We start from the raw sequence: 115,343 nt of genomic DNA, 5'->3' as shown, positions 1-115,343 counted from the left end.
TGATCTTGCCATGCATCTGAGAAGCAAGTCCCATAAGGAGAAGCTCTGCTTCACAATCTGAAGCTATCGCATTATCAGCAACTCCGCCGTTTAAGCTGATAAGGCCAACCTCAAGAGCATCTGTTATTTCGAGGAGAAGTCTGCCCATAATCACGTTGGCATTTCCTCTTCCCTTAACAATCATCTCACCTGAATGGCCACCCTGAAGACCTTTTACATGTATCTTTACCTTGATTCCACTCTTATTTTCTCTGGTAAGAGGCAGGTATCCATGAAAACGGGCGCCACCTGCACAGCTGACAATCATTACGCCCTCTTCTTCATTATCAAGATTTATCAGTTTTTTACCTGTAATATCAAAGCAGTCAAGTGCAACTGCACCGTCCATTCCAACTTCTTCATTTGTTGTAATAATGATTTCAAGCGGCGGATGAGGTATATCCTTGCTGTCAAGAAGAGCCAATGCATATGCGACAGCTATTCCATCATCACCTCCAAGACTTGTACCATTAGCCCAGACGAACTCACCATCTGTGGTTACATCAAGTCCGTCCTTCTCCATGTTGATCTTAGCACCTTTTTCTTTAACCGCTACCATGTCCATGTGTCCCTGGAGAATTACAGGCTCATGATCTTCATAACCCGGTGTCCCCGGCTTTTTGATTACTACATTCAGTTCCTTATCCTGTCTTACATAGAGATTTCTATCTTTAGCAAATTTTACAAGAAAGTTGCTTATCTTTTTAAGATTCCCTGATCCATGAGGTATTTTACAAATCTCTTCGAACCATTTAAATACTTCTGTTGGTTGTAAATTTTCAAGTGCCATTATTACGTCCTCTCGTTATATAAAAATTATGTTTTATAGTAAACTTCATATACTTTTGACGCTTACTATAGCTTCCTCATAACATTACTTATTTTAGCACATTTATCACTAATATGTTCAACCTCTTAAACCTAGTGCTACTGTCATCAAATAAGTCGAGGTATTTAATGACAGCAGCACTAGCTTACTGTTTGCACTTTGCTGAGTTCAAAGCTACGTGATTTGCCCTTATTTTATTATCTCATACATTTATTTTTGCCCATAAACGCTTCATATCATCTAAATTACAGGTTGAGTAAAATTTCGATTTTTATCAATTTTTTATATTATTTTAAACTGTTTTCAGATTTTATTCTTCTCTATCATGTTAAAATCTTATTGATATATAATGATGGCTTAATTGTGCATTAAAAAAATGCAGAAAGGACAGCATATGAATCCTCAACAGTTCAGACTTGCGAATAAAGTCAGTTTTATAGTTTGCAGCATAATTATAGGATGCGGTGTCTTACTATCAATCGGAGACATTACAAACAGAGGTATTACCGCTGGAAATGCTTCAATCATCTTGAGTGCCATAGTCGGTATGCTGATGCTTCTAGCCGGTAATTTCAAATTCCCGGAAGTCAAGATGGGCTCCATTCTTATTATGGCAGGCTCCACAATATTTTACTTTGTACTGATGATCGCTCAGGATAATCTGGTGTATTTTGCATTTGGATTACCTATCCTTATAGCAAGCATCATTTATCTGAACGTAAGACTCTGCCGTGCCGGTATCGGTGCAATATGCATTTCCTTTGCTATCACCTGCATTAAAACAATCGTCAAAACAGGCTCCCTTAACATTTCTTTTATTCCGGCATTCATAACTCTCGGACTTGCATTTATAACAAGTTTAAGTGTCGTAAGCCTTCTCACAAAATTCAATGATGAGAATAATGCGAAAATAAGTAAAAACGCAGAAAAAGCCCTTGAGACCGGTAATAAGATGGCTGACATCGCAAATAATATCTCTGATCTCTTTAACAACTCTCAGGATAGCCTTACCTCCCTGCAGAATATAATAAATGCTCAGCAATCCGGAATGCATGATATAGCAACAAGTATGGAAAGCACTGCTCAAGCCATCACCATTCAGGCTGAAAAGGTTCAGCAGATTCAAGATGAAACACTAACTACTGACGAACACACAAAAGAAATGTCAAAAGCATCTCAAGACACTCAGGATGCAGTGCGTGAAGGTGTTCGCGTGATTGGAAACCTGAAATCAAAATCTCAGGATGTTTCAAATACAAGTCAGGTTACAGTAGAAGCTACTCAGGCAGTTATCAATAAGGTTGAGGAAGTTCAGAAAATCGTCGGTGCCATCATGTCGATATCCAAGCAGACCAATCTACTTGCCCTTAATGCCAGTATAGAAGCCGCAAGAGCCGGCGAAGCAGGAAAAGGTTTTGCGGTTGTTGCTAATGATGTACGAGATCTTGCAGGCGAGACCAACAACGCATCTACAGAAATCACCAGGATCATCAACGAACTTACAGAAGATGTGCAAAAGGCAATGTCCAGCATTGATGATACAGTTTCTTCCGTTGCAGAACAAAATGAGATGATAGAGACTGTCGGAAACAGTTTTGACAGTATAAATGAGAATGTAGCTGATATGCTAAGTCGCTTTAGTGATATTGAGCGTGGTATGGATTCCATTTCCTCTTCTACGACAGAGATAAATGACGGAATTTCAAATCTCTCAGCTACCAGTCAGGAAGTTGCAGCACTCTCAAACGATGGTGCCCGCTCCGCTGAAAGAGCTGTTGAAGAATTTGATCAGTTTAAATCCATACTCTCAGATATTTTCAAACAGGCAAATAAACTTAAAGATATGCAGACAGATGATTAACGTAAAAGAGGTCTTCCATCGTGTGGGAGACCTCTTTTTCTATTATTCCTTATCCTCGGAAACTGCATTCTCTATTTCCTTTGTTACAGATGCCCCTGATCCGGGAGCAACCATCTTAACAAAATCACATCTGACAGTCACGCGGCTTGCGCCACCAATAGTGCAGGTAAATACAGTAAAGTCCCATTCACCTTCGTCCATGGCATCCACGTCATATGTACCTATGTCCTCCATATATGTGACTTCATAATAATACTGACGACCATCCACATCTGTAATTATGATGTTATCGCCTGCTACAAGGTTCTTAAGATTACCAAAATGATTTTGATAATTATGTCCTGCAACTATAAGATTATTCTCATAAACTGAACCCTTATATCTGCAGGGAGATGTCTTGGCATTCTGAGATGCCCACTCTGTCTGAATGGGAAGTCTTATATCAATTGCCGGAATCGTGATAATCCCGATAAAAGATTGTCCATTAATATCAATGGATTTCATTTCACCTGTAGGATTTGGATCAATAGGAGCATTGGTAATCTGCTCTTCTACCCCTTCAAGGAGCCCTGCTGCACTGACTCCCGCTGCCAAATCCTCTTTCTCATTATTGACAACAATATTTGCTGCAATTCCAAAGCACAGGAATCCCAGAAGAATCATTATCCGTCCTTTTGTAATTATCTTCATGTAAAAGCCCACCTTAATTCCGAATTATAATAGAGATAGCATCAGTAAATATACCCATGCTATCCCCATAGATTAAGTTAAGTAAGCCCCAATTTCAAACTTTTCTCATTTATAAACAATCGTTTTTCTTCTACTACATCATCGTTACCCAATCATATTTCCGCTTTTGCCCACAAAAAGTCATGACTTTACCGGTTCCCTGTTAGTTAATCATTCTTTCTACGACGTTCATTTCTAAAACCAAGAACTATAAGAATAATTCCCATAATCGCAAGGACAGGAATCGGCCACCACAACTGACCTGTCTGAGGAAGTCTTCTGGCACCCAGAACCTCAGGAAGCTCACCAACAAACTTTCTGATAGCACCAAGAACACTTCCGCCATCATCTGGCGGTGTTGAGCCTCCCGGGCTATCTACTGTATCCGGAGTTACAGGTTCGTTCGGCTTGGAAGGTTTACCCGGCTTATTCGGTTTGTTTGGCTTCTCCGGCTCATTTGGCTGATCCGGGCGCTTAGGCTTCTTTGTATTAACTATTACGATAGTATTCTCATTTTGAGAAATAGTAGGAGTATAACCTGTATTATCGTTTTCCTCTTCCACCGTAAAGGTATGACCTTTTTCGTAATTCCATGAATACTTCCAGTTATTTTCATTTGAAAGCTCAACAGTCTCAGCATATGCCCCATCACAGAATATTTTAACTTTGATGGAATCAGGTCTATCCTCTCCTCCATCATCAACCCACTGCTTATGAATTGCAAACACTTCAGGATCCTCTTCCAATCTGTTCGCTGCTCTCTTTGGAATTGCTATAACATCGTATTGGGCATTCGTCCATGTTCCATCCCAAAGATTATTACCATTTTCATCGATACTACTTGGACCTGGAACTACAGAAAGAAAATCAAAATACTTATATTGTATTCCTTCCTTTACCAAAGGATCACTCACTCCGTAATAAAGTCCCTTATCAACTTTGCCCAATCTGGTAAATCCATCATTGCCGGATGTTCCCTGATAACTTGGCTGAATGTTATTCTGAGCAACACACTTACCTGCTTCTGTAATTATAGTATCCCACTTCTCCTGATTAGCCAGTGAACGCATATCACTCACTTCCAATCCCAAAGAGTCGTATGGTGGAAGTAAGGTAAATTCTCCATTCTCCGAGATAGATGCTATCTTATATACCTTGGTGTTCACACCATCCATCTCTCCATATCCCGGAATATCTCCGACAGTATCAAAATAATAATACACGGATAATGTCGTCTCTCTGTTCATATCTATAAGACCAGGTCCATTATTATCAGATCCTGCATTAACCGTAGCTCCGGGCAATGCCAACAATGCAGACATGCTTATTACAGTCGCACCAAGTATCAGTTTTTTCAGCTTGCTAAAAATCTTCATAAAGCACCTCAATTACGAAGTAAATCCTCTTTTTTTATCTTTTTCTTTCTAAAACGATCCGATGTACTAATTACAAACCATATAAATAAGACTAGTATTATTGGTCCGGCTATAAATGGAGCAACCACAAGATTATTAATCTTAGCAGCATCCGCCGGTACTATCAGTCTGGTTTCTTCATTATAATCAACACGCCTGCCCCTTACGAGCATTCTGTGGGTGTTAACACCATAAGGTGTACACGTCACAAGCGTGACATATTCTTTGTCAGGATAAAATGTCAGACTCTGTGTTTCCTCAGGAAGCACTATTGAAATATTATCAACCTGATAGGCAAAGGTCTGATCCATTATATGAAGAAGGAATGTATCTCCTTCTATCATTTGATCAAGCTCTGAAAAAAGCTTTGAGGATGGCAATCCTCTGTGTCCGGATAAAAGTGTATGTGTTCCAATCGTTCCGGTTGGAAGTGATGATCCGGGTATATGTCCAATTCCTACTTGTAAAACAGATTCAGTAACGTCATGATATATCGGCAAATCAACGCCGATTTTCTCTATTTCTATATGTCCCATTACCCCTGTACCGGTGGGATCAAGAATTGAATGATACTCTTCCAGTTCTTCGTCTGATAGCGTAAAATTCAGTCCTCTGGATAAAAGTTTTTCGTTATATTCTACTGCTTTATTCCAGTACTGCTCGTAATCTTCTTCTGTTAAATTAGATATTGCTTCAGTATAATCTGAAACCGCACTACTTTGATGCTTAGAATTAATATAATTACTTACTGAGGGATATAAAAAAATTCCTAATCCAACTATAAAAATTCCTGCAAATATGAGATTTGGCAATTGCTTTGCAAATTCTTTTCTTTTCGCCATGTCTATCAATCCATCTTCGCAAATAACTTACATTACTAATATTGAATCCTAGTCAGGCTAAGCTCGTGAAAAATTCGCTAAGTGCACTGTTTAAATTTCCGCAGTTCCGGAATGAGCAATAAACCCAATCCGAAACTGCAGTATGTTTCTATATTTTGTCTACAGAAACAAGATTCAATATTTTATTTAATCTATAAATCCCTCTATTATAAAATAGAATTACTCTTAATCGTTCTTTCTGCGTACTACAAAGAATACAACAGCTGCTACGATAAGAAGTCCACCAATAATATAGAAAATTGTTGTACCGATACCACCTGTTGAAGGAAGAACTGTACCTTGATTATTAACTACATTAAATGAAGGAACCTGACCAATTACACCATCTATTGATGTCGCTACATTGTTAACTGTATATGTCAATACGTAACTTTCTACTTTTGTACCCTTAAGAACCGGAGTGATAACTACTTTAATAGGTGCTGTAAGCTTGTTATATCCATTAGGAGCAGTAACCTCGTAGAGATAGTACTCAATTGCTGCGTCAGGATCAGCATCTAATCCATTAAACATAAATTCAGCATTATTATTCCCTGTCTGAATATAGCTATCTCCGCCAGGTGTGTAATTACCATCAGCATCAAAAGCAAGAAGATCTGCCTTCTTATCAGTTATGTTATTCTCTGTTATATCACCAAGCTCACTATTCTTTGAAAGGACAAATTTTGCACCAGCTAAGGGCTGATCATGTTCGTCAACCTTAACTACCTTGAATTTAAATGTTGACTCATACACAGTCACATGCTCAGATGTTACTTCATTATTCTCACTGTAGTTGATCCATGCATCGTTGTGTTCATTGATCACAGCCTGAGCATTTACTGTTGCCTTATATGTCAGAGTTACTACTGTTGCTTCAGAAATTGTATCAAGATAATCCTGGATAAATTTAATACTTATATCATCCTGACCATCTTCCTCAACGTTTGTCCACTTAGTCAACTCATAGTTACTAGCAGATAAATCATCAGTACCTATTTTTATTGACTCCGGAGCATTCGCAAGTGTTAATCCCTTTGTAAGTCTGTCATGAAATACAACATTTTTTGAGCCTGGCTGAAGAGTAATATTAACTGTATAAGTTACTACATCTCCAAAATCATTTGTAGGCTGATCTTCTACCTTAGTTACTGTTGGAACAGAGTTCTTATCTTTTACAAGTGCATTAGGAGCCACACTGGTAACTGTTGCAAGTGTTCCTGTAGTTGTTGAAATGAAGTAATATCCTTCAGTAAGCCCGGTAAAAACTATTTCCTGTCCATCATTATCAGCGGTTTCATGAACTACCTCTGTACCAAATGTTTTTGCCCATTCACGGAACTCATTTGTAGAAAGACTGCTTTCACTAATGCCATCCTTCAGTCTTACATAGCCATTTGTATCAGTAAACCATGCGTTTCCTTCAAGAGTTTTTCCACTTGGCAATGTATATGTTATACCTTCGGTAGTAACATCTGTCGTGGTACTGTCATCAGTCGCTACCTTTCGAGCACTGTTTGTTGTTGCATCAAACAACTTATAAACAGTATATGTCTGATTTTTATTTGTCTGCTGCAGTTTAATCTGGTAATCTCCTGCATTTGCAGAAACAGTTTTAGTTGATACTACATTTTCTGTTGCTGCAGGCTGAGTCTGAGTTGTTTCCTCAGCTGCCACATTTAAGCTTGCACCCATGATCATGGTTGCAGCAAGAATTCCGGTTAATAGTTTCTTAAATCCTTTCATTTACCTCTCTCCTTTTCCTGTTGAATCTTGTCTGTTTTAGATAAAATGTTTATTTGTTTGGTGATTACTCACCTGATTTATCAAGTGCAAATGAGCACTTTTGTTAAAATGTCGAAGACATCTTAAACCATTACATTATTTTTCTCGCTTTTTTCTACTGTAAAGCATTGCAATAACCGCTAAGGTAATCATTGCTGCACCGGTTGCCATATAAGGTATGGTTCCTTCTCCACCGGATTCCGGAAGCACATTGGTCACAATTTTCGTATTTAATATCTCAACTGTGCCATAGTTTCCTTTTGCATCTACGTTCAGTATGTATCCGGGATCTTTGTAGTTTACTCCGTCAACAGTTATTTTCCCTGAATCATTAGCAAAGAATTTCTCATTACCTTTCGAAGAAGTAACACTGTATGTGACAGCATATTCTGTCAGGAATTCATCCGGTTCCTTGATACAGTACTCATACCTATTACCATCAGCATCCTCAATAAGAAGATTATCAACTGTATAAGTCCACTTATTTTCATCAGATAATGTAACTGATGAAACCGCATTATATGAATGCCAATCTTTCTCACCAACTTTCCTCTGCCATATGTAAAGTGTCAGAGGTGAATGACCTGACATATCATCTTTGCCATCCATGTCAAACCATTTCTTAGAAACTACCAGTTTGCCGGCAAGTGAGTTATTAAATACTACAGATGAACCATCCGCCTTACCATATGTGTAGTTAACCTGGAACTCATTCATCAGAGGAGTATCTGTTTTTGGATCCTTACCCAGATACAATTCACACTGAGCAACAACATTATCGAATTTCTTGTCAGTTGCATATCTTATATCTGCTCCGAGGTAGAAGAAATCTTCCCTCACAGTTGTCTGACCAGTATTGCTGTAGTTTCCCTGATTAGCCATATTTTCGCCATTATAGGTTTTATTAAACTCAGTATGTTTTTTGGTGACCTTTATTTCTACATAATACTCTGAAGTATCATATATTACTCCACCAAGTCCGGTATCAACTTCTGTAATCTTGTAGTAATAGATGCCTTCAAACCTATAGGGTATTGATGTAAACATTCCTATTGCTGAATAAGAACCATCCTTATTCTTCTTTGCATCTTTTCCGGTTAATGCAATAGTATTTCCACCGATCGGCATTGGCTGTCCGGTAGGAATGCTAACTCCATTTCCTGCAGAATCCCAAGCAGTATATGAAACAGGATCTATCCTAAACTGGAATTCCATATTTTTATTCCACTTACCACCTGTAAAGTTTTTAGCAATCTTTATAGGGCCAACAGGAAGGCTGTAATAGTTGCATACCTGAACTGTCTGAGTGTGAGATTTACTAGAGCCTTCTTTATTATTTACTGTATTATCTCCAACCTTAACATCAGTAGGTCCATGATCATAATGGTTAGGAAGATCAATGGAATACACAACTCTGTAATTATCCCCACCTGTTCCAATTGAACTTGCACCTTCTCCATCAACAGTTACATCATACTTAGTAACACGTGAGAGATTTGAATCATACAGGTAGGTTATTGAATTGGATGATGGTTCATATGCGAAAGTAATATCATCACCAACCTCTTCAACTGTATATGTACCTGATGGAAGATTATCTATAGTCCACTGTGCACTACGGTTATACGAAACTGGGTAGTAGTTACCTGTGGGCTTGTGCGTTTTGCCATCATATTCTACAGCCCCATCCATTTTAGGTTTTTGGGGATCCCCAACAAAACTTCTAAAGACAATGTAGTTCTTGGTTGCATTGTTGGTTATCCTGAAAGTACAATGGTTTAGCATTGAAAACTCTTTACCATCTCTTACAAAATCTGCATCCCAGTCATTTATTACCATCTTATGGATACGAAGCCTTCCGGTTCCGGTATTGTAAAATGCTACCTCATCTTCGTTAGCAATCTTGTTAGCAGATCTTTTTGTCTTAGCCATGACATGACCTGCCAAAAAAGGAATATTATCTTTATTAAGCCCCTCCTTTCCTACTGACTCTTCGAGAGATTTAATACGATTTAAATCATCTGAATTATTGGCATCCAGTTTGTAATAATCAACACTTTGATTATCCTTACCGGGGTTGTTAACCCTTGCAATTATGTAACTACTGTCCTTCTTAATGTTTATACCTGATCCACCATCCGGAATATCATTCTCAGTGATAACCAAATAAATAGAATCATTATAAATAATCTTCGAATCAGAATCGAATTTAAAAGCATATGAGATTCTGGAGCCATCATTGTAAACATTATTATTCAGCACCTTAAAGTTTGTTCCATTACTTGTGAGAGCTCTTATAGTAAATCCAAACTTAAGATTACCAGGATCTGCACCATTGAGATACTTTCTCAATAAGATTCCAACCGATCCATTTATGGTCTTATTGTTAAATGTAGGAATGTTACCGTTTATCTTTGTATTTTTAGTCAGAGAAGAATCAGTATAATATTCAGGGGTGCTTACTCTATAATAGATACCTTTCCCACTAATCTCATTCATCTTCTGAAGAGTTACGGTAACCTTCGCATAATATATGTTTTCATCAGGATAATAAGCTTTACCATTCTCATCAGTACTACCATTTATCTCACCAATTGCAAATAGAAAGTCCTGACTTTCTCCTACATTTTTTGCAGAAACATATTGGTAATGAGGATCTGTCTTTTCACTGTCTCCACCGAATGTCACAGAATTAAAGAAAACATTATGTGGTGATGCGTGATCATTCTCTACAGTTTCAACAACGCTCCAATTATTACCATTCCATTTGTATAGATTGAACTTAAAACCTGATACTGAAGCATCCTTACCATCTATGGTCTTATATGCCTGGAACTGTGCCATTCCACTTATCTGCCTGATATGATCATAGGTGTTATGCCACTCACCGCTGGTAATCTCAACATCAGGGAACATTACCCAGCCTGCTGATGTTGCCGCATTCTCAAAATGAGCATTTGAATGACCTGAAAGAAGTACGCCTACAACAGATCCACAAGTTTTAACATTCGTGGCGTTGATAAAGTTCCAAATAATCGTTTTAGAGGCATTATTAGCCTGCTTTAGCATCTCAGCCTCACCGGTTGGAACATCATTTACTCTAAACTTATGTAAAGAAATATTATCTGCTGTTGTAACATTGAAAACTACTGTCTGATCATCTCTCTTGTAGACATTTAGCCAATCATCCTGAGCTATTTGCTTCATGTCTTCGCTATTAAATGTCACATAATATGTACCTGGTTTATTAGCACGAATATCTAAATAATATTTACCATCATTTCCTACAACAACCGTCGCATTATCTTTTCTTGAAGCAAGATCATTCGAAGCATCCCTGGTATACTTTCTCATATCATCTACTAATTTGGTAATTTCTTCACTAGTATAAGCAGTATCAAACTTTACGTGATCTCCACCAACTTCGTTGACATGCGTGATTCTACTTGCATACTCCTTAGGGACGATAAAGTAAGCATCCTCACCCTTTAGCTGGAATGAACCGTTTACTGATGCTGCCATAAAGGTCTGCTCAACAGGATTTGTAAGATCATTACCTGACTGATCACTGGCATCGGCTATGTTTACTGCAAAGTTTGTCTCAGATTCCTTGATCTTAATTCTATTTGCAACAATACCGAAATTAATGGCATCTCCAAGAATCGTTTCAAATGTATCTGTACCAGGTTCATGTTTCTGATAAGAAATAACAGCAAAAACTGAAAAGCTATCTTCTTTGAACTCTACAGTTTCATTAGCATTTTCACCATTGTCAACATCAGCAGTAGTTTCTATCAGTGTCTTAACTTCAACATCCTCTGCTTTAATCTGCGTTGCTTCTTCAGTACTATTGATATCAGAAGCTTCTTTTACCTCTTCTTTAATAGGAAGATGAACCACTGCAATATTCTCATCTTCTACAGCCTGAAGGTCATTTGAAAGCTGATTGTTCTTAAACTCTATGCTTACGTTTACAGAACCCTGAAGCGGCTGTATCTCTATACCTTCATACATGAAAGCAATGTCATATAATAATGTGTTAGCCTCATTGTACTGACAAGCCTCTTCAAGACCGGCATCTTTTGCAATGCTCTCTGCGTTTTCATTAAGAGCATTCATGTAAGCATCATAACTATAATTTTCGGTACTGGAATTAACCTCTGTTACTTTGAGTTCAATTCCCTCTGGAAAAGCACCTTCAGATGTTGTCTCGGCCTTAACTATTACTTTTTCATCAGAATACTCAAAGTTCTTCTCTGATGTTAACTTTATATAATTGAAAACAATGTCTGCATCTTCTGTTACTACTATCTGCTCATTTGCAGCATTAGTAATTATGAATTCCTTAATAACTACTTTATTATCAGTAGCTTCTACTGCTTCACTATTTTCTGTCTCTTCATTTTCAGCTTCCACATTTTCATCTGTTTCTGCTGTCTCAGTATTCTCCTGTTTTTCATCGAAAACAGGAGTGATCCTTACAACTTTCTGATCATTGTAAGTAGCGTCTACATAAAAGAATCCATCTATATTTGTTGTTTCATCCTGCTTTAATTCTGTTTCAGAAGTTATTGCCAGTTCAGAAGCTTCCTTTATTTCAACGCCATCTTTATCAAGATATCTTGCTGTTAGCTTTATTCCACCGTCAATAATTACTTCTTTAATATAAGTAAGAACTACTGTCTTGTTTTCTTTAATAACCACAGTAGCTTCTTCAGCATTCTCAGCATCTGCCAATGCAACTTCATAATATCTGAATCCATTAGCATCCTGCTTTGCTGTGATTTTGGTGATCTCTGTTCCATCAATTGCAGCTTTCATAAATTCATAGCCGTCCTGCTTTGGAGCCTCTGTAGTAAAATCAAGACTCTCAGAAAGGCTTATCTCTTTTTCATCTGCGATTGAATTATTTTCTTCATCAACATAAGAAACTGTAAGAACCACATCCTCAGTAAGTTCTACTTCGTCCCCTGAAGCAAGTGTACCTTCCTTAGCTTTGCTTCCTTCAGCTTCTTTGCCTTCTTGATCTTCTGTCTTCAGCTCATCTTCTTCTGAAGTCAAAGCCTTATCAGCTGCATTCTCACCCTCAGCTGGTGCCTGTCCTGCTAAAGAATTCTCTGTTGAAGAATTATCTGTTGTTGGATTTTCTGTAGAAGTCCCCTCTTTAGTTGAATCAATTTCTGATGAATCAGTGTTCTCACCTATTTGATTATCAGAAGATGCCTCAGAACTTGCATCTGAGCCTTCTTCTGTTGAAGATGAATTGTCATCAGTTGTTTCCGTGGATGCTGCGTTATCTTCTGTAACTGAATTGTCAGATGAATTTTCATCAGAAGTCGCATTGTCAGAATTATCAGTTGTATCTTCTCCGGAAGCGTCTGAATCCGCAGAAGCAGTTTCTGATGAATCTGATGTATTTGCTGATGCATCCTCACTTGAAGTTGCATTTTCTTCATCGCCACTTTCAGAAGTATCTGCTGCGCTTTCCGCTGATATTTCTTCCGTGGAATAAGCTACATCAGAATCCTCCCCGGAATTATTCTGATTAAGAACCATTCCCACATCCTCGGCTGTTTCCTCAGATACCGCTGATGCCACTTTATTAAGTGAATACATCGTAGCTGTCGTGACAAGGAATGCAACCACCAGCATTAATGCACCCCACCTTTTCAAGAAAGCATGTTTTCTTAAAAACCCTTCTACTCGACTGTTGTCTAATTTCCTCATTTCTTCTTCCCTTGATTTCCCCTGTATTACCTCAATTACTGCAATTCCGGCTCTTCCATGTTCTCAGTACCGGTACTCGCCTTACTCTCGATACCGCCAAAATCCTTAAATGGATAAAGTCTGAAGAACACTCCGCCTATCAGCTGTTCTGCAGAGACGCAACCAACTGTCATAGATCTGCTGTCTATTGATACCGATCTATGATCTCCCAGAACAAAGTACCTTTTATCAGGAACCTGATATGGGAATGTGATTTTATCTCCTTCACCAACTGATTCTGCATACTGGCTAAAATCTGATACATATGGCTCATCGAGTTCGACACCGTTAACCGAGACTCTTCCATTGTCATCAATGTTGATCCAGTCTCCCGGTGATCCTATAACCCTTTTTACAAGAACCTTGTTATTGTAATAAAACGCTATCAGCTCTCCGGTCTTCAGTTCTGCATAGTTATTGGCAATAACAATCTGCCCTGTCTCAAGAGTCGGCGTCATACTATCACCTGTTACTCTGAGTACAGTTATGAAAAAGCTGGATACAAGTACTGAAAAAGCTGCCACAACTATGATTACGATGATTGTGTTTCTAAGCGTTCTCTTGTAATCACTTTTTCTGTATTCCCGCTTTAGTTCTGCTCTCAGTTCATCTAACGATGGTCTGTCAGATTGTACAGTCTGATTTTTTTCTTTTGGTAAATTTTCTACTTCTTTGCTCATAATGCCTTTATTTTTCTTGCCTTATGCGCATAAGTATTTTATGCGCAAGATACTTCAACATTATAAATAATTGTTATCATTAAATGTATACTGAATATGCATAAGCTAATGCAAAATTCGCACTTGACAAATTGGAATTTTTATGAATTATGTCTGACTAAGTATTTACAAATTCCATTTATGTAAACAAATTAGATTAGATATTATTTTCAGATGTTTCTTCGACTACTTTTTTTCTTGTAGTTCTTTTTCTTTTGACTTTTGTCTCTGCAGAATCTGTGATCTCACTTCCGTTTAATTCTATATCTTCAGCTTCTGCTTCCTCTCCCCAAATAACTTCTGGTATCTCCCTGTTTTCATTACCGACAGAATCCTCAATGCCGGCCTTAACTCTGCTCTTGCGACCGATTCCGGCTAGTTTCTTGATTCTTGTTAGTTCAGGAGCTTCCTTCTTTTTGGATGACTTCTGTTCTGCACTACTCTCATCCTGTTGTAAAACTTCTGTACTGTTCAGCGTCTCCTGGAACTGTATTGCAGCCTTCTGTGCTGCCTCAAAAAATCCATTTATTGAAAGTACAGCTTCCGCAAGTGTTCCTGCGGATTCTATCTGCCTGAGCTTTTTATCGGTTTCCTCCCGGAGAGCTGCTTTTTCTCTCTCCAGTCTTGCCTGAAATCCTTTAAACTCTCTGTCGTGTCTTGCTCTAAGTCCAATCATATCTTTTTGGAAAAGTGCTTCCGACTTTGCTTTCTGCTCATTGAATTTTTTGCGCATCTCAGCCTTTTCCTGATTGAAGCCTTCCATTAGTGCTGCTCTCTCATTTGCAGCCTGCTGTATATATGCAGCCTTCTCTCTTGCAAACTGTTCGAGCAATTCATTTTTCTGCTCTGCGAACTTACTTCTCATTTCAGCTTTTTCATCATCAAACTTTGAAAGAAGTTCTGCTCTCTCATTTGCCATCTGATCCAAAAGCTGTTCTCTTTCTCTATCGAATTGCTCCTGCATCTCCTTTTCATGCTCTCTTATACTTTCAGCTTCCTCTGAAAACTCTACGAGCATCTGCAGCAGCTCTTTTCTGTTAAGCCTTCGTAATTCTTTTTGTGCCATATATCTCCTTGATTAACGCATATATATGTCCACATTTTTATGAACTATATCCTGGAAAAATCGATTCGTATCGTATTAATTTCAACTATCAAAGATAATTTTATACAAATATCAGAAATAATTTATATTTTTTTAATAATTAAGCATAAAATATTATAGCATTAGTTCGGCAAAATGGAATCATTAATTATTGCTCTAATTTTTTTTCGTAAAATTAAGTAAAAAGCCCTGTTTGAAGATTATTCAAACAAGGCATTAGTAACAATAATTCAACACCCCGGATAAGAAGCACTCTCACCTTATCAAGTGTCGGCAACTGGCTGTCTGCCATATCGGCAGACCCTGTAGCTTTGCGTCACTACCTTGCGGCAGCTTTGCCTTTGAATAAAAACTATTTTATTACAATAACTACTACAATATCCATTATGTAAATCATAATTAAAACTTATTTTACATCACAGCGCTGTTTTATGATAAATCATTTGATTATAAAAATCAAGTGTATTATCATGATTTAAAATTTTTATTCAAGTCATATAATTTCTGGTTTTCTCCTTAAAAACACGAGCTGGAAAGACATGCAATCATATCATTCCGACTCGTATTTTATCTCACCCGGAAACAAGCATTTTATCTGACTCAGACCAGGCTGTTTCCAATACCTTTACTCAATCATGTTTCATATACTTGAACGCACTATTAAATAAATAGATTGCATCATTTACAGCTATTCACTTCTTTTTTGTTTTTCCTACTATACATCATTTTAAGGAATACAGCCGCCACCATAAATATCAGTCCTCCAAAAATTAATCCGTCTGTTCCTATTCCTCCCGTATCAGGAAGTCTATATGCCGGAACGTCATTTCGGTCATTTGTTATCCAAAGTTCGCCGGAATTAATTGGTCCCATCCTGGATTCATCCTCAACTACAGAATAATAGACTGTATTAACCTCTGAAATATAATAAAGATACTCGTATTTTTTTCCGTCTTCACTTCTATATTTCTCAAGATCATTAAGTGTTGTTGTCCAACCGCTTTCAGCATAAAGCCTTACTTCTTTTGAAAAAGTCTCATCCTCAACATAGTCTGATTTCCCTCCTCTTTGTGGTTCCGGGGTCTCTATAATCGGATTCGTATAGTCTATCTCCTCATATCCAAGAGAATTAATGACAATATTCAGATTCTGAGTCACAGGTATCGAATACCTGACTTCCTGTCCTCCGCTTTTATCAAATAGTGCTGCCAGTTCTTTTTTATCCACTTCTTTACCATTGATTTTTACAGATGGCATAGTTGTGTTCCATTCATCCTTAAAACCTTTAATGGTAAATGTAAGTACTGAACCGGTCCTTACAAAAGGAAAACCTGTATATCCTATTATGTAATTGTTATGATCTCTGCTATCAACATTGACTGATTTGAATGAAGTTGCCGCCCCTTTGCTGTCATTTCCTTTTAGATACATTCTCTTCAAATTAAAGGTCACTGTACTCGGGATCGTTGCGTTGTCAGTATTTTTCCAATATTTTGAAATCTTAATCCGGGTATGTTCACTTACATTCGCAAAGTTCACTTTCTGTCCGGATGAATAAGCAACTCCAAACAGATCAGCAAAATTATCCGGCAAATTCATAGGATATTTGTTCTTATCCGCTGCTCCCACATAAAACACCAGAGGCTCATCGCTCTTTAAATATCCTTTAGGTGCTTCTGTTTCCTCAAGCTTATAAGCTGTGTTGAATACCAACGGACTAAGTGATATTTTGCCGTCATCACCTGTTACCAGATTAATTTTTGTGCCGTCAAGTTCAGATATTTCCTTCCATCCTGTTTGATTGTTTGTCCATATGTAGAGCTTAAACTTTGCTCCGGGCAGCTTTAAACCATTATTATCCTTATCAACCTTATAGACTTCTATTCCTTTCGTGTTAGCTGCTGCTCCTACTCTCTGAACAGCGAACTCGGTTTTATCCTCAGAGCTGCTTCCATCATTGCCTATTCCTATTAGCTTAGCGCTATTTGACAGTTCTATCTGGGTCCCCTGATCCCCATTAAACGTATATCTATAAACGATTTTAAGATATTTTCCATCCGGAATCGTAAATGATATAAGTCCGGAATTAATATATTTATTCCAGTCTGATGTTTCGCTAGAATAAGATGATACCTCGTAGGAATACTCATCCTTTCCCAGTTCACGAAGGACTTCTTCACCATTTTCCCTGCTTACTTCATATACTGCTATAGAATTTTGCAAAAGAGAAACTGTAACTTTTCCATCCGCCTTTGATATAAAGGTATCCTTCAAAGTCAGTCTGTCACCTCCGGACAAAAGATCAGCAGCATTAGGGTTAACATCAATGCTGTATTCAATGGTATTTGTAGCATCAGCAAGATTTTTATTGCTGGTTTTCTTAATAATGTTTTTAGTCTTTGTAATTATCTGTGTCTGAGAAGCTTCCAGCAGCTGTTGCTTATCTTTTGTTTCCAAAATAACCGTATTCCTAAAGGTTCCCTCTTTGATTTTTTCAAAATCTACAGAGTCATTTATTTTTGCCCGCACTCTCACATATATCTCTGCTGAAGGACTATCATACATATAAAGCTCATTAACAAGCTTATCCGAAAGCTCACCAGGGGTAACATCTATCGAAATTGTCTTATCTGTAATATTATAATGAAGTCCATAGGCTTCAGCCTGGCTATTCAATACAATTGTTTTGCCACTTGGAAAAGATTTATTTGTTGATATTTCAACACCATAAAGAATCTTTTCTCCATGTTGTTCCCCATCACAGCTTAAAAGTGTAATATCATCTGGCAATGTGTCGGTTAAAACAAGATTTTTGTAAGATGTATTCTTCGGGTATGTCAGATTAATTACCCATGTAAGAATACCCTCACCAAAGAGGTCCTCAGAATAATAGTCATATCTTGACTCCTTTGAATTCCCTCTTCCATCCGACTTGCCAAGTCTTATCATATCAAAAGGAATGTTATCGCCCACAGTTTTCCCATGAACAGTTGCATTGTTATAAAGTCTGACATCGGATTTACTCATGGTTGTATAGCCGGATGATATATAAGAAAATTCTACATTTTTATCCAGATCACCATAAAACTTTATCGTAAATGCTTTGTAGCCTTTTCTGCCTTCAACTTCCCTTTTATATTTATTCTCTTTGATAATCTCATATTTACCGGAGTAACCACTTTTTGAAAGAGCAGCTTTCAGATTATTTTCAAGAATCTGAAATTGTTCATCGGTTATAAGCTGTGTGCCATCAATTATCTCATCAAAGTATGTCCAATACTGGGATTTATCCCAGCCTTCATTGTTCTTTATAGGAGCAAGCAGGGTAATATTCCAGGTCATATCAACCCACCCGGGATTGTTCTGATCGTAGGATATGTCTCCATGCTTTTTTGAAACATATTCTATGTTTCCAACTTCAACAGAGGCTGTCACGTCTTTGCCTGTGGATGGGTCATTTGGATCAAGTCTTATTGATGCTTCATTAGTAAGCTTTCTGCCATTAATAAGATGTGACTCATCATAAGTATATGAATATGTCAAAGTATACGTATTATAATCATCATGCCAAAATGTATAGCCCTCCTTTAAAGAAATAGTGTTTTTTCCATCAATAGCAGGCTCCACCATTATTTCCACATCAGGAGTAACTTTCTTATTATTTTTCTTCTCATCTATCTTCCGTATAAAGTCAGTAAGAGTAAACCCCTTCAGATTTCTATTAGATGAATTTAAACTGATTTTCCATGTTACGGTCTTGGATGCTTTATCTACATTTCCCCATTTATTTATATCAGGGAATTCACCATTAAACTTTATCTCCGCAACATCACTGGCGCTGTTTCTATTATCTTTTGCCAGAGCTTCATTTTTTAAATTCAGCCCTGTTCCATTACTCACTATGAAATCCGGCATATCAAATGTATATGTTATTGTATAGCGTTCCCCTTTAGTCATCTCCGGCAGAGTCATGCTCATTTTTCTGCCATCGATTGATGGATTGATACCGATTTCCGCACCATCACTGTCTTTAACAACAAGATTTTTGAATAATTCGTTTTTGGCTAATTCATTCTCAAAATCCGGGTTCTCATTTGTATCATTATTTTTATTATTATAAACTCTGATAATATCCTCTAATAATACAGGTCCATCAGTACCATGGTTTGTACTTATAACAATATTGTAGGACGCTTCTTTTGTCTCTTTGTTGTAATTAACATCTTTTGTGAGGAAAAGATCATAATATCTGTCTTTTATATACCTTATTGTGAAAACAAGCTTGTCACCAAAGTCATAGGTTATATCCTTTTCTGTCTCATTCTCGCCAAGGTCTGCTTTCGCTGTAAAGTAAAAATTTCCATAAATGATCTGTGAAGAATTCTGCTTAGCAAATTCCTCATAAAAGTCAAAGGTGACAATTCCGGTACCTCTTGCTACAGAAAAAGTACCAACCTTTACATTATCAGAATTAAAAATATAGTCAGAAACATCATCTTTTACTTTAATTCCACGTTCCTCAAGGTTAAATGTAATGACTCTGTCATTTTCATTTATAGTTCCTATTCCAAGCAGATAATCGAGAGTAAACAGTATTGTGTCATTTACACTAACCTGTGCCCCGGACTCTATTTCTGTTCCTCCGCTATAAGCAAGGTTACCATTTTCCCAATGTGTTTCAGGATTTTTAGTTATGGTCACATTTCTGATTTTCATTCCATCAACACTTGAATAGACCACAAATTCCGACTCTTGTGTCTCATCTGATGCTGCATGGGCTGTCATAACAAATATTTTTCCTAAAAGATCATCAATGCCCTCAGTGTTTTTTACATCCTCATTGCTTTTTGAATCCTCATTAGTTTTCTGAGAATCTTCATTTACAGCATCGTTGCTTTCTGTAGTCTCTTCACTTGCAGCAGTAACTTCAGTCGGCAGCTCATTTTCTATTATTTCATCATCATTTTCAGTGGTAGCTTCAGTCGATGTCTCATTGTTTAGTTTTTCATCATTATTGTCAGTAGTAGCTTCAGTCGATGTCCCATTGTTTAATTTTTTATCATCATCATCAAAAATTACTTCGTTTAGTGTTTCTTTCTTATATTCATCACTGTAATGTATTTTTATCTGATTTCCATCAGTAACCTCTGCACTGGCATCAGCATTCTCTATAGGTGTTGTCTGGGGCTCGGCTACTCCATACTGCTCAGGCAGTTCATAATAAATGTTGTCACTAACAGTAGCTTCCTTGGGAAGAATGTACTTGATTGTTATTCTAAGTCTGTCACCGGGTCTTATATCTTCCTCACCAATTTCTTCCCAGCTTCCATCTACTAATTCTCGTTCAATTACAGTTTTTGTAATGTACTCTGCCACATCAACAGATTCCGGTATATCAGTTTCGCCACCATTTTCCGTTGAATCAGACTTGCTATTGATCCCCTTGGACTTGTCTGCACTATCAGAACTATCCTGAGCTTCCTGACTTTCTGCAGATGTATCTTCTACAGTGTCATTTCCAGCACCTTTCGATGATGTATTTACATCATTATATACAGTGCTTCCATTAGAGAAATCTTCTTTGTTATCCCCGGAACTTCCTGAAGTGGAATTCTCTCCATTATCCCCTGTAATTCCTGATGCAGAATCCTCTCCATTATCCCCTGTAATTTCTGATGCAGAATCCTCTCCATTATCCCCTGTAATTCCTGATGCAGAATCCTCTCCATTATCCCCTGTAATTCCTGATGCAGAATCCTCTCCATTACTGCCAGTGCCATCTACTGAAATACCTTCATCATTGTCTCCGGCGATTTCTGATGAATTCTCTTCATCATTGTCCTCACCACTATCTGTCGAGATATCATCACTATCTCCAGAATTGTTATTATCAGTATTATCATTTAATGCACTATCGGTTTCAGATCCGGTATTTCCTGCAGCATCACTATCTGATTGATAGTCGCTGTCTGAATCACTTTGAGCATTTTGATCAGTATCATCACCGGTATTGCCTGCTGTTCCTTCAGAATTATTCAGTACCATACCCACATCCCCTGCACCATCCTGCGTTACGGCGGAAGCTGACTTATTCATCGCATACAAAGTCGCTGTAGTTATGAGTATTGCAACGACTATCATTGTATATACCCACTTAGTAAGAGTTGTATGCCTTTCTGAATATTCCTGAAGTTTTTCAAATACCTTATTGTTTCCTGACATTTTAACACCTTCTCAAATAAGAATTTCGCTTGCGAAATTTATGATAAAAAAAAGCCTTGCTTGAAACAGATATTCAAACAAGGCAAAATAAACCATATTCTACGCTTCCTAGCGCAGGCAGCTGGCTATCTGCCCTTCATGACAGACCCTCTAGCTTTGCGTCACTATCTTGCGATAGCTTTGCCCCAAATAGCTAACTTATTTAATTACTAAAAATATCCTGATAAAAACAGTAAATTCTAATTTAATAAAAAAACGTTTTTCATAACAAACATGTTTGATATCATAAAACATTTGATAATAATAATCAATGCTTTTTGGAAAACTTCAAAAAATAATTTCATTTATAGTTTCCTGAATTCGCACTAAAAAAGCCTTTGGAAACGCTATCCAAGTATAATGTTTCCAAAGGCTCTCTATTTAACTTATTTTTCATGAATAGCTTGTCTTTTTTGAACGCACTAAGAGAAAATCAAAAAAAACAGCTATACAGGTTAATCCTGTATAACTGCTCCTAATTCTCTATATCTATTAAGCGATCTTCTGCTTAGCGATCTCTGTAAGTGTCTTGAATCCTTCAGGATCATTTACAGCCATCTCAGCAAGCATCTTGCGGTTGATCTCAACCTCTGCAAGCTTAAGACCGTGCATAAGGTTTGAATAAGACATACCATTAAGACGAGCTGCTGCATTGATACGTGTGATCCAAAGAGATCTCATATCTCTCTTCTTCTGCTTACGTCCAGCGAAAGCTGATGTAAGTGCTCTCATAACTGACTGCTTAGCAACTCTGTACTGTTTTGATCTAGCGCCTCTATAGCCCTTAGCGAGCTTTAAAACTCTTTTATGCTTTTTCTTGGCGTTCATGCCACCTTTAATTCTTGCCATTTCGGTTTCCTCCTAAATATTTTCGAATAACTGGTACTGCTCTTAAGATTAAACGTAAGGCAGAATCTTCTTCATTGTCTTAACATTAGTAGCATCAACTACTGCCTGCTGTCTAAGATTTCTCTTTCTCTTTGTAGACTTCTTTGTAAGAATGTGACGCTTATACGCCTTGTTACGGATCAGCTTACCTGTGCCTGTTACCTTGAAACGCTTGGCAGCAGATCTGTTTGTTTTCATCTTGTGCTGCATAACTAATATCCTCCTATGCTGTAAATACTAAATGCTCTGCTATTCTAGCAGTGTAATCATCCAATAAACATGGTGCTGAATAATTACTATATATGTAACTCTCCTATTGGGTTATTGAAGAGATACAAACAAATTACTTCTTCTCTGTAAGGAACATGGTCATACTACGTCCCTCAACCTTAGGCTGCTTATCAATTACAGCCACATCGCCAAGTGCCTCAGCGAAATCTGTAAGAATATGAACGCTGGCACCCATATGAGCCATCTCACGTCCTCTGAATCTAAGTGTTACCTTTACTCTGTTTCCTTTTTCAAGAAACTTCTTAGCAGAATTAACCTTAGTATTGAGATCGTTTGTATCAATATTGGGAGACAAACGGATTTCCTTAATTTCAACTGTCTTCTGCTTTTTACGAGCTTCCTTCTCTTTGCGAAGCTGTTCATATTTGAACTTACCATAGTCAACGATACGACATACCGGTGGTTTTGCATTGGGAGCAATCTTAACCAGATCAACTCCTGCCTCATCTGCAAGTCTTCTTGCTTCCTGGATTGACATTACTCCAAGTTGCTCATTGTCGGCCCCAATTACTCGAACCTCTTTGTCTCTGATCTGTTCATTGATGAATAAATCGTTGTTGCTAATTGTTTTGTACCTCCAATTCAATAAACGAAACAATAAAAAATGGATTCTCGCAAAAGAATCCACTTAACACTCAAAAAATACGACAAACTATATATGTCTTATTTAAAATGTATTAACCTCTGCCAGCTGTGCCGCAGGGTGAGAGTGGAATCCTCTGCTTTGTTTTCATACTGTAATAAAATAACACTATTGATAATTGATGTCAATATATTTTTCACATAATTATCGTAATTCTTTTTTACCACTGTTTTTCTAATTAATCCTGACATATATCAGTTCCAGCAAACTCCAAGTCTGTTGAGTTCAGAGTCAACCTGTTCATAGTTTTTAAATACAATACCATTAAACCCAAGTGCTTTTGCAGCTGCTATATTCTTCTCAGTATCATCAATGAATACACATTCCTCAGGATTAACATGATTGCGTTCAGTCAGCAGATTAAATATTGCCGGGTCAGGCTTGATCACTTTATCTCTGTAGCTAAGGATTCCGCCATCCACTTCATCAAGAAACTCATTCATAAAGGGATTGGCTTCAAGGGCCTGCTTTGAGAAATTTGAAAGTACAAGTACCTTATATCCATTCTCTTTTAGTGACTTTATCCAGGGAAGCGTGCGCTCTCTTTTTCTCAAAAGTCCGCTAAAATCTGAAAAAGCATCTCTTATCTCCTTTTCTATGGAAGGATCGTTTTTTACAAAACCATCAACAATACCTTTGGTATCAAGTACACCTCTGTCGAATTCATTCCATTCATCAGTGCGAACACTGGCATCTCCTATCCTCTGAACCATTTCTTCCGGGAAACCCTTATTCCTTAAGAAATCCTCCCAGCAGAAATCCACCAGTACATTTCCGATATCAAAAACTACAGTAGAAATCTTCTTTCCTTCTGATTTATCGCCAGAATCACTAACTGAATCGGATTCAAATCTTCCATATGGATCTGCTGAAGCTACTGTTCTCTTTCCTGTAAGTGCTGTGTAAACCCAGAGAATAAGCCAGACAAGTATCGGGATTGCAACAGTCGCGGCAGCACAGGCAGCAAAAGCGCTTCCAGGACCTGTTTTTCCAAAAACAGCCTGAATGAAGAACACTACATAAACTCCAAGAAGTAATACTATCCCAAGAATCGCAAGTACACGCTTAAACATAGGTGTCTTATTATTTTCCATCGCTTTATCTCCATAATAAAGGGCTGTCACAAGCGTGGCAGCCCGGTGAAATCTTTAAATGCCTAAAACATATAATTCAGACACAAAAACTTATTCAGAATAATTACTTATTTGTTCAAAGGGCTCTCACGATAGATGATATCCTCTCTTGCGGGACCATTAGATACCATTGTGATCGGATAGCCGATTTCCTTCTCAATAAACTCGATATACTTGCGGCAGTTCTCAGGAAGATCCTCATACTTCTTAATTCCGCGGATGTCAGTCTTCCATCCGGGAAGTGTCTCATATACAGGCTTAGCCTTCTCAAGAAGATGTGTTACAGGGAAGTCCTTAGTAACTTCGCCGTCAATCTCATAGCCTACGCATACCGGAATCTCATCAAGATATCCAAGTACATCCAGTACAGTGAACGCAACATCTGTTGCACCCTGAAGTCTGCAACCATACTTACTTGCTACGCAGTCATACCATCCCATACGACGAGGACGACCAGTAGTAGCACCGTACTCACCGCCATCTCCACCGCGTCTTCTGAGTTCATCTGCTTCATCACCAAAGATTTCAGAAGTAAATGCACCTGCACCAACTGCTGATGAATAAGCTTTATTTACTACAACAATCTGCTTGATCTCATAAGGAGCGATTCCTGCACCTATTGCACCGTATGCTGCAAGTGTTGAAGATGATGTAACCATAGGATAAATTCCGTGGTCAGGATCTTTCATTGTTCCAAGCTGACCCTCAAGAAGAACTGTCTTGTTCTCTTTGATTGCCTTCTCAAGGAAAAGTGCTGTATCAGCAACATAAGGCTTAACCATATCTCTCCACTCATGAAGAGTATCAAGAAGCTCTGCAGGGCTGATCTCAGGCTTATGATAAAGCTCTTTTAAAAGGATGTTCTTTGTTACAAGAACTCTCTCGACCTTTTCTTTAAGAAGCTCCTCGTCAAAAAGCTCATTAACCTGGAAACCGATCTTTGCATATTTATCTGAATAGAATGGTGCGATGCCTGATTTGGTTGAACCAAATGACTTTCCACCAAGTCTCTCCTCTTCATACTGATCAAAAAGGATGTGATAAGGCATAACTATCTGGCATCGATCTGATATAAGAAGGTTAGGCATCGGAACATTCTTATCTGTTACGCTCTTAAGTTCTCCGATAAGAACAGGAATGTTAAGTGCAACACCGTTTCCAATAATATTTGTTATATTCTGATGAAATACTCCTGAAGGAAGTGTGTGAAGTGCAAATTTGCCATATTGATTAACTATGGTATGTCCTGCATTTGCGCCTCCCTGAAAACGTACAACCACATCAGCCTGGTCGGCCATCATATCTGTGATCTTACCTTTTCCCTCATCACCCCAGTTTGCTCCAACTACTGCTTTTACCATGATATCTCTCCATTCTGCTTCACATGATTATGGATATGAGCATAATGAATGTTCATATCCATAACAAGAATTTACTAATTAACCAAGTGATAATATACTACAGAATGGTTCATAAGTAAAACACAATATTAAAGAAAAATAGCTTAAATTCAAATATTGTTATCTTCTTAATCAGTACCATTGACTATAATAGTACATTTCTCGCTCTTTTGCTTTTTGGAATCTGTATACTTACTGCTCTATTTCGTAATCATATGTTGCAAAGTCAGCCTTAAGTGCTACTCTGTGTCCATCTTTTTCCCATATGAATTTAAGAACAGAGCCATCCTGCTCAAGTGTAAGCTTTGATTCGAAGCCAAATGCAGGATTTGTGTTTCTAAGTCTCAAGAGTTCAAGCTGCTTCTGAACAACCGGCTTATTCATAAGCTCTCCAAGCTGTTCATTGGTCAGATTGGTACGGTTGATTTCCTTATGTCCGCCTGCACCTGCTCTCTTTACAGCCTCGTGATCATTTTCACCTGCAAAAAGGTCAAGATACCAAACCTGCGGCTTTCCGGGCATAAACATCTGCACTGCTCTTGCAAAAAGCATCTTCTTATCTTCTGCACCAAGAGCACTGTAATATGTAGAATTAACCTGATAGTACATGTTCTTCTGGCCGTGAAGATTCTTTACAAGGCCACCTCTTCCAACAACCACATCAATGAGCTTTTCAATCTCATCATCAGGAATAAAGCCCTTAAGATCAAGAACCGGTATACCATCATGGCATCCGAGCATATTAACGACGCGGATGTTTTTATCCATAAGTTCTTTAGCCCATCTGGCAAGAACTTCGCCGTTCTTCTTCTCCATAGCATAAATTAGAAGTCCGGGAAGGAAGAAGTCATAGGTCATGTAGCCCTTGCCGGCAACCTTCTCGTAAATTCCTGCACCGTAGCTGTCATGTATTTCCGGAAGAAGTCTGAGATTATTCTTATCAGCGATGCCCTTAACTCTCTCAAGAACATCCCATGTATCAGGCTCGTTAAGGAAATTCTTTTTGCCGGGTTCCTTAGGTGCATAAGCAAATGCATCAAGTCTTACTATTGCGGCACCATACTCAGAGAGGGTCCTTAAAGTATTCTCATAATGTTCCCAAACAAGATCAGACTTTATGTTCAGATCCATCTGACCAAGATATTTTCTTCCATTTGCAAGATACTCAAGAACTGCATCACGGTACTCTTCGTATTTGCCAAAATCTATTTCCTCAGGCTTTTTGCCTTCATCAAGACCTTCGCAGACAATCTTTGCGATTCTCTCTGCAGTCATATACTGTAATCTTCCGCCGCCCTGTCTATCCTCTTCAGGATTAGCAGAGCCGTTCTTTTCCTTGTACTCCTCTACCGCTTCAATAATATCCTGAGCGTCGGGTCTTCTGTACTGAACTTCCTGATAAAAAGTGTTCCAGTAAGGAATCTCTTTTCCATCGGGCATGCGAACCATAAGGATAGGAAGTCCCGGCTTTCTGAAAAACATATCCTTGATATATTTCTCATCAGGCTGAATGTAACCTTCAGGAGTCATCTCTCCGCAGCCATCCCAGAATTTATTCCAGTTTATGAAAAAGTCAGCATACTTAGATTTTTCACCATTTTTAAGTAAGTCCTGAAACTGAGGTGAAAGAACTGAAGCATGGTTCAAAATAAAATCGAGTTTAAGATCAATTCCAAGTGCACGAAGTCTGTCAAGATCACTCTTTGAACCAAGTTCTTTATTGATGCCATAGTCAATAACAGAAAATCCTCTGTCAAGATCTGTGTTATAAATGCTGGGAAGAATGTAAAAAGAACTGAATGTGTCCTTAAACTCCTCCTTCTCAAGCATGGTTACTATGTCACCAAGTGTACCGCCACAGCTGTCCGGATATGCATTAAGCATAGGACCGTTATCTACAAATTTACTCATTTATATTCCTTTCATACTTCACTTTTTACCGTTTTAATTAAGGCGTAGTATCGTTATATTTTCTCAAGATACAGTGCTTGAATAATCCAATGATTCCCTTTAATTATTTTCAGAAATCGCCAAATTTCTTACATTCAGAAATCTGACTTTAAATATTCATAAGCTTTTTGAATTCATCATAGCTTATGATCTCGCCCTGCTTGCTTACGATGATCTTAGCCTTATGTGCCTGTGCGACCAGCTTGTTCTGCTCAAGCTCAAGAACCATCATTGTGAAAGGACTGTCAACCTTACCATCGCGGGCACGGCTTCTTCTATGCTCTAATGTCTCCTGGGGAGTGGAGTTAAGTAATATCGGAATATCAACTTCTTTCATACAGTCTGTATTTCCGTGTGTCCACTCAATAATAAGAACCTGCTTCTTAGACATATCAACTTCATCGTACCAGAGAGTTGTCTCATCTCTTCCCATTCTCTTAAGCCAAAGCTTGTCTGCACCATTCTTAAATGCTGCAAGAATTGTGTCAACTTCAGCAAAATCTGTTTCATTAGGGGTTCCAAGATAAGCATCAAGTCCCTTCTTACCTGCATCAAGATATGAAGCAAACCAGGGATATTCCTTAACATGCTCTGCATTTGCATCGTCATTCTGTTCCTGAAAAGTTTTAACTATTTTGTAGTTCTCTTCATTCATGGCACCGCCATCGACCATGCCTCTTATACCACACTGTCTGAAAGTGTGAAGTCGCTCTGCGTCATTGTACATAGGAATTCTGTGAGGATAGTTATCTCCTGACATTGTGTAGCTTCCGATGCCAGACTGTTCAAGCATATATGAAAGCAGTGATGCTATTTCAGATTTACCTACTCCTGATCCTCCGCAAACTGTAATAACCGCTCTTCCAAAAGGGTTAGCAGCTGTAACCTTGGAAAGCTCCTTAAGCAGCAACGGGAAAATTGTCTTAGCCTTGGCAATATGACTCTCTCCAATCTCTATCTTATCTCCGGGCATATCGCCGTGGGGAATATCAGCAGGGATTTCTATTACTTTATCACTTAGTGATGTTACCATCTCCTGTGTAATCGCATTCATAGGGTTTATTTTGCCGTAAACTGTGTTCATTCTGGATTCCTTTCAAAGAAAAATTTGATTTGTTGCAACTTTAACGCAAAAGTTTCTTATATTATGTGCATTTTCGAATTTTGACAGCGCATTTTTGCTGTGATATTTTTACACTATAATCATTTTTAAACTTTTGTAAAGTTAAATTTTTTTGGTGATGGTTTTTTATGATAACAATTAAAGAGATTGCAAAGCAATTAAATATGAGTACCACCACAGTTTCCAACGTGATTCACGGGAAAACCAGAGAGGTCTCCCCTGCCACGATAAAAATTGTAGAGGACTATCTGAAAAAAGTTGATTACGTCCCCAACATCAATGCAAGAAATCTTGCACAGAACGAATCCAAGATAATCGGAGTTGCCCTTAAGGCAAGAGCTGATAAATATGAAAATCTGCTCATGGATCCTTTTGTATCTGAGCTTATTGGTGGTATTGAGGAATCAATCAGGAATGCAGGCTATTTCATGATGCTTTATATTTCCCGTGATACCGACGAGATCATGAGGCACGTTTCTACCTGGAACGTAGATGGACTTCTTCTATTCGGAATGATTGATGATGACGGAATTCGTGTCAGTGAGAAATATAAAAAGCCCATCGTCTGCATCGATACTTATAGTATTGAAGGATTGAAGCATTTTATAAATGTGGGACTTAATGACAGACAGGGCTGCTTTGATATGGTCAACTATATGATTAAGCAAGGTCATAAAAAAATAGCCTTCCTGTCTGATAATATGAATGGTGTCGATTATGAGCGATTCTCCGGTTATAAATATGCACTTGAAGGTAATGGCATTCATTTTGAGGAGGATTGGTTCCTGAAGATTCAGCCCAGAAGTGATGAAATAAATGAATCTCTGGAGTATATTTGCAAACGCGCAATGGAGTTTGATGCAATAATGTGTGTTTCAGATCTGTATGCTGTTCAGATTATGTGTGCACTTGAGGACAGAGGAATCCATGTCCCGGATGATATCTCAATCGCCGGTTTCGATGACACTCTTCTTGGTCAGCTGCACCGCCCTGCCCTTACCACTGTTCATCAGAATGTTAAGCAAAAAGGCATCATGGCTACAGATGTTCTCCTAAAGAGAATTAATGGTGAAAAAACTCCCAAGCAAATTCAGCTTCCAACTGAGCTTATAATTCGCGATACTGTTAAAACCATCAGCTGATACACAATATATTAAGTTGTTACATATCCATTGGTACAAATTAGTGTATCCGGCAGATTTACCTCACATAATAAGATTCATCCGAAGCGTTTTTTGTGTTTGTAAGAAATTGTAGACCTATACAACCTACACAATATTAAATCGTATATTTCTGAATCGTTTGAGCAATGTGTATATTAATGCACATTGCTTTTTTTATAAAACTTTTAGAATTATTAAAAATTGCCCAAAGCCAGTTATAATCAGCTTTCGCGCATAAGGTGTGATAAAATACGGAAAAAGTTTGCTTTTTTCACTTGTAATTTTCCAGTTTGCGTGGTATTTTTATTTCAGCATAAAACTTATGCGCAAAAGTAACCGCTAACCAATTTACTTGGTTAGCAAAGTGCACAATAAGGAGGGTAACATGAAAAAGAAAGTATTATCTATTCTTCTTGCTGGAACAATGGTTCTTAGCATGACAGCTTGTGGAGGCTCAAGCGCTGACACAGCATCTGACACTACAGCATCTACTGACGAGACTGCTGCAGAAGAAACAACTACTGAGGAATCCACAGAGGAATCCACAGAGGAAGCAGCTACTGAGGAGACAGCTACTGAGGAATCATCTGATTCTACAGCATCAGCCGGTGCTATTCGTCTTCTTAATGGTAAGCCTGAGATCAACGATCAGCTTTTAGAGCTCGCTGAGCTTTACAAGACTGAGACCGGTAATGAAGTTTCTATCGAGACAATCGGTGGTGACACAAATGCCAGTGATGAGCTCAAGAAAATGTACCAGGCTGACAACATGCCTGACATCTTCGTTATCGAAGCTAACCAGGCTGCTACATGGGACGGCATGCTTGCTGACCTTGCCGGTGAAGAATGGACAGATAAGACAGGTTTCGAACTTGTTGATGAGAACATGGGCACAATCGGCTTCCCTTACACAGTAGAAGCTACAGCTCTTGGCTACAACGCAGACGTTCTTAGCGCTGCAGGTGTTGATCCCGCTTCTCTTACAAGCCCTGATGCTTGGAAGAGCGCTTGTGAAACACTTGATTCCAAGAAGGATGAGCTTGGCATCACAGCAGTATTTGGCTGGTGTGCAGAGCCTGCAAACCTTGGATGGTCTTCAGGTACACATGTATTTGGTCAGTATCTTGATGCAGGTCTTAAGGCTGACGACACAACTTACATCGACATGCTTAATGACGGTGGTAAGATCGATACAGACAGAATGACAAAGTTTGCTGAGTTCATCGGCATGATGAATCAGTATTCAGATCCTAACCTTCTTGTAGACGGTACATATGATAATCAGGTTGCAGGCTTCAAGGAAGGCAAATATGCATTCATCACACAGGGTAACTGGTGTGTAACATCTCCTGAAGATGTAAGCTTCGAAGTTGGTTTTGCTCCTTATGCATTTGAGGATGGCATCAACACAATCATCGCTGGTCCTCCGTCATACTGGGTAGCTTACAAGGACGGTAACGTTGACGCAGCTAAGACATTCTTCAACTGGTGCGCAGGTGATTCAGCTCAGGATATCCTTGTAAATAAGGCTGGTCTTGTATCTCCTTTCGATGATTGCCAGTATGAAGCAACCAATCCTTTCTACAAGAGCATGAAGAGCTATATCGATGCAGGCAACTACAGCGGATGGCACACAATGCTTAAGAAGGACGGTCTCCAGAACGAGACATGTCAGGTATTCGCAGATTATGCTAAGGGAACAATTGCAGACGCTGCTGAGTTCACAGACAAGATTTCTAAGGTTATTACAGGCTATTACAATAACTAATAGAAAATAGACAACCGGGGCAGGGCTAAATGCTCTGCCCCCCTATTATTCAAAAATACAATTTTTGTTAGTATCTTTACAATTTGGGGCAAAAAGCAAAGAGCCTCCTTCAATAATTAAAGGAGATTAAGTTTATGAAAACACCATCTGCTAGTAAGCAAGTAATGTCAATCCTACTCATGATTGCCGGTGTTGCACTTGTAATATGGTCTCTGGCGATGGATATTAAGGGATCGGATGTATCGTATCGCGGAGCTACTTTAGTGCTTGGGGCTGTTGGAATCATTGCAGGTTTATACTTCTATCCTACTATCAAACATCATCGTACGATCATTAATATTATTTTCCTGTTCCCGCTTCTTTTTGCTTTTGCGGTAACAGTTATCATTCCTCTTGTTCTTGGTATTGGTTATTCCTTTACAGACTGGGATGGAATCAGAGTTAAGAACGTAATCGGTGTTTCAAACTACACCAGAATGTTCACACAGGCAAGCTTCCTGTGGTCAATATTCATCACATTTCTTTTCGTAGTATTTAATATGATCCTTGTAAATCTGGTAGCATTTTTACTTGCTCTTCTTTGCACATCCAGAATAAAAGGACTTGGCTTCTTCAGAGCCGCTTATTTCCTTCCGAACCTTATCGGAGGTATCGTACTAGGCTATATCTGGAACTTCATTTTCAGTAACGTTGTTACAGAATTATTAAAGACCCAGTACTCTATGCTTGCGGATACAAAAACAGCATTTATGGCTATTATTATCGTATATATCTGGCAGTATGCAGGTTATATAATGCTTATCTATATCACAGGTCTTAACACAATTCCCGGTGATGTACTTGAGGCATCTGCCATCGATGGAGCAAATCCTCTTCAGACTCTTTTTGAAATCAAGATTCCTATGATTGCTCCTACAATTACAATTTGTACATTCCTTACACTTACAAGTGCATTCAAGCAGTTCGATGTAAACCTTGCACTTACAAATGGTACAGGCTCAGTTGATATCTTTGATAACTATCTTACAAATGGTACTGAGATGCTTGCACTTAATATTTACAACACAGCAGTTATCAAGAATGAATATGCATTCGGTGAAGCTAAGGCCGTTCTGTTCTTTATCATTCTCGCATGTGTATCTATTCTTCAGGTTCGCATATCTAATAAGAAGGAGGTTGAATTATAATGCATACAAAAGAAAAAACTTCAAGCGTTGTAATCAGACTTATCATAGCAATTATTATCGCTGCATATGTTCTGTTTCCCTTCTTTCTTGTTTGTGTAAACTCTTTTAAACAGTCTGCAGACATTACCTCAAATCCTATCGGATTTAACGGTGTTTCATTCGGACAGTTTGCACAAAATATGAATGATGTTATAAACAACAAGAGCTTTACTTTCTGGCAGACCTTTGGATATTCAGCTATTATAACAATTCTGTCACTTGTACTTTTGGCAGTACTTGGATCAATGGCCGCATGGGTTATCTGCCGTAATAAAACAGCATGGTCAAATGTAATTTACTTTACATTCATCGCATCAATGATCATTCCTTTCCAGGTAGTAATGCTTCCTCTTATCTCCACTTTCAGAGATGTAGGTAAGTTTGTTGGCATTCCAATGCTGAAATCCGTACCCGGTATAGTATTTGCTTACCTTGGATTCGGTGGTGCAATGACAGTATTTATTCTTGTAGGATTTATAAAGGGAATTCCTTTTGATCTTGAAGAAGCAGCATCAATCGATGGATGCTCACCTGAGCAGGTATTCTTCAAAGTAATCTTCCCTCTCCTCTCTCCCGTTATTACTACAGTAACAATTCTTAACGGTATGTGGATCTGGAACGATTACCTTCTGCCTTCAATGATGCTTGGTCAGAACGGACCTGTTAAGACACTTCCTGTTGCAGTTCAGGCTTTTGTAGGTTCTTATGTAAAACAGTGGAACCTGATCCTGGCAGCTGCACTTCTCGCAATCCTGCCTATGGTTATTCTCTTCCTTATCGCTCAGAAGCAGATTATGGAAGGTATGATCGAAGGTGCTGTAAAGGGTTGATAATCTTAGCTTACTAACCCATTTCCATGTATAAGAATTTCGCAAGCGAAATTCTCGCGCCGTGCGCAGTTGCTTTGGCAACACTTAAAGTTAAAAAGAACCTGACAGTTTCGCCGCTGTCAGGTTCTTTTGTTATTTCTTTAATTACAATTCGTAGCCAGGAAGTATAGCTGAGATAAGCTCTGCACACTTTTCAAGATCAGCGCTCTCTTCATTTGCATCAGTAAATCTTCCCTGTGTATTACTATCTATATCAAGGACTCCAATCACTTTACCATTCTTATCGCGAAGAGGGATTACTATTTCTGATTTTGCTTCACTATCACAAACTATATATCCTTCAAACTTTGACACATCAGGTACAATCAATGTCTTATCTTCTGCTGCAGAAACACCGCATACTCCCTTTCCAAGACCTATATGTGTACATGCAACCTTTCCCTGGAAGGGTCCCAAAATCAGTTCTTTATCATCTCCCTGAGAGAATAATTTGCTGTCCTCTGTCTCACCTTTATTTGCCATGAAATAAAATCCAACCCAGCTTACATCCGGTAGTTGATCCCATAGACAAGCAGCCACGTTAGAAAGATTAGTAATATACCAATCCCTTTTATCAATTACTGCATCAACATAACTTGAAATTGCCATACTGTTTTTATTCCTCCGTAAATTTTCTTGCCTTCCCTCATAAAAAGTTACTCAGCTGATAAAGCAAGCGCACTTCAATGTTTCTTTTTTCCTTCAATGGAGCGTGCAATTTAATCAGCAAAAATATATTATCACATCTTTTAAACAACTGCTAATTATTTCATCCGCTCATTAAAAGCTCTGCTCAAGAAATCTCCACTAAGCTCGATAATGCCTCGCTAAGTTGGCTTGCATGGCTCGCATTAAACTCTACAATACCTCACTAAGTGCTCTGCTCAATGAATCAAAAAGTCGCATCTCATAAGTTTTCATATGAGATGCGACCTGTCCAGTTTTCTATTTGCTATGCTGCCTAGCAAACAACTCTGATAAGCTTTAATAAAATCTTATTCAGATATTTCAATATTTAATTTACATTGACCTTCATAGCTGCGTCTTTTCCAGCCTTCTGGCAGTGAATAATTGTTGTGCCATGTCCTACAGCTCTGATATTGCCATGATCATCAACTGTAGCGATGTCACTGTTCTCACTTGTCCATCTAAAGCTTCCTGCGCCGTTATCTCCGCTGGTATAAACCCTTGCAGTGTAGCCCTGACCAAGATCAAGTGTAATTTCAGACTTATCTAACCAGATTTTATCAACATGGGCGCCTTTGCCACTTCCGCCACCTGTTACCTCAACATAAACAGTTGCTGTAAAATCACTATTCTTATCCTTGATCTCTATTTCTGCATCTCCGCTCTTCTTTGCGACGATAAGTCCACTCTTTGAGCAGGAAATAATGGATTTGCCACTTACTTTATATGTTACAGTCTTCCTACCTAAAGTCTGTCCGTTCTTTTTAACCTTCAGCTGGATTTTCTTTCCTCTGGACATTTCAATGTCTTTTTCTCCGCCGCCCTGCTCAAGCTTAACTGATACACTCTTGGTAGCAGCCCTTACCTGATATGCAGGAACAGCCAGCATGCATAGCATTGCGACCATCATAAAAGCCAGCACAGTTGATAATACCCTCTTTACTCTCATTCCCATAAGAAACACCCCCTTAATTGCGGTATTTATTATTTTTACAGGCCAGGACCACCCTGACCAGTGCAGCCGCTATTTTCCTTCAAAATCCAAGATATCATGAACACAAACGATAAAAAGCAACCTGCATCCCAAATGAAACCTCTTCGTGTTGCCGGATATTGTCTATCGCATTAATGTATTACTGAGACACATATACCATAATACAAGCATCTTTGCCATCTTTATTAGCGTGTATTCCTACCTGTCCGGGATTCTGAGCCTTGATCACACCACCACTAACTGTTGCGATACTATCATCATCACTGCTCCATTTAACATTTTCTACAGTTGCACTTCCGTCAGGATCTGAGAAAACCTTGCAGTTAAAGGTCTGTCCGACTTTAAGATTTACAGAAGCCTGACTAAGCCATAGTTTTGTAGTTTTCTTTCCTGAGCCCTGCCCCTTCTTCTTTACTTCAACATAAATAGTTGCAGTAAAGTCAGAATTCTTATCCTTAATACTAATCTCGCAATCTCCGCCCTTCTTAGCTGTAATTACGCCACTCTTGGAAACGGAGGCAACGGATTTCTTGGATGACTTATAGGTTACAGACTTCTTGGAAAGCGTCTTTCCATCTTTCTTAACCTTGATCTGAAGCTTCTGTCCCGCATTCATCTCAACGTCCTCTTCTTCACCTTCCTGGGAAAGAGTAACCTTAACCTTCTTAGTTGCTGCCTGCGTATGATAAGACGGAATTGCCATAAAACAAATTATGGCAGCCATCATAACTGCAATTGTTGTTGAAAGTACCTTTTTGAAATTAATTCTGTTGTTCATTAGAACCACCCCTTTCAGTATTTGAAAATCGCACCAGACTCAAATGAATCTTGCAATGTGCTCTGTAAAAAATCAAATACTTATTATTTTTTGTATTACTATTATGCCTTATTATTAACACGCTTTTATCCATATGTAAACTTCATCGGAATCGACTTAAGCAACATTTAAGATTTCCTTTATAGTTCCTTAAAACAAGGCATTTTTACACATAATAATTTTATAAAAAATGCGCCGGACAGCAATTTATGTGGTAAAGAACATTATCACCACACAAACTGCCATCCGGCGCATAATTCTGTTTTTACAAATATTTATCTACTTAAAAAAGTAAACATAAATCTATAGATTCCTGTTTTTCCTCAGAAAAACGGGAATCGTATTGGACCAGGTCCTCGCAAAGCGAGGGGCGTGTCCTGCCGAAGGCAGGATTTTTGCGGGCGATTTCCGCTTTTGCCCACAAAAAGTCATGCCTTTATCTTTCGAAAGTGTACTCCATAATGGGGCGATTTTTATAACTCTGAGATACCTCTCTTAAACTCCTCTTCAAGGCTCTTCACCATCTTCAGCTTGGCTGATTTTATTTCAAGTCCACCCTGAGCAAAATAAAATTTAAGGTAAGAGTTACTCATAAACAAAGGATTAAGATCTATTGTAATGGTCTTATACTCCTTTTCCATTCCTGTCAAAGTCACAGTTTTTACAAGCATCTTATCCTGGAAAACTGACATAGGAAGCTGAGCAACATCTGGCTGATTTGCATCTGCTCTCATTTCAAGCTCAAGCTGAGCTATGCATTTTTGCTTTGAAGAAATAAGGAATGCTGTGGTTTCTCCCTTTTCTACCTTTATGCTTGCAGGATCAAGAATAAGCTCGTCACCTGCAAAGGTAACATCTATCATATCCTGGAGCTTAGCATCTTCATCTGAAATAGTTGCTGCCAGCTCTTTATCAAGTGCAGATTCCTCACCCAGCATATGTCTGTATACAGGAGTCTGCAATAAGAATCTGCAAATGTTCATTGCACTTCTTACAAGCTCTGCTCTCTTAAGCTTTCCGAGCTTTAATGCTACAGAAAGATCATCACCATTTGAATTTTCTTCTGCATTTCCATTGACCATGTTGAGGTCATTCTGAGCCCTACCCTGAGCTGATACATTCTGGTAGCTTCCGGGAGCTCCAGCTTCGTCATTACCCATAGCCCACCAGTCGGTCATTACTATTCCTTCAAAGCCCCACTCACCTCTAAGAATTGTAGTCAAAAGGTCATAACTGCTGGCTGTCCAGATTCCATTTACAGGACCATAAGTACTCATGATTGCGCGAGCCCCGCCTTCACGAACAGCTATTTCAAAGCCTTTAAGATATATCTCACGGAGTGCTCTCTCTGACACAACGTTATCTACATTGTGTCTGCGATACTCCTGAGTATTTCCTGCAAAATGCTTAATAACTCCGGTCACATCATATTTATGCATACCACGAAGCTGAGCTGATACCAGCTTACCAGTAAGAAGAGGATCCTCTGAGAAATACTCAAAGTTTCTTCCGTTAAGAGGGCTTCTGTGAATATTCATTCCGGGGCCAAGCAGAGCATCAATTCTGTTTCTTCTAAGATCAAGAGCTTCAAAGGTAAAAAGCTCCTCATTTATTTCTTCATTGAATGAACTTGCAAGGCAGGTTCCATTAGGAAGAGAGAATGCATGAGTTCCGCAATCCATACGAATACCACTTGGTCCGTCAGAGCAACCTGCAACCGGTATGCCAAAGCTCTTAAGCCTCTCTGTCACACCACCGAAGGCACCTGCGATACCTGCAGTAACCTTGGGAGAGCACATACCCTCACCACGCATCATAGCACACAGATCCTCATCAGAAAGCTGTGCAACAAAGCCTTCAAGGGATACCTTTTTATCCTCTACATCTTTTAGTTTATAACCCTTATCACCGGTATAAGGAAGCGCCTTGGGAAGTCTGTCATTACGCTTCTTGTTGGGATCAAGAGTTCTTACAGGAGCCTTTTCAAGCACCTTGGCACAAAGACCTATAGCCTCCTCAGGTTTGATACGGTCAAATTCCTTAACAGGAGCATATGCCTCTTCACACTTATAGATGACTTCAAGCTTTTTAAGTTCAAACTCTCCTGCAAGTTCAGCACTTCTAACATCACTTCCGGCATAAATTCCGTAAGTTCCCTTTTCCATAACATAGCAGGACTTATGCTTGGTAGCACCGCTGTCATCATATGAGGACAACCAGTATTTGGGAATATTGAATTCAAGGCTCTGCATCTGGCCTGGCTTAAGCAGATCTGTTTTAGCAAAACCACAAAGAATTCTCTTCGGCTTTCCCAGTACTCCCTGAGGCGCCTCAAGATAAATCTGTACTACTTCTTTACCGGATTTATCTCCTGTATTGGTAACCAGTACCTCAAGACCTACACCCTCCTCATCATCGTAAGAAAACTCACCGATGCCAAGATCAAAGGAAGTATAAGAAAGACCGTATCCAAAAGGATAAAGCACTGAATCCTTATCAAAGGTTTCAAAATAACGATATCCAACATAGATATCCTCTTTCTGGAAGTTTCTCTTATCTGAGCCAAAATTCGCTGTTGAAGGATAATCTTCTATGTTTTTAGCGATTGTATCCGGAAGTTTTCCTGAAGGATTAACATCACCGGAAAGCACATCAAGAACAGCGTTTCCACCTTCCTGTCCGCCCTGCCATACATATAAAACAGCTTCAGGGTCTACATCTTTAACCCACTTCATATCAATGATATTTCCAACATTAAGAAGTACTATGGTCTTGGAAAAAGCCTTGCTTATCTTCTTTAATGCCAGAACCTCTTCATCAGTCAGAAGATAGCTTCCCGGCTCATTCTTATTATCCTGGTCTTCTCCGGCTGTTCTACCGATTATAAAAACTGCTGCTTCAGATTCTTCAGCTGCTTTTTTTACAAAATCATCGCTAAGAGGCATCTCCTTCTGGAACCAGGGTTCTGCTGCCCAGCCGATTCCTGTATCAAAGGGATTGTCCTTTACAAAATCCTCATAAGCTTTTCTTACTTCTGTATTAAGCTTGAATTTCCCGGATTGCTCAAGAGCTTCATAAATACCGACAACATAGTCTACGTTAACCATGCCGCCTGATCCTGTGCCGCTCTTGTAATAATTCATCTGGCTTCTGCCAAATACTGCAAGCTTTGTATTCTTTTTAAGAGGAAGCACCTCATTATCATTTTTTAAGAGTACAATACCCTCTGCGGCAGCTGCTCTTGCTGTCTTTTTAAATTTCTCTATATCCCATGTTTTTGCCATTACCTTCACCTCTATACCTATTAGTTCATATCTGAATCATTCCGTTCAGATAAAAAAATTCCAATACGATTCCAGTTTTCAGAGAATAAAGGAATCTATATATTTTCCATATATACAGATGCCTTCCCCTGCTACAGGGAAGGCACATGCAGTTTCTACCCTAAATTAGATTGTTGAACATCCTTAGACATTGATTTCAGCAGTAAGACCGAGTTCTTCCTTATTAGCTTCAAGAATCGGATTTACTACTTCATTTAAAAATCTCTCTACCTGATGAGCGCTGCATCCGGTGTATTTCTTAGGATCCATGCACTCCTTGATCTTCTCCTCAGTCATGTGGAAAGCAGGATCCTTAACGATCATTGAAAGCAAATCGTTATCAAGTCCATCCTTCTTTACATGGTCACCTGCGATCATTGAAAGCTCTCTTATCTTCTCATGGAGTTCCTGCCTGTTTCCGCCAAGCTTAACTGCATCCATCATGATGTTCTCTGTTGCCATGAAAGGAAGCTCAGACATAAGTCTCTTTTCAATAACCTTGGGGTAAACCACAAGACCATCTGTTACGTTCATGCAAAGATCAAGAATACCATCTATTGCAAGGAATCCCTCAGGAATTGAAAGTCTCTTGTTAGCAGAATCATCAAGTGTTCTCTCAAACCACTGTGAAATCTCAGTGATTGCAGGATTCAAAGTATCTACGATCACATATCTTGAAAGTGAGCAGATTCTCTCACTTCTCATAGGATTTCTCTTGTATGCCATTGCAGATGAACCGATCTGCTTAGCTTCATGAGGCTCTTCAACCTCCTTAAGATGCTGAAGAAGTCTTATATCCTGCGCCATCTTGGTTGCAGAAGAAGCGATACCTGCAAGAACATTAACTACCTTCATGTCAATCTTACGGCTATAGGTCTGTCCTGATACTGCCATACATCCCTTAAATCCCATCTTATCTGCAAGCATGGGATCAAGCTTATCAACCTTTGTAAGATCTCCGTCAAAAAGCTCAAGGAAAGAAGCCTGTGTACCTGTGGTTCCCTTTGATCCAAGAAGCTTCATATTATCAAGAACATAATCAAGGTCCTCAAGATCGATAGTAAAATCCTGAAGCCAGAGTGATGCTCTCTTACCTACTGTAGTAGGCTGAGCAGGCTGAAAATGAGTAAATCCAAGAGTAGGAAGATCCTTGTATTCATCAGCAAACTTAGCAAGGCTTGCAATAACATTAAGAAGCTTTTTGCGAACCAGCTTAAGTGCCTCTGTCATAACAATAATATCTGTATTATCTCCCACATAGCAGCTTGTTGCACCAAGATGTATGATTCCTGCAGCCTTGGGGCACTGCTGACCATAAGCATATACATGGCTCATTACATCATGACGTACTTCCTTTTCACGTGCCTTTGCAACATCGTAGTTTATGTCGTCCTGATGTGACTTAAGCTCATCTATCTGCTCCTGAGTAATATTAAGGCCAAGTTCCTTCTCTATCTCAGCCAGGGCAATCCAAAGTTTTCTCCAGGTGCGGAACTTCATATCCTGTGAAAAAATGTACTGCATCTCCTTGCTGGCATAGCGCTCAGAAAGCGGGCTTGAATATCTGTCTGTACTCATTTTTAATCCTCCTAAATTTTATAACTTAATAGTTATTGCTCAAATTCTCCCCTAATATCTTCTTCGGGAGGAGCAACGGGATAATCACCTGTAAAGCATCCCTTACAAATATCAAATTTATGTCCTACAATCTCATCAAGTCTCTCTTCTCTTAAGTAACCGAGAGAATCAGCTCCTATGATCTTGCAGATCTCATCAACATTTCTATTATAAGCTATAAGCTGTTCTCTTGCAGGAACATCCGTGCCAAAATAGCATGGCCACAGGAATGGCGGGGAGCTGACACGCATATGAACCTCTGTAGCACCTGCCTCCCTGAGCATTCTTACAATCCTGTCAGAAGTGGTTCCCCTGACGATAGAGTCATCTATCATGATAACACGTTTGCCCTTAACTGCGTTACTAAGAGCATTCAGTTTTACCTGTACACTGCTCTCGCGACTCTTCTGACCGGGCTTAATAAATGTTCTGCCTATATACTGATTTTTCACAAACGCCTGTCCGTAAGGGATTCCTGATTCCATTGAATATCCAAGTGCTGCTACATTTCCTGATTCCGGAACTCCCACTACAACATCTGCCTCAACCGGAGAATCAATAGCAAGGAAACGTCCGGCCTTTATTCTGGATTCGTATACGCTGACGCCATCCAGAACAGAGTCAGGTCTTGCAAAATAGATATATTCAAAGATGCAGTGTCCATGCTTTACACTCTGGCACATCTGCCTGTTGGATTCTATTCCCTTCTGAGGGGAAATAGTGACAATCTCACCGGGCTCCACATCTCTTATGAATTCTGCGCCTATAGTATCGAGAGCGCAGGTCTCTGATGCAAGAACATAACAGTTATCTCTCTTACCTATAACAAGCGGTCTGAATCCGTTGGGATCTCTTGCTCCGATAAGTTTTCTGGGAGACATGATAACAAGGGAATACGCACCCTTTATCTTATTCATCGCATTAGCCACGGCAAGCTCAACGCTTGGAGTATTTAATCTCTCTCTTGCAATGTGGTATGCAATGACCTCTGAATCTATCGTAGTCTGAAAAATTGCACCGGTATATGCAAGTTCTTCTCTAAGCTCAGGAGCATTTACAAGATTACCGTTATGAGCCATTGCAAGTGTCCCTTTAACGTAATTAAGGACAAGGGGCTGAGCGTTTTCTCTGGTGCTGCTGCCTGCTGTAGAATAGCGAACATGCCCAACACCTATATCACCATGCATTCCCGAAAGAATCTCATGATTAAACGCTTCATTAACCAGTCCCATGTCCTTATGACTCGTTACTTTTCCTTTTGGTCCGTTAGTATCACTGACAGCAATACCGCAGCTCTCCTGGCCTCTGTGCTGTAGTGACAATAGTCCGTAATAAATAGACTGTGCAACATCGCCGCCATCGAAATCGTACATTCCGAAAACGCCGCACTCCTCACCTATCTTATCGTTTTCCTTATAAAATATTTCCGCCATAATTCTTCCTGTGAATCTCTTTTAATAATTGCCTTCTTTTACCGGTAATAATATGACACTCACTCTGATAAAAGAATGGTAAATATAATGTTGTTACACACTAATTTAACCAACAAAGTACATACTACAATAACTGATTTTCATTGGCAAGAAAAAAATTGCCGGCAATGCATATCTATGCACACTGCCGACAATTTCATCATGCTCCGGGATATCTCTGTTCAAACCGATCAACCATATCCAGAATTTCCTGCCTGTAAACCGGATATTGTTTTACCAGCTCCTCTATTTCATTCTTCGCATTTCCTGCAACCACATCTCTGTTATAATCCATCTGCTTTCTAAGCTGCTGACGCTGCTCGATAAGCTCGTGGCGTATTTCTACCTCTTCTCCGTGGTTCACAAGGGCTATTGCTTGATGTATCCAGACTTCAGGGTCCTTTATCCTATACTTTCTCAAAGTGAACACCAAAGCCCTCTGATTGATATCCAGCTGCTTTGTAGCTGCAGCATATCTTTCTCTTTCGGTCTTTTCCAGAAGATATTTCTCGTGAAGTGCTAATAGTTCCCTGGAATTGTTCACGTTATATTTCATGCACTCGTAATCTATCAGATTTTTACTGTTGATATAACGGATCTTTACCGTATTCTCAAGCTGAATAAGTCTGGCGGTTGTATTTAACACCACCTTTTTCTCTCTTCGCAGCTCATGAATTTTCTGATTAAGATAAAGAAAGGCAAGTGCCGCAACACATATTGCAACCATATATCCATAAATCACATTGAGCTTTAAGGCAAGCGATAAAATCGCAAGTCCCACGGTTATAACACCAAGTGAAACAGCCACTACCATCATAAGCTTTTGCATGTTATCGGATGTGGCTTCTATATCTGCCTTCCTGAAATCATAGGCCTGTCGCTCCTCGTCCAGGCGCTTTAAGTCATTCTTTACCTTTCTGTGATATTCCTCGGCTTCCTTAAGTGCCTCGGCTCCCTTTTTAATCTGTTTCTGCAGGCGGTCAGCTCTTTCAAATTCCTGATCCGTCATCCTGCTCTTTCTCTTATTAAATGTTTTTTGCTGAGCTTCACTGTCCAGAATTCTCTGAGCACACTGATTGACCTCTGCCCTGTTTTCAGGCGGCAGAGCATCTATTTCCTCCATGTCCCTTAAATGAGAAGTGACAACACGATACTCAAGCTGCAGGTTATCCATGTCCCTGCTCGCCTCAGCCATCTGCTGTAAACAGTTGGAAACATACTCATGTCTCTGAACCGGATCGTCCATGTCTATATTTTTTCTGGTATAGACAATGTCATTCCAGTTCTCCAGCTCATTCTGCTGATGACGTTCTTGATGATATGTACTTTTCTTCTTAAAAAGATCAAAGAACCCCATTATTCAACCAATCCCCGATACTCTTCCTTCATATCCGCTGTAATGCGTTCCACCTCATCGTAATACTCGCTCATCTTAGCCCCGGAGCGATATAATTCAAGACTACGCAGCTTTATGTTTGCACTGCTGGCATCATAAAGATCATTGGCCTCATCCATTCTCTGTTCAAGCTTTAGCGATAAATTGTGTGCTTCCTTGTGAGAGCCCACAAAAGAAACGTATTCCTTTTCATCCATAAGCATACGCTTTGCAGCAAGAAATCCCAGATATGACTCATCATCTCCGCCATCCTCGTATGCCTTCAGGAAAAACTCCGCCGCCCTTTCGTACATGAACAGATGAGCATACATAACTCCCTGATTATGTTCTATCTTGGCACGGGCTTTTTTATCCATCTCAGGCATATGCATCTGCAAATAGCCAAACTCTGCAAATGCCTGATGAAGATGCCCCTGTCTCATCAGATATTCTGCTCTGGACATTCTTTTTTCATAGATGTCCATGTCAGCGTTATTCTTTAATATCTCCTCAACAGAGCTTATCTCCTCCTTGGATGAATAGCCGACATATTCAAGTATAAGTCCTGCAAAAGCTGCAGCAGAACAATTATGGACAAGCATGCTTCTTAGCTCATCTGAAAGCTTTTGAAGCAAAAGCTCATCACCTATCCAGTCCACAAGATTCATATCAAAGAAATCTGTATCTATAAGAAATGCATTTTGCATTATGCAATAGCAAAGCTCTTCTATTGAATAAATCCTGCGGCCTATTTTTTCAAGATAATATGGTTTTAATGCGTACCTTCCGGTACAAAGTATAGGTCCACTCATACCGAAATCTCCTCGTCATAATACATATCTGAAGCTTCAAAAAGCTCCCCAAAGCCCATGTCTTCAATATGTACATTTACTTTATTTGCAGAGCTCATGGATATCTTCATCCTTATTCTGGTTGCTCTGGGCGGCCGCTGGGGAAGATCCGTAAGCTCAATGGTGTGAGTATATCTGTCTCCTGCAGTAAGCGGTGTTATAACTATATTCACACTGTTTTCATCATCAAGGATCATATCCAGCTGTGTCCCTACATCAAACCAGTTTTCGCCTGCATCAAGAAGGGCGTGATAAACTTCCTGCCCCTGTTTTTTTACCATGATTCCGAGATTGGACTTAAGCTTTCCGCCATCAAGAAGTACATATTTTTCAGACCTCTCGCTGGCTCCTACCTTTTCTCTGGCAGCAATACTTGCTCCCTTACTAAACAGATTGTTTCCCTGGAATACTCTTCTGGTTCTGCATAAAAACTCCAGTGACTTGGACATCCACTGATCCCTGAAGCCGTCACCAAGAAGGAATACAGAGCTGACTATCCTGCCATCCATAGTATTCTTGGCAAATTCAAGGAATCTGGTATCAAGTCTTGTAACCTGCTCTGCACGCTCACTTGTATTATCTGAAAGTCTCCCCTCAGAGAGAGCCATTCCGTCGTATACACTCTTATCTATGGTTACTACTATAGGTTTGGTTCTGTGATTTAGCTTCATATCATATACAGTCATCTCTCCGAAGCTGTAATCACAGGCAATCACTGCATGGGTGAGAAGTTCATCAGGCTGGTAGAGCATATAATGATAAAGACTGTCTTCATAACTCTGATAAAATATATTCTTTACATGAAGAGACAACGCTCCCGTAACCTCTGACAAAACCTCTATCATTCTTGAATCCATGGTCTTTGTTGTAAATGCGATGGCATCTACCATATCCATGGACATTTCCATCGATAACAGTGAAAGAGTTCTTTTTACAAACAGTGTTAAAAGTGAAACCGGATCATAGCCAGTCCCGTCGACATCAACACGCTTACCAAGTCTTGCCTTTTCAATAAGACCGTCAACCTTTACTCCTTCACCTGCTCCTACCTTAGATAATGCTTCTTTACCGTAAAACCACTGGTTAACTTCATTCCTCTTGCAAAGAACAGTAGGAATATTATAAGCCTCTGCACCTGCCAGTGTAGACAGTGTCTCCGGAAGATCCGAATCAGATGCAAGAAAGCTGATCTGCGAGACTTCCTCCCCCAGATCATATCCAAGCACATATCTTCTTGAATTTTTTGTTTTATTGAAAAATGACATAATCAAAGCATCCTAAAGAGTTTATTTGTAAGGAACCTTTTCCTGTAATACTCGGCAAGAAGTCTGTCCACTGTGTCATAATCCTGAAGAGTTTTTCCGATCATAATATCATTAATGATCGAATATCTTCCTGCAACAGTCTCCTGTACAATATCGTTCTTGGAAATGGTTCCGCTTTCAGTGAGTTTTCCTCCCCGACCGTTGTAGTTTTCCTCAGTTATGTAATACTGAATCTGCTCTCCGAAAAACAGGATAAACGAAGCATCATAGATTCCCTGATACATCTCCTGCATAGGCATTGTCTTATATTCCTCATATTCATCTTCACTGGAAATGTAATGAACAATGCAATTTGTTCCGGGTTCCGTGCGATACTCAATTATCGACTTGTCACAGAATCTCTGCATCTGCGGCAATTCATTCTGGTAGTGCATGAAGAATGAAAAATATATATCCTTATCAAGAAGGCTCTTTAAAAATGAACGGACAGTAGCCTGGTCAGGCTTTAGGTTTTCGTGATTTGCTTCTGTAAAAAATCTTAAATAAGCCATTTTGCAAACATCAAGAAGCGTACTTCCTTCTTTTGCAAGTATGCCTATTCTCTCAAATATATAACTGTCGGTCACCATATTCTCTACAAAATAATCATGAGATGATTTTGCGAGAAATGCCTTCTCAAGTTTGTCTCCTCCGCCACTTTTTGTTACATAACCTTTAAACAGCGCCGTCTTATCACCGATATGAGCACCTGTATACAATATCTGTACAAGCATCCTCTTAGACAGTTCAAAAGCATCTATTCCGGTGGAGTCAGCTGTTTTCCATAAATCCCTCATCTGCTTTATGGTTCCGTTATAGCAGCCTGCAAGGAAGGTTATCAGCTGATCATCATACTTAGACTGTGAAAATGCATACCAGGCGATCTTGGAATTATCCTCATTGCTTTCAAGAGCATCATTATCAAGAAGCCTTCCGCACAATCTCATAACAACTCTGGGATCAAGCTTGTAGGTCCCGAATCTGCTTACAAGATTATATGCTTTGGTGTAGTTCCCGGACATAACCATAAGTTCAAACATATTGGTCCTGTCTGTGGTGCCGAGCTTATCCATCTCCACTTCATCCATGTACTCTGAAAGCTGGCGCTCAAAATTATTATCATAATAAAAACGGATTAGACTTTCCCTGATCCTTCTTCTACAGATTTCTCTTACCTGAGGATTATCTGCAAGATCTCTATATCTTCCCACATTTTCCATGGTGATGGTATAGGCACTCTTTTCAAGCTCACAAAGGAACAGGTCTATACTCTCAGGTCCCTTTTGAATATAAGGAACAACGTAAGAAGCAAGCTGTCCGACCAGCATAAGCTTTGCATTAATGAAGGGTATACCCTCAGCAAATCTATGGTCATCAACATCCGCAAGAAATACAGAGTAATCGCTTCCATAAAGAGGCACAAACGCCGAGCCGTTTACCAAAGGATACTCGACTTCTTCCTGGAGCTTATCATATACAACTATTACTTTGGTCATGCGAAGATTATCAGTCTTTATCTCATTACTGTAGAGAATGCGCATAACCTTATCGCAGTTGCTGGCATCAACCATCTGACTTGTAAGAAGATTCTTGTATAAATATCCAAGGTCTTTGTTAATGCGGCCTCTGTCCAGCTGCTCAAGAAGATATTTTTCTATCTGCAGTCTGTAGGAGTCGTACAGGTCGGGATATTCATCCCTATGCTCATGAAGATATCTGTAAAGAATCGCATTTTTCTCATAATCAAGATCACTCTGATAAGAGAAAAACATCAGCACCATCTTGGATATTTCACAGGGAAGCATTCCATCCTCATCAAGATAGATTGAAGCCATGTAATATTCATAAAGCCTTGTAATATGAAGCTCGTTTTCAACTCCCATAGCATACCAATGGAAGGCAGCTTTGTCAGTTCTGTTACCCTTTATAAGAAGTGAGCAAACAGCCTCAAGTGACTCATTGTCCTCTCTTAGCTTGTAGCACTCCATCAGGATTTTACAGAGTTTCTCGTTATAAGTCCTCTCCCTTGAACCAAGATATACCACCTGATCAATAAGAGGCGACTGCAATATACCTTTTTTGGCTCCATATTGTAATGTCTGAAGCTCAAATTCTCCCATTCTTGAAAGCATGGTAGGAGAATCTGTAAGTATATTCAGACTTTCTATAAAAAGAATAGGGCTTCTGCATCCATCTTTAAACTGCTGCTCCAAAAGCATCCATCTGCTTGACAGGCTTGATGAATACTCCTCTGAAATATACAAAAGGAGCCATGCAATACGCCAATTATCTGAATTTCTAGAAAAGATTCCTTCCATCATTCGGGAAACTTCATTTATAGAATACTCATCTCTTGTCACAAGGGTGGTCAGATACAGGTAATAACAGTAAAGGGTATCATTATCAGGATACTCTTCTTCAAGCACTGTCTTCATCTGATCAAGGATCCATTTTCCCTCAGTAACCCTTGAGGCAGTTATGAGATACTGTGCGGTATATAGTCTGAATGCCGGATCCTTAGGGTCTATGGCATTCATTTTGTTAACAAGTTTCCCACTCTCTGAAAGCCAGTCTCTTGAGCCGATTTTCTTGCTTCTAAAGCTCTCATAAGTCTTCACAAGCTCAACAATCAGCTTCTTTTTATCCATCTCAACTGTTGAAAGATGCTCTATACCCAGGTTCACCCTAACTGTAACCGGAATTTTCACCTGAGTATATGGTGTCTGAAAAGTTATGGAACCAAAGTTATTCCCGTCATGGAGATGCTCAGTATTTATTCTGAATTTATAGAAACAGTTATTCCCTATAAAATCATTATCTGTTATGTCCTTGGAATCAGCATCCAGAAACTCTCCGTCAAAAACAACTTCAAGTCTCGTATACCCCCAGCCGTTTCTCGCTATCATAACCGTATGCTCAGAAACTGCTGCAGGATTATCAATAACTATCTCCGTGCGATCGGGAATATATGATATAGGTTGCTTCTTCTTAATGGAGATTAAGAATTCCTCCATGTTGGCTTCAGACATAGGTACAGCAGATAAGCCTCTGTAAAGGCTTTCATAACTGTCGCCACTCTCCTCAAAAACATCTATGAACTCATCAGAATAAAAGAGTTTTTTTGCTTCATCCCAATCAGTCTTGGCCAGATTCACAAAGTGGAACATATTGCGTATAGGTCCAAGGCTGGACATAACGTGACTTATCTCCACACTAACTACAAAGGGAAGCTGGTATTCTCCCTGATTTGATATTACATAAAACTCGCCCTTAATGGCATCACCTGCACTAAGACCTGTACCATCAAATCTGTAGCCCACTTCAAATTCATAGCCGGAAAAATTAGCTGTGATAACCTGCATACGAAGCTCAGAAGTCGATACTACCCCCTGTACTGCCTTGTCCTTAGGACCATAGATAATAAAGCTTCCCTCTGCTATCTCTCCGGGCTTAATACTAAGCTCAAGGCGAGGCAGAGAAAAACTTAAAGTCCTTTCATTATTTTCAAATTGTCCATTTAATATGCTGTCAATAATACTATTCACGTAAAAGATTCCCCAAAGAGTACATATTCCAAAATATTATATCATAAAACAAAGCCGCTCGAACACGAGTGGCTTCATAAATATTTTACATTTTTTATTCCTGCCTGAGAGCTTCGATAGGATCCATCTTAGCTGCTTTTCTTGCAGGATAAATGCCAAAGAACAGTCCATCAGCAATAGATATGGTAACAACCATAAGCACATCCATAGGACTGATGACCGGCGGAAATGACATAAACAGCTGAACTATTCTGGTAAAGAGATATCCCATAAGTATTCCGATCATACCACCGATAAGTGTTATGACTGCCGACTCAGTCAAAAACTGAATCAGAATATAGGATGTCTTTGCTCCAAGAGATTTGCGTATTCCAATCTCCCTTGTTCTCTCAGTAACGGTAACAGTCATTATATTCATAACACCAATACCGCCAACGAGGAGGGAAATTGCTGCAATAAGGGCAACTACCAGTGTGACAATATTAAGAATATTGTTGTAGGCTCCTGCTATACTTGCGAAGGACTGGATCTGTACTGCGCCCTCACCTCTGACATCAATTAAATTCTCGGTAACGCTCTTTACCTTCAGTGCTGTTTCATCAGCAATTCCAGGTGATGTATATATTTTAAAGCTTGTTATCTTTTCACCGCTAAGTCCAAATCTGCCAGTCAATAATGTGTAAGGGACCTGGATTGTACACCAATTGTATGCCTGTTCTTTCTTCCTGACTGCCTCTCTGGCATTTTTGATGTCTTCTTCATCACTCCTTGTTACTCCCACTATCGAACATTCAGAACTTTTATTACCTATGTTAAGTTGAAAAGACTTATCAACTACTTCATCTGTATTAAAAAGCAAAATAGCATCTTCCTGGGAAATGACGCATACTGCAGCTCCCGACTCAACATCATCCTGTCTGAAGAATCTTCCGTCAAACATACCTTTTGTATTTTCCCTTGCAATATCCGGCAATCCCCCTGTGATACCCACTTCCAGCTGTTGCTTGTCAGTAACAGCTTCACCGTTCGCACTTATGGAATTTGTTATTCCAAGCATCTCAGGAACTACATCTCTTATCTTCTCAAGATCATCGATATTCAGATATCTGTCGGTTTTCTTAGGATCAAGATTTATGGTAACACCCCCGGATGACATTTCATCCAGTGAGGTATTTACATAGCTTTTCATACCGTTACCGATTGAAAGAATGGTTATAACCGATGCAATACCAATGATTATACCCAACATTGTAAGGAAGGTACGTCCTTTATTCTGTTTTATACTTGATATAGCACTTTTTAAATATTCCATTAAACTAATTCCTTGAAAGAGCATCTATAGGTTTTAACTTTGCAGCTTTTCTTGCAGGATAAATTCCAAAAAAGAGTCCGATCATAATTGAGAAAACTGCTGCGCCTGCCACAATAAAAGGATCTATTACAGGAGTTAATTTCAAAAAGACGCATCCAACATAGGCAACTCCGATACCAAGTGTTATCCCTACAATTCCACCCATCAGTGAAATGATTGCAGACTCTGCAAGAAACTGCACCATTATAGCCTTAGTTCTGGCACCTATAGATTTTCTTATACCTATTTCTCTGGTTCTCTCAGTCACAGATACCAGCATGATATTCATGACTCCGATTCCGCCTACCAGCAGGGATATGGCGGCTACAAGGGACATGAAAGAAGTGATGGCACTCATTATGGAATCAACTGAAGATGATACATCTGCCATACTTACGTAATATACTGCATCCTGCCCTCTTAGTCCCAATCTGTTCTCAAGGAACTTGGTGGTACTTTTTACTATGCTTTCAGACTGGTCTGAATTCCAATATATCTCCATATTGCTAAACTCAGAAATATCCACCCCAAAAGACTTGGCATAGGTGGTAAGCGGCATATCTATCATGCAAAAATATCCCTCTAACTCCATCATCTGAGTTATCATTTCTGACCAGTTTTCTCTGATTCCTATAACCTCAAGTTCAACTGAAGACCCACCAACAGTAAGCTCCAGAGTTTTGCCGATAGCATCCTTCGTGCCAAAAAGATGTACTGCATCATTCTCCATCAGTACACATACCCTGGCACCCTGATTAACCTGATCATCCGAGAAATAACTACCTGTCTTAAGTTTAGTACCGGCAGAGTATTTATAAGATGCGCCGGCACCATTTATAAGTGCATCGAAAGCGCCCTTTCGTCCACTGGCAATTCCGAACTGTGTATCAGAAAAGGATGCTCCCAGAAGTCCGGGAAAGTTTTCCTTAACAGCACTTATATCTTCATCTGTAAAGCCTCTCTCTGCTATTGATCTGTCCAGATATATACCTGCAACATTACCGCCTATAGAACTGACTTCATTGGCTACGTAGGCTGACATTCCGTTTCCTATTGTAATTACAGCTATAACAGAGGCTATACCGATTATGATTCCCAGCATGGTAAGACCTGTACGCATCTTATTGCTGCGAATATTTTTAATTGCACTTTCTATGTATTCTAAAAATGTATCCATAGAACCTTCCGTTATTCTGCGCTGTTATTTTCTACTACACGGGTTCCGGCTGTAAGAGTTGTGGGATCAGTTGTAACAATAATGTCGCCCTCATTAAGACCCTCTGTGATTTCAGCTTCAGTTGTGGTTGAAAGACCGAGAGTAACTCCTTTTCTTACAAGCTCACCGTTCTCGATTTCAAAAACAAAGTCACCTTCTGAATCAGTTCCAATGTATTCGTAAGGAACTACTATAACGCCTGTGGCTTTATCCGTATGAATCTTATTGCCCGCCTCGACACCAAGAATAATGTCGCTGTCAGGATTGTTTATCTTTATCTTTGCATCTACAACAGGAACGCCACTGGCATTGTTCCTGGCAGTACCTGATATCTGTTTTACTTCACCTTCATAGGCTTTACCATTAACAGTAATATCAACCTTCTGACCTGTCTTAATCTTGCTGAGATCTGACTTCGATATCTGTATATCAACTCTTACATCATCAGTACTCTCGATAGTCATAACTTTTGTTCCGGGAGCAACTGTAGCACCTTCTGTTGCTGTAAGCTCTGTGATAACACCGGAAAAATCAGCCTTGATTCCACCAACAGCTTCCTCTATATCAGCAATAGCAGATGTACTTTCAAGCTCTGTAAGCTCTCTTTGTGCAGCAAGTGAACTCTTCTCACCTGATGTAAGCGCTGACATCTCTGCTGATGCCTGCTCGCTGAGATCAGCCTTCTCCTCATTCAATGCCGTTATCTGTTTGTTCCATTCACGAATCTCGGGATCATTCTGAAGCGCATACTGAACATCTGAAATTGCATCTGCAATCTCTAGTGCCATCTGGCTTTCGCCATCTTCAGTTCTTCTCTCATTTGGAGCATCATTTTTAAGTGCAGCATCATAGCCGTCTGATACCCTGTTCTGATCAACGTCCTGACTTACCTTCTGAAGATCTGTCAGTGTCTGATTCATTCTTGCGGTTTTCTCAGTAATCTTGTTATTGATATCATCTATCTGATGTGTGATTTCATCAAGTCGGTTATTGATATCATGGATGCTGTTTCCCTCAAGGACATCAGTTGCTTTTTTATTTTTCTCAAGGCTTCCGTTGTAGCTTCCGTTTGCCTGCTGAAGACTGAGCTCTGCTTTTTTCTTTGATTTCTCAAGTTCAGCTTCATCGTAGGAATAAATAACATCGCCCTTGTTTACCCTGTCACCTTCTGAAAGGCCGTTTATTCCGATGGGAGCACTAAGCTTTGCAAAATATGTCTTGCTCTCATCTGATGCAACGTTACCACTAATTGATACGATAACCTCTATATCACCTTTTGTTACATTCTGAGTAGTAACAGGTGTTGGTGCATTACTTGTTTTTATATTCGAATAAACTATAAAAGCAATTAAGGCAACTACTAGCGCCAGCACGATGAATTTAATATAGCCTTTCTTCTTTTTAGGTTTATAGGTTAAATCAGATGAAAAATCAGTAGTGGTATCAGCAACTTCATTTGCTTTTTCTGCAGCAACCTCATTTGTTTTTTCCGCAACCGCTACATCTGACTTTTCAATTACGTTCTCCCCGGCATCTCCACTTTTTTCTCTTTTTTTCCAAGATAACAGATACATACTTACTCCTCACTATCATTATTGGTACTAATTTAGTTACAAAGTGAAATTCTCATTTATTTCGTCTTTGGCAATTTTGCCATCACTTATTGTTATGATACGCTTTGCCTGTTTTGCAATTCCGGGGTCGTGTGTAATCAGAATTACGGTTCGGCCCTCAGCATAAAGCCTCTTTATTATGGAAATGATTTCCTTACTGGATCCGCTGTCCAGATTACCTGTAGGCTCATCTGCAAGCAAAATAGGCGGTGCCTGGGCTATAGCTCTTGCTATCGCCACTCTCTGCTGCTGACCTCCTGAAAGCTCAGATGGCTTGTGAGTCATTCTCTTACCAAGTCCTACATGTTCAAGAGCCGCAATAGACAGCTCACGCCTTTTTCTCTTGTTTACACCTCTGTACATCAGCGGAAGCTCAACATTTTCAAGCGCCGTAAGAGACTGTATCAGATTAAAGCCCTGAAAAATAAAGCCTATCTCTCTGTTTCGTACATCTGACTGCTCATCATCACTCATATGGGAAACATCTATACCATGCAGATAATACTTCCCACTGGTAGGTGTATCCAAGCATCCAAGCATATTCATAAGTGTGGATTTACCAGAACCTGACTGCCCGATAATGGCTACGAATTCCCCTTTGTCAATGTTAAGGCTCACATGATCGAGAGCCCTGACTTCATTCTCGCCGGGATTATAAACCTTACATATATCCCTTATTTCAACTAGTGCCGGCATTACATCTCCTCTTAGATTCAGTACGCCACTACATAAATAACCGAATCAGGTTTGTGCATTTATCTGACAGCACGGTTAAAATAATAGCGTAGTCTGTTTGTAAATATAAAAGATACCTGTATACAATTTACTTTTGCATCCAAGACATCATCTTACTTAGTATATAACGATTTTTGAAAAAAATAACCTTCAAATTAAAAATAATTTTTATATAATATAGACAAACAGGTCGAAATCTACGCTGATTTCGGCCTGCTTTACACTAATAAAAATGTTATACGTATCTAACTAACTTTACATTTATTACTTATTTCGCAAGAAGCATCATAATGTCATTGCTTCTCTGAACAAATTTTGTCATTGACTCAGCGTCCAAAGGAGCATTCTGGATGCGGGCAAGGTCATAAAGCTGCTCACATATTGTATTAACATTATCGCCCTCTTTGTTTTCCATGACATATTTAACAAGAGGATGATTTGCATTAAGAATAAGTGTCTGTCCACCCATTCCAAGATCGCCCATCATCATTCCGTTTGCAGCATACATCTTCATCATATCCTGCATACGACGTGTTTCCTCAGATACTGTGAGCATTGAAGAAATCTTTTTATCTTTAAGTCTCTCAATCTTAACAACAAGCTGCTCATTTTTAAGAGCCTTTTTCATCTGCTCTCCGATATTCTTTTCGATTTCTTCAAATTCTTTCTCAGCCTTCTTAGATGTCTTACTCTTGAAGGTATCTGTGAGATCAGCATCAATTCTCTGGAATCTGATATCCTGGTTCTTGGACTCAAGCTGCTGAATGAAAGGCACATCGATGTTGTGGTTAAGAATGAACGCATCCATCTTCTGAGCCTTAAACATATTGATGTACTGGCTCTGCTGCTGCTCGTCAGTTACATAGTAAATTATACGGGGCTCTTTTTCCTTCTCAGCATCCTTTGAATCAGCATTATCTGATTCCTCTCCTGATACTGTGTTTCCGTTCTCATCAACTACTTCTGCCTCAACCTTGTTACCATTTTCATCCTTTGCTTCCTCAGCTGCTGCAGCTTCCTCTGCCTCCTTATTGATTTGAAGAGCATCGGGAAGTGTGAGGTATTTACCATCCAGATTCTTAAAGAGGATGTAATCATTCATCTTCTCACAGAACTTGTCATCCTTTAAGCAGCCATACTTGATGAAAGGAGAAATGTCTTCCCAGTATTTGTCGTAGTTCTCTTTATCTGTCTTGCAAAGACCTGCAAGCTTCTCTGCCACTTTCTTGGAAATATAGTCAGAAATCTTTTTAACAAATCCATCATTCTGAAGTGCACTTCTTGAAACATTAAGAGGCAGATCAGGACAGTCAATTACTCCCTTAAGCAGCATCAGATATTCAGGTATAACTTCCTTGATGTTATCAGCAATAAATACCTGGTTATTGTAGAGCTTGATAACACCCTCTGCGGATTCAAATTCCATATTAATCTTAGGGAAGTAAAGAATTCCCTTAAGGTTGAAAGGATAATCCATGTTGAGGTGAATCCAGAACAGAGGCTCCTTGTAGTCACGGAATACCTTTCTGTAGAATTCCTTGTATTCCTCATCTGTGCAATCCTTAGGTGTCTTAGCCCAGAGCGGATGTGTGTCATTAAGAAGCTGAGGTCTTCTCCGAATCTTAAGCTTTCTCTCCTCTTCCTTCTTTTCCTCTGAAGCCTCGCCATCCTTCTCAGAATCAGATTTAGCTTCTTCTTTTTTCTCAGGCTCAATAACTTCGATTACAACATCGTCATCTCTCTTCTCTGATTCCTTGATGGTCTCTGTGCCTTCCTCATTTTCTCTTGAAAGATAAATCTCATAAGGCATGAATGAGCAGTATTTCTCAATTACTTCACGAGCCTTGTATTCGTTGCAGAATTCAAGGCAATCATCTGAAAGATGAAGTGTGATGGTTGTACCGATTTCCTTCTTGTCACCGTCTGACATCTCAAAATCAGAACCGCCATCGCAGGTCCAATGTACTGATGCGGCATCTGACTTATATGAAAGTGTATCGATATCTACATAGTCAGATACCATGAATGTGGAATAGAAGCCAAGACCAAAGTGACCGATAATCTGGTCAGCATTAGCTTTATCTTTATACTTGTTAAGGAAATCTGTTGCACCTGAAAAAGCTACCTGGTTGATATATTCCTCAACCTCGTCAGCTGTCATACCAATACCATTATCAATAATTTTGATAGTCTTTTCCTTATCATTAAGAACGATATCTACGCGAGGTTTGAAGCCATCAGGAAGTGTATACTCTCCCATCATATCCATTTTACGGATCTTAGTGATAGCATCACAGGCATTAGATACCACTTCTCTGTAAAAGATATCATGATCCGAATATAACCATTTCTTGATTATAGGGAACATGTTCTCAGAATTAATTGAAAGATTACCTCTTTTTTCCATATTTACTGCCTCCAAATAATCGCGGAAATCTTGGATAATTTATACCGCGTTTTTCTCATTTGTATGTGGTTAACCTCAACAGGTTCAACATCCCGTATTCAGAAGGCTCTTAAGAAATATACTGCAAACAGCATCTCCTATAACCACTACCACAGGATACCCACAAATATGAGTTTAAGACTCGCCGAACTAAAAGTCAATAAAAAATTAGCACTCATCAATTTTGAGTGCTAACAAAAGGCAACATCACAATTCGCTGATGCACTAAATTCATAGCGTAAAATCATATAGCAAATAATGATTAAATAATTATGAATATGCTTAGTTTTCTATAAACTCCATTTAATTATCTGATATTTCGTTTAAAATTATGTATTAAGAAAAAACATCAGAGTCTTTATAGCAAACATACCGGATTCATGGTTCAAGAACTTTTCGAATTCAGTTGTACTATAGCATTTGCTCTGTAAATCGTCAGTGTAGGAGGTTTAAAATGGCTAAGGAAACCAATAATACGAATGCAGGAATACAAGTTAAAGGAGCAAAAGTAAAAAGAAGTATCAGTACCACACTTCTTTTATGCCTTATGCCGATTATCGTTGTAGGCATTGTTGCTATTATATTATTCTTAACATTTAGTGCCAGAAATACCATAACTGAAATAACACTTATGGATTTGGCGGCTGAGACTAAAGCCAATGCCAACGAACTTGGTACACCCTTTAATATGCTTACTTCTAAATTTGGTCAATATTGTGATACTTTGGAGCAGGTTCCCTTCGAGGATCATGATTCCATGCTTAAATACATTGAACCTACTGCCAGATATGATTCTATTAAAAATTCCGGACTCTACATCGGTTTTTCCGATGATAGCTATATTTTCGCAAACCATTCTGAGCGTGATGCTTCATGGAAGCCAACAGAACGTGACTGGTACAAGGCAGGTCTTGGAAATGAATCCTTTGTCGCAACAGATCCTTATGTTGATGCTTTAGAAAACGCCCTCTGCGTATCCTTCGTTCGACAAAATGATTTTTCCAGTGGTGAAGTTGGTGTTTGCGCAGTAGATGTTTTCCTCAGTGACCTTCAAAAAACCGTGTCTGAATTTTCTCCTATGAAAGCTGGTTCTTCAATAGTCATAGATAATGATTATCTGATATCTTTCTTTGATCCTTCATTAAATGGCGCAAAGATTGCAGATCAAAACAATCCTTATCTCAATGAATTACAATCCTATGTAAAAAGTGGTTCTCATGAACCTGTTACAATATATGACAGTAATTCAGCTACTAACTATTATGTATGTGCTTATCCTATTGAGGGCACTCCATGGACTCTTATTTCATCGATAAGTGTTTCTGCAGTTCAGGCATCTGCAAACAGATTTACGACTTATGCCATACTTGCCATGATAATACTTATCGCCATTATAGTTCTGGTAATACTCTTTACCATAAACAGAGTAATAACAAAACCCGTAACCGGACTTTCAAACAGTATCACAAAGATTTCTGCCGGCGATTTCACTACAAAAATGCCTGCCGACAAAGGTGATGAAATCGGTCTTATCAGCAGAGAAATGGATAATTATGTTCATATAATGAATAATACTATTAATTCTATCCAAAATAAGGCTGAACAACTAAAGTCAGACTCCTCTTCCTCAAGGGATGCCTCAGAGAAAATGTCTGAAGGCGCAAATGAGCAATCAATCTCCATGGGTCAGATTCAGACCACAATGGATGACATTGCCAATGCTGTCAGTGAACTGGCAAATAACGCAACGCAGCTTGCAGGTGCAGTTGCAGATCTTACTGACAGCGGAACAAAGGCCAATGACATAATGCTTGAACTGGTTAATCAGGCAAATATCGGTCAGCGTGATATGAACACAGTCCAGTCGAATATGGACAACATCACCTCTTCCATGAATGAAATGAATGAAGTTGTTACCACTGTCGGTGAATCCGCAGAAAAGATAACTGAAATTGTAGAGATGATAGAATCCATTTCCGAGCAGACAAATCTTCTTTCTCTTAATGCCAGCATAGAAGCTGCCAGAGCCGGAGAAGCCGGAAAAGGATTTGCGGTTGTTGCTGATGAAATAGGAAAACTGGCCCAAAACAGCCAGGATTCAACCAAGGAAATAAGCAGTATTATTTCTGACATTACTCAGCTGATCCAAAATCTTGCTGAGAAATCTCAGAATAATATGGATGCGATAAACGAAAACAGCGAAGCAGTTGCAAAGGCTGGTGACAGCTTTAATAAGATATACCAGGATCTTAATACAACAGCAGACACAATGAACGATATGATCAAAATGATGGGCAATGTCAACGATATTGCTTCCAGCGTTGCTGCTATATCTGAAGAGCAGTCAGCAAGTTCAGAAGAAGTTACGGCAACAGTTACTTCCCTCGCTCAGAGCGCACAGGAAATTGCATCTGAATCCAAGGGTGTTGAAGATGCTGCTAATTCCGTATCCGATTCTGCATTATCAATTAACGATGAGCTGAGTAAATTCATTATAAAGTAAAAAATCTCACTCCTTTCTTATAAATCATTAGCCACAAAAGAGCGTTCCTGCCATTACTTATTGGCAGTGAACGCTCTTTTGTATTGGGCTAAAAGCTAATTAAAACTTGTAATTATTCTTGATTGTGCATTTCTTAAGCTTCGTATTCTTGTGATCATAGAAAGTGCCTTTTATTTTGCACTTATTAAATGTGACACTTTTCCCTGAATAGTTACCAACATCGCCCTTAAAGGTACATTTTGTTATCTTAACATTCTTGGCAACAACCTTATTATTACTCTGGTAATAAGGATTCAAAATATTGAGTGCAAAGAACTGTCCGTTTTTCTGATGGGCTTTCTTAGACTTCACAGTAGTATTCTTTATCTCGATTGCGGAGCATACAGCTTTCTTAGGAACATTCCCCTGATTGGTGTTTGGTTCAATAAGGATTCCGCACTGTGGTGAGGCCCCATTTGCGCCTGATATATTACATCCGTCAATTACCACGTGATCTGCATCTACTATTGCGATGTTATTTCTTCTATTATTTTTAACAACACAGTTAGTTACGGTAACATAGCTGCAGCCCGGATATGAGCCATCACTTTGCACTGAACCAAGGTATATGCCATCACCCCAGTTATCAGAAACGGTAAGATTGGAAATCTGTACATTTTTACAATCCCTTACTCCAATGCCATGACCATCTGCTCCGTCTGACCCCTTGTGATTACTTCTGTCCCCGACTATACTTCCACCGGAAATCCTGAAATTATCACCCTTTACATCTATCGCACAAAACTCTCCCGCGCTTGTAGGTACAACCTTAAAGACAGTTGAATTGGTTAACTCAAAGCTAATATTAGGTTTGGTGACATTAACAGCAACTGCTGTTCCATGAAAATCTATAACATCGATGTCATAGGTTCCTGCACCAAATACTATTGTTCCTCCTCCGGCTTCACCAGCAGCATCAATAGTTCTATTGATAGCTTCGGTATCTCCCTTACCATCATTTGCCACAGCACCATAGTCTTCCGGTTTAAATTCTCCTGCAGCCTTAACATCTGCATTCACCGGCACTGCAATACTAAATAACGGAGCTGCCACAGCAGCTGCAATAAATAAAAGTGATGTTCTTTTTAACCTCATAAGTAATCCTCCATCATTCACTAAAATGATTCTTGTACACCTCAAAAAAAGTTCTGGTATTTACATTTTCTTCATCTGTCACATGAATCTTCTTATAAAGATCTTCATTAAGAACTCGGGAAAGCGTAGATGCAAAGGCATCATACTTTTGTCCAAAAACCTCCCGCTTTTTCTCTTCTACTATTCTTACTTTGTTCGCCTCTGTTTCTTCCCTGTTAAAAGTACTGATACATTTGAGAATAACATAGGAATCTTCTGTTTCTATTATGCTGCTGACTTCACCGTTATCAAGATTAAACGCTGCATTTTCTATCTCTTTTTCAACATCACCTTTTCCGATGGAAACCGTACCTTCTTCAGCTTCATTGTACTGTTCCATCAACGTGCTGAACTCTGTGCCATCCCTTACCTGCCTTAAAATCTGAGCAGCTTTGTTTTTAACGGATTTTCTTTCATCATCATTAAACACAGTTTTTTCGCCTTTTGAATCCAGTTTCCATGTGTTCAAAACTATCTGCTCAACTGTTATGGTCCTGGCTTCATCATCGCTTATCTCCGGATTAATATCCTTTATGATATAATCATACAATTTATCTGCAGTTGCATACTCTGTATACATAGCAGTTAGTGTTTCCTCGGTAATTCCTCCCATAGCCCTGATCTCATCATCATTAAGAGAAGCATAATACTCCGCGGCAGCTGATGCAGCATTTGAAGCTTCAGACTCCGTAAGAGTTATTTCTGATTCAGCAGCAAGAAGATTCATAGCCTTAACCTGCGCAATTGTAGAGAGGCACTTATCTTTGACATAATTCTCCATGTCATTCTCACCGATGTTCACATTCCATACTTCACTGCCAAAACCAGTCTCATAAGTATTCTGCGAATTGATCAGGTACACCATGTATTCAGATTTCATACAGGATAAGTCTTCAATCCTGAAAAGTTCGTTATCGGTAAAGCCGGTAGTAAATACAATCTTCGTATTACTTAAACCTGCACAGCCGCTTAGAGGTCCCATCATGCAGGTAGCCAGGGTGATAACCAATGTGCTCCTCAGTATTTTTCTAATTATTCTGTTAACTGACTTTTTATCTCTCATGTGTTAGCTGCAATGTCACCTTTACATTATTTTCCTAATTTATCAAGAATGCTTCTGGCTACCTTAAGTCCATTAGCGCTGGCCTGTTGAAGTCCCCTGGTTATTCCGGCTCCGTCTCCTATTGCGCGAAGATGTCCTACACTGGTCTCAAAGTCCTTATTTACAATAACCTTGTTTGAATAGAATTTCACCTCTACACCATAAAGGAGTGTCTCCTCTGAGGCTATTCCAGGTGTAACCTTATCAAGCGCCTGAATCATCTCATCAAGGTCCACCATTATTCTATGAGGGAATACCAGCGAAAGGTCTCCCGGAACTGCATCCTTTAATGTAGGAATGAGGTTGTTTCTCGCAAGTCTCTCGTCTGTGGTTCTTCTGCCTCTTCTAAAATCGCCATAGGTCTGAACCAGTACTTTTCCATCGCAGAGCATATTTCCAAGCTCTGCTATTTTTCTGCCATATTCGATAGGTGACTTAAAAGGCTTGGTAAAGTTCTTTGAAACCAGAAGTGCGAAGTTGGTATTATCAGTCTTAAATTCCTTACCCTTATAGGCATGTCCGTTTACTACAGCAAGGCCGCCCTCATAATACTCTGTGGCAACTTCTCCGGACGGATTTGTACAGAAGGTCCTGACTTTGTCATCAAAGGTAGGTGTGTGATAGATAAGCTTTGCTTCATAGAGGTTCTCATTAAGGAACTGCATAACCTCATCTCTCACCTCGACTCTGACACCGACATCTACTGTTCCGGGTTTAGTCTCAATCCCAATCTTATCGCACTGGGAATGGAACCAGTCTGCACCCTCTCTTCCGACAGCAGATACTATTTCCTTTGCTGTAACAGTATCACCATCATGAGTTTTTACTCCGATGCAGATTCCATTCTCAACAAGAATCTCATCAACCATGGTATTAAAAACAAGCTCAACACCTTTTTCTTCAAGGTGTTCCTGAAGCTTTTTATATATTTTATAGCCTTCCTCGGTTCCAAGATGTCTGATTGGGCATTCTACAAGTTTGAGATTGGCATTTATCGCCTTTTTTCTGATCTCTCTTATTTCCTCTGCCTTGTCAACACCATAAACATTTTGGTCTGCACCGAATTTCAGATATATATTATCAGATTCTTTTATAAGAGCAGTTGCCTCATCATAACCAAGAATGTCGGGAAGTGTTCCACCAACATCAGGTGATAGTGAAAGCTTACCATCGGAAAATGCGCCTGCTCCTGCAAAACCGGTAGTAATAGAGCATGGCTTACATCCCATACATTTTCCTGTGGTTCTTTTTGGACACTGTCTCTTTTCAATAGATCTGCCCTTCTCAATGATCATAATCTTTAAGTCCGGACGTTTCTCTATAAGTTCATATGCACAGAAAATTCCTCCGGGTCCTGCCCCAATTATTAATACATCAACGTTTTTTTCCATAAGTTCTCTCTTTCTATATTAAACTCCACCAGGCTCATAAACCAATTGCCAAGTGGACCTCTATGGCTCTCACTAAACCGGCGAAGTACCTCGCTAAGTGCTATGCTCAAATTTAATATGGCTGCTACAGAAACTGTAGCAGCCATCTAGTCCGTTTGATCAAATTTAAAATATGTCAGCTATTATTTCTTTGTAGCTTTCTTTGCAGTAGTCTTCTTAGCTACTGTCTTCTTTGTTGCTGCCTTTTTAGGTGCTGCGGGCTTCTTTGCAGGCTCTTCCTTGGTCTCAACCTTAGCCTCTGCCTTCTTGCCTGCTACCTTTAAAAGCTCTGCCTTTGCAAGGTCACCCTCTGCGTTGATCTTGCCTGCAAGATTAGCTGATACGAAATCTGTCTTACCTTCAAGAATGTCCAGCAGATCTGCAGCTGATGTGTAAACAAGAATGTCTCTGTCGAAATACTCGTAAGGCTCAACATTTATCTTTCCATCTGCGATTTCAACATAGAATGCGCCTTCGCCCTCGCCTGTTATATTGAACTGGTAAGCAGCGTGCTCCTTAACGTTGCTAACATCAGCATCCTTAAGTGCTTCTTTTACCTTTGCTACTACTTCTTCGTAAGTCATTTTTTCCTCCACTTCATAAAAAATTGATTCCCTAAACAAAACCTTAAATATTATAACACTAAAAACAGATTCGTAGAATACCTCATCTGATTTTTTGCGCTATCTACTATTACTTCTGTACTGCACCGGAGTCATTCCGTATTTTTTCTTAAAGAGTCTGTTGAAGTGTTCAACATTCTGATAGCCTGCAGCTTCAGCAACTCTCTCAACCTTCATATTACCGTTTTTAAGAAGTATGCTCGCTTTTTTAAGCCTTATCTTCTTTACGTTTTCTCCAAAGGTCATTCCGGATTTTTCCTTGATATACTTTGAAAGATACGGCTTTGATAAATAAAACTCCTTGGAGAGATCATCCAATGTAACGGTCAGATAATTCTCCTGAATATAATTGAGGATTGCGCTTATTCTCTCATCCTTTGCATCGGTACTGGCCCTTACCACATCCAACTGATTAACGGCAATTGTAAGCGCATTGATTGATGAACGAATGATATCTTCATCAATTCCTACACCCCAATACTTTTTACCATTGCTTGTAATTCCGACATAGGTAACAGCCTTTGAAGATGATCCGCGACTAAGTGCATGCTCCTCATAAACTGAAAGCTCATAGCTGATATTGAAATACTGCTTAAATGCATTGCTTACCGCATCAAGTCGGCCGTTTCCGTTAGCCTCTACTATATGCTCTTTTCCTGCATGAGAAAGAGTTACTTCAGCAAGAATTCCGCTAACCTGCTTAAAGTGACAATCCGCAACTCTGAATACGGAATCATTATGTACATACTTATCTTCAAATATCTGATAAATACGTCCGGGTGCAAGTTCAGCATGCTCCTTGTCAGAAATATCCTTGATAGTGTAGCTGATATCCGCCTGCATTTCTTTGGGAACCATCATGCCATAATTATTCTTAAGGATGTAGCTTACGCCGCCTTTTCCGGACTGGGAATTAATTCTGATAACGTCACCATCATACTCTCTTCCAAGGTCCTTAGGATCGATTGGCAGATAAGGAACACTCCATATTCCCTTATCCTTCCCGGCTTCATGCCAGGAGAATCCCTTACTGATAGCATCCTGATGTGAGCCTGAAAATGCAGTAAATACGAGCTGTCCGGCGTAGGGCTGACGCTCAAATATTCTCATTCTGGTAAGACGCTCATAGGCTTCACCAATCTTATTGATATTGCTAAAGTCAAGTCCCGGATCAACACCATGTGAATACATGTTAAGAGCAAGCGTAACGATATCAACATTTCCGGTTCTCTCACCGTTACCAAAAAGTGTGCCCTCAATTCTGTCAGCGCCTGCAAGGCATCCAAGCTCAGCGTCGCTTATGCCTGATCCTCTATCGTTATGAGGATGAAGTGACAGTGTAACGGCATCACGATACTTAAGATTCTTGTGAATATATTCAACCTGAGTTGCAAATACATGAGGCATGGCAATCTCAACAGTTGTAGGTATATTTATTATTACCTTGTTATCCTTTTTCGGCTTCCATACATCAAGAACTGCATTGCAGACTTCAACCGCATAATCAACCTCAGTTCCCGGAAAGCTCTCCGGAGAATACTCAAAAGAAAAGTTGCCCTTTGTCTCTTTTGCAAGCTTATCAAGAAGCTTTGCTCCTTCGACTGCTATCTGCTTAACATCCTCTTTGTTCTTTTTGAAAACCTGCTCGCGCTGAGCAACAGATGTGGAATTATAGAGGTGGATGATTGCTCTGGGCGCGCCCTTTACAGCTTCAAATGTTCTTTTTATAATATGCTCTCTCGCCTGAGTAAGTACCTGCAAAGTCACATCCTCAGGAATCATATTTTTCTCGATAAGTGTTCTGGCAAATTCAAACTCTGTCTCAGACGCTGCCGGAAAACCGATTTCAATTTCTTTAAAGCCCAGTTCAACAAGCATTGTGAAAAATTCAAGTTTCTCATCAAGACTCATAGGCTCGATCAAGGCCTGGTTACCATCTCGAAGGTCAACGCTACACCAAATTGGCGGGTGATCCACATAATCTTTCTTCACCCAGTCATAAGAGACCTTGGGTGGCATGAAATATTGTCTCTGATATTTCTCGAAATTCTTCATAATGCTCCTCCTTGCTGTGTATTTAAGTATTTTCTGTCAAATCTATTTAATTGGTTTGCAAAATATGGAAAATCTTGCCAAGTGCTTTGCGCAAAATAAAAATCATCAATGAATATTGATGATTTTTATTTTAACACTTGTATTTAATTTTAGTAGTGATGAATTTAATCAGTTTTCTTGATTTATATTAATCACATGTTTTAAATATCTTTCTTCCAGAGGCCATGAAGATTGCAATACTCATAAGCAGCAACTGCTTTTTCTCCATCAGCAAGGATGAATTCTGCCACAGGCTTATCAGAAGGTGACAGATTCTTTTGCATAAATCCTTTATCCGTAACAAGCCAGATATACTGGATATAATGATTGTCCATCATAGGATGCTCTACTTCACCGACCTTAACTGTTACTTTGTTGCCATCTATTTCAACAACAGGTACATGTTTCTCATGAGCACCATCTGAAGTTCCGGGTGCCAGAGAAGTCATAGGATCACCACAGCATACAGGTGTACAAGCTGCATCATTGATCTTGATTACCATACTACCGCATTTTTCACATTTAAAAACGTTCATAGAAACCTCCTTTTATTATCTATAATAGATTCCTGATTTTTTCAGGAATTCAACATTCTACCGGACTCAATTATGCCTTGTCCGGTTATAAAGCTCCTTTTAATAGTTTTCAGCCTTAATCTGGAAATAAGCCTGAGGATGATTACATACAGGGCAAACCTCCGGCGCTGTAGGTCCAACTACAATGTGCCCACAGTTTCCACACTGCCAGATAGCATCACCATCTCTTGAGAAAACAAGCTTATCCTCAATATTCTTAAGAAGCTTTCTGTAACGCTCCTCATGTTCTTTCTCAATAGCAGCTACGCCCTCAAACAATTCAGCAATCTCATCAAAGCCTTCTTCTCTTGCGGTCTTGGCAAATGAGGGATACATTTCTTTCCACTCATAGGATTCACCCTCAGCAGCTTCCTTAAGATTCTCAATTGTGCTGCCGATTCCTGTCAGAATCTTGTACCATATTTCAGCATGTTCCTTTTCATTTGCAGCAGTCTCTGCAAAGATATTGGAAATCTGAACAAAGCCATCCTTCTTTGCCTTAGATGCAAAGAAAGTATACTTGTTTCTTGCCTCAGATTCACCGGCAAATGCTGCCTGCAGATTCTTCTCTGTCTGTGTTCCTTTCAGGTCCTCCGACCTACATCTCCATTTGTTTTCAGCCATTTTCATATCTCCTTCCGGTAATTTTTCCGATAGTCTTTAGAACATCCTTAATGCTCAACCAAGCTTAAAAAGCCTCGTCAGGCAATCTGTTCTATGCAAAAATAATGCCTCCAATGTGTTTTGTACAATTATTTTACGCAATTGCCATCTGCAATAATTCTAACACATCAAAGGCATTATATTTATTAGATTTTTATTAAAATTTGTGTCGTTTTTTCGTATTCAGTAATTGTTATTTATAGTTTCTTTCAATTTGATTTCATAGCTTTTTCAATAATCTTGCGAGCCCTGTACTCAGAGAAATTAAACTCCCTTATTGCATTAAATGAAAGCTTCCTATCCTTGACCTGTGAATATTCATAATTGTTTGCCCTATAATTCATAAGAAGTTCTCTGTTATCAGCAAAAGCAGGCACGGCATCCATTGACAGATCATATGTAAGATAAGTCTGAATACTGTCCATATTATATCTCTCTGATGATATTCTTTCACTATCGACAAACTGAAGATCATACTTTGCAATCTGATAGTCCGGACTTGCAAATACAAACGCGATGTACATTACGGTAACAGTAACCATACACCATGAAAAAACCGGAAACTTCTCATATACCAGACTGACTAACAGATACGCAAGCCATAAAGAAATAACAACCAGAAACCAAAGTACAAACAGTCTCATGAATGTAAGATGATAAACGCTGATATACAAGATCATCCTATATGCACTTGATGCAATCATAATGTAAGTGCACACTCCCACTACCATGAGAAGAATTTTAAGCACTATATTTTCCTTGAAAAGTCTCTTGCACAATGTCACAAGAGCAAGATTCATTATACTCACAGCCAAAAGCTGGTAGAAGCCTTCATGCGCATATTGTGCATAGGTATAGCCTTTGGGCAAAGCCATTTTTCCCATAAAAAGACCCACAATCTGAATCACACTAAAGAACAAATAAACAATGCTCAAAATACCTGTAAATGTAATTCCCATCACAGGATTAAAGCCTGCTCTCTTATCTGCATCAAATTCTATTCCTTTTTTCTGAAGGCTTTTGATCACTGTATAAAAAAGCCATATTGACCATATTGCAGATAATGTAATGCCCACTAAATCCAGGATGTAATCAAACTCTATGATAAAATCAAAAATGCTTCCGATTTTATTTGAGAATACTGCATCAGCAGAAGAAAGAAGCGGAATTACTATTGCCAGCAGAGGAATTTCAACACAAAGACCTGCAAGTATTGCAAGAATAGTAGCCTTATTTTCACTGCTAAGTTTGTTTCCGCGACTTTTTACCCAGCCCACAAAGTCGTTAACAGGATCGATAATGTTTATCAGAGGCTTACATGCAGTTATCATTATTGCGATGAACCATCCGACTATATCCCATCCCTTTGTATCAACATACATATAGATCACAAAGCTGAACATAAGCAGATTTATTGCCAATCCGTCAAGCCATAAAAGTTCGGTGTTTGTAGTCATGCACTTAGAAACTGAAAGCAGCATTAACGAAATAATATAAAATAAATTAAGAGCACTTTTACCATTTTTACTTTTAAAAATCGATAATCCATCCCTGCGTCTGGCCCATGCTATAAGTGCAAGCGTTCCTGCCATATAAATCGGATAGGTAATGCCTGACTGATTGCTATAGAGACAAAACACTCGCATTGCTGCATATATCAAGGCTATCAGTCCGTATTTAGCAAAGGATTCCGCATCAGGTGCATATGTATTTTTATTTACAGTTGTCATGTTGCCGTAATAATATGTAGGCCCGTTCCCTTGTGCAACAGGGCTGACCGCAAGATTGGAATTATTGTAACAGCTATTGTTATTCTCGTTATTCCCCACAACTTCATTAATTTGATTTTCCATGGTTTTCCTCCTCATCAGGTACATATTCCAGTATGTCACCTGGCTGACAGTCCAGCTCTCTGCATATTGCTTCCAATGTCTGGAATCTTACAGCCTTTGCTTTGTTATTTTTTAATATTGATAAATTGGCCAGAGTAATATCAACTTTTCCTGCAAGCTCGGTAAGTCCGATTTTCCTCTTTGCCATCATTACATCCAAATTAACTACAATTGCCATTTCTTCCCCCCGGCCCGATTTCAGATTGTGAGATCATTTTCCTCTTTATAACTCACAGCCCTGTCAAATACCTTTGCCAGTACTTTACTCAAAACTCCGGCAAAGAGAAAAACGCCCGCTATAATGATTGCCGCAAATGTGAAGTAAACAAAACACCTAAAAATCTTGATTGCCGCAATGGCAAAAGCATAGTAAGCCATACGATTCAGACTTGTAACATTTTCCTGAACAAAACAGTCATCCGAAATAACGGTTTTCATCATTTTCCGAAGTTCATATAAAATCAAAAGTGCCAATGCCCCTACAAGCATTATCGAAATCACCGCAAATAAAAAATGATCATTTATTGCTGCATACTCAGAAGTCTCCCCATTCAGCTTTATAGTCTGCTCCACTGCCTTCCTAAGTCCTATGGGCACTGTCACCTCTATAAAGATTCCTATAATAATACTTAAATCCAGAAACCTCTTAAACCAAACATTTAATCTGTTAGCCATTTTGATGTCTCTCCCTTTGTGTCGTTGAATGCCATAGCTACGAACTAATTTTGTTATATCATGGCCACTATTGAGTGTCAATAACTTTTTATCGTTTTTCGATAAATCGCTATAGTGCTATATGACAAGAAAGAATGTCGCTTGCGACATTCTCGCGCCGAGCGCGGTTGCTGAAGGCAACATATTCCTATCGCGCGAGTGCGCATCCATAGCGGAGCGCTTTTTATGATATAGGAATTTCGGAGGAATTTCCTATATCATAAAAAAAGGACTACGATCCAAGTGAGAATCGTAATCCTTTCCTAATTCAGTTTAATATTTCAGTACTGTAAAGAAACTAACCATTCAATTATTTAACTGTAGACTTTTTGTTAGCCTGCATCTTAATTTTCTGACGGAGTTTTATTACATATACCTTTTATAGACGAAAAAATAAAGTTTTCTTAATTATTCTCAGAAGCGTCTTCTGCAGTTTCATCAGTATCTGTTGTCTCTGATGCAGCTTCTGCTGCTGTATCATCTGTAGTCTCTGAAGCAGCTTCTTCTGTTGTTTCAGTATCTCCTGCCGTTGCATTAACATCTTCAGCAGTATCAGAAGTAGGAACTACATCCTCAGAAATCTCAGTATCAGCAACCTGTTCAGCCTGATGATTTGAAGCATACACTCTCCAACCTGCAAAACCACAAACAGCAACTAAGACCAAAACTGAAACGCCTTTTGCTATTTTCATATTTCTCTTGTGCTTTGCAAGTCTGGCCTTTCTGCCCTTCTTTTCCTTCTTGTAAGCATCAACTTTTTCCTGACTCATACCATTCTCCTCCCAAACGAATAATAACTATATTGCCTGAGAATATTATACTACCCATACAATAATCTCAAAACAATTTTTATGATATCATCAAAATGTGAATTTTTAATGTAAATTATATTTTTATATTTCCGGTCTTTAATGCCAGATCACAGGAAGAGTTTCGTTCTGTGAAATCTGAGTAAGAGACTTGGAATTCCTGACCTCTATAAATTCACTGTCTTGTGACTTTGGATCTACTTTGAACACCGGTGTTCCGTCTCCTCTCATAAAAGCAGCTACATATTCCTCAATTGATGATATTTTGTAAGGAAAACTCATGCCTCCCATCGTTATCACTGATAATGCATGTATGTCAGATCCTGCTGCCATTGTGAGGTTTTGATCTAATGCATATTGATATCCAAGGGCATTCTGCCAATCAGGATTCCCCGAATTATATACTTCTGCTCCATCGCTTGCAGAGGGCGTCAGGTGAATTTCTGACAAATATCCTCGTTCTCTGTAGGGATGAGCCTGAATCATTATTCCGCCATATTGATGCACAAGCTCATAAACCTCAGATCTCGATTTTTCCAATAAATCAGGATTGTCCACAAGCCACTTTTTATCCGCCCCGTAAAGAAGGAATTCATCACCCTGAAAATTATACTCAATTCCAAACATAACCGTGAGTTCAGTTCCCTCTGCCGCCTTAAGTGCTTTCTCATATCCCTGACAATATCTCTCTACTCTCTCCTCCCATGAGAGCTCTTTGGGAATGCAACTGTTTCCGTTAAAAAAGTGATCAGTCACGATAAAGCCACTATAACCACATTTGATCATATACTCGATGTAATCTTCAGGAGCCGTCGAAGAGCAGGCACTCCCTTCTCTTGTGTGTAAATGTGTTTCATAAACGTAGTTCATCTCTTATGCCATATCCTTCATTTATAGTCGTGTAAAATTCATTGTTTTTCTTAAAAAAGCAGAACCCTATAACCCTATTCGCGCGAGTCTGTCGTAAAACTGGGGATAAAAATCCGCATTAACATCATAATCCATTGCATAAAAAGTACGGAGAAGTCCCATATTTACTGCCTTTAACTGATTTTCTCCCATCTCACCGGTTCTCTCAGAAATACCTTTTATAAAATAATGCCAGGTATCTACAAATTTTTCATACTGAGCAAAATTCGGTGTTCCGATCCATTTCTTAATCTTGATTTTTGCCTGTCTCTCCTTTTGACATTCATCAACTTGAAGAAAATACTTATGAGTTTCATTTTCATAAATGCGTCCCAAAGGGAAAAGCCTGCAGAATCCCGGGCGAAATGCATGAATACTACATCTTCCCTCATCATTCAAAAAAATACAGGCCTCATTTTCACCACAGGCACTCCCCGTCATTTTAAGACATGGCAAAATTATACCGTCAACAACTCTCAGATCAATGCTATCTTTCTGCAATTCTTCAAATTTCTTCGACAGCCCCTTTTCCATACTAAAAACATCGTATGGATCAAGGACAACAGTATCTCCCATGCCACAACAGCAGGCATGACAGCCACTGCAATCACCGACGCCAAGTTTTGCCAAATCACCGGCTTCATATTTTCTGCCGTCTGATATGCTGTCCAATTCAACATCTCTTATCATAAACCTAAAACTCCAATATAAGTCATTATTATCTTCACAAAAAATCCAATATCAGACTTTTTATCATCCTCGCGGAAAGTCATCAAACATCAGACCTTTATCATCCTCATAGTAAACCATCAAACATCAGGTCTTGTCATCCTCGCGGAAAGTCATCAAATATCAAGCCTCTGTCGCCATCATCATAATCCTCTTCATCAAAATCCAAACTCTCACTAAGAATCTTTGAATATTCCGGATCTGTCACAATTTTTCTAAAGAGACCATGACATCCTTCTGAGCAGTCATCCCACGTATCATCGAAATTACCGGTGTACCATGGATCAGCCACATCACCATTTCTCCCTGCAAATTCCAGCATCTTATAAACTTTGTTCTCAGGATCTCCGCCAAAGAGCCTCTCCAGATTGCGGATATTTGCACTATCCATACCGATGATAAAATCAAACTTATCATAGTCAGTCCTACTTGTAAGCCTTGCACGTTTCATACTTACCCCAAGCTCATTCTCAGGTGTTCCGATTCCATGCTCTTTAAGCTTTTCCCTTGCCGGTGGATACACAGGACTTCCCTGCCCATTCCATATCTCATCAGTATGTGTTGCTGACGACTCAATATGAAATTCTTCTTCCAAACCTTGTTTTCTAACAATATCCTTCATTATAAATTCTGCCATTGTAGAACGGCAAATATTGCCGTGGCAGACGAATAGTATTTTTATCATGTATTATTACTCCTGAATATTCCGAGACGTGCCGGATATTTTTTTCGATGCCTATCTGTCGTCGCAATAGGACTATGATAGCACAGATTTATGAATAATATGAAATATGGAGTCAAGAAGGAATAGTTAAAGCTTCCTGCCTATATTTCCATATCCTTAAGTTACTACAGGCATTTTTTATCATCTCTTACCAACGAGAACTTGCTCAGTAATTTCTAGCAATTCAGCAGCTGCCTGCTCGTTTTCTACACGAATAAGATTGTCATAAAAATCAGCTTTTCCTAATAGATTCATTCCGCCATGCCACACAAGCTTTTTATCTATCACAGCATAATGCTCACAATCGTTGTCAGTGGTTCTGACAATAATTCCGCTTCGCCTCATCTCATCTATAAGGATATGTATGTCAATTGCATCACCATACCCAACCATATCAGGGCTACTTGTTATGACCGTCACTGCAACACCTGATTCCTGACGATGTTTTATTAGAGAAATCATTCTTTCAACTTTCATTCTGCTTATATTAGGACTTGAAATGATGATTTCTTTATTTGCTTCAATCATATCCTTTTCAAATATTTCCATATAGTCACGGCTATCATAAATAGCATTGGCTACTTGCTTGGTTACTATCGGTTCGGAAATAATCTGATATCCCATCTTTTTATATGATTTGAGTCTGCTTTTGTATTGCTTGTCAAAAAAGCTTATATGTGTATCAACATAGTCATAAACGATAACATCCTTTTTGCCATCATAGGATCTGTTTAGTCTGCCGACATATTGTGTCAGCCTGCCTTCAAATTTGATAGGTGCAGCTAGCAGGAGAGTGTCCAATCTCGGGAAATTAAATCCTTCACCTATCTTTTGGCCTGTAGCTATAAGAATAAGAGACTTATCTTTAGGAATGGAAATCTTTTTTTCTTTTATTTCCTGATTCTGCTTAGCACTTTGCCCTCCATAAATCAGGAAAACATGATCCGCCTTACCTTGTAATAAGGAATACAGTATTTCGGCATCCTTCAGTTTCTTTCCACATGGATATAGTACTTAAATTGTAGTAATTTGAATGCCCTATACGCTTATTCTTGGCAAATTCAGGATTATCTATTGTTGCCATACCTTTAATCTGATTTTGGATGGGAGGCAACAGATTAAGTGCATCCACATAAGTACCATCATCTAATACTATGTGTAATTCACCTCCTATAACATTTTGGGCAAAGAAACGTTCATCCTTTTTCCAAGGACGTATTTGCCCATTATCTTTAGCATATTTAGTTACAGGTATAAGGGACATCTGCTCCTTGTTCCACTCTTGTAAATAAGAAGAGACTTCTTCTAATGAAATTTTCTTCATGGATCTTAGCTTTTCCCACTGATCGGGATATGCATTCCAAGATTCATCAATAAATGCGCTATTACCTCTGAGTAACGCACGACCCTGAAGAGGTAGTGCGACAAGATTTCCTAGTTTACTCAAAACATCCTGGGAAGGATACATACGGTCATAGTACTTAAAAGAGGGGAGATTGATATAAGAAGCACCTCTATCTAATAGGGCAAATCCAAAGCTACGCGCTAAAGCTGCTGGAATTGCAGTTTTAAAGAATATCCATATATGAGCACCTTTTCCAGAGCGTGATCTTTCAGTTAGTGCATCAATATTGGCAAGCTTGCAAATATGACGAAGCGCATCGACTTCGCTTTTCCATAAATCGTCTGTATTAGCATCGTCGTTTTTATAAGCGTCCTTTTCATGATTATCGAAGTCAAAGACCAGAAAACGGCATGTGTTATTGGGAAATAAAGGATATACACCTATAACATCCGTACAATCATCTCTCTGACCTTTTAGATGATTAAGAATCTTCCATGGAACCAGTTCATCCCACTCCTTATATATACAATCCTCATCACAGAATTTTTTCTTGTCGGCTTTTTTAGGGCAAGAGGAATTATTCCACCATGCTTTGCAACGAGGGAAATATCCGCCCACTTTGCCACGCACTGCGTAAACATCCGTACGTCCCCAGAAATAGCTATAGAATTCTTTGGCCATATCAAGATCAGGTGTGGTATGAATAATTCTACCTGCCTGATCATCATCGTATTCATCGGAAATGTCGACAGTATCGATTACATTATCTGCACTGTAGGAAATGTTATTTTCATCTAATAGCTTTTTGAGATTTGAATTTTCATCCTGAAGATTTCTTATTATATTTCTCAAAGAATTAAGGTCATGTTCTGTCGGACGCATAATTATTCCTTTCAAAATAAAAAAAGAACCCGATGCATCAGGTTCTTCCAAGTGTAATCCGAAGATAGCCACTACGATTCATATAATTATAATAGCAGATAACCCCACATGTTTCAGCACTTTTTTGGCATATAATTCTCTAGTGAAATTTTATCAGAAACTTCCGTGGGGAATTTTATTGTACCTAAATTTAGCCCCTTAGCTACATGTCGTATTTTGGAATATACTTTATTATCTCCATAATCACGTTCAAATATAGCAAGTACTTGGGACGGAGCATTTGTTAATGTTTTAATGTCTTTTTTTAATGCTGATACAGGTACATATTCATGTATTTTCTCGTCCATTCTGAGACCTAAGCATAAATTTACACCACCTACCACTTTTTCTACGTATAGATATGGTTGGTTATTGTTGCTATCACCAACTATTTTGGTTATAGATGTAAATTTGGTTATTGCTGGAAGAGCTTCAAGCTTAAGCTGAGTGGTTCCATCCATTCGCATTACTATTTCATCACAGCTAAGCTTTTTCTCAACACATTTTTTATAAAAGAATTCTGAATGATGATCAAGAAGTTTGCCAGCCTCATCAATCATATTAAGACCTGTTAAATGCTGATAGTTTCTTGCGAGAAAAACAACTTCTATGTACTTAATCATATTTGTATCTTTGTCTCTATAGATAATGATAAACTGCTTATCCTCAAGAGATGATTTATAACTTGACGCGCAATTTATAGCAATTCTTCTAGCTTCATCTATGGTATATCCGCTCATATAAGCTCCTAAAAAATCTTTACATTTTAAAAGAGAGTGGTCACACCATTGTGTGACTCGCTCTCTTTAATGGCTAATTTTAGTGTTGTCTGCCAACTGCTATAAAGCAAAGTACAGGTTTTAGTGTTGCCTGCCAACTATCGATTGCATCATCAATCGACAAGTGTTTCAGATTATAGTGTTAGCCTCACTTAAGAAAGCACGCTTTCTTAAATAAAATGTACCTTTTATAAACAAAAAAATCAATGCGTAATATATCCAAAAATAATTGAATTTTTAGTTACGTTTTATACTACAGTCGGGAGTTCACCATCAAAAGTTGTAAACGAGGTGTAAATCAGATATCCATCTACCCGGAAATGGCTTATTTATGCCACTTTTAGAAGCGGGTACATATCCTGCCGTGGCAGATGAAAAGTACCTTTATCATTTTTCGTATCCTTTACACTTCAGAAGTTTTTTCAATCGTAGTTTTGCGCATATATTTCATATCTCATCAATATTCGTAGGATTGATTTACTTTCCTAAGTGCAGCCACATAATCGCAACCTTTTTCTTTCACGTCTTCCGGATTTATCGGATAATGGACATTGTAAAGAACCCCTTTATCTCCAAACATATCCTCCATATAATCCTTCTCTATATGCCCGCCTACGACTTCAAGGCAGATCATAACATGATCATCACCCGGTACAATTTCTTTCTCCCACAAATACCTACACTCAAGGTTCATGAAACATTCAGCGACCATCGGCGCTTCTACCCATGAAGCTTTCTCCGCAGTAAGCCCTGACGAAGTTATCTCATCCGCCTCGAACTGATTGTTCTGTATTGTCTTCATGCAGGCTTCGTATAAATCAGATGACATGAAATTTAGCACTGCTACCTTCTTTTCATTTAAGCTTTGGTAAAGATGTCCTCTCTTATTCACACTGCATAGAATCACGTAATACCCGCCTCCATGATTCGCACTCGTAAACCCTGCCCATGACTGCATCGTAGCATTTGGCTGTCCATTAGATTTATAGGTTGTGACAAGAAACATCGGTGTCGGTATTCCCATTATAAATTCTTTCCAATCAAATCCGAAGTTTTTTGCAAATTCTCCGTATGTCCCACTCATAGATTCAGGCATTTCTTTGTATTGGTATTTCATCTTTTTCCTTCCCTCCTTACAAAAGCCAACATAAGAATTAACTTCAGTCTTATCGACAACCTTCGACTATTCGAGATGATCAAACTACATACTGAAGATCTTTTTTAGCGTTCACCACCACGTATATTTCTCCCGTTCTGGGGTCTGTTTTCTCCTCAGACCTGTAGTCAAACTTAAACCCGCATGCATCCTGCAATCCTCTTGAAGCCAGATTTTTTTCACGGCAACTACAGTGAAACTCCTTCGCACCTTGATTTCTTGCCTCATCGCACAATGCATTTAGAATCTGTTTTCCATATCCTTTTCCGACAAAGTCCGGTCCAATGGCGATTCCCATATCCTCATATACACCAGTATTGACCTCACGCATGGATGCCCATCCAATGGCCTCTAATCCGCTTTCCGTTTTCAGATATACGGTAAGCGCATACTTTTCTTTACTTTGAAAATCAAGAGTCCGAAGCATCCTGTCCTTTGATTCTTCCTCAGAATCATCGATCTTCCATAGCATATATATGGCAGACTCCGGTCGGCTTGTTATATTTCGGTACAGCTGCTCCCAGTCACCAAATACAGCCTTTTTCATGATCAAATTGCTTGTCTCTATCACGACCTCTGAATAATCCGGCATAAGATCATACTTCCTTCTCCATACTTATTGAATGTACGTAAAATTTTCCTTCAGAAAATGACGATATTCTGGATGGTCTACAGCTTCTTCATATTCTTGTAGGATTGTTCTTCTGTTCCATTCTCTCATCTTCTCAGACATTTCATCGTATCTCATGATTGCTATAAGCCCTTTTTCTTCTGCCTCGAGAATTGCTTGATATGCATCCAGAATAAACTCCGAACCTGTTACTTTTACAGGTTCGGAGCTCGATGCAGCATCCGGTATCCTGATTTCAAATCCGGAATCTGTAATACTTTCTACGCTGTAGATATATCCCGAAACACTCTTATATGTCTTTTCAAGCGCGTCAGGATAATACTCCTGCAGCTGCTGTATCCCATCTTTGGTAAAACCGTACGGTCCCCATTTCTTCCATATTCCATCATAGACAAAGCCTGTTTCCCTGCAATACTTCTCTATAGCATTGCTAAGATAAACAAGCGTATTTTCTCTTTTAGTCGAGAAATAAACCAGCGGAACATGATGATCCGATACCCTCGGCTCTAATTGCTTAATTCCTTCAACCTGGGAAGCATGATAATACATATCTAACCCTCACGTTTATTCTTTTAATTCACGTTCTATTTCTTCAATAGACGGTAAAGTCCCTTTGAAATTCTCCGGCATAAGATCCGATAATTCATACTCTGATATACCTACGGAATCATAAAGATATTCATTTGCGCCACAACCTGTGGCGTAATTTCAACCTCACCTAATTGCGCCACAGCTTGTGGCGTGATTGTCTCTTCAGAATAAAGCCTATAGAAAGAATGGCTTGTTTCCGTCATTTCTTTAGGTCGTTTCAAATCCTGCCGTGGCAGACGAATAGAATTCTTATCATTTATCTTTGCTCCTTGAAATTCTGGGTTATTCCCTGTAATGCGCACCGTTGCGGGATTAGAAAAGTGTTCACATATCACGGTGACAGAACTATAATATCACAGTTTTTGTAATAGCTACGAATATCTGGGAAAATCATGGACATGAAAAGTAGTCAAAAAGTCAGGCACATTTTTGATTCTGAGAAATGATAAAGTATCTACTACCACTTATTTGTCTTACCAAAAATTGGACTTATGAAGATAAAAGTACGATGACGTTGTACTTTTGAGTAAAAGAAAAAGACGCATAAACCATATAGTTTATACGCCCTGTGCCTTAACGCTCTTTCATCAGTTCCAAAACCTATTCCATTCTAATGTTCTTAGCTTCTTTAGAATCCGTAATCATCCCCTTATACTCAAAACCATATAGTCCAGCAAAACGTGACATTGTAAAATCACAGGCTTCCAACTGCCATTTCTCCGGAGCAGCCCCCTGCATTATAAAATACAGCTTCTTTCCTTTAAACTCACCTTGTCCGATTGGTCCATAGCAGCGGTCAAGAAAATTTCTCATCAAGCCACATATATTATGCCAATATAATGGTGAACCCATAACTACAGTGTCCACCTTTTTGATAGCTTCGACAATATCATCGAACTGATCATCAGCATATTCCTGTCCATATGCATATATTTTATAATCGATCAGGTTCAATGTCTCATATTCCTTGCCGTCAAGAAGTTCCCTCGCCAATTCTGCTGTATTTCCGTTTTTATTTGGGCTTGCATTGATAAATAAAATGCTCATTTTATATCCTCCATCTTTTTGCTGTTATATTAGAATTCCAGACCTTTTACCCAGTTTGTCACATCTTCTTCGGATACTCCTGAGCGGAATCTCATGCCTTCCTGCCATGTTCCGCTTCCGGCCATCTCTTCTAATAATTCACCGCTTTGTCCAAGTCCTGAACTTGATGAAGTACAGAAAGGAATTACTGCTTTGCCCGAGAAATCATTAGATGTAATGAACTCATTTACAGGCCAGGCTGCAATGCCCCACCAGATAGGATCTGTCATCACACCCACATTTGTTCCGATATGAATGGACATAAATACAAATCCCCAATAGGCGCTCAACATGTGGATATTTCGGAATATCTCATATCCGCTGCTTAGGTTTACAAAGGCAAATACATACTCCGAAAGCATGATTCCACTTATCATGGAGCCCAGCATAGTTATAAGTATTATTAATACAACTATGGTCTGAAATAATCTGAACAATGCGTATTTTCCTTTAAATATGCTTTTAGACCACTTCCTGTTGAGCACATGATGCAGGATGAAAAGAGCCATCATTCCCATGCCAAGCCACTCATGAGCCTGTCTTCCCACAAGCTCATAAGCCATAAGCAGCATCAATATTATGGTCATCCCGATATCAACTAAAACTTTCACAATCGTATTTGTTTTCATTTACAATAAATCATTCCCTAATTCAATTAACAAGTGCCGTAATACTCTTAGTGCAGGTTGAGTACAAACTTTACAAAACCAGGATCATCATGATTTACAATCTCGCTGTGTCCAAGGTCTTTGGAAGCTACTGTTTTCATCTCTTCATCTGTAAGATCAAAATCCCATATATCAATATTTTGTTCCATACGCTCTACATGTGTGGACTTTGGAATAATAGATACGCCTCTCTGAGCATTCCACTTAAGGACTACCTGTGCAGCACTCTTACCGTACTTATTTCCAATTGCTGTAAGGTCAGGATCTGTGAAAATACCATGTTTTCCCTCCGCAAGAGGTCCCCATGCCTGAGGTACTACTCCATAGGCTTTCATGTTCTCAAGGGCGCCCTCCTGTGCAAAGAAAGGATGAAGCTCCACCTGATTGACTGCAGGGATCACTTCCACGGTTTCACAGAAGTTAGCCAGAATAGCCGGATAGAAGTTAGCTACACCGATAGCCTTTGTAAGGCCTTCTTTATATGCTCTTGTGATTCCTCTGTATGCTGCAAAGTAATCTCCCATAGGCTGGTGAAGAAGAATAAGGTCTGCATAACCCATATCAAGCTTCTTAAGGGAAGTCTTTACTGCTTCATATGCAGTCTCTTCAGTCTTCATATCGCTGACCCATACTTTGGTTGTGATAAAAAGTTGATCTCTTGTTACAAGGCCATCTTCAATAGCTTTTTTAACTCCTCGTCCGACAGCCTCTTCGTTCATATATGATGCTGCAGTATCAAGAAGTCTGTAGCCTGTCTTTATGGCATCGTAAACTACTCTCTCACATTCTGCTGCATCAGGAATCTGAAAAACTCCAAAGCCTTCAAGTGGCATTCTTGCTCCTGTATTAAGTGTTACGTATTCCATTTTGTATACCTCCTGTTAATATAAAGATCAACGAGTCAAATATTTTTGTTCCTACAATCCCATCTTATCAGCAGCTTTTTTATATGTACAATGCCAATTGGGTATTGTGCTATACTTAAAACGTATAGTAATGTTATTCCAAGGAGTTTTCATATGATAGAGATATATTTACTTGAACAATTAGATGCTTTCGCTAGATACGGTACTTTGTCAAAGGCTTCAGAAGAACTGCATCTGACTCAGCCATCACTTACAAGATCCATGCAGAAATTAGAAGAACTTCTCGGAGTTCCGATATTTGAGCGCACCAAAAACAAGTTATCATTAAACGAGAATGGATTACTGGCTGCAGATTACGCGAGACGCATACTAAATGAAGAACAGCACATGATAGATCACCTTCGTGCCCTTGAGAGGAGTAAAAGAACTATCGCAGTCGGTTCTGTTGGTCCGGGACCTCTTATGGAGTTTATCCCTTCTCTTTCAGCACTATTCCCTGACATGTCAATAATCTCAGAAAACAAGCCAGAAGATGAACTGATATCCGGTCTAAGGAACAACCAATATCAATTCATTATCCTTTCCCGTCCATTAGAGGATGATGAATTCATTTGCGAAAAATATGATTCTGAACAGCTTTACGTTTCACTGCCAAAGAGCCATCGGTTTGCAAAAAAGAAAAAGCTTTCTTTCCGTGAACTAAACGGCGAAAGCTTTTTAATGCTGTCTGAAGTAGGAATATGGGATAAACTCGTTAGGGAAGAAATGCCCGATTCAAAGTTCATAATACAAAACGACTATGACGCTCTTGAACAACTTATAGAATCCTCAATTCTGCCTAATTTTGCCACCGATATAACAATTCGCACTTATGAAAGCATGAATCTCCCCGGCAGATCCATCCCAGGCAGAGTGCTCATTCCGATTACGGATGACAGTGCCACTGTTGTTTTTTATTTGATCTCAGATAAGAAAATAGCTTTAAAATACAAAGTTAGAAAATAGCTCTGCAAATAAGTTTTTTCATTTTCGCAAGCAGGGCAAGTTTCTTAAACTCATTTGTTTTACCTGTCATATCCGGTCTCCAATGTTATTTACAACACAAATCATGTCCTTCCACGCATCTTTTTGTTCTCATACTTGCCTCTGGCAGCCAATCCGATCGTCCCATCAGAAATCAGAGCGGTAACATATCCCGCAAAACTGAAATCAAACCCGATACTTACCATATTTATAATCGCTAAGATCAGCTTTATTCCATCTGCTGTCAGAAGCATATAGAATATCGTCCATGTTTTTTTCTCTCCAAGGTCTTTTCCAAAAGCCATAAGGAGAAGAAGGATAGTCTTACAGACATTAAGGACACTGATAATGATCATCCATATATTTACTTGATAGAAGCACAGATCAATAAAGATCGTCAGTACACATACTGCAACATTCAGGATCAGGAACAGTTTATAGTATACTGCTGCCTGCTTTGTATATCCCTTTACCAGGTATAAAATACCGACGATCAGCATAGCCAGAATCACCAGCATCATAAACGCATTGGCCTGATTTGAAAAGCCTGCGGCATTGGCATTAATGCTGTCGATAATAAAATGTATCATGGCTCCCATGGTACCGATCATCATCAATGCCATTAGTGCCAAGTGAATCATTATCAATAAGCTTGCCTGTTTCTTTTGATTAGTCGTCATATAAACTTATCCTCCTGTATGTATATTTTAATGCTTAAAAGCTATCGTGGATACACAGTTCATAAGTATGGTCTTTCCGCTTCCCGATGCCCCCATAATAGCCACAAATTCACCGGATTCCACGCTTAAAGATATACCATCAACGGCTTTGGTAATATTGCCCTCTTTGCCGTAATACTTTTCAACGTTTTCTATTCTTAATAATTCCATTTCCCCACCTCATATTTCCAAAAACTTTTTATCAGAAGTCCGGTTCTCTTTTTCTGAGCAGAAAATATGATACAACTATAGAAACAGACTTATGAACATTCCTGCTGTAAACAAGGGGAATGCCCCTTATTCAATACTCCTCCACATTTCAAAAAAAATATACGTTATATTGATTATAACGTGTATATTGATAGAAAATATTAAAATAGAATAAAATTTAAATATTTCATATAAGGCATCCATATCCTCGCTTCCACTTGCCAATAAAAAAAACAGACCTCATCACTTACACTGATAAAGGACTGTTTTACACTTACTTTTCGATTTCTTTTAGAGAATCTATCATAATCATGATATTTAAAATCTTCTTATAGCATAGTTTCACTTATTACGCTTTTAAGCGTATCTGCCGATAGCTTTAGAGCCTTTTCTTCATTTTCATTCAGGCTGATCGGAACGGTTCCTTCAACCCCATTCTTTCCTACTATGGCCGGCATACTCAGTGCGACGTCTGAAATACCATGATTGTCATGCTGAATACTTGACACAGGAAGAATTGTCTTCTCATCACGTACTATAGCTTCACAGATTCTTCTCACCGACATTGCTATCCCGTAGTAGGTTGCCCCCTTCTTCTCAATTATCTCATATGCGCTATTCTTGACATTGTCAGCAATTTCTTTCATGGCTTTCTCATGCTCAAAATGTCCTCTCATCTCGCAGAAATCATGAATAGGTATTCCTGATACATTTGCACTGCTCCATGCAGCAATTTCGCTATCTCCATGCTCCCCAATAATAAAAGCATGTACAGATCTGCTGTCCACCGAAAGATGCTGTCCAAGAAGGTATTTGAATCTTGCAGTATCAAGTGTTGTACCTGAGCCAAACACTCTGTTTTCCGGATATCCAGAAAGCTTCCAGGCTGCATATGTCAAAACATCCACAGGATTTGCCACTATAAGCATTATTGCGTCCTTATTGACCTCAGCTATCTGTGGAATTATAGCCTTGAAGATTCAGAGTCGTCTCTTAATTGTGGCTGGTGCATACAGATGAACAATCAAGTTTTACTTAAAATGCCATTACTCAGAGTTTTTACGCAAATAGAACTCTCGACAGCCTTAGCTCTTTTGAAGCAAAGGCGCTGAGTTTCTAAAAAGGAATTCCAAAAGCTTTTATTTCAAAGTTACATTCAGATAACCGGAAGGACTTTTCCTTCTATAAACTGCACTCTGTCAAAAATCCTGGGTTTAAATGTTCCGGTCATGCCTACAGAAATATTCTTTTCTTTATTAACATAGATAATGTTACCGGAATCACCTATCGCTGCAAAAACATCCCTGTCATCGAAAGGTTTATACCACAGATATCCATAGTTCATAAATCCCATTCTCTCATCAAGCTTAAGATGGACTTTAAGCATATCACTCAGGTATTCTTCCGATATTATTCTTATCCCATCATACATTCCGCCATTAAGCACAAGCTCTCCTATTACCGCCATCTCTTTTGCAGACATGCACAATCCCCAGCCTGCAGTCACCGCCTGCTGCGGATCAGAATACCACTCAGGTTTTCTAGGATTCTTATTCATAAAGAAATCAAACTGATCCTCTTTGGAGCTGTCACCATGCAGTATCCGTTCAGAAATCCCCAGTGGAGTAAAAAGATATTTATTGGCAAAATCAATGCATTTTTCCCCGGTGGATCTCTCTATTACGCCTGCAAGAATTTGAATCCCAAGCGTGGCATATTTAAACTCTCCTGTTATACCTTTGCGACCTCCAAGAAAGTCAAGCACAGTCAGTGTCCAGTCATTTGATGTACATACTTTGGTCCATGGTTCAGATTTGTACTTATATGGAGCAGTCATCGTAAGAAGATGTCTGACTGTCACCTCATAGATTGTTTTCTCCCCACGCTTAACAGTATAATCCGGAAAGAAATCCATAACCTTCTGATCAACATTCTTTATGTATCCCATGTCCATAGCTATACCTGCAAGCAGCGCCATGATTCCTTTGGTTACGGAATTGACATTCATCGCATCTTCGGTCTTAAAACCATGCCAGCAATCATCGAATGCAGTTTTTCCATCTTTGATGGCATATATCTGACAGATATTGCTCTCATTTCCTGTGCTTTGCAAAATGAAGTTATGCAGTTGCTCCTTATTCATAAATCAAAAAGCCTCCTCTTAGGTAAGATTTGGACGTCCTAAGAAAAGGCTAATCGAATTAAAAATTCTTTTCAAGTAAAATTGCAAGTAACTTACAAATGTCAGCACTATATTATATGCTCATAACTCATTTTATAGTCCACTGTGTCCGTAATTCTCCAATCTGATTTGCCCCAAAAACCGAGATGAATGCAGATTTATCTTTAGGCATCTTAGGAAAAAACAAGATTATTCATTTAAACAGTTTGCGCCACCGGAGGTTTCCATGGTTTGGGAGTCAATAGCGAAGTCTTTTCAATTAACTTTTTCTCTATTATGAAAGAAAATACACACCATCTTTTCTCTCCAAAATTCCTTCTGCGATCATGTCCCTTCTAAGAGTACAAAAATCATCATGAAAATCGGCAATGATTAAATTAACTTCTTTCTCCGTATACTTTTTTCCTTTCTTAAATGCTTTTCCTATTTCTTCAAGAACAATCTTTTCCTTCTTACGCTGACTGGGAATAGATTTGAGTTTCCCATATTCGAAAAAAGCATCAATAACCTTCTTGCGGTATGCATCATCACGCTCTTTTTGTAATTCACTTTCGGAGGTCTTTTCACTTAATATATCAATGATATTTATTGAAAAAAGCTCTTTATTTATGGAATACATGGTATAGTACTGTTCCTTGTAGGATTTGACCGCGCCTGCATCTTCAAGTTTTTTAAGATGGAAGGAAACTGTGGCAGAGGTCAGCTCCAAACGCTCTGCCAGCCGCTCAACGTACATATCTTCCACCATAAGCGACTTTAATATAGACAGGCGTGATTTATCGGCAAGACATTTAAAAAAGGCTATTGTTTCCTTATCTGTCATATACCCCTCCCGGCTCAAAATAATTCGTCAAATTTCGCTATGATACTGTCTGCTACCTTTAGTTTTGCTTCTTCTATCATGATCTTTTCTGCGTCATCATGCTCTTTTGCTTTAGACAGAGAATTCCTCCACTGCGTAGGAATGTTAACTGAAAGCTTCTTAAAGCCATCTTTAAAAGCCTGTTCATCTCCACCGGATTGCTTTAACGGAACATCAATAAGTGACGTGAAAACATCATAAATATTCAGTGCCGCGCGATATGCTTTCGCTTCGTCCTCTCTGTCGTCAGCCATAAGAGAAGCTATCTGCGCCTGCGCTTCTTTCTTCCCTTTTGCCATAAATTCTTTTAGTTCTTTAATCTTGCTTTCCATAATACAAGTCCTTTTTCATCAATATGTTCGTTGTGTTTGTATGAAGAAAGTTCACTGCTCTTTAGGCCATTTACTGTTATTTACCTGCTGCTATAATTTTATCCTTTTTATTTGCATGTATTAAAAATCTGACTTCTTGCGGGCAAAAGCGGAAATAGCCTGCAAAAATCTGGCTTTAAAGAATTTCTCCAAAATTAACAAAATCCATATGGAAACGGGTTTTGTTAGTTCCGCCAAACAAATAGTTCATTCCAAGTCCTATATGAAATGTTCCAAGTGCATCTTCATCAAGAGATGCCCCTTTTCCGGAGTATGTCACAGCAGGATTCATGCCTATTCCAAGCTCTCCGACTACCCTGGCTCCTTCCTCCTGCCCGGAAAGAAACTCATTAAAAGCTGTGCAGTTAGAGTCTGTCACTCGCCCATCCTTCACAGTAATTATAACATCATCAAATACTCCAACATCTTCAATGAACAGATTCTTATAAAAAACAGTTCCGCTTGTCTTATCTTCTAAAGGTGCTATATAAATCTCTCCACAGGGAAAAGCACCCTCGCCGGCATCTATGATCCACTCTCTTCCTGTAACATCCATGACCAGAGTGCAATCCTCACCGGTTCTTATTGTTATTTTATTTGTATTAAAGCTGTCAATCTTCTTTTTGCAGTCTGCGGCAAGTGCTTCGTAATCCACATTAAAAGCATTCTCCATTTTAACCTTATACTCTTCAAAGTTTTCGCCGGCAAGTGCAGCGTTAGTCTGTGATGGCATAGTAATCTGTATTAACTTATCATGACTGCTCATGAATGAAAACAACGCCCTGAGAACCTCAGCAAAAGCAGGATATTTTTCTTTATCAAGCCCTCTTGGTGGCATCCCCGCAGGTCTTTGAAGTATATCTACAACAACTGTACACTCTTTATAAGGATTAAAAAAGTTGTCATTTATATTTTCAGCTCCATTTTGTGCAAGCTGAATCAGATATTCTTCTGTGAAATCTATAGTCTTATATTTTACCCCTTTGTCACTGAAAACACTTTCAAACAGTTTAAGATCACTGTCATCACCCTCACTCCAGTAATTAAGTAAAACTGTGTCATCACCGGTTATCTTCATGGCATTAACCATTTTTTCAATAATGTTTTGATTCATATCCATTCTCCTAAATTCTTAATTTTATCTGAGCACAAGACATTTTTTGATAAATCTTGTGGTGACCATAGATTCCATTTATTACGCTTTACGAATCTATTGCTATCTATTTAGATGCATGTCTAATTATTTTTTTATTTATACATCTATAAATATACATTGTCAATATTATTTAGATAGTCATCTAAATATATTATTGATATTATATAGGCATTCTAGAATATGGAATTTTTATATAGATTTATATAGATATTCTGGAAAATGACATTTTTATATAGTATTATATAGTTGTAGGCAAATTATATAACTATTACAAAGGGTAAAAATTTCATGGCAACAAAGAATCCATATACTATAAGTTTTGGAAAGATACCGTCAAAGTATCTTAGCAGAAATTACATAATTGACAGCATTGCAGAAGATTTGGAAAGTGATGCTCCGGACGAGCAGGCATTTAAGCTTACAGGAATAAGAGGAACCGGAAAAACAGTAACCTTGACTGCGATTGAACAGCACTTTAAAAAAGACGATGATTGGATAGTGATAGATATCAGATCTGACTCAGATATAATAAGTGAGCTCGTTGCACATTTATATAGTTCAGTTCCGATGATATCTGAATTTATAGATGCAAATCTTAATCTTACAGCTTTTGGAATTGGGTTAAATATAGCTAAGAAAAAACCTGTAGCAAGTCTGGACTATGCGTTGGAGGTTCTGCTTAAAGAATTAAAAGCTAGAGGGAAAAGACTCCTTGTCACAATAGATGAAGCAAGAAAGGCAAAAGGAATCATCGATTTTATTCAGCAGTTCCAAATATATATACGAGAAGAACTTCCTATTTTTGTAATTGTTGCCGGTCTCTATGAGGATATAGAAAGCTTGGAGAATGCTGATGGACTTACCTTTTTCCTTAGGGCAAGCAAATACGAGATGTCACCTCTTAACATGACCTACATACGAGATGATTATCAGGATACGCTTGGAATCGATTTTGAAGAAGCTGAAAAAATGGCTTTTTTAACTAAGGGCTATGCATACGCTTATCAGACTCTTGGTAAATACATGTGGGATTCAAAGGAAAAGCATCTGACAAAAGAAGTCTTAAGGAAATTCGATGAGATGCTTTCTGAGAAGGTCTATAAAAAAATATGGAGCGAGCTTGCCCCGAAGGATAAATGGTTTTTGCAATTCATTATAAAAAAGGAAACAATGGAGGTGACAGAACTACTTGAAATAACAAAATCTACACATAGTTCCTGGTCAATTCCAAGAAGCAGACTAATAGAAAAAGGAATTATTGATGCTTCAAACCGTGGCAGTATTTCTATTTGCCTTCCAAGATTTAAGGAGTTTGTTGAAAGTCTTGGTCCCCTTCCGGAGTTTAAAGCATAAAACTATGACTTTTTGAGGGCAAAAGAGGAAATAGCCCTCAAAAATCCTGCCTTTGGCAGGATACGTCCCTCGCTTCGCGAGAACCTAGTCCGGTACGGTTTCTGTTTTTCTGAAGAAAAACAAAAACCTATGACTTTTTGAGGGCAAAAGAGGAAACAGCCCTCAAAAACGGCAGGCGTCATGTACAAAATGCAATACCTTCGTATAAAAAATTATTCTCATGAGAGTTCACGTCTTCTTTTCATAAAGTCGCGGACATTCCTGGATTCATTAATATCGAGTGCAAACCCAAGTTTATCCGCAACAAAAACCGATAAATCTTCAAAGTAATCGTACATGAGGAAGATTTTCTCCCACATATCTTCATATGTCCCACCTGCAAAAATTCTTTCAAAGCGGTTCATTTCATCCTCAGTCAGGTATTTCTTGAGATACTTGGAAAATGCGCCTGTTGTTACCTTAAAATCATTGCAGACTCCTATTTTCCAATTAATCATCTTCATGAACATATCCATCATCAGATGCTCCATAGAGTATTTCGCATAGTAAAACTGCTGCCTGCAAAGTCCCTTTGTGGCATAATTACTGACCCACCTGAATTCATTTACGGTATTATAGAATTCAAATTCACTGGGCTTTTTTATAAAAAATACATCATTAGCCGTAATGTCTTTTAATTCTTTATAATTATCTTTGTTTATAAGTACAGTTCGAGGCTCGGTAAATTCTTCCTGTTTTCCTATTTCCGATACATCAATAAAAGTCAGATCAATTCTGTTTCCATCCTTATATTGCGTCAGATAAGCATAACGACTTTTTCCATTGTAATCATAGGGTTCCATGTACCAGTCATCCGGTGTCTGCATGATAAGGATATCACCAAATCTTTTCATATAATCCTTATCAGATGTGAATTCTCTGATATCAGAAACAAAAAAGGTTATGTCAAAATCTGAAAAACCATCTCGTAATGCTCCCGGTGTAACTACAGAACCCTCCATCGTTGCAGCGCGAATTCTTTCATCTTCTTTCGCCGTTTTTATTATCAGTTCATACATCTCATCATAAGTTTTCATATCGCCCCAACTTTCTCAGAATGCTTCTTAAAACATTTTTCATCCAGGTGATACCGCGTGCGGTTAATCACTTATGATGATTTTATCATTTTGCATTATGGTTTTGGAGCATAACATATACCCAAACAAGAAATATCAGAAATCCGGATCCTTATAAACTGATTTCTTCTCCATTGACATAGAGCTTGTATCCATTAGATATGATACCTGATGTATCTCCATCAAAAGATGAAATGTAAGTATCAGCAGTAAGTGTCCATGTGCTGTCTGAATCCAACTTAACAGCAACCTCCCCTACCTCTGTTGAAACTGTATCACCCTTGGCATTTACAATCTCTCCGCTGATACTTCCTGTAAAAGATGATCCTTTGGTAAGGTTAAGTGTGAGTCTGGAATCACTTCCTACAAGAATTGTTCCTTCCAGCTCCTGACCTGTTGCATTCATAGTTGCAATATTTGAATCTCCGTTCCAACCATCTGCGCAAACTGACAAAAGAATATTATCAGTATCCTCATTTACAATATTCACTCCATCAAGATTGATCACAGCATTGGTATTTGTCACATGAAAAACATGACCGTTTTTACTGGTAAGAGTTCCACCATTCATCGTGAATGTAGAAGTTCCGCTGTCTGCATCTCCTGACATAGACTGGTATATCATGATACTGTCATAAAAAGTAGCATTCCCATTAGTATCTGTATTATTGGCAGTGAGATCGCAGTCATTTAGAGTGATTGAGTTAACACCTTCTATGCATACGCCCTCAGAAATATTCGAGATTAACTTTGCATCAGAAACCGTTATGTCTGCAGTTGAATAAATCGAAGGTGATCCAAGCCCGTTTGTTGTGTATGTTCCACCATCTACAGTAACAGTTCCACCACCTCTGTCAGTTCTGATAGCTGCAGAAGATCTTCCACTGGTTGTAACCGTAAGATTTGAAGCCTTTGTGATTCCACCTCCGGTTGTCATAATACCACCTGAACCATCACCTGTTGTTGTGATCGTTGAATCAGAGATTACAACCGTTGTACCATCACCTTCTTCGCCATTCTTTCCACCATTACCACCATAGGAAAATACCCCATTTGCGCCGTCGGCATCTGATGTAATATCTGCGCCTGTTATAGTAGTTGTTGTGCCATCCTTTACAAGAACTGCTGCATTTAGTCCATAGAAATTACAGTTATCTCCACCATCTGAATCTCCTGTTTTAGTAACAGTCGCATCAGTTATTTCCACTTCATCAGATGTAGTTATAAGAAGTGCACTTTCATCAGCGGTCGTGCTCTCATAGTTTTCTCCGCTCTCTTTATCCGCAGAAGAAATAACTGTTGATGCAATATAATCAATATCCGCACTACTGCTTCCACCACCAAATCCACCTCCGGGAGCACCTCCTTCAGGCTCACCATCAGGTGGATTTCCGGGTGCCTCTCCATCAGGGGGATTTCCCGGTCTCTCTCCATCGGGTGGATTTCCCGGCGCCTCTCCATCTGGCTTTTCTCCCTGAGGTATCTCTCCATCTGGCTTTTCACCATCCTGAGCCTCTACTTCGCTGTTTTCTCCATCCGACTTGTTCGCATCCTCCTGCTTAGTATCATCAGTTGTGGTATCTTCATTCTCGATGACAGTTGTCCCCGATGCTACCGTTGATTCATCTGCACATGCTGACAACGAAAAGCACATCATCATAATTCCTGCAACAGATATAAATTTCTTTATCTTATTCATTTTCATTTATTGAAGTCTCCTTATATGTTTTTCTTTATCGCTACTATAAGACTCCAACCTTAAATAAAACTAAAAGTAAAAAATAAAAAAATGACAAACAGTATGTTAGTTATTTACTACAATTAAGCTATCCTGTTAACTTGCGCATTAACTTGCCTTATTACATATGCGTTGTAATTTTCAATCTCCGTAGTTTAATTAACCATATCTCTTTCTTGATACACCTCTTTTCTCCTCTCAATTGCTTCTTCAGTGAGCTGCTTTTGGATATCCTTTTTCTTGTAATATTCTTCCAACTGCTTCTTCTGTCTTGCAGCCCTTTGGGCTCTTCGCTGCGCATTGGTATTATTGTTTCGCTGCCTGTTCTGAGTACTCTGGTTCCTTATCTGATTCATAGTCTCTTCAAGTTTCTCATCCTCTGTCAGGAGTTCTTCCTCACGTCCCTTTATAGCCATGTCCACATGCTGAATTGTTCCGGCTTCACCGTTTTCTTTAAGGAACATACCTGTTTTTCTCACCTTCCCGTCGAGAACCTGATCACCACCATCAAGCCTGAATTCTGTTTCTTCAGCTCCAAGGAAAATAGCTCCTACTCCTGCATCCTTAAGGTTCTTTAATTCATCACTATCTTCTGTTTTATACCAGACTTTTAGCTTATCGAATACTTCATCGTTTTCATCAATCCAGCCATTTCCATCTGTGTCATATTCAGTAAGGTCTTTAAAACCATCTCCACTTTTTACTCCAAAAAGTTCATTTCCATCATTAATTTTTCCATCATCATTTTTATCAAGAGCAAGGAATCCACTACCTTTAGAAAGTGTGGATATTTCATCCTCCTTTCCATCAGAGTCCAGATCAAATTTGAATTTCGCATCGTTAAGACCTGTTGTTTTAGCACCGGTATTAATGATAAGCGGATCAAACAGAACATCCATTGGTGAAGCCATGGGCACAAAAACCTCAGATACTTTGCACCTCTCCATGGAAGTACTCACATTTACATCTATTCTTCTTCCGTCTTTAGTCGTCACACTCCCCTTTGCCTCATAAGTTGTTGTTTCCTGCTCAGTGGTCTTAGAAGTAATTCCCACAAATCCTACATTGCTGCCTTTTCCGCTTTGTCCGAAGCTCTTTTCATAATATCTGTTAGCTGTACTATTTATCTCGCTTTGATCTATTTTCATGACTAATCCTTTCTGCCAAACAACGTCACCAGGCTAATAAAACATCCTTTGTAAGGTACTAAAAAAGCACTCAGGTCATTTCAATCCATTTACCTAAAGTGCTTTCCATAGCTATCTTTATAATATTACTCATCAAATTCCAGTGAAGTTACTCCTCGCTTTACTCTGCGTTACAACCTGTTTTCGAGGTACTGCCATATCCATAGTTGTTCCAGCCGTAGCCACCGCCGATCTTACTCATTAACACACCAAAATAATCCATATCGTAATACATATGTCTTACCCCCTTTAAGTAGCGCACCTGGTGAAGTCCTTTTGAGCCTAGTGCAAAACAAACCTATGCAATTAACGTTATTTTTCCAAGTTTAAAGCAGTAGGTACTCGTTAGCTTTGCTTTCACTCTTAGTATCGTCCATGGATGTGAGGGTTAAAATAGCTTTGTCACAAATGGTCTGTTTCATGTAGTAAATAGACGGCTAATGCTGTTTATTCCATCTGTATCATTACTTTTACTTTAAAAATTCCACCATCAGTTTTTATGCTCATAGTGCCAAGGTGTCTGTCAGCAACACGTTTTATACTTGAAAGGCCGATTCCATGAATGTCTGTAAAATTACCTGCCCCATCAGCGCCTTTTTCAGTGGTTTCGTTGCTTCTATTCTTTTCACTGATGGGAAGACCAGTCTCTTTGTCAAAAACAATTTCTCCGGTATATGGATTAGCTGTCATGATTATGAATACGTTATTTTTCCTGTATCCTTTAAGGGTGATGTATTTTTTTCTGTCAGTTACCCTGTCTGCACCACTTATAGCATTGTCCAGAAGGTTCTTTAGAATTATGCCAACATCGTATGAAAAATCTGAAGAGACTTTTCCCAAGATTAACTCGCAGTCAAAAAGAATATTTTTATTTCCTGCTTTTCTTGCAGCAGCACTTATGATTATGTCTGAAATCGGATCTCCTGTATGAAAACTCTGATCGGCATTTTCAAATTCGACATTCATCTTTTCAAGATAATCGCTTGCATCTTCTATCCGCCCGCCTTCAATAAAACCTTTAAGAGCAGTTAGTTTACCTGCCATATCGTGCCTTAGCATGCGCATATCTTCATAATAGCTTTTTGCGCTCTCAATCTCGTTTTTCATATAGCCTGTCTGTCTGATGATCCCCTGATACTCAAGTGCCTCTTTTTTAATAGTCCTAAACTGCTGCCATGTGGCAATTGCGAGCATCTCACCTACAAATATAACAATTGCAAAAAGCGGCAATTTGTAGTGGGCACCCTTAACTTCATCCATAAGAATAAACACTTCATCCTTTAGCGGAACCACCGTAAGATCAATTATCAGATAAGTCAAAATCATGGATAATACAGAAAAAGATGATAAGAACATGGCTTCAGTCCAGGTCATATCATACCTGTGCCTTACCACTTTCCAAAGGGCAAACAGTTCTAAAGATATAATGACTATTTGTAGTGCGATCATCGTAAGAGTCCAGTATTCAAGCCGCATGGAAACTGCATCTATGATATTCACTGTTTCATATTCCAGATTTCCCATAAAAAGCTTTGAGAGAAAATCCGACACCCCATTTGTCAGCAGAAAAAATACGCAGTAGATATTTTTCCATAAAAAGAACAGGAAAAACATCACCGGAAGCATTTTTCTATTTAATACAAAGGTAAATATAATAATTGTTAAAAGATTTATTGCTACATGGACCCCTTTTACTCCCGCCAGCAAGGGAATATCTATCATAATTCCTGCAAAAACAAGCGCACATAGGAGCGACCGTACTTTCATGGACATCTTTTCTCTGGGAATAAAAATCATAAGTAGCACTGCAAAGATGCATATATGAATCACCGTAGCTGATATACCATATAGCTGTTCTATCATTTGAAATGAGCTTACTTCCATAGCTGCTCCTTTTATTTTGAAATGTATTCCATGTAACTGCTTAAGAATTCCTGATATTTATATTTTGACATCAGTACATGGCTGCCGTCTGCCATTTCTGCCTCAATGCGGTTATACTTCCTCACATACTTCATCTGTATGAGATAACTCCTGTGTATTCTGAAAAAATCATTGCCAAGTCTATTCTCCCAGTCGCTGATTTTTCCATAGGTTTCAATATTTCCAGTCTTAGTATGGACAATGATCTTGCGATTAGCGCTCTCAATATAGTAGATTTCATCAATATTAAGTGAAAAGACTGATCCTCCAACCTGAATCATTATGCTTTCTGTATTATCTGCTTTTGCAGCATCAATCAAAGCCAACTCCTTTTCTGCTCGCTTTAGTACATTTTCAAGTTTATCTCTATTTACAGGTTTAACGAGATAATCAAAAGCGCTTACACCAAAAGCATCACCTATCCTGTCTGGTATACCCGTGATGAATATGATGAGCGGTTTTGACATTCTGGGGCTCCTGCCATTTGCCCTTATTTTGGCACTGATTTCTTTCGCAACGCACATTCCATCCTTTTCGCCCATAGCTATATCAAGAAACAAAACATCCAGTGTATCGATGTCCGCTTTTTCCAGCAGCTCTTCCCCGGATGAAAATTGTTTCACCATAATTTCAGGATTCATTTCATATAAATATGTAATAATCAACTGTCTGGAACCGGCTTCATCATCACAGATGCCGATTTTCAACTTAGTATTTTTCTGAATCATATCAACTCTCATTTTCTAATACATATTGTTTTCGGGAATATATAGTTTCTAAACAATTATATCGACTATTGTTATGTCACATAAACTGCTTGTCATGAATAGTCACTTTTTTGTAGTGAATGGACTAAATACAATAAAGGTGCGTATCGAAAAACTTACGCACCTTTAATTTCAATTTATTATTATAGTGAATGAACTACTATGCTACTATTCAGGAAGCCCCAAATGGTAGCAGGACAAATAGGCTGAAATACTATGCCGCTTTGTGTCGATGCTTTGCGTCAATTCTTCCTATTACGGTCATGCGCATAATTACACTTTCAAATCGATTCTCTTGTAATGAGTAAGCAGTTTCTCCTTTTCCTCTTCAGTCATTCCATATGGAGCCTTACTTTTTAACTGGTCACCTTCCACTGTTTCCAGTTCTTCTGTAACTTCCGGGTTTTCTGCCGTCTCAAGGTCCGCAATATCTTCAGTTTCTTCCATAAGTTCTTCCGAAGCCTCTGCCAGGTCTTCAAGTTCTTCCATGGTCTCATCAAGCATGTTCATAAGCACCATCCTTGTTTCTTAACAGCGGTTTATCAAATGGTTCAGACTTCAGTATCCACTACGCTCCCCACATCTGCCTGAGCAGTTTCACTGGTCATGATTGGCACATCAGATCCACCAAGTGAAAGCATCACTCCGCTGTCTGATCCGGATGAGGACATTACCGTTTTTCCCACATTTTCCTTTTCAGACTGAAGCCTGTCAAAAAGAGCCTTAAGATATTTTAGGTCTGCTTTCAAGATATCTCTTGCTTCATCACTGCGGTGCTTTACCTTCAGCTGCTCCAGATCCTCAGGAGTCATTGCCCCTGAAAGGGCCTCTTCCATTTCGTCAAGTTCCTCATCAAATTCAGCTGTTTCCTCTGCCATCTCCATCATTTCATCTTCGGACAGTTCCAGTTTTTCCATAAGAGCTTTAAACTCTTCCTGCTCCAATTCACGAACTTCTTCCTGCGATTTAACATCTTCCATAGAATCCTGAGGTTCTGCAGGCAACTCTTCCTCACACTCCATGTTCCGCTCTGCTGTTTCTTCCATCTTTAAATTCTTGCGTTTCTTATCGCATGCTCTTTGAACCATCTCTGCATGAAGTATAGCCCTTGCGATTTCTTCTTCGTCAACATCACCATTCTTCAGCTGCTTTTTCAGCATACCAATCTTCATGCGGATGCTCATTGATACCTGGGCAGCCTTGGAAGAAGTCTTCGCACTTAGTACCTGTGAAGAAACCTGTTTGAAACTGTAACATGCAGGTCTTTTTTTCTTTCCATTTGAAGAAGTTTTACGAGGTCTGGATATAGAAATTGTTCCAACATGATTACCGCTTAAGTCATATAGCTTCTTGACGTACCGCTCAGTATTTCCTCTTATCTCATGTTCAAATCCATACATAACCATCGCCACCTTTTCATTCACATTCCTAACGTTTTATGCCTTAACATCAACACTGTGTCCACCGGCATCTGAAACTGATACCGATATCTCCGCTGATGATGGTGGCGTGATTTTTTCATCTATATGCGGTATCTTCGTAGCATGATTTGACTCTGAAATAACCTTTGTCTTTGCGCCGCCAACAACTACTGTCTTCACATTTGTATCGCCCAAAGATGCTGTATCTGTGCCTTCTGCTGCGGCATTCTCTCTTGCGGCTTCCAGCCTAATCTCGTTCTCTGCAGCTCTTTCCGCACTCTTCTCCTGAATCTTCTCTGCCTGCTTTTTCTGCTCCGCATGCTTAGCCTCTCTCTGGGCTTCAAGCTTCTCATTTCTCTTCTGCTCCTCTGCATCAGCCTTGGCAGCTTCCTTCATATCCTTGTTCATCTCTGACATCTGACTCATCTGCTTGCTTGCAATGTCATCCACTTTCTTTTCAGTTTCAGCAAGTTCTTCCTTCTTTGCTGTCGTATCAGCACCTGAAGCTTCATCTCTTTTTATCTCAGAATCCAGAACACCGGCTTTTCCTTTGAGTTCTTTTCTGACACTCTGCTGAAGCTGAATCTGTTTCATAGTATTACCCGCAGAAATAAGTGACTGCGTCATCACATTTGTTATAGCCATCACAATACCTCCTTGTATATATGAAAAAGTAAACTACTATCTTACTTTCTGCTTCGGAATGCCATTTCTTTATGTTTATAGGAATTGTGTGAATGGGCTTTTTTCCAGTGTGAATGGACAATTCTTCTATCCACCGGAGGCTCTAAAGTAAGCGGCAGATAAATCTGACGCTTACTTTATGATGGCATAACCATCATTACTGTGGTTCTGACTTCATCATCATTCCGAATGATTTCCATCGTCCCAAAATATTTCTCTGCCACCTTCTTAACATTACGAAGTCCATATCCATGTCCCTGATTCTGATCTTTATTTGACTTAGGAAGCCCTGTGGCTTCATCTATAAAAAGAGCACCGTCAAAACTGTTCCTGACCTCAATAAAAAATATCTGCCCCTTCATGACAGAAGATAGATTTACCCTTTTCTCTGCACTTTTATGTGCTGCTTCAAAAGCATTGGAGAGTATGTTTCCAAGTACAACGCTGATATCATAAGTGGAAATATTTACATTTTGAGGAAAAGCAAAACTACTTGAAAACTCCATACCTTTATCCAATGCATCCTTCTGCTTTTCAGATATGATCACATCCGTAACAGGATTACCGGTTTTAACCAGACTTCCGCTCTCCGCAAAATCCTTTTTTATAGCTTCCAGATACTCCTTTGCATCCTTCTCATTTCCCGTAGCAACCAGTTCTTCCAGCACAAGAATGTGATTATTTATGTCATGTTTTATGCTTCTGATTCCCTGATAAAGACCCTCGATCTTATCAACATGATCCTTCATATCCTTTATCTGTCCGGCGATCACAGCTCTCTGAATCCTGTCCTCCTCGGATTCCTTGATCCATCCATAGGACATAACACCTGTCACAATCGCTGCAAATGAAAGAATCTGATACCCGGCTACAAGTCCCCTGTAAATTGTGTGCTCATTCCACAAATAGACAGAAGTATCCATCTCATAAACGTTTGTCAAAAACTGAATCACCCAATATCCTGATGCTATCGACAGATATGGTGAAAGAAGAAGAAACAGTTCCTTTGCGGTCATGATTTCCTGCTTATTTTTATAAACTCTGTGCAGGAGCTTTATCATAAAATAGAGGACTGCATTTTCAAGGACAATATTTAATGCTTCTAAAACTATAAATGCAGCAAACTGTAATCCGATTCGCTCATCCGGAATTTTGCCTAATGTCAGTTTCCATATCTGATTCCATGGCTCATTTATTACTCCGGATGCAATCCACAGGATCAGGTAGGAACTCACAGCCAGAAATATCTTCTGCAGCTGATTATATCTGTCTGCAACAGTGCATAATGAAAATGAGGCAACTATTCCTATCCCATAGGCTACACTGCTGCTTATCTCATAAGGAATAAGTAACAGCAGAAGCATTGATAAAAAGAACGCTGTCATAACCACATATCGGTTCTTTTTTTCACGTAAAAATGGCTTCACAAATATGCTCATCATTCCGGCATTTACTATAAGATTCATGATTCTAAATGCCATATTTGCAATATCCCAGTATTTTTCCATATCCATAATCAGAAAAGCCCCTCTCTTCTGTTATAATCAAGCACTTTCTGCACAAGCTTAGGATAATTCTGCTTTGAGACAAGAACCTGCCCTTTTTTCAGGTAGACGTTTGATGCGTCATAACTCTTTACATATTTCAAATGTATAAGATAAGCTCTATGAGTCCTGAAAAAATCATCGCCGGCAATTTTCTCCAAATCAGTCAGTTTCCCATAATATTCAATATCTGAATCTGTAGCATGTACGACGACCTTGGAGTTAAATACTTCGGCATATATCACATCATCAAGGCAGATGCGGACATGGGTTCCTTTGGAATTGACCATGACATACTTCTTTTCATGACCTGTCCTGCCCTTAGATAAAGATTGTTTAATGGCCTCTGCTCTCGCGCTTCCAAGCACCTCTTGCAGCTTTTCATCAGAAAACGGCTTCACCAGATAATGGAAAGCATGCACATCGAAGGAATCAAAGACAAACCTCTCTTCTCCGGTTATAAAAATAATCACCGTTTTATCAGTTCTTTCCCGAAGCCTTCTCGCCACTTCCATGCCCAAAATCCCTGGCATCTTTATATCAAGTAAGAGAATATCAGGTATTTCTCTCGTATTAAGAAGCTCCTCACCATTTTCAAAAGTCTCTATTAAATCTTCCGGAAATGAAGTTCTAACTTTCATTAGTAGCATCTGTCTTACTTTTTCTTCATCATCACATATAGCTATTCTCATAATGGTCTAATCCTCCAGTTTCATTTTAGGCCTGGTCACTTAATTTTAATATGCATTCTATGTGAAACGACCATTTTTAAGTGTGAAAAAAGGCGCTGCCATGCAACGCCTTTTACCACTGATTTTTCTATCAAATATACTAAACAGAATCCCCCGCATTTAAAGGCTATATTGCATAAAGTTACCATTATGCTTAAAGCCATAGGCGGTGTAGAGTTTAACTCCCATATCGGAAGCAGTAATGTGAACTGCTCCGCATCCGTAAGCTCTGGCCTCTTCTACAACTCTGTGAAGCAGCTCTTTTGCTATTCCTTTTCGCCTGTAATAAGGATCTGTGTACATGCTTGACAATAGCCCGAGTTTTCCTGTTGTGCAGGTAAAATACGGCGGTTTTTCAACAAAAGACATGCCACTTGTACCTATAATCTTATCTCCATCCATGGCAAGCCATGAAACAAATGTCCCATCAGCCATATGTCTGTTGTAATAGTCATATAATGCTGCCTTCAGGTCAACACCTTCAGGCACAGTCCTGCCTGTGGATGTATATTCCTCAGTCAGCTGTGTAATCCTCATATTGATAAAACAGTCTAATTCTGTATCTGTAAGTTTTTTATATGAAATATCCATTTTTCCCACATCCCCCTGCGCTTGTCAATTTACCTTCTTATATTATCTCCAATTACTGCCAGATTTTAAAGCGTTACTGTTCACACCTTACGGTGCTCACAGCAACTGGATTTGCCCATTCCAGTTGCCTTCGGCAAAGGGGCAAATCCTATATTCAAGACGTAGAACATTCTCACGCTCAGCGCAGCAAGTGCGCAGAGCTGTCTGAACAGTAACTTTAAAGCCTCAAAAAATCCTCCCACTACCGGCCGTTTAGCCAATAGTGGCAGGAATTACTATTTCTTACTTTCTCATATATACAAATCCAAATATTCTTGCTGACTCGATTACGAATGAGCCACTAAATGTAACAGGTACCGTAAAGACTTCACTTCCACCCACAGTTCTGTGCTCAAGAGCTTTAGCAATAATTTCTTTTGAAATGGGATATTCTACAAAATACTCCTCTTCTCTTCCTGTGTAATGAAGCTTGCCATTAAAAATGGTCTCATCACCAATCCTTATGCAAATCTGCTTGCCGTTATCCTCTCTAAGGTAATGTACCTCTAAAAGAAGATCTGCGCCTTCCACAGCCTTCATGTGATAGGTGAAGCTTCCATTTGGAGTTGCTGCTCTTGTTGTCCCCTGTGCTGTACTTCCTACAGAACCATTGTCCTCCATGGCATGAAGTTCGTCATTTTCGTATTGTCCGTATCCAGGCTGTACAGTATCGATGATGCTCTCTCTGCGAGCCTCTTCCGCCTTTCTCTTTTCAACCTCATCTGTATCTGAATTGCTGTCATCAAAAAGATACCAGTATATTCCGTAACGTTCCCTTGTCTTTTTATAATGAGGTGTGAACTGAAGATCTCTGTCAGTTCCTGTTAAGTTGAAGTTAAGTGTTCCGTTCTCCCTTACCATATGCTTATCTATGTTACTTACAAAATCAGTTACGCTGCCTTCATTTATCGTGAGATACTCATTTCCTGCAATCTTATTTGTAGGAATGGTAACATCAACACCTGTAGTACCATCAACCATATTCTCAGTACCAAGGTTTGCAGATAAAACAACAGGACCGTATTTAAATGCAAATACGTTATCACAATCAGGCAGAGTTTTTGCCACAGTCATCATCTCAAAAGTGATCTCTACCTGGTCTTTGTCATTCCACTGCCTCTTTATCTCAATATATCCATCGGTTCCTGCTTCGAAGGTATCTTCGCTCCCTACAACATTACAAGTGTAGGACTTTGCCCAGTCAGGAACTCTGAATTTCAAACTAAAGAGACTCTCGTTTTCACAGCTGATAGTAAATAATGCTGTGTTTTCCATCGGTATCTTTGTGTCCTGACGGATGGATATTTTCTTTTCATCGTCAGTGACCTCTGATGACACATAGAGATTAACGATAATACCTTCTTCATCCTTGAAATATATGCTGTCACCAAGCTTGGTGAAATTCTCCATACCAGTTCCCGTACAGCACCAGAATTTATCAAAGGGCTGTCCATATACCTTATAATATCCCGTAGCCATGGGCTGGAAGTACATGGTCATTCCATCCTCCGGATTCTGTGAAGAAAGGATGGCATTAATCCAGGTATTTTCGTAATAATCAGCATACTTTTTATCCCCGGTAATGCGGAACAGATCTCTGCTCATCTTAAGCATGTTGTAGGTGTTGCAGGTCTCATTGTTGCAATTGGTGCGCTCAGCATCAAGCACATAATCCTCTCCGAAATGCTCCCACTCACTGTTTCCGCCTGTTACATAGGTATGCCTTGTAACCACCATGTCCCAGAATGCCTTAACATACTCAAGATATTCCGATGCAGACTCCCCAACAGTCATATATCTGTTAAGCGCACCGAGGAATTTGGGAATTGTGGTATTGGCATGGCGGTTATTAAGCACATTTGCATCACCTGTCAGAATCTTTTTGAAAAGCTCATCCTCATCAAAAGCGTGTGCTGCCTCAAGATGCTCCTTTTTACCTGTGAGCTTATAGAGCTTATAAAGGGCATCATTCATTCCGCCATATTCTATTCCGAGAACTGTTCTATGAGTATCCTCAGACCAGGAGGATGTCCTGCCATAGCTCCAGTCTCCGATTCCCTCTGCTACTTTAAGTGAAGTCTCATAGCCTGTGAGTATATATGTGTTAACAAGTCCGTCCAGAATCTTATGCATGGTGTACCACGGAACCCATGCCTCTGTGATGATATTGGTCTTGCCCTCCTCAACGTTATCAAACTGCTGCTCTACATTATTACTATCGAGAATAGCTGCTCCAAACACAAATCCAGGCTTCCCCTTGGAATGCTGCTGACACTCATAAAGACCATCCACCATCTTTTTAATAAGCTCGATAAGAGCCTTCTTATCATCAGTTGCTGTCCCGGGATTAGCATAACCTTGAGAAGCAGCCGTGAGATAGTGTCCCATAGTATGCCCACCTATCAGCATGTTCTCCCAACCGGTGTAACGCATTTTCTTTGGTGCAAGGCCTGCATTTTCATAGAAACCTGCCAGCATTCTGTCAGGATCAATGCTCTTTAAATAAGCTACATCCTTTTCAAGAGCGTTTTGATAATACTCATCTATCGCTAATACTTGTGAAAGTTTATACTCTTCAAACATTCTAATATTTCCCCTTTATATTCAATAATATCTATTCTCAATTATCTGTATCTCAAACTCAATACACTTTTTAAACTCAAAACAAAATTTTTTTAATGATATCACAGACCTGTTAGTATTACCTTTCATATATTGCTTCTTTATTATCAAAAACGAATAGTTTAAACAGTCCCGACAAGGCTCGTGAAAAATGCCATTCCAAGTGTTCTGCTCAAATTAAAAAGGACTGTCTCTTAAAGAAACAATCCTTTTAATCTAAAGTTATTTTTACTTCATAAATATTTCTGTTTACTTGTCGTAAACGACATTAGAAATTGCCTGATATCTCAGGCTTTCCAATAAATTCCAAGCATCGTTATGTCATCAAACTGCGGTGCATCACCTACAAACGTATCTATATCTTCCCGGACATTCTTAAGAAGTTTTTCAGGAGTATCCACCTTCTCTTTATTAAGAGCCTGGACAAGCCTTTCCTCACCAAACAGCTCATTCTGACTATTGGTTGCTTCTGTTACACCGTCCGTATATACAAAAAGTCTGTCACCAGGATGAATCTCAAATTCATGCTCTTTAAATTTCATTCCCTGCATTGTGGCAACTGCCGGTGAATGTCTGTACTTAACAAGCTCCCATTCTCCACCGTTCCTGCTTATAGCAGGATGCTCGTGACCGGCATTGGCAGCAAGCCCCTTTCCTGTAGAAATTTCAATCATTGCAAACCAGACAGTAACGAAAAGCTCTGCTTCATTACCCTCACACAGCTGGTCATTAGCATAGCTAAGTACTTCAGCAGGAGAGTTACTAAGCTGTGCTCTGTTCTTAATAAGTGTTTTGGCAATGACCATGAATAGTGCTGCAGGAACGCCCTTTCCTGATACATCAGCAATTACAAGACCAAGATGGTCATTATCTATAAGGAAGAAGTCATAGAAGTCTCCTCCTACCTCCTTAGCCGGGCTCATTGTAGCATATAGGTCAAATTCCGTTCTTTCCGGGAATGGAGGGAATATTCGCGGCAACATATCCGCCTGAATCTGGGTAGCAACATTCAGTTCTGCTCCGATTCTCTCCTTCTCAGCAGTGATCCTTGTAATATTTTCAATATAGTCAAGAATCTTTACCTGCATAGACCTGATATCTGTGTATAGTTCCTCAAGCTCATCTCTACTATTTATATCAAGAGATATTACACTCTCCCTTGAATAGCCTGTTTCTTCGTTTGTAAACGATTTTGTTCCCCTGGAAAGTGCTTCAATAGGCATTACAGCAACTTTCCTTATAGTTAAGATACCCAGAGCCACAAAGATCAAAGTAATAACTATCCCGCAGATTACCATGCGATACAAAAAGTGCAGTCTGTCACCCACAACCTGGTTCATATCAATATCGACACCTACAGTACTTACTGCATTACCATTAGAATCAAATATCGGCTCATAGGCAGAGCATACCCATTCATTATCCATATTGGATACTGCAGGATCGATATGGACATTTGTTGAATACATCGCAAATTCTTCTGCATTATCTCCAATAAATCCAAGTCCCTCGAGGCCACCGGTTGCAGACACAAGATATACACTTATTGGGCCTTCTATCGAATGAATATACAAATATTTTACATTCATATCTTTCAAAAAGCCTTCATAAGATGCCAAGAGACTATCGTATTTCTCTTTAATTCCCTTTTTCGCAAGATAGTCATCAACAAGAGTCCAGTCGCCTGTCTCAACTGCTTTTTCACGCACTTGTTTAAAGTCTTCTTCATCAACCAATTCTCTTAGTTCTCTGATAAAGTCACCATCGGTTTGGTTCGCAAGTGATAAGGCCAGTCGCGAAGCATTTTCTCCATAATAATCATCTACCTTCTGCCTATGTACCAGATAGCTGTATACAATGAGTACAACGGACAAAACCAACATAGCAGCAGCAATTAGTGAACAGATTTTTACTCCTATTCCAAATCCCTTTTTACTCATACGGTGCTCCTTTTCTTATCAACAGTTTTCCCTATAAAAATGAATATGAACGCAAGCACAACCAGTGTAATAAGGACTATGGTAAGTCCTCTTCCCATTCCGGCAATCAGTACATAACTGAATACAAACGGACCAATGGACTGCGCCACATTTATGATCAGATTATAAACACCAAGAGCCTTGTCGTACCCGTACTTCTGAACAATATCCAATTCCGTATAATAACCTGACTGCAGCGGCAGGCCAAAGCTATCTGAAATACCAAGTATCGCAAGAGCTGCAAACAGAGCAGGTATACTCTCAAACCGGATCACAATGAAGAATGCCAGGGCATAAAGAAGTGATGCCGTAAGAAGACCTTCCGGTTTCCTCTTTATCCGGATGAAGAAGGAAGTTAATAATTCGCCAAAGAACATAACGCAAAGTCCGTTCAGGAGATATGAATAACCAATATAAGTATCTGAAAGTCCATAACCAGAACTTATAATAGGATACATATAATTCAGGAAATATGAACTCATAAGGATAGGCGCAACTATCATAAATAAGAGTGAAAATACCTTAGGATTAAGAACGAACGAGAACACTTTGATCGGTTCATTTTCTTCTTCTGCATCTTCCTCCAGTTTTTCTGTCTTTGTGTCATTAAAATATGTCAAAGTCAGAATAAGCATAGAAATACTAAAGACTGCCGAAATCATAAACACGCCCTGATAATTCATCCAGTTAACTAAAAATCCTCCGAAAACAACTCCGCAGTTGACACCGTTAAGCGAAGCCACATTGTACTGGGAAAAACCAATATCCCTTTTTTCCTCCGGAAGATTAGTAATCCTCAAGGTAGCTACAAGAAGTATCATCCCCCAGCCCACACCAATAATTGCATTACCTACAATAAGCGCCCATATGTTTGGAATAATGCGCAGAACAAAACCTCCTGTAAAAAGTACCGAACTAATTATAATCGTCCGCTTTTCACTTATTTTTTCAATAATATTTACACCCAGCACAGAAAATACAGCACCGGTGATAACCTCTGCTGAAAGAGGAATAGCAGCCATGATTTCAGGAGCAAGCATAGCTGATGATTTTTCAGATATTTCCATGGCATATAGCGGAAGAAATGCCGTGCTTAAATTAGTCAGGAAGAATACAAGAAATGAAACCATTCTCATAATCTCGCAGGGAAGCATTGGAGATGCGCCTTCCACGCCATTCTCCAGCTTTTCTTTATATTCATTTCTGCCTTTAACAAAATAAACAATTTCTATTATGAAAAGGATAAGCACCACCGTCACAGCAATAGTATTGATAAAAGCATCAATAACCATTGTATTTACTTCCTGGCGAAATGTAGCCATATCCTTACCAACTTCGATAATGCCTACAGCATCCCCGTTTTTGTTTATGAGAGGTTTATATGAAAAGAGATACTCACCTTCACTGGTGCTACTCATGTATCTCTCACCCTCTTTAGTGGTCAGAACCTTTTCCTCAAGAGAGCCTTCTATACTCCAGTCATAGGGGTAAATAGCACCTGCAATATCCGTAAGACTGTAGCTCATAACATACATGCCATCCACAACCTGATAAAAAACACAATACAGGTCACTCAAGTTTTCAGATTCTGTAAGAAATACATTCCTTGCAACATTCCTGATTTCCTGATAATCCTCGTTCATGAAATCGTCTGCACTGTTGAGTCTTGATAATGACTCTATTGGCAACATGGCAGATGTCAGGTCGCTTACAAGGTCAGCCTTTTCAAAAAAAGCTTCCGTTATTTCTTCCTGGAATCTCGGCACAAGAACTGCAACCAAAAGAGCAGAGATTATAAATGAACCTGTCACTATACCAAGAATAATCTTTGCGTACATACTCTTTTCTTTGAAGATATAAATAACAATAGATGCGGCTAAGGCAACAACAAGCAGTATGAAGCATACAATCGAAATTTTTGAAATAATACTCTTAAATACGATCAAAGATGACAGTTTACAGGAAACAAAATAATCATATTCATTATTCCCAAGGTATTTTTTGACCGAATAATCAGTCACACATGCCAGTCCATTATCCGCATTAAGGCTATATGCTATCTCTTTTTCCACCAGATTTCCGGCTTCTTCTATAAGAGACACTTCATCGCTCTTGGTGTCAACAACTATTACTGATCGAAGACCGATATCAGTAGCATATAATTTTCCATCAGAAAAACTAAGATCAGCAGGAATGCTTAAAGCGTCTGAAGAGGTGCTGTCATAGAGCACTTTATCATTAACACCATCAACATATCTCTTGATTTTCCCATCATAGGTGCTGTAATAGACAGTTCCCGTGCTTGAATCAAAAGCACTGCTTCTTAAGAAGATACCTGCTCCCTTAAGAGGATATGTGGTCTCACTCTCCCCCGGTACTAAAAGACGTATGTTGTCATTCGTTTTATATATATAAGCAATTCCCTGCTCTCCCATAGGAAAAATCCCTACTATGTGCTGCTGAATTGTAAGCTCAGAGTAGAGAAATTTTGCAACAGTTTCAATAGCTTTGCCTCTTGAATTAAGCTCAACTATGCTCTCACCTTTAATACGTATTCCTTCACCGCTCTCAACATCCAGAAGAAAGATATGATCGTTCGAAGTGACAACCTTTTTTATCCCATTGAACAGCCCTGAAAATGCCTCCTTTTTCCATATCAGCCTGTTATCAGGTGAAACCTTCAACAACCTTTGGCCTGCCTTATCTAAAACATAAGTATTCCCCTCATTATCCAGAGTTGCATAAATTATGCCCTCGTAGGGTAATTCATCAAAAGGGCTTACCATCAGATATTCCCTGCTAAATGAAAATATGATAAGGAAAATAAAGGCCACAATTCCGGCAATAATGTAATTCTTTTTATTCATTATTTTTTTATTCATGGCTGTTCTCTTTTCAAAAAATGTTTTCAGTCCTTAAGATCATATTCAAACCTGGGTATCCATTCATGAGGGGCAAGTCTTTGCTTGTAAGTCCTGATTCCGGAAATACCCATATCCTCACCAAGACTTATCTTATCAATTCCCGAAAGGAAGCGCTTTTTGCACTCTGAATACATGAATACCCCAAGTCCCTTATAGTTGCCGGCAGTAGTCTGGAAATGAAGTATTGACTGATTCCCACTCCTTGAACCTATACAAAAGCCGGCAATTTTTCCGTCTATCCTCACAATTATCCCAAAGCCATTAAGCTCAGAAAGAACAGGCACAATCTGTTCAAGACAATTGATTGAACATCCATAATTACAATAAGAACAATCCTTAACCGAGCACCAGTTAGCCCTGATAAAATCCTTAAGTGTATCAAGATCCTCCGGAGTAACTTCGTCCACTGTGTAATCATAGTTCTTCAGAAAAAATCTAAGATTCTGCCCGGACTTGCCACTGAAAGAATCAAAGTATCTGCTATCATAAACATAGTCGTAAAATGAATCACTTTCTTTCTTTTCCCACTTAGTATCCGGAATTCCTTCATAATACGGTTTCATCCACTCTCTCATATCAGTGATATTGAGACTGTAACCGAGCTTTTCATGATCCTCTCTTGCTTCATAAAAAGCATCTTTCACAGACGATTCGTCATAATGTCCGATTAGCGGCAGCATTGTCATTCTGCCATCTGAGGCATCCCAGCCTAATAAGGTAAGATAATCATTGCTCTTCTTATAATAAAAGGAGAGTACACTTTCCCATGCGATCATTGCCATAAAACTCATAGGGGATGACCAGTCTTCATTCATTTTTCCATAATATGGATCAAATATTGCCTTATCATTTACAGTAACAGGCGAATATCCAAGTTCAATAATCCTTTCCTTGTCTTCTTCAGCTAGTAACGTTAACTTATCAATATACATAAAATCCTTATATCTCCGTTATAGAATTTATCCTCATGTTACCTTCAAACTCCTCTTCTCCCACCATATCAATAAAATGTCTCCGATAATAATCCACAAGTTCCATAGGTTCTATCGCTTCCCCGCTGGGATAATATAAAATACGATAGTCCACATCAAACAAAAACATCGAAATCCCTGTATCCTGCCATCCGTTTGTGATATAGAAATTCATAAGTCTTTCTCTATCTCTCTTTATCTCCGGATCATCCGTCATAAACGGGTCTTCCACTTCTCCTGCTAAAGATACCTTGCCGGCAAAATGTGCCCTTATTAAATCAAGTATCATGGTCGCATATCCTTTGCCTCTAAGAGAAGGTGTGACACCAAGATAATCAAAGAGATATATTTTTTTGCCTGTAGGGTTAATGTCAAAAAGCGCATAGCCCACATATACACCTCTGTCAAAGAAAGCATATGTAACGTATTTTCCCTGGTTTTTAAGATCAATCATAAGATCAAGCTTTTTTAATTCATCTTCAGGAAAATCAAAAACAAACTCTTCTTTATACAGATTCTGCAATTCTGTTACGGACATATCTCTTAGATGCAAATGGATTTCCGTTCCCTCTTCATCAGGAATATAATGATAAACACCGGCTTCATCAGGAAGTGCTATCATTCTGTATTCAGGATTCCACTTTTCGACAAGCGAAGGATCTTCTCCTGCCGTCTCCAACAGAAACGGTATCTGATCCCGTATGCCTTCAAAAATATCTTCACTTTTACGTTTCCACACCTCCGGACAAACCGGAGAAAGTGCTATTCCTAAGCCGTGCTCAGTATTTATAAGATACAAAGGCCACAATCTGCAGCGAAAGGGTTTATCTTCACCTAAAGTACAGCCTTTATCACTTAAGCAGGGACAGGTATAAATACCCTCGCTGTCCTTTTCCATTTGAAGATAATAAAGCCCATCGTCTCTTTGGCTAAATAATGCTTCTGTCTTATCTTTAGCTTTACTAAATTCCTTCTCAGTAAAACCCGGAGCGTCCCATACATCAGAATCATCATAGATACAGCATATTCTGCAACCGGCACAGGTTTCTCCTTTTAGTATATTTCTTAACAATCAGAATCCCTCCACACCCTGTTCCTCATAGTATTTCCGGGCACCTTTATGAAATGGAATATCTATTCCCTTAAGAGAGTCCTCAAGTTCAAAGGTCGAAAAATTTTTCTCTCCTGCAGAAATCTTTTCTTTTTCACTAAACAGAAGGGTCAGAAGTTCATAAACCTTATCTCTTTCCAACCTGTTTGAAGCTATAAGTGTAGCCCTTACTGAAACTGTGTCAGTACTTTCATTTAGTCCCGGATATGTTCCGTCAGGAACAGTTGATCTTGTATAAAAGCTATAATTCTCCTGAAGAATCTTTACATGTTCATCATCTATAGCAACCAGATGCACAGCATTTTTCTCAGACAAATCCATTACTGCTTTTGTAGGAAGTCCTGCAACAATAAAAGCAGCGTCAATAGATCCATCTGCAAGATTATCAGCGCTGTTGGCAAATGAAGAATTTTCAGCATGTATATCAGAAAAGGTCATCCCATATGCACTCAGGATCTGTCTTGCATTGAACTCCACTCCGGATCCCGAGTCTCCAACGGAAACTATTTTCCCACGAAGATCATCTACGGTATGTATATCATCCCTGCATGTTACTATCTGAACACACTCGTCATAAATTCCTGCTACTGCTGAGAACTCTGTAAATGTTCCCTTATCAGCATATAAGTCTGTCCCTGTATAGGCGTAGTACATTACATCATTCTGAACTATTGCAAGGTCAGCTTTCCTCTCAGAAATCAACCTGATATTCTCTCCTGAACCTCCCGTTGAATAAATAGCAAGGGTACTGTTTGAAAGCTTGGTATTCAGAATATTTGCCATGGCATCACCCAGAGAAAAATATGTTCCGGATGTTCCTCCTGTTGCAAAGATCATTTCTTTCTTTTTTGAACTTATGATATTGCCGCATCCTGCCTGTGAGGCCATCAAGGCAACAACAATAAACATAGCCAGCAGCCTTTTCACCATTAGAGATAATTTTGAAACCCTGTGAGAAGTTATCATATTCTTCAAATTAACCTTTCCTGATACAAGATAACTTTATAAATAATTCGGTATCTTTATAAAAAACATGATGGCAATAACAAAAATGTGCCTCTCTTACATTTTTACATACACAAGTTATAGATTTATAAACTATGAATTAAAAATAGATAATATTTATTCAAAATAAAAAGGCCTATTATACATACGCATAATAGACCTTTAGATATGTTATTTACTGCCACCTTGTTAATGTCATTGCCGGTTGGCCTGAAAGACGGTTTTACTTATATAAATTGAGCAGTGACGGATCCGGCATCTGATCCGTGATCATGGTAAAGGTTTCACCCTCCTTATGCTTCTTATCCCAATAATTCTGATAAAACTGCAGCTTATCCTCAATCTGATCTCCTTCAGCTATCTGCAGATTGTAGACAAAATTATTAAACACATCCTCTGTTATATCATCATCAAGATAACTGTAATCCCAATCTGAATTAATGGGTTTCAGAAACAGTGTAAAGAAAACAGTTTCATAATCTGATGTCAATGTTGCATCAATATTAAGTGGAGCATTTCCAACAGCCGGGCTTATTATGGCTGTCCACTCCTTATCACCGTTATCTGTACCTGTTGTTCCCGTAACGGTAAGCCATCCATCGTCCCTGAACTCTGCATCCAGGTTCTTTACATTAGAAGCATCATTCATTATGGTGCGAATATAAACCTGGGGCTTTCCCATTGGATCTATTACAATTCTTGCAAAGGCATTGGTTCCGATATTCTCAAAGGATTTCCCATTAAAATATGCATCATTCCTATAGAGCATGAAACCTTCGTAATCACCCACCAGTTTAACAGCTTCATTAAAATCATATTCTGCTACAGCATACCCTTCATTCTCTTCATATTCTGTATTCTCTTCAAGGGATGCCTGCCACTCATTCCACTTTTCACTGCCTTCCTTTGCAAAAACATATTTGACATCATCGGAGAGATTAAGAGTGATGCTGCCATCCTCTGCTATTTCTCCAACCTTGGTGTCTCCGTTCAGATAAAATTTGTTGTCTTCTATTGTTGTAGCAAACTCAAGATTCTGCTCCGCAACATACATGCTGAGTGAACCATCGTCATTTACATTCAGGTATTCTCCGGGTTCAATATAAACCTCGTCCCTGTCATTTACTGAAGCTGCAATAGCATCATAATATCCGCTTACAGAGCTTTTTGAATCAAGGCTTATATTTAATCCGTTATCCTCTACGCTATCAGTGGTAGCTGTCATTTCCTCTTCTATGGTCTCAGGAACCTCAGCTGTCTGATTATCACTCTCCTCTGATGAAACAGCTTTTTCTTTTCCTTTTAATGAGGCAATTATGTCACTGCACTCAAGTGTGAGGGTGACTCCGGATCCCTCAACATTTTCGAGAACCATAACTCCATTTTTAAGGGTCCCGTCAAAAGTGGCTCCGCCTCCTTCACCATGGAATGTTTCGCCTTCAAGGGTCCACTTAAAATCGCCTCCCTCATCTCCACTTTGAAGGTGTGCCTTCCCGTTCTTCTTTAATTCTATTGAAAAGCCATCCTCGAAAACATCCTTAACCCCTAATTCAAATCCACTCATATTGGCTGTGGTGGCTTCATATAAACCAAGGTTTGGATCATCAGCGCCGCTATCACTTCCACATGCAGTAAACATCACAAGAATAAGTGACAAAATCATACAAATCAATTGCCTTTGAAATAATCTTTTCTTCTTCATTCTTTTTCCCTCTCTCTTCATCATATGTACCGCATGATTACTTCGTAATCCTGCCCAATCGGTTGGAACCATTCCGAATCATGACTTCGTCATGATGGTTCCACCCCATAAATACATAAGACACATAAGAAACACAACAAAAACCTCTTTTCAAATCATAACATGTAGGGCCTGATGGTTTCTGCCGTGATGTATTAAATTTTCATAAAATCTAATCAGAAATGAAGTATTATTTCATGACCTCGATTCATATCATTATTTTGCGTTTTCCTCACCTTAATTTCTAAATATTCTCTAAAAGATTTGATATATAAGCCTTTTTTACAATCCTCTAGTGTAAAATGTTATCAATAACCTATCGGTACCAGCAGGTGAATTAAATGGAAAGAATGAGCTTTTCGGAAATCAAAAAGCATATTATAGGAATAAATAGTTACGAGGCTTTTCTTCGTGACAATAGAAAGCTTGTAAATAGATATTTGAATACTGTACTTTGGTTCTGTATTCTGACTGGTCCTGCAATTGCAGCAGGCATTTATTTTGGTGTTTTTGCAGAAGCTACATATTTTACATGTCTCGCAGTTTCATCCTGCATGCTTCTGCTTGCACTCATACATCAATTACTAATAACAAAATGGCCCTACTCAGAGTTCGCAGGATATTATGCAATTGTATCCATGGAGCTTCTTTTGATGTTCATGGTATATAAGCATATTCACATTCATATTACCTGGTTCTTTATTCCTCTTCTCAGCATACTTTTTAGTGAACCGATAATGTTCTATTTTTCACTAATAACAAATTATCTTGCCATGCTGATTTCCACCTGGCTTATAGCTCCTCACAACGCAAGTATTAATTCCGATTTCAATACTCCCTTTGAGTACTTCAAAAATACTATGCTTGGCTACACTATTGAAACGATAATAATGCTTGTAGGAGGCCTTACCATAACAAGAATTCTCTATGACTATTTCACTGTGCTTTTAACTAAAAATAAAGAAGTATCAGACTATGCTGAAAGGTTGAATGAGCAGATGTCCATTCTTTTTTCTATGACTGAGATTTATGATAACGTGAACCTGATTGACCTTAAATCAATGAAAGAGATGTCATTAAGCGATCAGTCCTACAATTATCACGATCTGGATTTTGAAAAGCATGCTCATACCGTGATGAATCACAAGATTAAAAAGCATGTATCCCCGGAGCATCTTGACGCATTTCTTGAGTTTACCAATCTCAGGACACTGGAAAAAAGACTGACAGGAAAAAGATTTATTTATGGTGAGTTCGTAAATGTTGATACCGGATGGTTTCGCGCCCAGTATATTAATGCTGAATCCTACGAAAACGGTATCCCTTATCTTGTCGTATATACCGTTCAGAATATCAATATGGATAAAAATCGTGAGGAGCATCTGATCCGTATTTCTCTGACTGATGAACTGACTCAGCTTTTTAACAGACGAAGCCTTGATAACGATCTTGCCAGGTACAAGGATGAGCCGCTAGAGGATGATTTTGTGATTGCTTCAATCGATATCAACAGATTGAAATATACAAATGATACTTTTGGGCATGATGCAGGTGATGAGCTTATACAAGCTGCCGCAGAATGTATCTCATCTGCCCTCGGAACTTTTGGAAAAGTCTACAGAACAGGTGGTGATGAATTTACCGCCGTCATACATTCATATAATATTTCAGAAATAGACAAAAAGATCAAGAAAGCAGCATCCTCCTGGAAAGGCAATTATAATAACAGTCTTGCATTATCTATCGGCTACGCCGCCCATAGGGATTATCCGGGTGACACTATAGATGAATTAAAGAAGAAAGCCGATTCCAGAATGTATGATGAAAAATCTAAATTCTATCAGGAAACAGGCTTGGAAAGACGAAGACGGTAATTCAAGGCGCCATGTGATTACATGGGCTAGGGTAAAGTTTTTGTAGGATTGATAGAATGTAGCACAAGAATTGTGCACAACATAAATAAAAAGGACAACCTTCTGTGTTAAGGTATTTGTTGGCCAAAACAAAAAGCACGGGAGGTGTCCTTATGGACAGTATAAAACAAGTTTGGGAAAATGTGGAAGAAAATCTTATAAAGCTACGTGAGGATTTTGCAAAAGAGCCTACCCGAATGGCAGAGTTTGAACGAGGTGTACATGCCGAATTCGGTCGACTGGAAAGAGATTTTCTCAGGCAAACATTGGAGGATAGAGATAACCAGA

At 39.0% G+C, this 115,343-nt stretch carries 86 protein-coding genes, 3 pseudogenes and 2 riboswitches (1 of these 91 running past the window's edge); of the genes and pseudogenes, 9 read left to right on the top strand and 80 right to left on the bottom strand.

Going from position 1 to position 115,343, the window contains the following annotated elements; translation table 11 throughout:
* Positions 1 to 829, bottom strand: the 5' portion of a protein-coding gene (locus T501_RS04695; protein WP_044913601.1) for an aminoacyl-histidine dipeptidase. Its footprint begins 824 nt before the window's first position; 829 of the gene's 1,653 nt are visible here — the first part of the coding sequence; its start codon is at positions 827 to 829; its stop codon lies beyond the left edge, outside the window.
* A gap of 415 nt (positions 830 to 1,244) precedes the next feature.
* Here T501_RS04695 and T501_RS04690 point away from each other — a divergent pair, with 415 nt between their 5' ends.
* On the top strand, positions 1,245 to 2,729 hold the full coding sequence (locus T501_RS04690) for a methyl-accepting chemotaxis protein (RefSeq protein ID WP_081843040.1): 1,485 nt from the start codon (positions 1,245 to 1,247) through the stop codon (positions 2,727 to 2,729).
* Positions 2,730 to 2,771: 42 nt separating this feature from the next.
* On the opposite strand, the gene T501_RS20010 is transcribed toward T501_RS04690, so the two are convergent.
* The 15 genes from T501_RS20010 to T501_RS04615 all read right to left on the bottom strand — a co-directional run bounded on the left by T501_RS20010 (position 2,772) and on the right by T501_RS04615 (position 28,779).
* Positions 2,772 to 3,419 carry a sortase gene (locus tag T501_RS20010; protein ID WP_049945675.1) on the bottom strand — a complete coding sequence of 216 codons (648 nt, stop codon included), beginning with the start codon at positions 3,417 to 3,419 and terminating at the stop codon, positions 2,772 to 2,774.
* Between the two features lie 206 nt (positions 3,420 to 3,625).
* Positions 3,626 to 4,834, bottom strand: coding sequence for a Cna B-type domain-containing protein (locus tag T501_RS04680; RefSeq protein WP_044913599.1), 1,209 nt, complete (start codon positions 4,832 to 4,834; stop codon positions 3,626 to 3,628).
* An 8-nt stretch (positions 4,835 to 4,842) separates the two neighbouring features.
* The gene (locus T501_RS04675) at positions 4,843 to 5,715 is read right to left on the bottom strand and encodes a class C sortase (protein ID WP_044913598.1); all 873 of its coding nucleotides are present in this window, start codon (positions 5,713 to 5,715) and stop codon (positions 4,843 to 4,845) included.
* A 225-nt stretch (positions 5,716 to 5,940) separates the two neighbouring features.
* Entirely contained in the window at positions 5,941 to 7,500 is a 1,560-nt protein-coding gene (locus T501_RS04670) for a SpaH/EbpB family LPXTG-anchored major pilin (protein ID WP_044913597.1), read from the bottom strand.
* A gap of 135 nt (positions 7,501 to 7,635) precedes the next feature.
* Positions 7,636 to 13,212: a MucBP domain-containing protein gene (locus tag T501_RS04665; protein WP_207641178.1), complete on the bottom strand. Its 5,577-nt coding sequence runs from the start codon at positions 13,210 to 13,212 to the stop codon at positions 7,636 to 7,638.
* An 89-nt stretch (positions 13,213 to 13,301) separates the two neighbouring features.
* Entirely contained in the window at positions 13,302 to 13,985 is a 684-nt protein-coding gene (gene lepB / locus T501_RS04660) for a signal peptidase I (RefSeq protein WP_044913595.1), read from the bottom strand.
* Between the two features lie 196 nt (positions 13,986 to 14,181).
* Complete coding sequence (locus T501_RS04655) at positions 14,182 to 15,090, bottom strand: coiled-coil domain-containing protein (protein WP_044913594.1); 909 nt, start codon at positions 15,088 to 15,090, stop codon at positions 14,182 to 14,184.
* Between the two features lie 308 nt (positions 15,091 to 15,398).
* Positions 15,399 to 15,479, bottom strand: a riboswitch (cyclic di-GMP riboswitch).
* Positions 15,480 to 15,807: 328 nt separating this feature from the next.
* A complete protein-coding gene (locus T501_RS04650; protein WP_044913593.1) occupies positions 15,808 to 21,351 on the bottom strand; it encodes a SpaA isopeptide-forming pilin-related protein in 5,544 nt (1,847 codons plus the stop codon).
* A 113-nt stretch (positions 21,352 to 21,464) separates the two neighbouring features.
* Positions 21,465 to 21,546, bottom strand: a riboswitch (cyclic di-GMP riboswitch).
* 336 nt (positions 21,547 to 21,882) lie between these two features.
* Positions 21,883 to 22,239, bottom strand: coding sequence for a 50S ribosomal protein L20 (gene rplT, locus T501_RS04645; RefSeq protein ID WP_022760515.1), 357 nt, complete (start codon positions 22,237 to 22,239; stop codon positions 21,883 to 21,885).
* A 48-nt stretch (positions 22,240 to 22,287) separates the two neighbouring features.
* Complete coding sequence (gene rpmI / locus T501_RS04640; protein ID WP_026509675.1) at positions 22,288 to 22,488, bottom strand: 50S ribosomal protein L35; 201 nt, start codon at positions 22,486 to 22,488, stop codon at positions 22,288 to 22,290.
* A gap of 133 nt (positions 22,489 to 22,621) precedes the next feature.
* Complete coding sequence (infC, locus tag T501_RS04635) at positions 22,622 to 23,155, bottom strand: translation initiation factor IF-3 (protein ID WP_242832954.1); 534 nt, start codon at positions 23,153 to 23,155, stop codon at positions 22,622 to 22,624.
* A gap of 251 nt (positions 23,156 to 23,406) precedes the next feature.
* Positions 23,407 to 24,306: an HAD family hydrolase gene (locus tag T501_RS22020; protein ID WP_242832951.1), complete on the bottom strand. Its 900-nt coding sequence runs from the start codon at positions 24,304 to 24,306 to the stop codon at positions 23,407 to 23,409.
* A 107-nt stretch (positions 24,307 to 24,413) separates the two neighbouring features.
* Entirely contained in the window at positions 24,414 to 25,706 is a 1,293-nt protein-coding gene (locus T501_RS04625) for an adenylosuccinate synthase (RefSeq protein ID WP_044913589.1), read from the bottom strand.
* Positions 25,707 to 25,937: 231 nt separating this feature from the next.
* On the bottom strand, positions 25,938 to 27,656 hold the full coding sequence (locus T501_RS04620; protein ID WP_044913588.1) for an alpha-amylase family protein: 1,719 nt from the start codon (positions 27,654 to 27,656) through the stop codon (positions 25,938 to 25,940).
* Positions 27,657 to 27,804: 148 nt separating this feature from the next.
* Positions 27,805 to 28,779 (bottom strand): nucleoside/nucleotide kinase family protein, encoded by a 975-nt coding sequence (locus T501_RS04615; RefSeq protein WP_330376990.1) that lies wholly within the window; start codon positions 28,777 to 28,779, stop codon positions 27,805 to 27,807.
* A 167-nt stretch (positions 28,780 to 28,946) separates the two neighbouring features.
* Between T501_RS04615 and T501_RS04610 the strand changes: the two genes are divergently transcribed.
* The 4 genes from T501_RS04610 (at position 28,947) to T501_RS04595 (ending at position 33,805) form a co-directional block, all read left to right on the top strand.
* A complete protein-coding gene (locus T501_RS04610; protein ID WP_044913587.1) occupies positions 28,947 to 29,960 on the top strand; it encodes a LacI family DNA-binding transcriptional regulator in 1,014 nt (337 codons plus the stop codon).
* A gap of 406 nt (positions 29,961 to 30,366) precedes the next feature.
* Complete coding sequence (locus T501_RS04605; protein WP_044913585.1) at positions 30,367 to 31,749, top strand: ABC transporter substrate-binding protein; 1,383 nt, start codon at positions 30,367 to 30,369, stop codon at positions 31,747 to 31,749.
* 134 nt (positions 31,750 to 31,883) lie between these two features.
* Positions 31,884 to 32,936 carry a carbohydrate ABC transporter permease gene (locus T501_RS04600; RefSeq protein ID WP_026509667.1) on the top strand — a complete coding sequence of 351 codons (1,053 nt, stop codon included), beginning with the start codon at positions 31,884 to 31,886 and terminating at the stop codon, positions 32,934 to 32,936.
* Positions 32,936 to 33,805: a carbohydrate ABC transporter permease gene (locus T501_RS04595; RefSeq protein ID WP_026509666.1), complete on the top strand. Its 870-nt coding sequence runs from the start codon at positions 32,936 to 32,938 to the stop codon at positions 33,803 to 33,805. The genes T501_RS04600 and T501_RS04595 overlap by 1 nt, the downstream gene beginning before the upstream one ends.
* A 144-nt stretch (positions 33,806 to 33,949) precedes the next feature.
* Here T501_RS04595 and T501_RS04590 read toward each other — a convergent pair whose 3' ends face one another.
* From T501_RS04590 to htpG, 15 genes are all read right to left on the bottom strand, one after another.
* Complete coding sequence (locus T501_RS04590; RefSeq protein WP_044913583.1) at positions 33,950 to 34,453, bottom strand: GAF domain-containing protein; 504 nt, start codon at positions 34,451 to 34,453, stop codon at positions 33,950 to 33,952.
* Positions 34,454 to 34,859: 406 nt separating this feature from the next.
* Entirely contained in the window at positions 34,860 to 35,486 is a 627-nt protein-coding gene (locus T501_RS04585) for an Ig-like domain-containing protein (protein ID WP_044913582.1), read from the bottom strand.
* Between the two features lie 178 nt (positions 35,487 to 35,664).
* A complete protein-coding gene (locus T501_RS04580; RefSeq protein WP_044913581.1) occupies positions 35,665 to 36,303 on the bottom strand; it encodes an Ig-like domain-containing protein in 639 nt (212 codons plus the stop codon).
* A 512-nt stretch (positions 36,304 to 36,815) separates the two neighbouring features.
* Positions 36,816 to 39,626: a glycoside hydrolase family 3 protein gene (locus T501_RS04575; RefSeq protein WP_044913580.1), complete on the bottom strand. Its 2,811-nt coding sequence runs from the start codon at positions 39,624 to 39,626 to the stop codon at positions 36,816 to 36,818.
* A 183-nt stretch (positions 39,627 to 39,809) separates the two neighbouring features.
* Entirely contained in the window at positions 39,810 to 41,243 is a 1,434-nt protein-coding gene (gene purB / locus T501_RS04570) for an adenylosuccinate lyase (protein ID WP_026509662.1), read from the bottom strand.
* 32 nt (positions 41,244 to 41,275) lie between these two features.
* On the bottom strand, positions 41,276 to 42,715 hold the full coding sequence (gene purF / locus T501_RS04565) for an amidophosphoribosyltransferase (RefSeq protein WP_026509661.1): 1,440 nt from the start codon (positions 42,713 to 42,715) through the stop codon (positions 41,276 to 41,278).
* Positions 42,716 to 42,914: 199 nt separating this feature from the next.
* Entirely contained in the window at positions 42,915 to 44,111 is a 1,197-nt protein-coding gene (locus T501_RS04560) for an AAA family ATPase (protein WP_044913579.1), read from the bottom strand.
* Complete coding sequence (locus tag T501_RS04555) at positions 44,111 to 44,941, bottom strand: hypothetical protein (protein WP_026509659.1); 831 nt, start codon at positions 44,939 to 44,941, stop codon at positions 44,111 to 44,113. Before T501_RS04555 ends, T501_RS04560 begins: the two co-directional genes overlap by 1 nt.
* Entirely contained in the window at positions 44,938 to 46,245 is a 1,308-nt protein-coding gene (locus tag T501_RS04550; RefSeq protein ID WP_026509658.1) for a DUF5716 family protein, read from the bottom strand. The genes T501_RS04555 and T501_RS04550 overlap by 4 nt, the downstream gene beginning before the upstream one ends.
* Positions 46,246 to 46,247: 2 nt before the next feature.
* Positions 46,248 to 49,829: a DUF5717 family protein gene (locus T501_RS04545; RefSeq protein ID WP_044913578.1), complete on the bottom strand. Its 3,582-nt coding sequence runs from the start codon at positions 49,827 to 49,829 to the stop codon at positions 46,248 to 46,250.
* 94 nt (positions 49,830 to 49,923) lie between these two features.
* Complete coding sequence (locus T501_RS04540; protein WP_050008136.1) at positions 49,924 to 51,141, bottom strand: ABC transporter permease; 1,218 nt, start codon at positions 51,139 to 51,141, stop codon at positions 49,924 to 49,926.
* Positions 51,142 to 51,145: 4 nt separating this feature from the next.
* A complete protein-coding gene (locus T501_RS04535; RefSeq protein WP_044913576.1) occupies positions 51,146 to 52,357 on the bottom strand; it encodes an ABC transporter permease in 1,212 nt (403 codons plus the stop codon).
* Positions 52,358 to 52,368: 11 nt separating this feature from the next.
* Complete coding sequence (locus T501_RS04530; protein ID WP_044913575.1) at positions 52,369 to 53,970, bottom strand: efflux RND transporter periplasmic adaptor subunit; 1,602 nt, start codon at positions 53,968 to 53,970, stop codon at positions 52,369 to 52,371.
* Positions 53,971 to 54,006: 36 nt separating this feature from the next.
* Entirely contained in the window at positions 54,007 to 54,705 is a 699-nt protein-coding gene (locus tag T501_RS04525; protein WP_026509653.1) for an ABC transporter ATP-binding protein, read from the bottom strand.
* Positions 54,706 to 55,012: 307 nt separating this feature from the next.
* Positions 55,013 to 57,151, bottom strand: coding sequence for a molecular chaperone HtpG (gene htpG, locus T501_RS04520; protein ID WP_044913574.1), 2,139 nt, complete (start codon positions 57,149 to 57,151; stop codon positions 55,013 to 55,015).
* Between the two features lie 493 nt (positions 57,152 to 57,644).
* Here htpG and T501_RS04515 point away from each other — a divergent pair, with 493 nt between their 5' ends.
* Complete coding sequence (locus tag T501_RS04515; RefSeq protein WP_044913573.1) at positions 57,645 to 59,693, top strand: methyl-accepting chemotaxis protein; 2,049 nt, start codon at positions 57,645 to 57,647, stop codon at positions 59,691 to 59,693.
* A 99-nt stretch (positions 59,694 to 59,792) separates the two neighbouring features.
* On the opposite strand, the gene T501_RS04510 is transcribed toward T501_RS04515, so the two are convergent.
* The 24 genes and pseudogenes from T501_RS04510 to T501_RS04400 form a co-directional block, all read right to left on the bottom strand.
* Positions 59,793 to 60,827 carry a right-handed parallel beta-helix repeat-containing protein gene (locus T501_RS04510; protein ID WP_044913572.1) on the bottom strand — a complete coding sequence of 345 codons (1,035 nt, stop codon included), beginning with the start codon at positions 60,825 to 60,827 and terminating at the stop codon, positions 59,793 to 59,795.
* 13 nt (positions 60,828 to 60,840) lie between these two features.
* Complete coding sequence (locus tag T501_RS04505; RefSeq protein WP_049945670.1) at positions 60,841 to 61,929, bottom strand: peptidylprolyl isomerase; 1,089 nt, start codon at positions 61,927 to 61,929, stop codon at positions 60,841 to 60,843.
* Positions 61,930 to 61,955: 26 nt separating this feature from the next.
* Positions 61,956 to 63,359 carry an NAD(P)/FAD-dependent oxidoreductase gene (locus tag T501_RS04500; RefSeq protein WP_044913570.1) on the bottom strand — a complete coding sequence of 468 codons (1,404 nt, stop codon included), beginning with the start codon at positions 63,357 to 63,359 and terminating at the stop codon, positions 61,956 to 61,958.
* 182 nt (positions 63,360 to 63,541) lie between these two features.
* A complete protein-coding gene (locus T501_RS04495; protein ID WP_026509647.1) occupies positions 63,542 to 63,982 on the bottom strand; it encodes an SCP2 sterol-binding domain-containing protein in 441 nt (146 codons plus the stop codon).
* 99 nt (positions 63,983 to 64,081) lie between these two features.
* Positions 64,082 to 66,076, bottom strand: a complete 1,995-nt coding sequence (locus tag T501_RS04490; protein WP_044913569.1) for a 2-isopropylmalate synthase — start codon at positions 66,074 to 66,076, stop codon at positions 64,082 to 64,084.
* Positions 66,077 to 66,276: 200 nt separating this feature from the next.
* Positions 66,277 to 66,651 (bottom strand): desulfoferrodoxin family protein, encoded by a 375-nt coding sequence (locus T501_RS04485; protein ID WP_026509645.1) that lies wholly within the window; start codon positions 66,649 to 66,651, stop codon positions 66,277 to 66,279.
* 99 nt (positions 66,652 to 66,750) lie between these two features.
* Positions 66,751 to 67,314: a rubrerythrin gene (rbr, locus tag T501_RS04480; protein ID WP_044913568.1), complete on the bottom strand. Its 564-nt coding sequence runs from the start codon at positions 67,312 to 67,314 to the stop codon at positions 66,751 to 66,753.
* 248 nt (positions 67,315 to 67,562) lie between these two features.
* The gene (locus tag T501_RS04475) at positions 67,563 to 69,206 is read right to left on the bottom strand and encodes a DUF4153 domain-containing protein (protein ID WP_044913566.1); all 1,644 of its coding nucleotides are present in this window, start codon (positions 69,204 to 69,206) and stop codon (positions 67,563 to 67,565) included.
* The gene (locus tag T501_RS04470; RefSeq protein WP_026509642.1) at positions 69,190 to 69,423 is read right to left on the bottom strand and encodes a helix-turn-helix domain-containing protein; all 234 of its coding nucleotides are present in this window, start codon (positions 69,421 to 69,423) and stop codon (positions 69,190 to 69,192) included. Before T501_RS04470 ends, T501_RS04475 begins: the two co-directional genes overlap by 17 nt.
* Positions 69,424 to 69,443: 20 nt before the next feature.
* Positions 69,444 to 69,920, bottom strand: coding sequence for a DUF2975 domain-containing protein (locus T501_RS04465; RefSeq protein WP_044913563.1), 477 nt, complete (start codon positions 69,918 to 69,920; stop codon positions 69,444 to 69,446).
* A gap of 443 nt (positions 69,921 to 70,363) precedes the next feature.
* Positions 70,364 to 70,729, bottom strand: a complete 366-nt coding sequence (locus T501_RS04460) for a hypothetical protein (RefSeq protein ID WP_044913561.1) — start codon at positions 70,727 to 70,729, stop codon at positions 70,364 to 70,366.
* Positions 70,730 to 70,867: 138 nt separating this feature from the next.
* Complete coding sequence (locus tag T501_RS04455) at positions 70,868 to 71,638, bottom strand: PHP domain-containing protein (RefSeq protein ID WP_050008135.1); 771 nt, start codon at positions 71,636 to 71,638, stop codon at positions 70,868 to 70,870.
* A 66-nt stretch (positions 71,639 to 71,704) separates the two neighbouring features.
* Positions 71,705 to 72,367 (bottom strand): YkgJ family cysteine cluster protein, encoded by a 663-nt coding sequence (locus T501_RS04450; RefSeq protein WP_044913559.1) that lies wholly within the window; start codon positions 72,365 to 72,367, stop codon positions 71,705 to 71,707.
* A 136-nt stretch (positions 72,368 to 72,503) separates the two neighbouring features.
* Positions 72,504 to 73,091, bottom strand: coding sequence for a low molecular weight protein-tyrosine-phosphatase (locus T501_RS04445; RefSeq protein WP_044913557.1), 588 nt, complete (start codon positions 73,089 to 73,091; stop codon positions 72,504 to 72,506).
* 180 nt (positions 73,092 to 73,271) lie between these two features.
* Entirely contained in the window at positions 73,272 to 73,931 is a 660-nt protein-coding gene (locus T501_RS22015; RefSeq protein ID WP_050008134.1) for a phospholipase D-like domain-containing protein, read from the bottom strand.
* Positions 73,932 to 74,079: 148 nt separating this feature from the next.
* Positions 74,080 to 75,357 carry a TOTE conflict system archaeo-eukaryotic primase domain-containing protein gene (locus tag T501_RS22010; RefSeq protein ID WP_044913555.1) on the bottom strand — a complete coding sequence of 426 codons (1,278 nt, stop codon included), beginning with the start codon at positions 75,355 to 75,357 and terminating at the stop codon, positions 74,080 to 74,082.
* Positions 75,358 to 75,470: 113 nt separating this feature from the next.
* Positions 75,471 to 76,136 carry a PBECR4 domain-containing protein gene (locus tag T501_RS04430; protein WP_044913553.1) on the bottom strand — a complete coding sequence of 222 codons (666 nt, stop codon included), beginning with the start codon at positions 76,134 to 76,136 and terminating at the stop codon, positions 75,471 to 75,473.
* Positions 76,137 to 76,632: 496 nt separating this feature from the next.
* Positions 76,633 to 77,292, bottom strand: coding sequence for a flavin reductase family protein (locus T501_RS04425; protein WP_049946219.1), 660 nt, complete (start codon positions 77,290 to 77,292; stop codon positions 76,633 to 76,635).
* A gap of 79 nt (positions 77,293 to 77,371) precedes the next feature.
* Positions 77,372 to 77,923, bottom strand: coding sequence for a GNAT family N-acetyltransferase (locus tag T501_RS04420; RefSeq protein WP_044913552.1), 552 nt, complete (start codon positions 77,921 to 77,923; stop codon positions 77,372 to 77,374).
* A 24-nt stretch (positions 77,924 to 77,947) separates the two neighbouring features.
* Complete coding sequence (locus T501_RS04415) at positions 77,948 to 78,511, bottom strand: hypothetical protein (RefSeq protein ID WP_044913550.1); 564 nt, start codon at positions 78,509 to 78,511, stop codon at positions 77,948 to 77,950.
* A gap of 15 nt (positions 78,512 to 78,526) precedes the next feature.
* Positions 78,527 to 78,625, bottom strand: a pseudogene (locus T501_RS22830) (PDDEXK nuclease domain-containing protein); the annotation flags it as partial.
* 528 nt (positions 78,626 to 79,153) lie between these two features.
* The gene (locus T501_RS04410; RefSeq protein WP_044913548.1) at positions 79,154 to 79,600 is read right to left on the bottom strand and encodes a flavodoxin family protein; all 447 of its coding nucleotides are present in this window, start codon (positions 79,598 to 79,600) and stop codon (positions 79,154 to 79,156) included.
* A 29-nt stretch (positions 79,601 to 79,629) separates the two neighbouring features.
* Positions 79,630 to 80,250: a flavodoxin gene (locus T501_RS22005; protein ID WP_442856340.1), complete on the bottom strand. Its 621-nt coding sequence runs from the start codon at positions 80,248 to 80,250 to the stop codon at positions 79,630 to 79,632.
* A gap of 65 nt (positions 80,251 to 80,315) precedes the next feature.
* Positions 80,316 to 81,173 carry an aldo/keto reductase gene (locus T501_RS04400; RefSeq protein ID WP_044913547.1) on the bottom strand — a complete coding sequence of 286 codons (858 nt, stop codon included), beginning with the start codon at positions 81,171 to 81,173 and terminating at the stop codon, positions 80,316 to 80,318.
* Positions 81,174 to 81,326: 153 nt separating this feature from the next.
* Between T501_RS04400 and T501_RS04395 the strand changes: the two genes are divergently transcribed.
* Positions 81,327 to 82,178: a LysR family transcriptional regulator gene (locus T501_RS04395; protein ID WP_044913546.1), complete on the top strand. Its 852-nt coding sequence runs from the start codon at positions 81,327 to 81,329 to the stop codon at positions 82,176 to 82,178.
* A gap of 101 nt (positions 82,179 to 82,279) precedes the next feature.
* Here the strand turns inward: T501_RS04395 and T501_RS04390 are convergent, their stop codons facing one another.
* The 7 genes and pseudogenes from T501_RS04390 to T501_RS04360 all read right to left on the bottom strand — a co-directional run bounded on the left by T501_RS04390 (position 82,280) and on the right by T501_RS04360 (position 87,654).
* A complete protein-coding gene (locus tag T501_RS04390; RefSeq protein ID WP_044913544.1) occupies positions 82,280 to 82,876 on the bottom strand; it encodes a hypothetical protein in 597 nt (198 codons plus the stop codon).
* A gap of 42 nt (positions 82,877 to 82,918) precedes the next feature.
* Positions 82,919 to 83,086 (bottom strand): annotated as a pseudogene (locus T501_RS04385) (ATP-binding cassette domain-containing protein); the annotation flags it as partial.
* A 368-nt stretch (positions 83,087 to 83,454) separates the two neighbouring features.
* Positions 83,455 to 84,105: pseudogene (locus T501_RS04380) on the bottom strand (lactate/malate family dehydrogenase); the annotation flags it as partial.
* 176 nt (positions 84,106 to 84,281) lie between these two features.
* Positions 84,282 to 85,268: a serine hydrolase domain-containing protein gene (locus T501_RS04375; RefSeq protein ID WP_044913541.1), complete on the bottom strand. Its 987-nt coding sequence runs from the start codon at positions 85,266 to 85,268 to the stop codon at positions 84,282 to 84,284.
* A gap of 313 nt (positions 85,269 to 85,581) precedes the next feature.
* Positions 85,582 to 86,130 carry a DUF2087 domain-containing protein gene (locus tag T501_RS04370; RefSeq protein WP_026511575.1) on the bottom strand — a complete coding sequence of 183 codons (549 nt, stop codon included), beginning with the start codon at positions 86,128 to 86,130 and terminating at the stop codon, positions 85,582 to 85,584.
* 14 nt (positions 86,131 to 86,144) lie between these two features.
* On the bottom strand, positions 86,145 to 86,501 hold the full coding sequence (locus T501_RS04365) for a hypothetical protein (protein ID WP_026511574.1): 357 nt from the start codon (positions 86,499 to 86,501) through the stop codon (positions 86,145 to 86,147).
* Between the two features lie 175 nt (positions 86,502 to 86,676).
* The gene (locus T501_RS04360) at positions 86,677 to 87,654 is read right to left on the bottom strand and encodes an aminopeptidase (RefSeq protein ID WP_026511573.1); all 978 of its coding nucleotides are present in this window, start codon (positions 87,652 to 87,654) and stop codon (positions 86,677 to 86,679) included.
* A 330-nt stretch (positions 87,655 to 87,984) separates the two neighbouring features.
* On the opposite strand from T501_RS04360, the gene T501_RS04355 reads away from it, so the two are divergent.
* The gene (locus tag T501_RS04355) at positions 87,985 to 89,049 is read left to right on the top strand and encodes an ATP-binding protein (protein ID WP_044913539.1); all 1,065 of its coding nucleotides are present in this window, start codon (positions 87,985 to 87,987) and stop codon (positions 89,047 to 89,049) included.
* 218 nt (positions 89,050 to 89,267) lie between these two features.
* Here T501_RS04355 and T501_RS04350 read toward each other — a convergent pair whose 3' ends face one another.
* The 18 genes from T501_RS04350 to T501_RS04265 form a co-directional block, all read right to left on the bottom strand.
* Positions 89,268 to 90,125: an aminoglycoside 6-adenylyltransferase gene (locus tag T501_RS04350; protein WP_044913537.1), complete on the bottom strand. Its 858-nt coding sequence runs from the start codon at positions 90,123 to 90,125 to the stop codon at positions 89,268 to 89,270.
* 151 nt (positions 90,126 to 90,276) lie between these two features.
* A complete protein-coding gene (locus T501_RS04345; RefSeq protein WP_044913535.1) occupies positions 90,277 to 91,869 on the bottom strand; it encodes an ICP22 family protein in 1,593 nt (530 codons plus the stop codon).
* Between the two features lie 188 nt (positions 91,870 to 92,057).
* The gene (locus tag T501_RS20005; RefSeq protein ID WP_050008132.1) at positions 92,058 to 93,050 is read right to left on the bottom strand and encodes a hypothetical protein; all 993 of its coding nucleotides are present in this window, start codon (positions 93,048 to 93,050) and stop codon (positions 92,058 to 92,060) included.
* Between the two features lie 486 nt (positions 93,051 to 93,536).
* Positions 93,537 to 94,973, bottom strand: coding sequence for a sensor histidine kinase (locus T501_RS04335; protein WP_044913533.1), 1,437 nt, complete (start codon positions 94,971 to 94,973; stop codon positions 93,537 to 93,539).
* Positions 94,974 to 94,984: 11 nt separating this feature from the next.
* A complete protein-coding gene (locus T501_RS04330; RefSeq protein WP_050008131.1) occupies positions 94,985 to 95,740 on the bottom strand; it encodes a LytR/AlgR family response regulator transcription factor in 756 nt (251 codons plus the stop codon).
* Positions 95,741 to 96,052: 312 nt separating this feature from the next.
* Complete coding sequence (locus tag T501_RS04325) at positions 96,053 to 96,289, bottom strand: hypothetical protein (RefSeq protein ID WP_155994784.1); 237 nt, start codon at positions 96,287 to 96,289, stop codon at positions 96,053 to 96,055.
* Positions 96,290 to 96,330: 41 nt separating this feature from the next.
* Positions 96,331 to 97,179 carry a hypothetical protein gene (locus T501_RS04320; RefSeq protein ID WP_155994783.1) on the bottom strand — a complete coding sequence of 283 codons (849 nt, stop codon included), beginning with the start codon at positions 97,177 to 97,179 and terminating at the stop codon, positions 96,331 to 96,333.
* A gap of 36 nt (positions 97,180 to 97,215) precedes the next feature.
* Positions 97,216 to 97,845, bottom strand: coding sequence for a hypothetical protein (locus T501_RS20000; RefSeq protein WP_050008130.1), 630 nt, complete (start codon positions 97,843 to 97,845; stop codon positions 97,216 to 97,218).
* A gap of 176 nt (positions 97,846 to 98,021) precedes the next feature.
* Entirely contained in the window at positions 98,022 to 99,398 is a 1,377-nt protein-coding gene (locus T501_RS04310) for a sensor histidine kinase (RefSeq protein ID WP_044913526.1), read from the bottom strand.
* A gap of 2 nt (positions 99,399 to 99,400) precedes the next feature.
* Positions 99,401 to 100,120 (bottom strand): LytR/AlgR family response regulator transcription factor, encoded by a 720-nt coding sequence (locus tag T501_RS04305; protein ID WP_044913524.1) that lies wholly within the window; start codon positions 100,118 to 100,120, stop codon positions 99,401 to 99,403.
* Between the two features lie 159 nt (positions 100,121 to 100,279).
* Positions 100,280 to 100,750 carry a GNAT family N-acetyltransferase gene (locus T501_RS04300; protein ID WP_044913523.1) on the bottom strand — a complete coding sequence of 157 codons (471 nt, stop codon included), beginning with the start codon at positions 100,748 to 100,750 and terminating at the stop codon, positions 100,280 to 100,282.
* 282 nt (positions 100,751 to 101,032) lie between these two features.
* Positions 101,033 to 103,372: a glycoside hydrolase family 127 protein gene (locus T501_RS04295; RefSeq protein WP_044913522.1), complete on the bottom strand. Its 2,340-nt coding sequence runs from the start codon at positions 103,370 to 103,372 to the stop codon at positions 101,033 to 101,035.
* Between the two features lie 326 nt (positions 103,373 to 103,698).
* Positions 103,699 to 105,351: a PP2C family protein-serine/threonine phosphatase gene (locus tag T501_RS04290; protein WP_026511568.1), complete on the bottom strand. Its 1,653-nt coding sequence runs from the start codon at positions 105,349 to 105,351 to the stop codon at positions 103,699 to 103,701.
* On the bottom strand, positions 105,348 to 108,272 hold the full coding sequence (locus tag T501_RS04285) for an MFS transporter (RefSeq protein WP_044913521.1): 2,925 nt from the start codon (positions 108,270 to 108,272) through the stop codon (positions 105,348 to 105,350). Before T501_RS04285 ends, T501_RS04290 begins: the two co-directional genes overlap by 4 nt.
* Positions 108,273 to 108,298: 26 nt before the next feature.
* Entirely contained in the window at positions 108,299 to 109,246 is a 948-nt protein-coding gene (locus T501_RS04280) for a phosphatidylglycerol lysyltransferase domain-containing protein (protein ID WP_044913520.1), read from the bottom strand.
* Between the two features lie 7 nt (positions 109,247 to 109,253).
* Positions 109,254 to 110,357, bottom strand: coding sequence for a GNAT family N-acetyltransferase (locus tag T501_RS04275; RefSeq protein ID WP_026511565.1), 1,104 nt, complete (start codon positions 110,355 to 110,357; stop codon positions 109,254 to 109,256).
* Positions 110,358 to 111,326, bottom strand: coding sequence for a TAXI family TRAP transporter solute-binding subunit (locus tag T501_RS04270; RefSeq protein WP_197027916.1), 969 nt, complete (start codon positions 111,324 to 111,326; stop codon positions 110,358 to 110,360).
* 298 nt (positions 111,327 to 111,624) lie between these two features.
* The gene (locus tag T501_RS04265; RefSeq protein WP_197027915.1) at positions 111,625 to 113,127 is read right to left on the bottom strand and encodes a hypothetical protein; all 1,503 of its coding nucleotides are present in this window, start codon (positions 113,125 to 113,127) and stop codon (positions 111,625 to 111,627) included.
* A gap of 356 nt (positions 113,128 to 113,483) precedes the next feature.
* Here T501_RS04265 and T501_RS19995 point away from each other — a divergent pair, with 356 nt between their 5' ends.
* On the top strand, positions 113,484 to 115,016 hold the full coding sequence (locus T501_RS19995; RefSeq protein WP_050008128.1) for a GGDEF domain-containing protein: 1,533 nt from the start codon (positions 113,484 to 113,486) through the stop codon (positions 115,014 to 115,016).
* The last annotated feature ends 327 nt before the right edge of the window (positions 115,017 to 115,343 follow it).

The sequence above is a fragment of the Butyrivibrio sp. WCE2006 genome (genome assembly GCF_000701985.1).
Classification (GTDB): domain Bacteria; phylum Bacillota; class Clostridia; order Lachnospirales; family Lachnospiraceae; genus Butyrivibrio.
The sequence above is the reverse complement of the archived record's forward strand: the minus strand, read 5'-3'. Positions and strand labels throughout refer to the sequence as shown.

What these genes read in the sequence shown, in the direction of transcription:
- T501_RS04555 (WP_026509659.1), bottom strand. Translation starts at nt 44,941, where the DNA reads ATGAGTGGACCTATACTTTGTACCGGAAGGTACGCATTAAAACCATAT.
- T501_RS04395 (WP_044913546.1), top strand. Translation starts at nt 81,327, where the DNA reads ATGATAGAGATATATTTACTTGAACAATTAGATGCTTTCGCTAGATAC.
- rbr (WP_044913568.1), bottom strand. Translation starts at nt 67,314, where the DNA reads ATGGCTGAAAACAAATGGAGATGTAGGTCGGAGGACCTGAAAGGAACA.
- T501_RS04500 (WP_044913570.1), bottom strand. Translation starts at nt 63,359, where the DNA reads ATGGAAAAAAACGTTGATGTATTAATAATTGGGGCAGGACCCGGAGGA.
- T501_RS04325 (WP_155994784.1), bottom strand. Translation starts at nt 96,289, where the DNA reads ATGAACATGCTTGATGAGACCATGGAAGAACTTGAAGACCTGGCAGAG.
- T501_RS04265 (WP_197027915.1), bottom strand. Translation starts at nt 113,127, where the DNA reads ATGATGAAGAGAGAGGGAAAAAGAATGAAGAAGAAAAGATTATTTCAA.
- T501_RS04360 (WP_026511573.1), bottom strand. Translation starts at nt 87,654, where the DNA reads ATGAATCAAAACATTATTGAAAAAATGGTTAATGCCATGAAGATAACC.
- T501_RS04525 (WP_026509653.1), bottom strand. Translation starts at nt 54,705, where the DNA reads ATGCCGGCACTAGTTGAAATAAGGGATATATGTAAGGTTTATAATCCC.
- T501_RS04595 (WP_026509666.1), top strand. Translation starts at nt 32,936, where the DNA reads ATGCATACAAAAGAAAAAACTTCAAGCGTTGTAATCAGACTTATCATA.
- T501_RS04610 (WP_044913587.1), top strand. Translation starts at nt 28,947, where the DNA reads ATGATAACAATTAAAGAGATTGCAAAGCAATTAAATATGAGTACCACC.
- T501_RS04675 (WP_044913598.1), bottom strand. Translation starts at nt 5,715, where the DNA reads ATGGCGAAAAGAAAAGAATTTGCAAAGCAATTGCCAAATCTCATATTT.
- T501_RS04305 (WP_044913524.1), bottom strand. Translation starts at nt 100,120, where the DNA reads ATGAGAATAGCTATATGTGATGATGAAGAAAAAGTAAGACAGATGCTA.
- rplT (WP_022760515.1), bottom strand. Translation starts at nt 22,239, where the DNA reads ATGGCAAGAATTAAAGGTGGCATGAACGCCAAGAAAAAGCATAAAAGA.
- T501_RS04370 (WP_026511575.1), bottom strand. Translation starts at nt 86,130, where the DNA reads ATGACAGATAAGGAAACAATAGCCTTTTTTAAATGTCTTGCCGATAAA.
- T501_RS04460 (WP_044913561.1), bottom strand. Translation starts at nt 70,729, where the DNA reads ATGAGTCAGGAAAAAGTTGATGCTTACAAGAAGGAAAAGAAGGGCAGA.
- T501_RS04320 (WP_155994783.1), bottom strand. Translation starts at nt 97,179, where the DNA reads ATGTATGGATTTGAACATGAGATAAGAGGAAATACTGAGCGGTACGTC.
- T501_RS04490 (WP_044913569.1), bottom strand. Translation starts at nt 66,076, where the DNA reads ATGAAGAATTTCGAGAAATATCAGAGACAATATTTCATGCCACCCAAG.
- T501_RS04345 (WP_044913535.1), bottom strand. Translation starts at nt 91,869, where the DNA reads ATGAAAATGAATAAGATAAAGAAATTTATATCTGTTGCAGGAATTATG.
- T501_RS04445 (WP_044913557.1), bottom strand. Translation starts at nt 73,091, where the DNA reads ATGATAAAAATACTATTCGTCTGCCACGGCAATATTTGCCGTTCTACA.
- T501_RS04415 (WP_044913550.1), bottom strand. Translation starts at nt 78,511, where the DNA reads ATGTATTATCATGCTTCCCAGGTTGAAGGAATTAAGCAATTAGAGCCG.
- T501_RS04600 (WP_026509667.1), top strand. Translation starts at nt 31,884, where the DNA reads ATGAAAACACCATCTGCTAGTAAGCAAGTAATGTCAATCCTACTCATG.
- T501_RS04575 (WP_044913580.1), bottom strand. Translation starts at nt 39,626, where the DNA reads ATGGCAAAAACATGGGATATAGAGAAATTTAAAAAGACAGCAAGAGCA.
- T501_RS04410 (WP_044913548.1), bottom strand. Translation starts at nt 79,600, where the DNA reads ATGAGCATTTTATTTATCAATGCAAGCCCAAATAAAAACGGAAATACA.
- T501_RS04285 (WP_044913521.1), bottom strand. Translation starts at nt 108,272, where the DNA reads ATGAATAAAAAAATAATGAATAAAAAGAATTACATTATTGCCGGAATT.
- T501_RS04290 (WP_026511568.1), bottom strand. Translation starts at nt 105,351, where the DNA reads ATGAGTAAAAAGGGATTTGGAATAGGAGTAAAAATCTGTTCACTAATT.
- T501_RS04310 (WP_044913526.1), bottom strand. Translation starts at nt 99,398, where the DNA reads ATGGATATGGAAAAATACTGGGATATTGCAAATATGGCATTTAGAATC.
- T501_RS04690 (WP_081843040.1), top strand. Translation starts at nt 1,245, where the DNA reads ATGCAGAAAGGACAGCATATGAATCCTCAACAGTTCAGACTTGCGAAT.
- T501_RS22010 (WP_044913555.1), bottom strand. Translation starts at nt 75,357, where the DNA reads ATGCGTCCGACAGAACATGACCTTAATTCTTTGAGAAATATAATAAGA.
- T501_RS20010 (WP_049945675.1), bottom strand. Translation starts at nt 3,419, where the DNA reads ATGAAGATAATTACAAAAGGACGGATAATGATTCTTCTGGGATTCCTG.
- T501_RS04625 (WP_044913589.1), bottom strand. Translation starts at nt 25,706, where the DNA reads ATGGTAAAAGCAGTAGTTGGAGCAAACTGGGGTGATGAGGGAAAAGGT.
- T501_RS04295 (WP_044913522.1), bottom strand. Translation starts at nt 103,372, where the DNA reads ATGTTTGAAGAGTATAAACTTTCACAAGTATTAGCGATAGATGAGTAT.
- T501_RS04505 (WP_049945670.1), bottom strand. Translation starts at nt 61,929, where the DNA reads ATGAGAGATAAAAAGTCAGTTAACAGAATAATTAGAAAAATACTGAGG.
- rpmI (WP_026509675.1), bottom strand. Translation starts at nt 22,488, where the DNA reads ATGCAGCACAAGATGAAAACAAACAGATCTGCTGCCAAGCGTTTCAAG.
- T501_RS04535 (WP_044913576.1), bottom strand. Translation starts at nt 52,357, where the DNA reads ATGGATACATTTTTAGAATACATAGAAAGTGCAATTAAAAATATTCGC.
- T501_RS04350 (WP_044913537.1), bottom strand. Translation starts at nt 90,125, where the DNA reads ATGAAAACTTATGATGAGATGTATGAACTGATAATAAAAACGGCGAAA.
- T501_RS04335 (WP_044913533.1), bottom strand. Translation starts at nt 94,973, where the DNA reads ATGGAAGTAAGCTCATTTCAAATGATAGAACAGCTATATGGTATATCA.
- T501_RS04510 (WP_044913572.1), bottom strand. Translation starts at nt 60,827, where the DNA reads ATGAGGTTAAAAAGAACATCACTTTTATTTATTGCAGCTGCTGTGGCA.
- T501_RS04515 (WP_044913573.1), top strand. Translation starts at nt 57,645, where the DNA reads ATGGCTAAGGAAACCAATAATACGAATGCAGGAATACAAGTTAAAGGA.
- T501_RS04300 (WP_044913523.1), bottom strand. Translation starts at nt 100,750, where the DNA reads ATGGATATTTCATATAAAAAACTTACAGATACAGAATTAGACTGTTTT.
- T501_RS04390 (WP_044913544.1), bottom strand. Translation starts at nt 82,876, where the DNA reads ATGACGACTAATCAAAAGAAACAGGCAAGCTTATTGATAATGATTCAC.
- purF (WP_026509661.1), bottom strand. Translation starts at nt 42,715, where the DNA reads ATGGCGGAAATATTTTATAAGGAAAACGATAAGATAGGTGAGGAGTGC.
- T501_RS04615 (WP_330376990.1), bottom strand. Translation starts at nt 28,779, where the DNA reads ATGAACACAGTTTACGGCAAAATAAACCCTATGAATGCGATTACACAG.
- T501_RS04655 (WP_044913594.1), bottom strand. Translation starts at nt 15,090, where the DNA reads ATGGCACAAAAAGAATTACGAAGGCTTAACAGAAAAGAGCTGCTGCAG.
- htpG (WP_044913574.1), bottom strand. Translation starts at nt 57,151, where the DNA reads ATGGAAAAAAGAGGTAATCTTTCAATTAATTCTGAGAACATGTTCCCT.
- T501_RS20005 (WP_050008132.1), bottom strand. Translation starts at nt 93,050, where the DNA reads ATGAAAATAGATCAAAGCGAGATAAATAGTACAGCTAACAGATATTAT.
- purB (WP_026509662.1), bottom strand. Translation starts at nt 41,243, where the DNA reads ATGAGTACAGACAGATATTCAAGCCCGCTTTCTGAGCGCTATGCCAGC.
- T501_RS04270 (WP_197027916.1), bottom strand. Translation starts at nt 111,326, where the DNA reads ATGGTGAAAAGGCTGCTGGCTATGTTTATTGTTGTTGCCTTGATGGCC.
- T501_RS04495 (WP_026509647.1), bottom strand. Translation starts at nt 63,982, where the DNA reads ATGACTTACGAAGAAGTAGTAGCAAAGGTAAAAGAAGCACTTAAGGAT.
- T501_RS04475 (WP_044913566.1), bottom strand. Translation starts at nt 69,206, where the DNA reads ATGGAAAATCAAATTAATGAAGTTGTGGGGAATAACGAGAATAACAAT.
- lepB (WP_044913595.1), bottom strand. Translation starts at nt 13,985, where the DNA reads ATGAGCAAAGAAGTAGAAAATTTACCAAAAGAAAAAAATCAGACTGTA.
- T501_RS04280 (WP_044913520.1), bottom strand. Translation starts at nt 109,246, where the DNA reads ATGTATATTGATAAGTTAACGTTACTAGCTGAAGAAGACAAGGAAAGG.
- T501_RS04455 (WP_050008135.1), bottom strand. Translation starts at nt 71,638, where the DNA reads ATGAACTACGTTTATGAAACACATTTACACACAAGAGAAGGGAGTGCC.
- T501_RS04430 (WP_044913553.1), bottom strand. Translation starts at nt 76,136, where the DNA reads ATGAGCGGATATACCATAGATGAAGCTAGAAGAATTGCTATAAATTGC.
- T501_RS04420 (WP_044913552.1), bottom strand. Translation starts at nt 77,923, where the DNA reads ATGCCGGATTATTCAGAGGTCGTGATAGAGACAAGCAATTTGATCATG.
- T501_RS04530 (WP_044913575.1), bottom strand. Translation starts at nt 53,970, where the DNA reads ATGTATCTGTTATCTTGGAAAAAAAGAGAAAAAAGTGGAGATGCCGGG.
- T501_RS04680 (WP_044913599.1), bottom strand. Translation starts at nt 4,834, where the DNA reads ATGAAGATTTTTAGCAAGCTGAAAAAACTGATACTTGGTGCGACTGTA.
- T501_RS04605 (WP_044913585.1), top strand. Translation starts at nt 30,367, where the DNA reads ATGAAAAAGAAAGTATTATCTATTCTTCTTGCTGGAACAATGGTTCTT.
- T501_RS04585 (WP_044913582.1), bottom strand. Translation starts at nt 35,486, where the DNA reads ATGGGAATGAGAGTAAAGAGGGTATTATCAACTGTGCTGGCTTTTATG.
- T501_RS04330 (WP_050008131.1), bottom strand. Translation starts at nt 95,740, where the DNA reads ATGATTCAGAAAAATACTAAGTTGAAAATCGGCATCTGTGATGATGAA.
- T501_RS04580 (WP_044913581.1), bottom strand. Translation starts at nt 36,303, where the DNA reads ATGAACAACAGAATTAATTTCAAAAAGGTACTTTCAACAACAATTGCA.
- T501_RS19995 (WP_050008128.1), top strand. Translation starts at nt 113,484, where the DNA reads ATGGAAAGAATGAGCTTTTCGGAAATCAAAAAGCATATTATAGGAATA.
- T501_RS04590 (WP_044913583.1), bottom strand. Translation starts at nt 34,453, where the DNA reads ATGGCAATTTCAAGTTATGTTGATGCAGTAATTGATAAAAGGGATTGG.
- T501_RS04620 (WP_044913588.1), bottom strand. Translation starts at nt 27,656, where the DNA reads ATGAGTAAATTTGTAGATAACGGTCCTATGCTTAATGCATATCCGGAC.
- T501_RS04560 (WP_044913579.1), bottom strand. Translation starts at nt 44,111, where the DNA reads ATGGGGTTCTTTGATCTTTTTAAGAAGAAAAGTACATATCATCAAGAA.
- T501_RS04375 (WP_044913541.1), bottom strand. Translation starts at nt 85,268, where the DNA reads ATGAATAAGGAGCAACTGCATAACTTCATTTTGCAAAGCACAGGAAAT.
- T501_RS04550 (WP_026509658.1), bottom strand. Translation starts at nt 46,245, where the DNA reads ATGTCATTTTTCAATAAAACAAAAAATTCAAGAAGATATGTGCTTGGA.
- T501_RS04485 (WP_026509645.1), bottom strand. Translation starts at nt 66,651, where the DNA reads ATGAACGTTTTTAAATGTGAAAAATGCGGTAGTATGGTAATCAAGATC.
- T501_RS22020 (WP_242832951.1), bottom strand. Translation starts at nt 24,306, where the DNA reads ATGGAAAATAATAAGACACCTATGTTTAAGCGTGTACTTGCGATTCTT.
- T501_RS04365 (WP_026511574.1), bottom strand. Translation starts at nt 86,501, where the DNA reads ATGGAAAGCAAGATTAAAGAACTAAAAGAATTTATGGCAAAAGGGAAG.
- T501_RS04400 (WP_044913547.1), bottom strand. Translation starts at nt 81,173, where the DNA reads ATGGAATACGTAACACTTAATACAGGAGCAAGAATGCCACTTGAAGGC.
- T501_RS04465 (WP_044913563.1), bottom strand. Translation starts at nt 69,920, where the DNA reads ATGGCTAACAGATTAAATGTTTGGTTTAAGAGGTTTCTGGATTTAAGT.
- T501_RS04650 (WP_044913593.1), bottom strand. Translation starts at nt 21,351, where the DNA reads ATGTCAGGAAACAATAAGGTATTTGAAAAACTTCAGGAATATTCAGAA.
- T501_RS04355 (WP_044913539.1), top strand. Translation starts at nt 87,985, where the DNA reads ATGGCAACAAAGAATCCATATACTATAAGTTTTGGAAAGATACCGTCA.
- T501_RS04450 (WP_044913559.1), bottom strand. Translation starts at nt 72,367, where the DNA reads ATGATAAGAGATGTTGAATTGGACAGCATATCAGACGGCAGAAAATAT.
- T501_RS04670 (WP_044913597.1), bottom strand. Translation starts at nt 7,500, where the DNA reads ATGAAAGGATTTAAGAAACTATTAACCGGAATTCTTGCTGCAACCATG.
- T501_RS20000 (WP_050008130.1), bottom strand. Translation starts at nt 97,845, where the DNA reads ATGGCTATAACAAATGTGATGACGCAGTCACTTATTTCTGCGGGTAAT.
- T501_RS04425 (WP_049946219.1), bottom strand. Translation starts at nt 77,292, where the DNA reads ATGAAATACCAATACAAAGAAATGCCTGAATCTATGAGTGGGACATAC.
- T501_RS04540 (WP_050008136.1), bottom strand. Translation starts at nt 51,141, where the DNA reads ATGGAATATTTAAAAAGTGCTATATCAAGTATAAAACAGAATAAAGGA.
- T501_RS04470 (WP_026509642.1), bottom strand. Translation starts at nt 69,423, where the DNA reads ATGGCAATTGTAGTTAATTTGGATGTAATGATGGCAAAGAGGAAAATC.